General features: G+C 66.0%; 109 protein-coding genes, 3 tRNA genes, 1 pseudogene and 1 riboswitch (1 of these 114 cut by a window edge). Of the genes and pseudogenes, 63 read left to right on the top strand and 50 right to left on the bottom strand.

The features are described 5' to 3' along the window. The first annotated feature begins 4 nt into the window (after positions 1-4). The 9 genes from cysQ to ABCN56_RS08320 all read left to right on the top strand — a co-directional run bounded on the left by cysQ (position 5) and on the right by ABCN56_RS08320 (position 10,268). Complete coding sequence (gene cysQ / locus ABCN56_RS08360; protein ID WP_425466103.1) at positions 5-787, top strand: 3'(2'),5'-bisphosphate nucleotidase CysQ; 783 nt, start codon at positions 5-7, stop codon at positions 785-787. Next, entirely contained in the window at positions 784-1,584 is an 801-nt protein-coding gene (locus tag ABCN56_RS08355; protein ID WP_343080351.1) for a 3-deoxy-manno-octulosonate cytidylyltransferase, read from the top strand. The genes cysQ and ABCN56_RS08355 overlap by 4 nt, the downstream gene beginning before the upstream one ends. After that, positions 1,581-2,810 (top strand): glycosyltransferase family 2 protein, encoded by a 1,230-nt coding sequence (locus ABCN56_RS08350; RefSeq protein WP_343080350.1) that lies wholly within the window; start codon positions 1,581-1,583, stop codon positions 2,808-2,810. The genes ABCN56_RS08355 and ABCN56_RS08350 overlap by 4 nt, the downstream gene beginning before the upstream one ends. A gap of 166 nt (positions 2,811-2,976) precedes the next feature. Continuing rightward, positions 2,977-3,870 carry a UTP--glucose-1-phosphate uridylyltransferase GalU gene (gene galU, locus ABCN56_RS08345; RefSeq protein ID WP_343080349.1) on the top strand — a complete coding sequence of 298 codons (894 nt, stop codon included), beginning with the start codon at positions 2,977-2,979 and terminating at the stop codon, positions 3,868-3,870. Positions 3,871-3,876: 6 nt separating this feature from the next. Next, positions 3,877-4,866 (top strand): UDP-glucose 4-epimerase GalE, encoded by a 990-nt coding sequence (gene galE / locus ABCN56_RS08340; RefSeq protein ID WP_343080348.1) that lies wholly within the window; start codon positions 3,877-3,879, stop codon positions 4,864-4,866. Beyond that, positions 4,856-6,073: a glycosyltransferase family 4 protein gene (locus ABCN56_RS08335; protein ID WP_343080347.1), complete on the top strand. Its 1,218-nt coding sequence runs from the start codon at positions 4,856-4,858 to the stop codon at positions 6,071-6,073. The genes galE and ABCN56_RS08335 overlap by 11 nt, the downstream gene beginning before the upstream one ends. A gap of 73 nt (positions 6,074-6,146) precedes the next feature. Continuing rightward, on the top strand, positions 6,147-7,133 hold the full coding sequence (locus ABCN56_RS08330) for a glycosyltransferase family 2 protein (RefSeq protein ID WP_343080346.1): 987 nt from the start codon (positions 6,147-6,149) through the stop codon (positions 7,131-7,133). Between the two features lie 10 nt (positions 7,134-7,143). Continuing rightward, positions 7,144-8,856, top strand: coding sequence for a DUF5927 domain-containing protein (locus tag ABCN56_RS08325; RefSeq protein ID WP_343080345.1), 1,713 nt, complete (start codon positions 7,144-7,146; stop codon positions 8,854-8,856). Further along, positions 8,853-10,268, top strand: a complete 1,416-nt coding sequence (locus ABCN56_RS08320; protein WP_343080344.1) for a nodulation protein NodH — start codon at positions 8,853-8,855, stop codon at positions 10,266-10,268. The genes ABCN56_RS08325 and ABCN56_RS08320 overlap by 4 nt, the downstream gene beginning before the upstream one ends. Positions 10,269-10,271: 3 nt before the next feature. Here ABCN56_RS08320 and ABCN56_RS08315 read toward each other — a convergent pair whose 3' ends face one another. The 7 genes from ABCN56_RS08315 to ABCN56_RS08285 form a co-directional block, all read right to left on the bottom strand. After that, positions 10,272-10,736, bottom strand: coding sequence for a PTS sugar transporter subunit IIA (locus ABCN56_RS08315; RefSeq protein WP_343080343.1), 465 nt, complete (start codon positions 10,734-10,736; stop codon positions 10,272-10,274). 37 nt (positions 10,737-10,773) lie between these two features. After that, on the bottom strand, positions 10,774-11,346 hold the full coding sequence (gene hpf / locus ABCN56_RS08310) for a ribosome hibernation-promoting factor, HPF/YfiA family (RefSeq protein WP_343080342.1): 573 nt from the start codon (positions 11,344-11,346) through the stop codon (positions 10,774-10,776). A gap of 232 nt (positions 11,347-11,578) precedes the next feature. Then, complete coding sequence (gene lptB / locus ABCN56_RS08305) at positions 11,579-12,340, bottom strand: LPS export ABC transporter ATP-binding protein (protein WP_343080341.1); 762 nt, start codon at positions 12,338-12,340, stop codon at positions 11,579-11,581. Continuing rightward, entirely contained in the window at positions 12,340-12,831 is a 492-nt protein-coding gene (gene lptA, locus ABCN56_RS08300; RefSeq protein WP_343080340.1) for a lipopolysaccharide transport periplasmic protein LptA, read from the bottom strand. The genes lptB and lptA overlap by 1 nt, the downstream gene beginning before the upstream one ends. After that, on the bottom strand, positions 12,828-13,448 hold the full coding sequence (locus ABCN56_RS08295; protein WP_343080339.1) for a hypothetical protein: 621 nt from the start codon (positions 13,446-13,448) through the stop codon (positions 12,828-12,830). The genes lptA and ABCN56_RS08295 overlap by 4 nt, the downstream gene beginning before the upstream one ends. 4 nt (positions 13,449-13,452) lie before the next feature. After that, on the bottom strand, positions 13,453-14,421 hold the full coding sequence (locus ABCN56_RS08290; protein ID WP_343080338.1) for a KpsF/GutQ family sugar-phosphate isomerase: 969 nt from the start codon (positions 14,419-14,421) through the stop codon (positions 13,453-13,455). Further along, positions 14,421-15,035: a ribonuclease D gene (locus tag ABCN56_RS08285; RefSeq protein WP_343080337.1), complete on the bottom strand. Its 615-nt coding sequence runs from the start codon at positions 15,033-15,035 to the stop codon at positions 14,421-14,423. Before ABCN56_RS08285 ends, ABCN56_RS08290 begins: the two co-directional genes overlap by 1 nt. Before the next feature lie 116 nt (positions 15,036-15,151). Here ABCN56_RS08285 and ABCN56_RS08280 point away from each other — a divergent pair, with 116 nt between their 5' ends. Beyond that, entirely contained in the window at positions 15,152-15,571 is a 420-nt protein-coding gene (locus tag ABCN56_RS08280) for a hypothetical protein (RefSeq protein ID WP_343080336.1), read from the top strand. 596 nt (positions 15,572-16,167) lie between these two features. On the opposite strand, the gene ABCN56_RS08275 is transcribed toward ABCN56_RS08280, so the two are convergent. Then, positions 16,168-16,252, bottom strand: a tRNA-Leu gene (locus ABCN56_RS08275). Positions 16,253-16,434: 182 nt separating this feature from the next. Between ABCN56_RS08275 and ABCN56_RS08270 the strand changes: the two genes are divergently transcribed. From ABCN56_RS08270 to gltB, 5 genes are all read left to right on the top strand, one after another. Continuing rightward, a complete protein-coding gene (locus tag ABCN56_RS08270) occupies positions 16,435-17,418 on the top strand; it encodes a complex I NDUFA9 subunit family protein (protein ID WP_343080335.1) in 984 nt (327 codons plus the stop codon). A gap of 72 nt (positions 17,419-17,490) precedes the next feature. Continuing rightward, positions 17,491-18,297: an undecaprenyl-diphosphate phosphatase gene (locus ABCN56_RS08265; protein ID WP_343080334.1), complete on the top strand. Its 807-nt coding sequence runs from the start codon at positions 17,491-17,493 to the stop codon at positions 18,295-18,297. Between the two features lie 161 nt (positions 18,298-18,458). Continuing rightward, complete coding sequence (locus ABCN56_RS08260) at positions 18,459-19,892, top strand: NAD(P)-dependent oxidoreductase (RefSeq protein ID WP_343080333.1); 1,434 nt, start codon at positions 18,459-18,461, stop codon at positions 19,890-19,892. 39 nt (positions 19,893-19,931) lie between these two features. Further along, positions 19,932-20,657, top strand: coding sequence for a hypothetical protein (locus ABCN56_RS08255; RefSeq protein ID WP_343080332.1), 726 nt, complete (start codon positions 19,932-19,934; stop codon positions 20,655-20,657). A gap of 24 nt (positions 20,658-20,681) precedes the next feature. Then, positions 20,682-25,220, top strand: a complete 4,539-nt coding sequence (gene gltB, locus ABCN56_RS08250) for a glutamate synthase large subunit (protein ID WP_343080331.1) — start codon at positions 20,682-20,684, stop codon at positions 25,218-25,220. A 70-nt stretch (positions 25,221-25,290) separates the two neighbouring features. Here gltB and ABCN56_RS08245 read toward each other — a convergent pair whose 3' ends face one another. After that, positions 25,291-25,797 carry a hydrolase gene (locus tag ABCN56_RS08245; RefSeq protein WP_343080330.1) on the bottom strand — a complete coding sequence of 169 codons (507 nt, stop codon included), beginning with the start codon at positions 25,795-25,797 and terminating at the stop codon, positions 25,291-25,293. Positions 25,798-25,912: 115 nt separating this feature from the next. Here ABCN56_RS08245 and mtgA point away from each other — a divergent pair, with 115 nt between their 5' ends. The 5 genes from mtgA (at position 25,913) to ABCN56_RS08220 (ending at position 29,424) form a co-directional block, all read left to right on the top strand. Beyond that, positions 25,913-26,650, top strand: coding sequence for a monofunctional biosynthetic peptidoglycan transglycosylase (mtgA, locus tag ABCN56_RS08240; protein ID WP_343080329.1), 738 nt, complete (start codon positions 25,913-25,915; stop codon positions 26,648-26,650). An 84-nt stretch (positions 26,651-26,734) separates the two neighbouring features. Further along, positions 26,735-27,400: an FtsZ-binding protein FzlA gene (gene fzlA, locus ABCN56_RS08235; protein WP_343080328.1), complete on the top strand. Its 666-nt coding sequence runs from the start codon at positions 26,735-26,737 to the stop codon at positions 27,398-27,400. A 72-nt stretch (positions 27,401-27,472) separates the two neighbouring features. Further along, entirely contained in the window at positions 27,473-28,501 is a 1,029-nt protein-coding gene (gene queG / locus ABCN56_RS08230) for a tRNA epoxyqueuosine(34) reductase QueG (protein ID WP_343080327.1), read from the top strand. 203 nt (positions 28,502-28,704) lie between these two features. After that, complete coding sequence (locus ABCN56_RS08225; protein ID WP_343080326.1) at positions 28,705-28,899, top strand: hypothetical protein; 195 nt, start codon at positions 28,705-28,707, stop codon at positions 28,897-28,899. Positions 28,900-29,019: 120 nt separating this feature from the next. After that, entirely contained in the window at positions 29,020-29,424 is a 405-nt protein-coding gene (locus ABCN56_RS08220; protein WP_343080325.1) for an OsmC family protein, read from the top strand. 11 nt (positions 29,425-29,435) lie between these two features. On the opposite strand, the gene ABCN56_RS08215 is transcribed toward ABCN56_RS08220, so the two are convergent. Next, the gene (locus ABCN56_RS08215) at positions 29,436-29,798 is read right to left on the bottom strand and encodes a hypothetical protein (protein ID WP_343080324.1); all 363 of its coding nucleotides are present in this window, start codon (positions 29,796-29,798) and stop codon (positions 29,436-29,438) included. 75 nt (positions 29,799-29,873) lie between these two features. After that, complete coding sequence (locus ABCN56_RS08210; RefSeq protein WP_343080323.1) at positions 29,874-30,743, bottom strand: branched-chain amino acid aminotransferase; 870 nt, start codon at positions 30,741-30,743, stop codon at positions 29,874-29,876. 157 nt (positions 30,744-30,900) lie between these two features. On the opposite strand from ABCN56_RS08210, the gene ABCN56_RS08205 reads away from it, so the two are divergent. From ABCN56_RS08205 to ABCN56_RS08175, 7 genes are all read left to right on the top strand, one after another. Continuing rightward, positions 30,901-31,410: a MarR family winged helix-turn-helix transcriptional regulator gene (locus ABCN56_RS08205; RefSeq protein ID WP_343080322.1), complete on the top strand. Its 510-nt coding sequence runs from the start codon at positions 30,901-30,903 to the stop codon at positions 31,408-31,410. Further along, positions 31,407-32,150 carry a response regulator gene (locus ABCN56_RS08200; protein ID WP_343080321.1) on the top strand — a complete coding sequence of 248 codons (744 nt, stop codon included), beginning with the start codon at positions 31,407-31,409 and terminating at the stop codon, positions 32,148-32,150. The genes ABCN56_RS08205 and ABCN56_RS08200 overlap by 4 nt, the downstream gene beginning before the upstream one ends. A 57-nt stretch (positions 32,151-32,207) precedes the next feature. Then, on the top strand, positions 32,208-33,140 hold the full coding sequence (locus ABCN56_RS08195) for a histone deacetylase family protein (protein WP_343080320.1): 933 nt from the start codon (positions 32,208-32,210) through the stop codon (positions 33,138-33,140). Continuing rightward, positions 33,137-33,376: an exodeoxyribonuclease VII small subunit gene (locus ABCN56_RS08190; protein WP_343080319.1), complete on the top strand. Its 240-nt coding sequence runs from the start codon at positions 33,137-33,139 to the stop codon at positions 33,374-33,376. The genes ABCN56_RS08195 and ABCN56_RS08190 overlap by 4 nt, the downstream gene beginning before the upstream one ends. Further along, positions 33,376-34,242 carry a polyprenyl synthetase family protein gene (locus ABCN56_RS08185; protein ID WP_343080318.1) on the top strand — a complete coding sequence of 289 codons (867 nt, stop codon included), beginning with the start codon at positions 33,376-33,378 and terminating at the stop codon, positions 34,240-34,242. Before ABCN56_RS08190 ends, ABCN56_RS08185 begins: the two co-directional genes overlap by 1 nt. A gap of 15 nt (positions 34,243-34,257) precedes the next feature. Then, positions 34,258-36,174 carry a 1-deoxy-D-xylulose-5-phosphate synthase gene (gene dxs, locus ABCN56_RS08180; RefSeq protein WP_343080317.1) on the top strand — a complete coding sequence of 639 codons (1,917 nt, stop codon included), beginning with the start codon at positions 34,258-34,260 and terminating at the stop codon, positions 36,172-36,174. A gap of 97 nt (positions 36,175-36,271) precedes the next feature. After that, positions 36,272-37,072 carry an EamA family transporter gene (locus ABCN56_RS08175; RefSeq protein ID WP_343080316.1) on the top strand — a complete coding sequence of 267 codons (801 nt, stop codon included), beginning with the start codon at positions 36,272-36,274 and terminating at the stop codon, positions 37,070-37,072. 9 nt (positions 37,073-37,081) lie between these two features. On the opposite strand, the gene msrA is transcribed toward ABCN56_RS08175, so the two are convergent. The 3 genes from msrA to ABCN56_RS08160 all read right to left on the bottom strand — a co-directional run bounded on the left by msrA (position 37,082) and on the right by ABCN56_RS08160 (position 39,013). Further along, the gene (msrA, locus tag ABCN56_RS08170; RefSeq protein WP_343080315.1) at positions 37,082-37,594 is read right to left on the bottom strand and encodes a peptide-methionine (S)-S-oxide reductase MsrA; all 513 of its coding nucleotides are present in this window, start codon (positions 37,592-37,594) and stop codon (positions 37,082-37,084) included. Continuing rightward, on the bottom strand, positions 37,591-38,070 hold the full coding sequence (gene msrB, locus ABCN56_RS08165; RefSeq protein ID WP_343080314.1) for a peptide-methionine (R)-S-oxide reductase MsrB: 480 nt from the start codon (positions 38,068-38,070) through the stop codon (positions 37,591-37,593). Before msrB ends, msrA begins: the two co-directional genes overlap by 4 nt. 73 nt (positions 38,071-38,143) lie before the next feature. Then, positions 38,144-39,013: an SDR family oxidoreductase gene (locus ABCN56_RS08160; RefSeq protein WP_343080313.1), complete on the bottom strand. Its 870-nt coding sequence runs from the start codon at positions 39,011-39,013 to the stop codon at positions 38,144-38,146. Between the two features lie 312 nt (positions 39,014-39,325). Here ABCN56_RS08160 and ABCN56_RS08155 point away from each other — a divergent pair, with 312 nt between their 5' ends. Both ABCN56_RS08155 and ABCN56_RS08150 read left to right on the top strand, forming a co-directional pair. Further along, positions 39,326-40,147: a class I SAM-dependent methyltransferase gene (locus tag ABCN56_RS08155; RefSeq protein ID WP_343080312.1), complete on the top strand. Its 822-nt coding sequence runs from the start codon at positions 39,326-39,328 to the stop codon at positions 40,145-40,147. A 41-nt stretch (positions 40,148-40,188) separates the two neighbouring features. Further along, positions 40,189-40,818 carry a class I SAM-dependent DNA methyltransferase gene (locus ABCN56_RS08150; protein ID WP_343080311.1) on the top strand — a complete coding sequence of 210 codons (630 nt, stop codon included), beginning with the start codon at positions 40,189-40,191 and terminating at the stop codon, positions 40,816-40,818. 22 nt (positions 40,819-40,840) lie between these two features. On the opposite strand, the gene ABCN56_RS08145 is transcribed toward ABCN56_RS08150, so the two are convergent. The 4 genes from ABCN56_RS08145 to ABCN56_RS08130 are packed head-to-tail and all read right to left on the bottom strand — an operon-like array spanning position 40,841 to position 45,681. Then, on the bottom strand, positions 40,841-41,668 hold the full coding sequence (locus ABCN56_RS08145) for an SDH family Clp fold serine proteinase (RefSeq protein ID WP_343080310.1): 828 nt from the start codon (positions 41,666-41,668) through the stop codon (positions 40,841-40,843). Beyond that, positions 41,669-42,454: a carnitinyl-CoA dehydratase gene (locus tag ABCN56_RS08140; RefSeq protein WP_343080309.1), complete on the bottom strand. Its 786-nt coding sequence runs from the start codon at positions 42,452-42,454 to the stop codon at positions 41,669-41,671. It lies immediately after the preceding gene. Next, the gene (locus ABCN56_RS08135) at positions 42,451-44,487 is read right to left on the bottom strand and encodes an acetate--CoA ligase family protein (protein ID WP_343080308.1); all 2,037 of its coding nucleotides are present in this window, start codon (positions 44,485-44,487) and stop codon (positions 42,451-42,453) included. Before ABCN56_RS08135 ends, ABCN56_RS08140 begins: the two co-directional genes overlap by 4 nt. Positions 44,488-44,520: 33 nt before the next feature. Continuing rightward, positions 44,521-45,681 carry an acyl-CoA dehydrogenase family protein gene (locus tag ABCN56_RS08130; RefSeq protein WP_343080307.1) on the bottom strand — a complete coding sequence of 387 codons (1,161 nt, stop codon included), beginning with the start codon at positions 45,679-45,681 and terminating at the stop codon, positions 44,521-44,523. A gap of 209 nt (positions 45,682-45,890) precedes the next feature. Between ABCN56_RS08130 and ABCN56_RS08125 the strand changes: the two genes are divergently transcribed. The 7 genes from ABCN56_RS08125 (at position 45,891) to ABCN56_RS08095 (ending at position 52,390) form a co-directional block, all read left to right on the top strand. Beyond that, complete coding sequence (locus ABCN56_RS08125; protein WP_343080306.1) at positions 45,891-47,375, top strand: AMP nucleosidase; 1,485 nt, start codon at positions 45,891-45,893, stop codon at positions 47,373-47,375. 132 nt (positions 47,376-47,507) lie between these two features. Further along, the gene (locus ABCN56_RS08120; protein ID WP_343080305.1) at positions 47,508-47,795 is read left to right on the top strand and encodes an HU family DNA-binding protein; all 288 of its coding nucleotides are present in this window, start codon (positions 47,508-47,510) and stop codon (positions 47,793-47,795) included. 138 nt (positions 47,796-47,933) lie between these two features. Continuing rightward, on the top strand, positions 47,934-48,809 hold the full coding sequence (locus ABCN56_RS08115) for a DMT family transporter (RefSeq protein ID WP_343080304.1): 876 nt from the start codon (positions 47,934-47,936) through the stop codon (positions 48,807-48,809). 58 nt (positions 48,810-48,867) lie between these two features. Next, positions 48,868-49,581: a cytochrome c biogenesis CcdA family protein gene (locus ABCN56_RS08110; RefSeq protein WP_343080303.1), complete on the top strand. Its 714-nt coding sequence runs from the start codon at positions 48,868-48,870 to the stop codon at positions 49,579-49,581. A 16-nt stretch (positions 49,582-49,597) separates the two neighbouring features. After that, the gene (locus tag ABCN56_RS08105) at positions 49,598-50,014 is read left to right on the top strand and encodes a thioredoxin family protein (RefSeq protein WP_343080302.1); all 417 of its coding nucleotides are present in this window, start codon (positions 49,598-49,600) and stop codon (positions 50,012-50,014) included. A gap of 269 nt (positions 50,015-50,283) precedes the next feature. Beyond that, complete coding sequence (locus ABCN56_RS08100; protein ID WP_343080301.1) at positions 50,284-51,012, top strand: hypothetical protein; 729 nt, start codon at positions 50,284-50,286, stop codon at positions 51,010-51,012. 100 nt (positions 51,013-51,112) lie between these two features. Beyond that, positions 51,113-52,390: a polysaccharide biosynthesis/export family protein gene (locus ABCN56_RS08095; RefSeq protein ID WP_343080300.1), complete on the top strand. Its 1,278-nt coding sequence runs from the start codon at positions 51,113-51,115 to the stop codon at positions 52,388-52,390. On the opposite strand, the gene ABCN56_RS08090 is transcribed toward ABCN56_RS08095, so the two are convergent. The 6 genes from ABCN56_RS08090 to ABCN56_RS08065 all read right to left on the bottom strand — a co-directional run bounded on the left by ABCN56_RS08090 (position 52,383) and on the right by ABCN56_RS08065 (position 60,464). Then, the gene (locus tag ABCN56_RS08090) at positions 52,383-54,728 is read right to left on the bottom strand and encodes a glycoside hydrolase family 9 protein (protein WP_343080299.1); all 2,346 of its coding nucleotides are present in this window, start codon (positions 54,726-54,728) and stop codon (positions 52,383-52,385) included. The two genes, ABCN56_RS08095 and ABCN56_RS08090, sit on opposite strands and share 8 nt — an antisense overlap. A gap of 341 nt (positions 54,729-55,069) precedes the next feature. Then, complete coding sequence (locus tag ABCN56_RS08085) at positions 55,070-56,485, bottom strand: lipopolysaccharide biosynthesis protein (protein ID WP_343080298.1); 1,416 nt, start codon at positions 56,483-56,485, stop codon at positions 55,070-55,072. After that, entirely contained in the window at positions 56,485-57,813 is a 1,329-nt protein-coding gene (locus ABCN56_RS08080) for an O-antigen ligase family protein (RefSeq protein WP_343080297.1), read from the bottom strand. The genes ABCN56_RS08085 and ABCN56_RS08080 overlap by 1 nt, the downstream gene beginning before the upstream one ends. After that, on the bottom strand, positions 57,813-58,742 hold the full coding sequence (locus ABCN56_RS08075) for a glycosyltransferase family 2 protein (RefSeq protein ID WP_343080296.1): 930 nt from the start codon (positions 58,740-58,742) through the stop codon (positions 57,813-57,815). The genes ABCN56_RS08080 and ABCN56_RS08075 overlap by 1 nt, the downstream gene beginning before the upstream one ends. Position 58,743: 1 nt before the next feature. Further along, entirely contained in the window at positions 58,744-59,706 is a 963-nt protein-coding gene (locus ABCN56_RS08070) for a glycosyltransferase family 2 protein (RefSeq protein WP_343080295.1), read from the bottom strand. 20 nt (positions 59,707-59,726) lie between these two features. Then, the gene (locus tag ABCN56_RS08065) at positions 59,727-60,464 is read right to left on the bottom strand and encodes a WecB/TagA/CpsF family glycosyltransferase (RefSeq protein WP_343080294.1); all 738 of its coding nucleotides are present in this window, start codon (positions 60,462-60,464) and stop codon (positions 59,727-59,729) included. Between the two features lie 310 nt (positions 60,465-60,774). Here ABCN56_RS08065 and ABCN56_RS08060 point away from each other — a divergent pair, with 310 nt between their 5' ends. The 3 genes from ABCN56_RS08060 (at position 60,775) to ABCN56_RS08050 (ending at position 65,242) form a co-directional block, all read left to right on the top strand. Continuing rightward, a complete protein-coding gene (locus ABCN56_RS08060) occupies positions 60,775-62,919 on the top strand; it encodes a GumC family protein (protein WP_343080293.1) in 2,145 nt (714 codons plus the stop codon). Positions 62,920-63,953: 1,034 nt separating this feature from the next. Beyond that, on the top strand, positions 63,954-64,637 hold the full coding sequence (locus ABCN56_RS08055; protein ID WP_343080292.1) for a sugar transferase: 684 nt from the start codon (positions 63,954-63,956) through the stop codon (positions 64,635-64,637). A gap of 134 nt (positions 64,638-64,771) precedes the next feature. Then, complete coding sequence (locus ABCN56_RS08050) at positions 64,772-65,242, top strand: hypothetical protein (RefSeq protein ID WP_343080291.1); 471 nt, start codon at positions 64,772-64,774, stop codon at positions 65,240-65,242. A gap of 88 nt (positions 65,243-65,330) precedes the next feature. Here the strand turns inward: ABCN56_RS08050 and ABCN56_RS08045 are convergent, their stop codons facing one another. The 5 genes from ABCN56_RS08045 to aroC all read right to left on the bottom strand — a co-directional run bounded on the left by ABCN56_RS08045 (position 65,331) and on the right by aroC (position 70,223). After that, positions 65,331-66,083 (bottom strand): hypothetical protein, encoded by a 753-nt coding sequence (locus ABCN56_RS08045; protein ID WP_343080290.1) that lies wholly within the window; start codon positions 66,081-66,083, stop codon positions 65,331-65,333. Positions 66,084-66,211: 128 nt separating this feature from the next. Continuing rightward, the gene (locus ABCN56_RS08040) at positions 66,212-66,706 is read right to left on the bottom strand and encodes a hypothetical protein (RefSeq protein ID WP_343080289.1); all 495 of its coding nucleotides are present in this window, start codon (positions 66,704-66,706) and stop codon (positions 66,212-66,214) included. Further along, complete coding sequence (locus tag ABCN56_RS08035) at positions 66,706-68,130, bottom strand: GMC oxidoreductase (protein WP_343080288.1); 1,425 nt, start codon at positions 68,128-68,130, stop codon at positions 66,706-66,708. Before ABCN56_RS08035 ends, ABCN56_RS08040 begins: the two co-directional genes overlap by 1 nt. Positions 68,131-68,255: 125 nt before the next feature. Beyond that, complete coding sequence (locus ABCN56_RS08030) at positions 68,256-68,924, bottom strand: haloacid dehalogenase-like hydrolase (RefSeq protein ID WP_343080287.1); 669 nt, start codon at positions 68,922-68,924, stop codon at positions 68,256-68,258. 198 nt (positions 68,925-69,122) lie between these two features. Further along, entirely contained in the window at positions 69,123-70,223 is a 1,101-nt protein-coding gene (gene aroC / locus ABCN56_RS08025; protein WP_343080286.1) for a chorismate synthase, read from the bottom strand. A gap of 90 nt (positions 70,224-70,313) precedes the next feature. Continuing rightward, positions 70,314-70,427, top strand: a riboswitch (TPP riboswitch). Positions 70,428-70,466: 39 nt separating this feature from the next. Between aroC and thiB the strand changes: the two genes are divergently transcribed. The 3 genes from thiB to ABCN56_RS08010 are packed head-to-tail and all read left to right on the top strand — an operon-like array spanning position 70,467 to position 73,661. Beyond that, entirely contained in the window at positions 70,467-71,456 is a 990-nt protein-coding gene (gene thiB / locus ABCN56_RS08020) for a thiamine ABC transporter substrate binding subunit (protein ID WP_343080285.1), read from the top strand. Next, positions 71,432-72,979, top strand: a complete 1,548-nt coding sequence (locus ABCN56_RS08015; RefSeq protein ID WP_343080284.1) for a thiamine/thiamine pyrophosphate ABC transporter permease ThiP — start codon at positions 71,432-71,434, stop codon at positions 72,977-72,979. Before thiB ends, ABCN56_RS08015 begins: the two co-directional genes overlap by 25 nt. Then, the gene (locus ABCN56_RS08010; protein ID WP_343080283.1) at positions 72,966-73,661 is read left to right on the top strand and encodes a thiamine ABC transporter ATP-binding protein; all 696 of its coding nucleotides are present in this window, start codon (positions 72,966-72,968) and stop codon (positions 73,659-73,661) included. Before ABCN56_RS08015 ends, ABCN56_RS08010 begins: the two co-directional genes overlap by 14 nt. Before the next feature lie 60 nt (positions 73,662-73,721). Here the strand turns inward: ABCN56_RS08010 and ABCN56_RS08005 are convergent, their stop codons facing one another. Genes ABCN56_RS08005 through petA form a run of 3 tightly spaced genes read right to left on the bottom strand, consistent with a single transcriptional unit; the run spans position 73,722 to position 76,421 of the window. Continuing rightward, positions 73,722-74,510: a cytochrome c1 gene (locus ABCN56_RS08005; protein WP_343080282.1), complete on the bottom strand. Its 789-nt coding sequence runs from the start codon at positions 74,508-74,510 to the stop codon at positions 73,722-73,724. Positions 74,511-74,526: 16 nt separating this feature from the next. Next, positions 74,527-75,849 (bottom strand): cytochrome b, encoded by a 1,323-nt coding sequence (gene petB / locus ABCN56_RS08000; protein ID WP_343080281.1) that lies wholly within the window; start codon positions 75,847-75,849, stop codon positions 74,527-74,529. Between the two features lie 11 nt (positions 75,850-75,860). Continuing rightward, on the bottom strand, positions 75,861-76,421 hold the full coding sequence (gene petA, locus ABCN56_RS07995) for a ubiquinol-cytochrome c reductase iron-sulfur subunit (protein ID WP_343080280.1): 561 nt from the start codon (positions 76,419-76,421) through the stop codon (positions 75,861-75,863). Positions 76,422-76,638: 217 nt separating this feature from the next. Here petA and ABCN56_RS07990 point away from each other — a divergent pair, with 217 nt between their 5' ends. After that, entirely contained in the window at positions 76,639-77,283 is a 645-nt protein-coding gene (locus ABCN56_RS07990) for an outer membrane protein (protein WP_343080279.1), read from the top strand. A 34-nt stretch (positions 77,284-77,317) separates the two neighbouring features. On the opposite strand, the gene ABCN56_RS07985 is transcribed toward ABCN56_RS07990, so the two are convergent. From ABCN56_RS07985 to dapF, 6 genes are all read right to left on the bottom strand, one after another. Beyond that, complete coding sequence (locus ABCN56_RS07985) at positions 77,318-77,926, bottom strand: glutathione S-transferase (RefSeq protein WP_343080278.1); 609 nt, start codon at positions 77,924-77,926, stop codon at positions 77,318-77,320. After that, complete coding sequence (locus ABCN56_RS07980; protein ID WP_343080277.1) at positions 77,926-78,204, bottom strand: hypothetical protein; 279 nt, start codon at positions 78,202-78,204, stop codon at positions 77,926-77,928. Before ABCN56_RS07980 ends, ABCN56_RS07985 begins: the two co-directional genes overlap by 1 nt. Before the next feature lie 60 nt (positions 78,205-78,264). Next, a complete protein-coding gene (locus tag ABCN56_RS07975; RefSeq protein ID WP_343080276.1) occupies positions 78,265-78,885 on the bottom strand; it encodes an FMN-binding negative transcriptional regulator in 621 nt (206 codons plus the stop codon). Positions 78,886-78,975: 90 nt separating this feature from the next. Next, positions 78,976-79,383 carry a c-type cytochrome gene (locus ABCN56_RS07970; RefSeq protein ID WP_343080275.1) on the bottom strand — a complete coding sequence of 136 codons (408 nt, stop codon included), beginning with the start codon at positions 79,381-79,383 and terminating at the stop codon, positions 78,976-78,978. A 114-nt stretch (positions 79,384-79,497) separates the two neighbouring features. Further along, on the bottom strand, positions 79,498-80,751 hold the full coding sequence (gene mtaB, locus ABCN56_RS07965; protein ID WP_343080274.1) for a tRNA (N(6)-L-threonylcarbamoyladenosine(37)-C(2))-methylthiotransferase MtaB: 1,254 nt from the start codon (positions 80,749-80,751) through the stop codon (positions 79,498-79,500). Next, positions 80,748-81,587 (bottom strand): diaminopimelate epimerase, encoded by an 840-nt coding sequence (gene dapF / locus ABCN56_RS07960; RefSeq protein ID WP_343080273.1) that lies wholly within the window; start codon positions 81,585-81,587, stop codon positions 80,748-80,750. The genes mtaB and dapF overlap by 4 nt, the downstream gene beginning before the upstream one ends. A 149-nt stretch (positions 81,588-81,736) precedes the next feature. Here dapF and ABCN56_RS07955 point away from each other — a divergent pair, with 149 nt between their 5' ends. The 5 genes from ABCN56_RS07955 to ABCN56_RS07935 all read left to right on the top strand — a co-directional run bounded on the left by ABCN56_RS07955 (position 81,737) and on the right by ABCN56_RS07935 (position 85,557). Further along, the gene (locus ABCN56_RS07955; protein ID WP_343080272.1) at positions 81,737-82,462 is read left to right on the top strand and encodes a glycosyltransferase family 2 protein; all 726 of its coding nucleotides are present in this window, start codon (positions 81,737-81,739) and stop codon (positions 82,460-82,462) included. After that, on the top strand, positions 82,455-82,760 hold the full coding sequence (locus tag ABCN56_RS07950) for a lipid-A-disaccharide synthase N-terminal domain-containing protein (protein WP_343080271.1): 306 nt from the start codon (positions 82,455-82,457) through the stop codon (positions 82,758-82,760). The genes ABCN56_RS07955 and ABCN56_RS07950 overlap by 8 nt, the downstream gene beginning before the upstream one ends. Next, complete coding sequence (locus tag ABCN56_RS07945; RefSeq protein WP_343080270.1) at positions 82,753-84,207, top strand: ArnT family glycosyltransferase; 1,455 nt, start codon at positions 82,753-82,755, stop codon at positions 84,205-84,207. The genes ABCN56_RS07950 and ABCN56_RS07945 overlap by 8 nt, the downstream gene beginning before the upstream one ends. Before the next feature lie 73 nt (positions 84,208-84,280). After that, positions 84,281-84,356 (top strand) — tRNA-Lys (locus ABCN56_RS07940). Between the two features lie 331 nt (positions 84,357-84,687). Continuing rightward, entirely contained in the window at positions 84,688-85,557 is an 870-nt protein-coding gene (locus tag ABCN56_RS07935; protein WP_343080269.1) for a substrate-binding domain-containing protein, read from the top strand. Between the two features lie 48 nt (positions 85,558-85,605). Here the strand turns inward: ABCN56_RS07935 and ABCN56_RS07930 are convergent, their stop codons facing one another. From ABCN56_RS07930 to ABCN56_RS07920, 3 genes are read right to left on the bottom strand one after another with little or no spacing between them, the layout of a single operon-like run. Continuing rightward, the gene (locus ABCN56_RS07930) at positions 85,606-86,433 is read right to left on the bottom strand and encodes an ABC transporter substrate-binding protein (protein WP_343080268.1); all 828 of its coding nucleotides are present in this window, start codon (positions 86,431-86,433) and stop codon (positions 85,606-85,608) included. Positions 86,434-86,458: 25 nt separating this feature from the next. After that, entirely contained in the window at positions 86,459-87,244 is a 786-nt protein-coding gene (locus tag ABCN56_RS07925) for an ABC transporter ATP-binding protein (protein ID WP_343080267.1), read from the bottom strand. Further along, a complete protein-coding gene (locus tag ABCN56_RS07920; RefSeq protein ID WP_425466088.1) occupies positions 87,237-87,947 on the bottom strand; it encodes an ABC transporter permease in 711 nt (236 codons plus the stop codon). The genes ABCN56_RS07925 and ABCN56_RS07920 overlap by 8 nt, the downstream gene beginning before the upstream one ends. A gap of 202 nt (positions 87,948-88,149) precedes the next feature. Between ABCN56_RS07920 and ABCN56_RS07915 the strand changes: the two genes are divergently transcribed. Both ABCN56_RS07915 and tsaA read left to right on the top strand, forming a co-directional pair. After that, a complete protein-coding gene (locus ABCN56_RS07915; protein ID WP_343080266.1) occupies positions 88,150-89,289 on the top strand; it encodes a putative sulfate/molybdate transporter in 1,140 nt (379 codons plus the stop codon). A 97-nt stretch (positions 89,290-89,386) separates the two neighbouring features. Continuing rightward, entirely contained in the window at positions 89,387-89,863 is a 477-nt protein-coding gene (gene tsaA / locus ABCN56_RS07910) for a tRNA (N6-threonylcarbamoyladenosine(37)-N6)-methyltransferase TrmO (protein ID WP_343080265.1), read from the top strand. Positions 89,864-89,896: 33 nt separating this feature from the next. On the opposite strand, the gene ABCN56_RS07905 is transcribed toward tsaA, so the two are convergent. Beyond that, the gene (locus ABCN56_RS07905; protein WP_343080264.1) at positions 89,897-91,759 is read right to left on the bottom strand and encodes a heavy metal translocating P-type ATPase; all 1,863 of its coding nucleotides are present in this window, start codon (positions 91,757-91,759) and stop codon (positions 89,897-89,899) included. 245 nt (positions 91,760-92,004) lie between these two features. Between ABCN56_RS07905 and ABCN56_RS07900 the strand changes: the two genes are divergently transcribed. The 6 genes from ABCN56_RS07900 to ABCN56_RS07875 all read left to right on the top strand — a co-directional run bounded on the left by ABCN56_RS07900 (position 92,005) and on the right by ABCN56_RS07875 (position 98,340). Continuing rightward, a complete protein-coding gene (locus ABCN56_RS07900; protein ID WP_343080263.1) occupies positions 92,005-92,865 on the top strand; it encodes a polysaccharide deacetylase family protein in 861 nt (286 codons plus the stop codon). A 10-nt stretch (positions 92,866-92,875) separates the two neighbouring features. Then, entirely contained in the window at positions 92,876-93,832 is a 957-nt protein-coding gene (speB, locus tag ABCN56_RS07895; protein ID WP_343080262.1) for an agmatinase, read from the top strand. Positions 93,833-93,953: 121 nt separating this feature from the next. Beyond that, positions 93,954-95,321, top strand: a complete 1,368-nt coding sequence (locus tag ABCN56_RS07890) for a phosphohexomutase domain-containing protein (RefSeq protein ID WP_343080261.1) — start codon at positions 93,954-93,956, stop codon at positions 95,319-95,321. A gap of 55 nt (positions 95,322-95,376) precedes the next feature. Next, the gene (locus ABCN56_RS07885; RefSeq protein WP_343080260.1) at positions 95,377-96,123 is read left to right on the top strand and encodes an SDR family NAD(P)-dependent oxidoreductase; all 747 of its coding nucleotides are present in this window, start codon (positions 95,377-95,379) and stop codon (positions 96,121-96,123) included. Between the two features lie 7 nt (positions 96,124-96,130). Further along, positions 96,131-97,336 carry an acyl-CoA dehydrogenase family protein gene (locus tag ABCN56_RS07880; protein WP_343080259.1) on the top strand — a complete coding sequence of 402 codons (1,206 nt, stop codon included), beginning with the start codon at positions 96,131-96,133 and terminating at the stop codon, positions 97,334-97,336. Beyond that, positions 97,333-98,340: a phosphotransferase family protein gene (locus ABCN56_RS07875; protein ID WP_343080258.1), complete on the top strand. Its 1,008-nt coding sequence runs from the start codon at positions 97,333-97,335 to the stop codon at positions 98,338-98,340. The genes ABCN56_RS07880 and ABCN56_RS07875 overlap by 4 nt, the downstream gene beginning before the upstream one ends. 100 nt (positions 98,341-98,440) lie before the next feature. Here ABCN56_RS07875 and betC read toward each other — a convergent pair whose 3' ends face one another. Beyond that, positions 98,441-99,952 (bottom strand): choline-sulfatase, encoded by a 1,512-nt coding sequence (gene betC, locus ABCN56_RS07870; RefSeq protein WP_343080257.1) that lies wholly within the window; start codon positions 99,950-99,952, stop codon positions 98,441-98,443. A gap of 138 nt (positions 99,953-100,090) precedes the next feature. Here betC and ABCN56_RS07865 point away from each other — a divergent pair, with 138 nt between their 5' ends. The 3 genes and pseudogenes from ABCN56_RS07865 (at position 100,091) to ABCN56_RS07855 (ending at position 103,211) form a co-directional block, all read left to right on the top strand. Then, the gene (locus ABCN56_RS07865; protein ID WP_343080256.1) at positions 100,091-102,079 is read left to right on the top strand and encodes a CocE/NonD family hydrolase; all 1,989 of its coding nucleotides are present in this window, start codon (positions 100,091-100,093) and stop codon (positions 102,077-102,079) included. A 7-nt stretch (positions 102,080-102,086) separates the two neighbouring features. Beyond that, positions 102,087-102,284, top strand: a pseudogene (locus ABCN56_RS07860) (ABC transporter); the annotation flags it as partial. A gap of 84 nt (positions 102,285-102,368) precedes the next feature. Then, positions 102,369-103,211, top strand: a complete 843-nt coding sequence (locus ABCN56_RS07855) for an alkaline phosphatase family protein (RefSeq protein WP_343080255.1) — start codon at positions 102,369-102,371, stop codon at positions 103,209-103,211. Between the two features lies 1 nt (position 103,212). Here the strand turns inward: ABCN56_RS07855 and ABCN56_RS07850 are convergent, their stop codons facing one another. Genes ABCN56_RS07850 through ABCN56_RS07840 form a run of 3 tightly spaced genes read right to left on the bottom strand, consistent with a single transcriptional unit; the run spans position 103,213 to position 105,928 of the window. Next, the gene (locus tag ABCN56_RS07850) at positions 103,213-103,962 is read right to left on the bottom strand and encodes a class II aldolase and adducin N-terminal domain-containing protein (RefSeq protein WP_343080254.1); all 750 of its coding nucleotides are present in this window, start codon (positions 103,960-103,962) and stop codon (positions 103,213-103,215) included. An 11-nt stretch (positions 103,963-103,973) separates the two neighbouring features. Beyond that, the gene (locus ABCN56_RS07845) at positions 103,974-104,894 is read right to left on the bottom strand and encodes an alpha/beta hydrolase (protein WP_343080253.1); all 921 of its coding nucleotides are present in this window, start codon (positions 104,892-104,894) and stop codon (positions 103,974-103,976) included. Beyond that, positions 104,894-105,928 carry a LacI family DNA-binding transcriptional regulator gene (locus ABCN56_RS07840; RefSeq protein ID WP_343080252.1) on the bottom strand — a complete coding sequence of 345 codons (1,035 nt, stop codon included), beginning with the start codon at positions 105,926-105,928 and terminating at the stop codon, positions 104,894-104,896. Before ABCN56_RS07840 ends, ABCN56_RS07845 begins: the two co-directional genes overlap by 1 nt. A 260-nt stretch (positions 105,929-106,188) precedes the next feature. Between ABCN56_RS07840 and ABCN56_RS07835 the strand changes: the two genes are divergently transcribed. After that, positions 106,189-106,264, top strand: a tRNA-Arg gene (locus ABCN56_RS07835). 40 nt (positions 106,265-106,304) lie between these two features. Here the strand turns inward: ABCN56_RS07835 and ABCN56_RS07830 are convergent. Both ABCN56_RS07830 and ABCN56_RS07825 read right to left on the bottom strand, forming a co-directional pair. Next, a complete protein-coding gene (locus tag ABCN56_RS07830) occupies positions 106,305-107,009 on the bottom strand; it encodes a winged helix-turn-helix domain-containing protein (RefSeq protein WP_343080251.1) in 705 nt (234 codons plus the stop codon). Beyond that, positions 106,981-107,277, bottom strand: coding sequence for a hypothetical protein (locus tag ABCN56_RS07825; RefSeq protein ID WP_343080250.1), 297 nt, complete (start codon positions 107,275-107,277; stop codon positions 106,981-106,983). The genes ABCN56_RS07830 and ABCN56_RS07825 overlap by 29 nt, the downstream gene beginning before the upstream one ends. 179 nt (positions 107,278-107,456) lie before the next feature. Here ABCN56_RS07825 and ABCN56_RS07820 point away from each other — a divergent pair, with 179 nt between their 5' ends. The 3 genes from ABCN56_RS07820 to ABCN56_RS07810 all read left to right on the top strand — a co-directional run bounded on the left by ABCN56_RS07820 (position 107,457) and on the right by ABCN56_RS07810 (position 110,018). Beyond that, positions 107,457-107,996: a hypothetical protein gene (locus ABCN56_RS07820; RefSeq protein ID WP_343080249.1), complete on the top strand. Its 540-nt coding sequence runs from the start codon at positions 107,457-107,459 to the stop codon at positions 107,994-107,996. 183 nt (positions 107,997-108,179) lie between these two features. Next, positions 108,180-108,815 carry a ribonuclease HII gene (locus tag ABCN56_RS07815; RefSeq protein WP_343080248.1) on the top strand — a complete coding sequence of 212 codons (636 nt, stop codon included), beginning with the start codon at positions 108,180-108,182 and terminating at the stop codon, positions 108,813-108,815. 87 nt (positions 108,816-108,902) lie between these two features. Then, a complete protein-coding gene (locus ABCN56_RS07810) occupies positions 108,903-110,018 on the top strand; it encodes a site-specific DNA-methyltransferase (RefSeq protein WP_343080247.1) in 1,116 nt (371 codons plus the stop codon). Between the two features lie 86 nt (positions 110,019-110,104). Here ABCN56_RS07810 and ABCN56_RS07805 read toward each other — a convergent pair whose 3' ends face one another. Beyond that, positions 110,105-111,244 carry an alkane 1-monooxygenase gene (locus ABCN56_RS07805; RefSeq protein ID WP_343080246.1) on the bottom strand — a complete coding sequence of 380 codons (1,140 nt, stop codon included), beginning with the start codon at positions 111,242-111,244 and terminating at the stop codon, positions 110,105-110,107. A 53-nt stretch (positions 111,245-111,297) separates the two neighbouring features. Then, positions 111,298-111,478, bottom strand: partial view of an A/G-specific adenine glycosylase gene (mutY, locus tag ABCN56_RS07800; protein WP_343080245.1) — the end only. The gene runs 890 nt beyond the window's last position; 181 of the gene's 1,071 nt are visible here — the last part of the coding sequence; its start codon lies beyond the right edge, outside the window — the gene reads right to left on this strand; it ends in the stop codon at positions 111,298-111,300.

Raw genomic sequence — 111,478 nt, 5'->3', positions numbered from 1 at the left:
ACACATGATGACCGTCTTTCGCCGCCTTGCCCTGGAGGCGGGCGACAAGATCATGGAAGTCTACAACGACCCCGATTTCGCCGTCCGGTCCAAGTCCGACGCGAGCCCCGTGACCGAGGCCGATGAGGCGGCCGACGCCCTGATCTCCGAAGGTCTGGCGGAGGCTTTCCCCGGCGTGGCGATCGTGACCGAGGAACAGGCCGCGAGCCACAAGCAGGACGTGTCCACCTTCCTGATCGTCGATCCCCTCGACGGGACGAAGGAATTCGTGCAGCGGCGCGGCGACTTCACGGTGAACATCGCCTATGTCGAGGATGGCGCGCCGATCCGCGGCGTCGTCTACGCGCCGGCGAAGCAGCGGCTCTTCTACACGCTGGCAGATGGCCGGGCAGTCGAGGAGGAAGGGCCCTTCGACAAGGAAACGCCGGGAACGCAGAAGCCGATTTCGGTCTCGGTTCCGGACAACCGGGGCCTCATGGTCGTCGCGTCAAAGTCGCACCGCGACCAGGCCACGGACGACTACATCTCGAAATTCGCGGTGCGGGACATGACGAGCGCCGGGTCGTCCCTTAAATTCTGCCTCGTGGCGACGGGCGAGGCGGATCTCTACCCGCGTCTCGGGCCTACATGCGAATGGGACACGGCCGCAGGCGATGCGGTCCTGCGCGGCGCGGGCGGAGAGGTCGTGCGCTTCGATGACCACGCCCCGCTGGTCTACGGCAAGAAGGGCTTCCTGAACCCGTTCTTCATCGCCTATGCACCGGGCGTTCTCCTGGTGAAAGCATGATGGTCCTCATCGTCATCCCGGCGCGCTATGCCTCCACCCGGTATCCAGGGAAGCCCCTGGTCGAACTGAAGGGCGCAAGCGGCGCATCGCGGAGCCTCGTCGAACGGACCTGGCGGGCGGCGATGGAAGTGAAGGGTGCCGCGCGCGTCGTGGTGGCGACCGATGATGACCGGATCCGCCTGGCGGCAGAAGGCTTCGGCGCGGAGGTCGTGATGACCTCCGAAACCTGCCAGAACGGCACGGAACGTTGCGCCGAGGCCTTCGACAAGCTGGGCGGCGGCTTCGACATCGTGGTCAACCTCCAGGGCGACGCGCCGCTGACGCCCCCCTGGTTCGTGGAAGAGCTCGTCGCGGGTCTGCGCGCCGATCCGGTGGCCGAGGTGGCGACCCCGGTCCTGCGCTGCGACGGGCGGGCGCTGAACGGATTCCTCGACGACCGGCGCGCGGGGCGCGTGGGCGGCACGACGGCCGTATTCGGGCGGGACCACAAGGCGCTCTACTTCTCCAAGGAAGTCATCCCCTACACCGGCCGCCGCTACACGGATGACGAAGAAACGCCGGTCTTCCACCATGTCGGCGTCTACGCTTACCGCCCGTCGGCGCTCGCCGCCTATCCGCGTTGGGAAGCCGGGCCGCTCGAGCGGCTGGAAGGGCTCGAGCAGCTGCGCTTCCTAGAGAACGAGCGCCCGGTTCTCTGTGTCCAGGTGGACGCGAAGGGACGGCAGTTCTGGGAACTGAACAACCCCGAAGACGTGCCGAGGCTCGAGGCGATGATGAAGGAAATGGGCGTGGAATGACCGCACCGCTGCCGGTCAGCGTCATCGTCGCGTCGCGCGGGCGACCCGACGCGCTGGCGCTGTGCCTCAGGGCGCTCCGGCAGCAGGATCATCCCCGGTTCGAGGTCATCGTCGTCGCCGATCCCGCCGGCATCGCGGTGACGGAGGCGACGCCGGTGAAGCGGGTTCGCTTCGACGAGGCCAACATCTCGGTCGCGCGCAACCTGGGCATCGCCGCGGCCGCTGGCGAGGTCGTGGCCTTCATCGACGACGACGCGGTGGCGGAGCCCACCTGGCTCACGCGCCTGACGGCGCCCTTCGCTGATCCTGAAGTCGCCGCCTCCGGCGGCTTCGTGCGGGGGCGGAACGGGATTTCCTACCAATGGAAGGCCCGTTTGGCCGATCGCTGGGGCGAACACGAGCCGCTCGCCGTCGATGAGGCGAAGCCAAGTCTGCATGCGGGCGAGCCGGGCCGCGCGGTCCGGACGGAAGGGACGAACTGCGCATTCCGCCGCGACGTTCTCGCGGAGATCGGCGGTTTCGACCCGGCTTATCGGTTCTACCTCGACGACACCGACCTCGACATGAGGCTGGCGGCGGCGGGCCATCTGACAGCCATCGTGCCGGGTGCACAGGTCGTGCACGGCTTCGCCGCGAGCGAACGGCGTCGGTCCGACAGGGTGCCGTTGACCCTGCACGAGATCGGAGCCTCCAGCGCCGTCTTCTGGCGCCGTCATGCGGCCGGACTGGACACCACGACAACGATGCGACGGCTTCGTGACGAGCAGCGCGGGAGGGCCCTGAGGCACATGGTTTCGGGCGGGATCGAGCCCGACGAGGTCGGCAAGCTGATGGCGACGCTGGAGGCTGGCCTCGCCGAAGGCGGGCGGCGAGTTCTCACCCGGCTGGAGCCGATTCCCGCCGGAACAGAGCCTTTTCTACCGTTTCGCGCCAGGGCTGGACAGGCACGGGTTCTGGCGGGGCGCATCTGGCAGGCGCGGAGGCTGCGGGCGGCGGCGGCCGCGGCGGCGGCGCGGGGCGAGATCGTCACGCTGATCCTTCTGTCGCCGGACGCACGGCCGCACCGGGTGCGGTTTCGGCCCGAAGGCTTCTGGGAACAGGCAGGCGGGATCTTTGGCCCGGCGGACCGCCGGGAGCCGCGTTTCCGGCTCTGGACATTCTCGGCGAGGGTCCGTCACGAGGCGATCAGGACCGCTGTCTGTCGTCCGTTCCACCAGATCGGCTGATGCGGATCGAGCCTCGGATCGGGCAGTATCGCACGCGCTCGCTGCAATTTTGTGCGGAATTCACGCTCCGGATGTCATATGCTCGCCATATTGAGGATGTGATTGTGCGGCGAAAAGAGTCATCATGCTATTGGGTGACCGATGCCGATTGGAAGAGGGTTCTGAGATGAAGCGTAAGATTACCAAGGCCATTTTTCCTGTTGCCGGCCTTGGGACGAGGTTCCTTCCTGCGACCAAATCGATTCCAAAGGAGATTCTGACGCTCGTCGATCGGCCGCTGATTCAGTACGCGATCGACGAAGCGCGAGCTGCCGGCATCAAGGAATTCATCTTTGTCACGGCCCGTGGGAAGAGCGCGCTGGAGGATTATTTCGACCATGCACCCGAGCTCGAAGCAACCCTGAGAAAACAGGGCAAGAAGGAGCTGCTCGACACGCTGAAGGCCACCAACATGGATTCGGGCGCGATCGCCTATATCCGCCAGCACAAGGCCATGGGTCTTGGCCATGCGGTCTGGTGTGCGAAGCGCCTTGTCGGCAATGAGCCCTTCGCGGTGATCCTGACCGACGACGTGATCGCCGCCGAGAAGCCGTGCCTGCAGCAGATGGTCGAAGCCTATGCCGAGACCGGCGGCAACATCGTCGCGGCGATGGAGGTTCCGCCCGAGAGGACAAGCGCCTACGGCATTCTCGACATCGGCGAGGACATGGGCAGCATGGTCACGGTCAAGAACATGGTCGAGAAACCGAAGGCCGAGGAGGCGCCATCGAACCTGGCGGTGATCGGGCGCTACATCCTGACGCCGAACATCATGCAGAACCTGAGCCGCCTCAAGAAGGGTGCCGGCGGCGAGATCCAGCTGACCGACGCCATTGCCGAGGAGATCAGGCGCGGCGAGAAGGTCTATGGCTTCCGGTTCCGGGGGCAGCGGTTCGACTGCGGCTCCAAGGCGGGATTCCTTCAGGCGACCGTGGCCTTCGGGCTTGCGCGCGAGGATCTGAACGGCGAATTCTCGCAGTTTCTCGCGGAAATGACGGCGCTGCGGCGGGCGGCGGAATAGTACCACATGACGCAACGGACGGTTCTGGTTACCGGAGGCGCGGGCTATATCGGTTCGCACGCCTGCAAGGTATTGCGGTCGGCGGGGTATCTTCCCGTCACCTACGACAACCTCGTGACCGGCTGGCGCGACGCGGTGAAGTTCGGCCCCTTCGAGGAAGGCGACCTCGCGGACCGTGGGCGGCTCGACCAGGTCTTCGAGAAATACGCCCCCGTGGCGGTCATGCATTTCGCGGCGCGCTCGCTCGTGGGAGAGGCGATGGCGAATCCCGGGCTCTACTGGCGTTCGAACGTCCTGTCGTCGCTGACGCTGATCGAGGCGGCGGTCGCGTCGGGTTGCCTGAACTTCGTCTTTTCCTCGACCTGCGCGACCTACGGCGATCAGGACGGCGTGGTGCTGGACGAGGAGACGCCGCAGCACCCGATCAACGCCTACGGCGGGTCGAAGCGCGCGATCGAGGACATGCTGACGGATTTTGGCGCGTCAGCGGGGCTGAATTCGGTGATCTTCCGCTACTTCAACGTCGCCGGCGCGGATCCGGAGAGCGAGGTGGGAGAGTTTCACCGGCCGGAGACCCACCTCATCCCGCTCATGCTCGACGCGATCGATGGCAAGCGGCCGGCCTTGACGCTGCACGGAACGGATTATCCCACGCCCGACGGGACGCCGATCCGCGACTACGTCCATGTCATGGACCTCGTGGAGGCGCATGTCCTCGGCCTGGAATGGCTGGAGGCCGGGAAGGGATCGCGTGTCTTCTGCCTGGGAACGGGGTCCGGGTTCTCCGTGCGCGAAGTGGTGGACCAGGCGCGTGCGGTCACGAATCGGGCGGTGCCCGTGGTGGAGGGGCCGCGGCGGCCTGGTGACGCGGTGAAGCTCGTCTCCGGCTCTGCGCGGGCAGAGAAGGAGCTGGGCTGGAAGCCCACGCGATCGACCCTGCCGGAGATGATCGCGGATGCCTGGCGCTGGCACCAGTCCGGGCATTATGAGCGCTGACCGCCCGGCGCGCATCCTCGACGTCACGCGGTTGCTCAGCCGGGTCGGGCGCGGCCCGCTGACTGGAGTCGACAGGGTGGAGCTGGCCTATCTGCATGCGCTGTCGGCGCGGGAGGAACCGCTCGTTCTCCTGGCACGAACGGCCTACGGCTATCTCCTTCTGCCGAAGTCGGCTGGAAGGGAACTCGAGGCGTGGCTCGCCGATCCGGCGAAACTGCCGTCGCCGGGCCTGCTTGACCGTCTCCGGCGGCGTCTGGGACCGGTCGCGCGGGCGGAGGCGGGGTTAAGGGCGATGGCGGTGGGTCGCGCACCGCATTGGCGGCTCACGGCGCTCGTGACGCGGGGGCTTCCGAAAGGCGGAACCTATCTGAACGTCGGGCTTTCGGGGCTGACGGAGCGGGCGCTGTCCCAACTCAGGTCGGTCCCTGGACTGAATCTGACGGTGATGATCCACGACACGATCCCGCTCGATCACCCGGAGTTCTCGCGCGAAGGGGAGCCGGCAGCCTTCCGGGCGAAGCTTCTGGCGGTGGCGCGGCACGCGGATCTCGTCGTCACCCCATCGCGGGCCACGGCCGAGGATGTGCGCCGCTGGTGCGAGGCGGTCGCCGGGAGTTCGCCGCGGGTGTTGGCCGCTCCGATCGGCGTGGAGGTGACGCGGTCCGACCTGGACGCCGTGCCGGAAGGTCTGGACCCGAAGCAGCCTTATTTCGTTGCGATGGGCACGATCGAGCCACGGAAGAACCACGCGCTTCTTCTCGATGTCTGGGAGGAACTTGGGCCAGATGCCCCGCTTCTCCTGCTGCTCGGCAGCCGGGGCTGGAACAACGCCGACGTCTTCGCCCGGCTTGACCGGATCGCGGCCGCGGCCGGTCCGGTCCGGGAGCTGCCGGGCCTCGGGGACGGTGCTGTCGCGGCGCTCCTGTCGGGCGCGCGGGCGCTCCTCATGCCGAGCAGGGCGGAAGGGTTCGGTTTGCCGGTTGCTGAGGCGATGGCGCTTGGCGTGCCTGTTGTCGCCGCCGATCTTCCGGTGTATCGAGAATTCGCGAGGGACTACCCAGTTTACCTTGATCCCTCAGACGTTTATTCTTGGAAAACAACAATTCGGGAAAAGGCCGCAAAGGCTGGGGTGACGGCAGCGGGAGACAGGCAGGGCGACGTCCCGTCGTGGGCGGATCACTTCAATCTTGTCTTAGGAAAGACTTGATACCTGGTGAACCGGACCAGATCGGGCGTGACCTTCCGAAGGGGCCGGATTGAGCATCTGGAAGACATATCGCATGCGGTTGAGGCGTCAGCGGTGGCGCCTCCGCGCCTTCCGGAAACGCCGGGAGCTGCGCCCTGTTGCCGACCGCGCGGACGCGATCCGCGCCGGTCACGTTCTCGCATTCACGACGCTCCGTAATGAACGGATCCGGCTGCCCTATTTCCTGGACTACTATCGCAAGCTCGGCATCCACCATTTCCTGATCGTGGACAATGGATCGGACGACGGAAGCCGCGAATACCTCGCCGCGCAGCCGGACGTGTCGCTCTGGACCACGGAAGAAAGCTACCGTTCCGCCCGGTTCGGCGTCGACTGGATGAACTGGCTCCTGCGCCGCTACGGTCACGGACACTGGACGCTGACGGTCGATCCGGATGAATTCTTCATCTACCCGTACTGCGACACGCGCCCGATCACGGCGTTGACGGACTGGCTGGATACCTACGGAATCCGGTCATTCCCCGCGATGGTCCTCGACATGTACCCGAAGGGTCGGATCGAGGAGACCCCCTACCGCGAGGGGCAGGACCCGTTCGAGATCGCGAACTGGTTCGATCCGGGAAACTACATGATCTCGAAGAACCCCACCTACGGGAACCTCTGGATCCAGGGTGGCCCGCGCGCGCGGACGATGTTCGCCGACCGTCCGGAGGAGGCGCCCTCACTCAACAAGACCCCGCTGGTGAAGTGGCGCCGGGGCTATGTCTTCGTCAGCTCGACACATATGCTGCTGCCGCGCGGCCTGAACCAGACTTACGACGAATGGGGTGGCGAGAAGGTCTCCGGTTGCCTCCTGCATGCGAAGTTCCTCTCCACGCTGCCCGGGAAGGTCGAGGAAGAGCTGGCGCGCGGGGAACATTTCGCGGGCAGCCGCGAATACAGGGCCTACGCCGCAACGCTTCGCGACAAGGCGGAGCTCTGGTGCGAAAGGTCGGAGAAATACGTCAACTGGCACCAGCTTGAACAGATCGGGCTGATGTCCAAGGGGAACTGGGCATGAGGGTGTGGGCTTGAGCCTTGGTTTCATCATGCTTTGCCACTCGGCCCTGGACCGGGCAGCCGAGGTGGCGCGCTTCTGGGCCAGTGCGGGATGCCCCGTTGTGATACATGTCGACCGCAAGACGCCGCTCGCGGACTACGAGGCGCTGCGCGGCGCGGTCGCGGAATTCGGACATGTAAGCTTCTCCCGCCGCTTCACCTGCGAATGGGGCAGCTGGCCGCTCGTGGCCGCCACCCAGGCGGCGGCGGAGCAATTGCTGGACCGGCACCCGGAAGTGCGCCACGTCTACCTCTCTTCGGGCTCCTGCCTGCCGCTGAGGCCGGTCGAGGAGCTGAGGTCCTACCTCGACGCGCGGCCGCAGACGGATTTCATCGAAAGCGTGACCACGACGGATGTCGACTGGACCTTCGGTGGGCTCAATGACGAGCGTTTCACGCTGCGTTTCCCGTTCTCCTGGAAGCGGCAGCGGCGCCTCTTCGAGGCCTATACCGCGCTTCAGCGGCAGGTCGGCTTCAATCGCCGGATCCCTGAAGGGATCGTGCCGCATCTCGGCAGCCAATGGTGGTGCCTGACCCGGCAGACCCTGTCGGCGATCCTCGAGGATCCGAAGCGGAAGGCCTACGACCGCTATTTCCGTTATGTCTGGATCCCGGACGAAAGCTACTTCCAGACGCTCGCGCGGCACTATTCCGTGCGGATCGAAAGCCGGTCGCTGACCCTGTCGAAGTTCGATTTCCAGGGCAAGCCGCACATCTTCTACGATGACCACCTGGAACTTCTGCGCGGGTCCGACTGCTTTGTCGCGCGCAAGATCTGGCCGAAGGCCGACAAGCTTTATTCTGCCTTCCTGGCGAATGCCCAAGCAGGCCCCGCGCAGGGCGAGCCGAACCCCGGCATGATCGACCGCCTCTTCTCCAAGGCCGTGGAACGGCGGACCCGCGGGCGGCCGGGGCTCTACATGCAGAGCCGGTTTCCGATTCAGGACAGGGAGAACGGCAAGACGGCTGGCCCCTATTCGATCTTCCAGGGCTTTTCCGAACTGTTCGAGGATTTCGACAGCTGGCTGGCAAAGACCACCGGAACGCAGGTCCACGGCCATCTCTTCGCCCCGGAACGGGCAGAGTTCGCCGGGAACGAGGCGATCGGGCTGGGCTGCCTGCCGGACAGCGCGGCCCTGCGCGACCACAACCCGCGCGCGTTCCTCTCGAACCTGATCTGGAGTGCGCGGGGCGAACGTCAGTGCTTCATGCTTTCGCCGCGCGACACGCAGGAGCTGAACTGGTTCACCGCGACGGATCAGAACGCGCAGATTTCGGTCATCACGGGTGCCTGGGCCCTGCCCCTGTTCCGGTCGAACCGCAACTTCTCGGCCATACGCAACGAGGCGGCGCGGCTTCAGCGGATCGAGCTGGCGCAGCTGGATATCCTGCGCTCCATGTATGTGAAGGCGAAAGTGCGGATCTGGGATCTCGCCGAGTTCGTCGAGAACCCGATGGAGCGCCTGCAGGCGGTGCTGGACGAGATCAACCCGCGAAGCGGACGACACCTGGCGGAAGCGCCTCGGATGAGCGACCTCGCCGGCTTCGGCCAGTTCCTGCAGAACCTGAGGAACCAGGGAATGCAGCCCCTCGTGATGGGCGATTACCCGGCCGACGATCAGATCGGGCCGGCAACGCACAGGGGCGGGCCGCTGAGGCTCGTCCAGGAGGCCGGCCCTGAATGAGCCTCCCCTTCGACAGCTTCGTCATCTTCGCGGAGATGCGGACGGGTTCGAACCTGCTCGAAGCCACGATCAACCGGATCGAGGGCGTCACCTGCCATGGCGAAGTGTTCAACCCGGTGCATCTTGGCCATCCGAAGACGAAACAGGTTCTGGGCGTGACGTTGAAGGAACGGCTGGAGAATCCCAGCAGCCTCCTCGCCCGCATCCGCGAGGCGCCGGGCCTCAATGGCTTCCGCTTCTTCCACGACCACGAGCCGCGCATCTTCGACGAGGTGTTGGCCGACCGCCGCTGCGCCAAGATCATCCTCACGCGCAACCCGGTCGAGAGCTACATCAGCCTGAAGATCGCCTACAACACGAACCGATGGCGGCTGACGGACATCCGGGACCGGCGCGATTTCAAGCCGCCGTTCAAGCCGGCGGAATTCGAGATGTTCCTGGCGGAGTTGCAGGCATTCCAGTTGCGGCTGATGCGTGAGCTTCAGAAGTCGGGCCAGACGGCATTCTACATCGACTACGACGACCTTCTGGATCTCGACGTCCTGAACGGCCTCGCGGCCTATCTGGGACACGCGGGCGAAATCGACGCCGTGTCGGGCGACCTCGTGAAGCAGAACCCGGAGGAGATGGAGGCGAAGGTCCGCAACTTCCCGGAGATGGAGGCGGCGCTTGCCCGGATCGACTGGGCGAACCTGTCGCGGACACCGGGTTTCGAACCGAGACGCGGACCCGCGGTTCCGGGCTATGTCGCGGCCGCGGGGGCGGACCTTCTCTACATGCCCATCCGCTCGGGCATTGAGGACCGGGTGCGGGCCTGGCTTTCCGGGATCGGAAGCGGCGGCCTTACGGAGGAGTTCAACCGCAACCTCCTCAGGAAATGGAAGCGTTCGCGGCCAGGGCACCGCAGCTTCACCGTGCTTCGTCACCCGCTGGCGAGGGCGCAAGCCGCCTTCGCGGGAACGATCCTCAACGGCAAGTACGGGGAGATCCGGGAGCTTCTGCGCTGGGGATACGACGTCGTGATGCCCCCGGTGGAGGAGGTGGGCGCGATGGACTCCGCCGCCTACCGCGAGGCGCTCCTGGCCTTCCTGAAGTTCCTCAAGGTCAACGTGAACGGCCAGACGCCGATCCGCGTCGATCCCGTCTGGGCCAGCCAGCGCGCGGTGATCGACGGTTTCGGGCAGTTTTCGCCGCCCGACATGATCTGCCGCGAAGACAGGCTGGAAGAAGAGTTGGGTTTCCTTGCCGAAGCGGTTGGGGTGGCGCCGGCTCCCGTCCCTCCCAGCGACGAACCGTGGGCGCCGGTGACGCTTGCCGAAATCTACGATGGTGAACTCGAAGCGGCGGCGCGGGACGCCTATGCGCAGGATTTCGTCCTGTTCGGCTTCGGGAAGTGGTCGCCGCCAGACTAGGCGTCAGGCAGCTTGGTGCGTCCGCGATTCGGTCAGGACGGCATGAAGCGCCGCCGGATCGGAATTCGCCCTGAGCTTCGCGCAGACGTCGGCATTGCGCATTGTGCGCGACACGGCCGCGAGCGCCTTCAGGTGTTCGACCCCCGAATCCTTCGGCGCGAAGAGCGCGAAGACGAGGTCCACCGGCTGGCGGTCGGCCGCGTCGAAATCGAGGGGCTTGTCGAGACGGAAGAAGATTCCGACGATCTGGTCGAGGCCGTGGATCCGCGCATGCGGAAGCGCGACGCCATGTCCGACCGCAGTGGGTCCCAGGCTTTCGCGTTCCTGAAGCGCATCGATGGTGTCGGCCGCGTTCATCCCGTAGACGTCACGCGCAACCTCGCCCAGATCCTGGAACAGGCGCTTCTTGCTGGTGGCACTGCCGACCACCTTGACGGCGGCCGGCTTAAGCAAGCTCGAAAGATCCATCAGCCCTTACTGCCCTGCGCCCCTGCCGGGCGCTTTGTTAGCCGATCGACGGGTCGATCCAGCCGACGTTACCATCGTCACGGCGGTGAACAACGTTCACCCTGCCATGTTTCTCGTTACGAAAAACCAGAAGCGGCGACCCGGACAGCTCCATCTGCATCACCGCTTCGCCAACCGAAAGGGAGGGAATCTTGGTTCCCATCTCGGCGATGATGAGCGGCTGAAGGCTGTCGGTCTCCGAATCCTCGGTCTCTTCGCTTGCGGCGAGGACATACATGGGGGCTTCGGCAAATTCAACCGGCCCGGTGCGCTCCTTGTGGTGATCGCGCAGCCTGCGCTTGTGGCGGCGCATCTGTTTGTCCATCTTTTCGCGGCAGCCTTCGAAGGCGGCGTAGACTTCGGTCGCGTGACCCTTCGCGGATACGGTGAGCCCGGTCGACAGGTGAATCGTCGCCTCGCAGATGTATTCGTGGCCGTTGCGGGAAAAGACGACCACGGCCTCGGTCGGGCGCTGGGCGTACTTCTCGACGGTTTCGCCCAGTTCCGATTTCACATGCGTCTGGAGCGCCTCACCAACGTCGATGTGCTTGCCGCTGATCTGATACCGCATGTCTCCTCCTTCGGTTCAGTCGATCCCGAATGGACGCCGAGACGGCGTGCCGGTCGAGATCTGGGTATTGTTTTTGGGGCGGTTTTCCTTGCAGGCGCGTGAAAAGGATCCGTTTTGGAAACCTTCCTTCTTGGGCACTCTGGCGATGACTGTTTGCGCGTGCATTTTCCGTATTTGGTGACAGATACCAATGCGATGTCAATGGCATCCTTTGCGCCTCGGGCGCGTGGGGTCAGGAGATGCGGAAGCTCTGGCCCAGATAAACCCTGCGGACGTTTTCGTCCCGCACGACCTCTTCCGCGGTGCCGCTCATCAGCACCTTGCCATCGTGCAAAATATTGGCGCGGTCGACGATTTCCAAGGTTTCCCGCACGTTGTGGTCGGTGATGAGCACCCCGATACCGCGAGATTTCAGGTCTTGGACAAGGTGGCGAATCTCGCCAACGGCGATCGGATCGACGCCAGCGAATGGTTCGTCCAGGAGGAGGTATTTCGGGTCGGCCGCCAGGCAGCGGGCGATTTCGGCCCGGCGCCGTTCCCCGCCTGAAAGCGATAGCGCGGGAGCCCGGCGGAGGTGCGTGATCGAGAACTCCGAGAGGAGTTCTTCCAGGCGTTCGCGCCGCTTGTGGGGGTCCGAAATCCGGATCTCGAGCACGGCGAGGATGTTGTCCTCGACCGACAGGCCACGGAAGATCGAGACTTCCTGCGGAAGGTAGCCGATGCCGAGCCGTGCGCGGCGATACATCGGAAGGGTCGTGACATCGCGCCCGTCGATCAGGACCTCGCCGCCCTCCGGCGTGATGAGGCCCGCGATGCAGTAGAAGCAGGTGGTCTTGCCCGAGCCGTTGGGGCCGAGGAGCGCGACGACCTCGCCGCGGTGCAGTTCCATCGACACGTCACGGATCACCGGCCGGCGGCGGTAGGACTTGCGCAGGCCCTTGACCTGGAGGCCGCCGTCACCCTCTGCGACGGTAAGTTCGGGTTTCGCGGCCATCAGTCGCCCCCGCCTGTTTGCAGGATCGTCCGCACCCGGCCTTCCATGACGCCGGTGCCCGACTTGAGGTCCACGGTGAGCTTTTCGCCCGAAATCGCGCTTTGCCCCTGCGTGAGAAGCACCGAGCCCGTCATGACGACGACACCGGTGTCGATCGTGTAGACGGCCTCCGCCGCCTCCGCCGCATCGGCGCCGGAAACGAGCGTCACCCCGCCGGTGGCGTGCAGCCGCTCGATCTTGCGCTGATCGCCCGTGGCGTATTCCACCCGGACCTCGGCCGCCGAAAGCCGCATCTCGCCCTGGCCGACGATGACGTTGCCGGTGAACGTGGCCGTGCCGTCGTTCTGGTTCACGGCGAGCTGGTCGGCAGAGACCTCGACCGGCTGGGTCGTGTCCGCCCGGATGCCGCCGAAGGAGACGCCGGTGCCCTGCGCGAGCGCGGGAAGCGCCGTGAGGACGAAAACACAGAGGGCGGCGATGGCACGGATCATGGAGCTTCCTCGGTTTCGGGCTCGTATACCAGCTTGACGCCATCCTTGAAAATAAGAACGTTCCCGCCTTCGGCTTCGGGATCGGCGCGCAGTTCCATCGAACCTGCCTCCAGCTTTCCATAAGGCGCCTCGGCCGCGAGGGGACCATCGGCGATGACCTCGGTCCGGTCGAGCGCGGAGGTCACATGCGGGGCGGCGACGTGATAGCCGGTGGAGGTGGAGATATCGACGCTGCCGGACAGCGTCAGCATCGACGCACCGGTGTCGATCACGCCTTCGGCGGCGGAAAGCACGGCCTTGAGGCTGTTCGCCGTGTCCATCACGGCGTGGATGCCCGTGGCGCTGACGCGGCGGGAATCCTGCGCATCGGGGCGCGCGGCCGCGGCGGTGACCGTCACCGCGGCGCCGTCGGTCGTGACGCCGGCGTATTCCGGTGCCGACAGGCGCTGTTCCCTGGCCAGTTCCTCGACGTCGACTTCGGCGTAGGGGATCGCGTCTTCCGGGTCGATCGACCGCGACAGCAGAAAGAGCGTCGAAAGGATCGCCAATGCGCCGAGGGGCAGCAGGATCTTCAGCCAGAAAACCAGCTTGGTGTGGATGTCGGTGAAGCCCGCCACGGGTTCAGACCACGCCGGCGCGCAGGCAATCGTGGATGTGAATGATGCCCAAGGCCCGCCCGTCGCCCTCGGGCTCGACCGCGAAGAGGCAGGTGATCTTCTTCTCGTTCATGAGAGCCACCGCCGTTTCGGCGAGCGCCCCAGGCGCGATGGTGCGGGGATTGCGGGTCATCACTTCCTCGACGGTCAGCGACAGAAGCCCCTCCATATGGCGGCGGAGGTCGCCGTCGGTGACGATGCCCACAAGTCTACCATCCGCATCGGTGACGCCAACCACGCCGAAGCCCTTCTGGCTGATCGTGAGCAGGGCTTCGCTCATGGGCGTCGTCACGGTGACGAGCGGGATGGCGGGACCGCCGTGCATCAGGTCGCGCACCGTGGACAGGCGCGCGCCGAGGCGGCCGCCGGGATGGAACGTGCGGAAGTGTTCCGGCGTGAACTGGCGATGTTCCATGAGCGCGACGGCGAGCGCGTCGCCAAGCGCGAGCGTCATCGTCGTCGAGGTCGTGGGCACGACGCCGGTTCCGCAGGCTTCCTCGGCCTGGGGAAGGACGATCGCGACGTCCGACTGCCGCAGAAGCGTCGATGCCGGGCGGCTCGCCACGCCGATCAGCGGGATCGAGAAGCGGCGCGTATAGGCGATGATGTCCGCAAGTTCCGCCGTCTCGCCCGAGTTCGACAGGACGAGCGCCACGTCCTCGGCCGTCACCATCCCGAGGTCGCCGTGGCTGGCCTCCGCCGGGTGGACGTATTGCGCGGGCGTGCCGGTCGAGGCGAGCGTCGCCGCGATCTTGCGGGCGATGTGGCCCGATTTGCCCATGCCGGAGACGATCACGCGCCCGCGCGCGTCGAGGATCAGCGCGACGGCCTCGGCGAAACTGTCGCCAAGGCTTTCGGACAGCGCCGCGAGCCCGCGCGCCTCGATGCCGATCACGCGGCGGGCTGTCGAAAGGAATTTGTCGGTATCGCTCATCAGTGCTGGTAGATATCGGAAGCGTCGTCCCAGCCGAGAAGGTCGAGCTCGGCGCGGGTTGGGAGGAATTCGAAGATCCGCTGGGCGAGGTCCGTCCGCTCCTCTCGGGCGAGGCGAGCGTCGAGTTCGGACTTGAGGCGATGCAGGTACAGAACGTCGGAGGCGGCGTAGTCCTTCTGCGCCTCGGTCAGCTTCTCTGCGCCCCAGTCGGAGGTTTGCTGCTGCTTCGAGATGTCGACGTTCAGGAGGTCCATGAGCAGGTACTTGAGGCCGTGCTTGTCCGTGAAGGTGCGGATCAGCTTGGACGCGATCTTGGTGCAGTAGACGGGGGCGGTGGTCACGCCGAACGTCGCCTTCAGCACCGCGATGTCGAAGCGGCCGAAGTGGAAGAGCTTCAGGACCTCGGGATTCGAGAGAAGCCGGGCGAGGTTCGGCGCCGCGGTCTGGCTCCGCGAGATCTGGACGAGATGAGCGTCACCGTCGCCCGCGGAGAGCTGGACGAGGCACAGCCTGTCCCGAGCCGGGTTCAGCCCCATGGTCTCGGTGTCGATGGCCACGACGGAGCCGAGGTCGAGCCCGTCGGGAAGGTCGTTCTGGTGAAGATGTACCGTCATGAGGAAGCCTTCCGCACGATGCCGTGTTGCCGAGGCAATAGTGGCTGGACGCATTAACCGCAACTCAATCCATTGTGGGTCATGCTAGTCTGCCGGGAAACAGGGAGGAATCGCGCATGTTCGCGGCTTTGAAAATCGTTCATCTTTTCTGTCTTCTGGCCGGTGGTGCCGCGTCTATCGGCAATGCCGTGCTTATGCGGCGCGTCGCGCGCCTCGGCGCGCCGCCTCCGCCCATTGTGCCGGAGGTGATGGGCGTCCTCGCTCGGATGGGGCTCGGCGCAATCGTGCTCCTTTGGATCACGGGAGTCCTGATGATCGCTGTCGGGCCGGGAACGCTGGCGCTCGGCTGGGAGTTCTACGTGAAGCTCCTCGGCGCCGCTGTAGTTCTCGGGATCGTGTCGCTCATGTCGATGATCCGCGCACGCGCAGCGGCGGAAAGGCGCCCCCCGGACCCGAAGCGGATGCGGACTCTGAGCCGGATCGCCTTCGCGGGAACCTCGACCGCAATCATCTTCGCTGTGCTGGCTTTCGCTTGAGGAGCCGCCCGGACCGGCCTCCGACAGCCTTTCGCGCTCACCGGCCGGCAGCGTTGAGAGGCCGTGAAACCCGAATGTGAAGAAAACAGAGGTGGTGCGGTTTATCGGAACACGTTCCGGGCGTCTTGCAGGTGTTTTTCCGCCTTGGCTACGCCGCCACCGCTTGGGGCATCGGCAGGTTGAAGTCGGCCTGATGGGGTGTTTTTCCGTCAAGCGATGAATCCGGCCCGCGGCATTGCGCCTTTCGGTGAGCCGGCGCCCCGGGCAAAGGGGATCTCGTTCGAGCCGTCAGGTGACGCGCCAACGGGCGAAGGCCGGCACGGCCCTCGTGTTTCTTTTGCGGCGCGTCTTTCTGAAGCTCGGTCCGCCACACCAAACGATCGCGCGAAAGGAGCGCGAGACCGAGTGAATTCAATCGCACCCAGACCGAACCTTGCAGTGAACGGAAGCCGGACGGCCTTTTCCGCCGCGCAGATTGTGGGAGGCGAATCGGTTTCAGCCTGCGCGGTTGAAAGCTACCTGGCGCGAAGTCGCCGTCGAGCTGGCCGACATTTGGCCAACTCGATCTCGACGGACAATCCTGTTAAAGGGGATTTTGGTGCCCAGAAGAGGACTCGAACCTCCACGCCTTGCGGCACTGGTACCTGAAACCAGCGCGTCTACCAATTCCGCCATCTGGGCCGATGTCGTGCGGCGTCAGATACGGGCTTGTCCGGGTGCTGTCAACGGGGGCTGAAAAATTTCGCAGCCATGACCTCGCCTGATACCAGTTCGGCCTTCGGGGCCTTCCGGCCCTGATTGCCGCTTGTTCGCGCAAGGCCGCTTCGCTATTGAGGCCAGGGTCACCGAAGGAGGCACAGCGAATGTCCAAGCTGGTCACGATCTATGGCGGGTCGGGGTTCGTCGGGCGCTACGTCGCGCGGCGGATGGCGAAGGAGGGCTGGCGCGTCCGTGTCGCCGTGCGGCGCCCGAACGAGGCGCTGTTCGTGAAGACCTACGGCGTCGTGGGGCAGGTGGAACCCATCCTGTGCAACATCCGAGACGATGCCTGGGTGCGCGCGGCGATGAAAGGTGCGGACGCGGTGGTGAATTGCGTCGGGGTCCTGGTGTGCGAAGGCAAGAACACGTTCGATTCCGTGCAGGCCGAAGGCGCGACACGCGTCGCCCGGTTGGCGGCCGAAGAGGGCGTTGGCCATCTCGTGCATATTTCCGCGATCGGCGCCGATGCGACAAGCCCGAGCGCGTATGCGCGCACGAAGGCCGCTGGCGAGAAGGGCGTTCTCGAAGCCTATCCGAACGCAGTCATTCTGCGCCCCTCCGTGGTCTTCGGGCCGGAGGACCAGTTCTTCAACCGCTTCGCGTCCATGTCGCGCCTCGGGCCGGTTCTTCCGGTCGTCGGGGCGGAGACCCGGTTCCAGCCGGTCTATGTCGACGACGTGGCAAGGGCCGCGCTCGCGGGCGTGCTCGGTCAGGCGGAACCCGGCATCTACGAGCTCGGCGGCCCAGAGGTGAAGACCTTCCGCGCGCTCATGGCGGACATGCTGCGCGTCATCAACCGGCGCCGCATGGTTCTGAACCTGCCGTTCGGGATCGCGCGGATCATGGCGGGCGTGTTCGACCTCTTCCAGGCTCTCACCGGGGGGATTTTCACCAACCGGATGCTGACCCGCGACCAGGTGAAGAACCTTGCGCGCGACAACGTCGTGGCCGAGGGCGCCAAGGGCTTCGAGGCGCTGGGAATCGCGCCGGTGCCGATGGCGATGGTGCTTCCCGACTACCTCTGGCGCTTCCGCAAGGGCGGCCAGTACGAGGCGATCAAGGCTTCGGCCAAGAACCTGCGGACGTGAGATTTGAGGATTCGCCGTGTTTGAGCCCGGCCTCGTCGGGACATCGGTGTTGAGGCACGACAAGGGGCCGAGATGGAAGACGGTGCGGTATTCACGGCTTTCATCCTCGGGATCCTCGAGGGGCTGACGGAGTTCATCCCCGTTTCTTCCACCGGGCACATCCTGCTTGCGGGGCATTTCCTGGGTTTCCACAGCGCGGGCAAGACCTTCGAGGTCGTGATCCAGCTGGGTGCGGTCCTTGCGATCCTCGGCATCTATGCCGACCGCCTGATGCGGACGCTGCGCAACATCCCGACCGACCCGCAGGCGCGGCGCTTCGCCGCCTCGGTCCTGATCGCCTTCCTCCCGGCGATGGTCGTTGGCGTGCTGGCACATGACATCATCAAGACCGTGCTCTTCGAGACGCCGATGCTGATCGCCGTGATGCTGATCCTCGGCGGCGTCGTTCTTCTGATCGTGGACGAACTGCCGATCGAACAGCGCTACCACGAGGCCGACCACTTCCCCCTGCGCATGGCATTCGTGATCGGGGTGGTTCAATGCCTCGCCATGATCCCGGGCGTATCGCGGTCAGGCGCGACGATCGTCGGCGCGCTTGCGATGGGCGCGGACAAGCGGGCGGCGGCCGAGTTCTCCTTCTTCCTCTCGATGCCGACGATGGCGGGTGCCTTCGCCTTCGACATCTACAAGAGCCGCGACGTGCTCGACTGGGCGGCGGCGGGAGAGATCATCGTCGGCTTCATCGCGGCTTTCGTGGTCGCCGTGCTCGTCGTGAACTGGCTTCTCGGCTACGTCAGCCGCCACGGCTACGCCCTGTTCGGCTGGTGGCGAATCATCGTGGGAAGCATGGCCCTGACGGCGCTTCTGCTTGGATACTGAGATAAAGGTAAGTCTATCTGACCTAAAAATCCGCTGCAAAGCCACTCCGAGGCACCCGCCGGGAAAATAAATGTGATAATAGGTCAATCATTCTGACTTTTATTTCCACCGGCCGGGGAGTAGTGATGCGCCACCCGAATTCACCGCTGGGAGGCGCCGCCGTGGCCAAGCAACGCATGCTCAAATTCGTGACCGTCTCGAAAGAGATGCCCGAGAAGCGCGCCGCCGATCAGCGGGCGCAGGATTTCGGCGAGATCTACCGGGAATTCGCGACGAAGAAAGCGGAAGAGCAGGCCGGTCGCTGCAGTCAGTGCGGCGTGCCCTACTGCCAGGCGCACTGCCCCTTGCACAACAACATCCCGGACTGGCTGCGCCTGACGGCGGAGGGCCGGCTTCAGGAAGCCTACGAGATCAGCCAGGCCACAAACACCTTCCCCGAGATCTGCGGCCGCATCTGCCCGCAGGACCGGCTTTGCGAAGGCAACTGCGTGATCGAGCAGTCCGGCCACGGCACTGTCACGATCGGTGCGGTCGAGAAATTCCTGACCGACACCGCCTGGGAAAACGGCTGGGTCAAGCCGATCAGACCGGCGGCCGACCGGAGCGAGAGCGTGGGCATCATCGGCGCGGGACCAGGTGGCCTCGCCGCTGCCGACGCTCTGCGCCGCCAGGGCGTGCAGGTCACCGTCTATGACCGTTACGACCGAGCCGGCGGTCTGATGACCTACGGCATACCCGGCTTCAAACTGGAAAAGCACGTCGTGCAGCAGCGGATCCAGCAGCTCGAGGAAGCGGGCGTGCAGTTCGTGCTGAACTGCAACGTGGGCGAGGACCTGGCCTTCGACGCGATCCGCGGCAAGCATGACGCCGTGCTCATCGCGACGGGCGTCTACAAGACCCGCGGCCTCAAGGCGCCGGGCGTCGGCGTCGAGGGCGTTGTGCGCGCGATCGATTACCTCACCGCGTCCAACCGCAAGGGCTTCGGCGACGACGTGCCGGAATACGATTCAGGCGAACTGAACGCCGCGGGCAAGCGCGTGGTCGTGGTCGGTGGTGGCGATACCGCCATGGACTGCGTCCGCACCGCGATCCGCCAGGGCGCCCAGTCGGTCAAATGCCTCTACCGCCGCGACCGTGCGAACATGCCGGGCTCGCAGCGCGAAGTCGCGAACGCCGAGGAAGAGGGCGTCGACTTCGTCTGGCTCTCGGCACCGAAGGGATTCACGGGTGAGCCCGTCGATGGCGTGATCGTCGAACGCATGCGCCTCGGCGCACCGGATGCTTCCGGGCGGCAGATGCCCGAGGTGATCGAAGGCGCCGACTACAGCGAGCCCGCCGACCTCGTCGTGCTGGCCCTCGGCTTCGAACCCGAAGAACTGCCGACGCTCTGGGGCGTGCCGGAACTCGAAGTGACTCGCTGGGGCACGATCAAGGCCGATTTCCGCGAACACACGACGAGCCTGCCGGGCGTCTTTGCCGTCGGAGATATCGTGCGTGGCGCGAGCCTCGTGGTCTGGGCGATCCGTGACGGGCGGGACGCCGCCGACAGCATCCTGCGCTATCTCGCACAGCCCGCCGCAGTCGCGGCCGAGTGAACGGCTCGGGCAGGGCCCGGAAAGAGTGAGGGGAACGACATGAGCATTCCGCTGAAGAGCCTGAGCGTCGCGGCGCTCGTCCTGGCGCCGGCTCTGCCGGCCTCGGCGGCGGAACAGTTCGCGCCGCCGACCGGATGCGAAGGCTACCTTACGGTCCAGCTGAAGTCATGCCAGGTCGCCAACTACTACCGCTGCCAGCAGGACAACCCCGGCGACCAGTGGACGACATACTTCGACAGCGAAGGGCCGTTCTACACGAGCATGATCGACGCCGAAACGCGCTGGGTGCGGAGCTTCGACCATTTCGACGGCAGCTGGGAATTCCTCGACGAGGAATCCCCGGACCACGCCTCGTTCAGCGCGCTTCTCGACACAGGCCGCGATGACTACGACTTCTCGACCACGACGGATTACGGCGAGACACGGCATTTCAAGGGCTTCGACGAGCTGACCGGCGGGACTGTGAAGATCGACGGCGTGACGCTGGAACGGACCACGTTCCAGATGACCGCGTCAAATGCAGAGGGCGAATTCCTGCACTCGCGTGAGGGCAACCAGCTCATCAGCCGGGAGTGGCGGGTGTTCTTCGCCGACACCGAGCATTTCGAGAACGCCTTTGGCGACAAGGTGGATTCGGTGGACACCCCGGTGGAATTCGTCTTCCCCGGCGACAAGGGGTTCTTCTCGACCAAGCCGCAATACGGCTGCGACATGATGATGACCGGAGGGGCCACGGCAGTGGTCCCCGCCGGATACCGCGACTGACGGCGGACCCAGGAGGGCAATGCGATGACGAAGTACGATGAAAACTGGGCTGCCGCCGAACAAGCGAAGCGCGCTTGGATGGCGGAGAATTCGCTCTACCGCGACGACGACGAACATGCCTCCTGCGGCGTGGGCCTCGTCGTGTCGATCGACGGCAAGCCGAGCCGCAAGGTCGTCGAAAACGGCATCGATGCGCTGAAGGCGGTCTGGCACCGTGGCGCGGTCGATGCCGACGGCAAGACCGGTGACGGCGCGGGCATCCATGTCCAGATCCCGGTTCCCTTCTTCTACGACCAGATCCGCCGCACCGGGCACGAACCGGACATCCACCGCCTGATCGCCGTGGGTCAGATCTTCCTGCCGCGGACGGACTTCGGCGCGCAGGAACGCTGTCGGACCATCGTCGAGACGGAAGTCCTGCGGATGGGCCACTACATCTACGGCTGGCGCCACGTTCCGGTGAACATCGACGTGCTGGGGGAAAAGGCCAACGCCACGCGCCCGGAAATCGAACAGATCCTGATCCGTAACGAGAAGGACATCGACGAGGAAGCCTTCGAGCGCGAGCTCTACATCATCCGCCGCCGAATCGAGAAGGCGGCGGTCGAGGCGCAGATCTCCGGTCTCTACGTTTGCTCGCTGTCCTGCCGCAGCGTGATCTACAAGGGCATGATGCTGGCCGAGCAGGTGGCGGAATTCTATCCGGACCTCAAGGATCAGCGCTTCGAAAGCGCCTTCGCGATCTACCACCAGCGCTATTCGACCAACACCTTCCCGCAATGGTGGCTCGCCCAGCCGTTCCGCATGCTCGCCCACAACGGCGAGATCAACACGCTGAAGGGCAACCTGAACTGGCTGAAGAGCCACGAGATCCGCATGGCCTCGGCAACCTTCGGCGAGGCCGCGGGCGACATCAAGCCGATCGTCGCGGCGGGCTCGTCGGACTCGGCCGCCCTTGACGCGGTGTTCGAGGTGATGGTGCGCGCAGGCCGTTCGGCGCCGATGGCGAAGACGATGCTGGTGCCCGAAGCCTGGTCCAAGTCGGCGGCGGAAATGCCGCAGGCCTGGCAGGACATGTACGCCTACTGCAACGCCGTGATGGAACCGTGGGACGGCCCGGCCGCGCTCGCCATGACCGACGGCCGCTGGGTTTGCGGCGGCCTCGACCGGAACGGCCTGCGCCCGCTCCGCTACGTCGTCACCGGCGACGGGCTCCTGATCGCGGGCTCCGAGGCGGGGATGGTTCCCGTGGACGAGACGCGTGTCCGGGAAAAGGGCGCTCTCGGGCCAGGTCAGATGATCGCGGTCGACATGAAGGAGGGCAAGCTCTACCACGACCGGGACATGAAGGACCGGCTCGCGGCCTCGCAGCCCTTCGGCGACTGGATCGAGAAGGTCGTCGACCTGAACGCGATCATGCGTGACGTGCCGGAAAAGGCGCTGTTCGAGGGCGAAGAGCTGCGCAAGCGCCAGATCGCGGCGGGCTACACGCTTGAGGAACTCGAGACGGTTCTGGCGACGATGGCCGAAGACGGCAAGGAGCTCGTCGCCTCGATGGGTGACGACACCCCGGCGGCGGTCCTTTCGTCGGTTTACCGGCCGCTCAGCCACTTCTTCCGCCAGAACTTCAGCCAGGTCACGAATCCGCCCATCGACTCGCTTCGCGAAAGCCGGGTGATGAGCCTCAAGACCCGGTTCGGGAACCTCAAGAACGTGCTGGACGAAGATTCCTCGCAGACCGAGATCCTCGTTCTCGACAGCCCGTTCATCGCGAACGCCGAGTTCAGCGAGATGGTGCGCCAGTTCGGCGACAGCGTTTCGTTCATCGACTGCACTTTCCCTGCCGGGGCAGGACCGGACGCGCTGGGCAAGGGGCTGGAGCGGATCCGCGCCGAGGCCGAGGACGCGGTGCGTTCGGGCGCAGGGCATATCGTGCTGACGGACGAGCATCAGGGGCCCGAGAAGATCGCGATGCCGATGATCCTCGCCACGAGCGCGGTGCACAGCTGGCTGACCCGAAAGGGGCTCAGGACCTTCTGCTCGGTCAACGTGCGCGCGGCGGAATGCATCGACCCGCACTACTTCGCGGTCCTGATCGGCTGCGGTGCGACGACGGTGAACGCCTACCTCGCGCAGGATTCGATCGCCGACCGCGTACGCCGGGGGCTCCTGGAGGGCTCGCTGGAAGAGAATACGCGCCGCTATCGCGATGCGATCGACGCCGGCCTTCTGAAGATCATGTCGAAGATGGGGATCTCGGTGATCTCCTCCTACCGCGGCGGCCTCAACTTCGAGGCGGTCGGCCTGTCGCGCGCGATGGTGGCGGAATACTTCCCCGGCATGCACAGCCGGATCTCGGGCATCGGTGTCACCGGCATCCAGCAGAAGATGGAAGAAATCCACGCCAAGGGATGGAAACCGGGCATGGACGTGCTTCCCATCGGCGGCTTCTACAAGGCGCGCCGCTCGGGCGAGAAGCACGCCTGGGAAGCGCAGACGATGCACATGCTGCAATCGGCCTGCGACAGGGCGTCCTATGACATGTGGAAGCAGTATTCGGCCGCGATGCGGTCGAACCCGCCGATCCACCTGCGCGACCTCCTGGACATCAAGCCCCTGGGCAAGCCGGTGCCGATCGAGGAGGTGGAATCGATCACCTCGATCCGCAAGCGCTTCGTGACGCCGGGGATGTCGCTGGGCGCGCTGTCGCCCGAGGCGCACAAGACGCTGAACGTCGCAATGAACCGGATCGGCGCGAAGTCCGATAGCGGCGAGGGCGGCGAGGACCCGGCGCATTTCGTGCCGGAGCCCAATGGCGACAACCCTTCGGCGAAGATCAAGCAGGTGGCCTCGGGCCGGTTCGGCGTCACTGCCGAATACCTGAACCACTGCGAGGAGCTTGAAATCAAGGTCGCGCAGGGCGCGAAGCCCGGCGAGGGCGGCCAGCTTCCGGGCCTGAAGGTCACGAAGCTGATCGCGCGGCTGCGGCATTCGACGCCGGGCGTGACGCTGATCTCGCCTCCACCGCACCACGACATCTACTCGATCGAGGACCTCGCGCAGCTGATCTATGACCTGAAGCAGATCAACCCGCGCGCCAAGGTGACGGTGAAGCTCGTCGCCGCTTCGGGCGTGGGCACGATTGCGGCGGGCGTGGCGAAGGCCAAGGCTGACGTGATCCTGATCTCGGGCCACAACGGCGGCACGGGCGCGTCGCCCGCGACCTCGATCAAGTATGCGGGCCTGCCCTGGGAGATGGGCCTGACCGAGGCGCACCAGGTCCTGGCGATGAACAAGCTCCGCGACCGGGTGACGCTGCGCACGGATGGCGGCCTGCGCACCGGCCGCGACATCGTCATCGCGGCGATGATGGGCGCCGAGGAATACGGGATCGGCACCGCGGCGCTGATCGCGATGGGCTGCATCATGGTGCGCCAGTGCCAGTCGAACACCTGCCCGGTGGGCGTCTGCACGCAGGACGAACGCCTGCGCGCGAAGTTCACGGGGTCGGCCGACAAGGTCGTGAACCTCATCACCTTCTACGCGCAGGAAGTGCGGGACATCCTCGCCTCCATCGGCGCGCGGTCGCTGGACGAGGTGATCGGGCGTGCCGACCTGCTGACGCAGGTTTCGCGCGGCGCTGCGCATCTGGACGATCTCGACCTCAACCCGCTGCTCATCACCGTCGATGGCGCGGACAAGATCGTCTACGACCGGTCGAAGCCCCGGAACGCCGTGCCCGACACGCTCGACGCCGAGATCGTCAAGGATGGCGCGCGGTTCTTCGAGGATGGCGAGAAGATGCAGCTGTCCTACGCGGTCAGGAACACGCACCGCACCATCGGGACGCGTGCGTCGTCGCACATCGTGAAGAACTTCGGGATGCGGAACCCGCTTCAGCCCGACCACCTGACGGTGAAGCTGACCGGCTCCTGCGGCCAGTCGCTGGGCGCCTTCGCGGCGCCGGGCCTGAAGATCGAGGTTGCGGGCGACGCCAACGACTACGTGGGCAAGGGCCTGTCGGGTGGCATCATCGTCGTCCGACCGCCGATGTCTTCGCCGCTGGTGCCCGAGGACAACACGATCATCGGCAACACCGTGCTTTACGGTGCGACCGACGGCCACCTCTTCGCCGCCGGCCGCGCGGGCGAGCGTTTCGCGGTGCGGAACTCGGGCGCCAAGGTGGTGATCGAGGGCTGCGGCTCCAACGGCTGTGAATACATGACCGGCGGCGTCGCGGTGATCCTGGGTTCCATCGGCGCGAACTTCGGCGCGGGGATGACGGGCGGCATGGCCTATCTCTACGACCCGGAAGGCAAGGCCGAGGACCTGATGAACCTCGAGACGCTCGTGACCTGCGCGGTCAGCCACCCGCACTGGGAGGCTCAGCTGCGCGGCCTGATCGAGCACCACTTCGCCGAAACACGCAGCCGCCGGGCCGAGGCGATCCTTCAGAACTGGGAATCGGAGCGCGCGAACTTCCTTCAGGTCTGCCCGAAGGAAATGCTGGTTCACCTGCCCTATCCGCTCAGCGAGGATGCGGCGGCGATGCCGGCGGAGTAAGGCCGGTTCCGCAAAGAAAAAAGAAAGAGGGGCGCGCCTCGCGAGGGCGCGCCCCTTCGCGTTTCCGCGATCAGACCTCCGCCACGCCGACGACGTAGTTCTTGCCGTAGGCCTTCGCACATTTCGGGCAGGTCGTGTAGAAGAACCACACCTCCCCGTCCTCCTTGCCCCGCTTCGCGGCTTCGGCCTTCATCTCGTTGTACCAGTGGCGCGCCTCACGGTATGGACCTTCGAAGACCCGCGTGACGAAATCGCCCGAAAGCCTCGTCATCTCCTCGCCGGGAACGTCCTTCGTGACGGCGAAAAGGTGTTCCCCGCGGAAGGCAGAGGGATCGCGCGACAGGACGATGAACTGCTCGGGGTCCATTGCGCCCGCCTCGTCGATATGCGCCTGCACGCGGGAGAAGACCTTGCCCATGTCCACGGGCACATGCATCACCGCCTTCGTCGTGGCCCGGACAAACTTCTTGCCGCGGAAATGAAGCTCCGCCCCGTCCCAGCCTTCGGGATTGAACTTCGGGCAGCAGCCGGTGGTGTTGACGGACATGTCGTACCTGGGAAGTGCGTTCGTCTGCATCATTCCTCCTCCTTCTGTCCTTCGAAAAAGCTCGCAGGTCTTGCCGAGTTGCGCCTTGACGGGGATCAATGGGCCCGGTCTTGACCGCGGGGTTGCGGCGTGACTTATGGGCCGGATGGCGAAGAGCACGAAGAAAACCACGAAGAAAAGAACGAGCAGGAAGCCCGCCCCGGCGCCGCAACGCATCTGGCGCCGCGCGCTGCGATGGGGCTTGCGCGGCGCGGCGGGCTTCGCCGGCGTCCTCGTCTTCTGGATCATGCTCTACGTCGTCATCAACCCGCCCACGACCCCCTACATGCTGGCAGAGAGTTGGCGGCTCGGGGGGATCGAGCACGAGTGGGTGGACCTCGAGAATATCGACCCGGTTATGGCGCGGGCCGCGGTCGCGGCCGAGGATGCGAATTTCTGCCTGCACTGGGGTTTCGACATGGCCGCTATCCGGCAGGCGCTTGAGGGCGGCGCGAACCGGGGTGCCTCCACCATCACGCAGCAGGTGGTGAAGAACGTCTTCCTCTGGCAGGGGCGAAGCTGGCCGCGAAAGGCGCTCGAGGCGCTGATGACCCCGGTCGTAGAGCTCTTCTGGACCAAGCGGCGGATCCTCGAGGTCTATCTGAACGTGGTCGAGATGGGCGAGGGGCGGTTTGGCGTCGAAGCCGCCGCGCGCGGTTATTTCCGCGTCGGCGCCGGTGAGCTTTCGCCCACGCAGGCCGCGCGGATCGCGGCGATCCTGCCGGACCCCAAGGACCGCAACGCCGCGAATCCCACCGCCTTCCTGCGCCGCCGCGCTGCCGCGATCCTCGACGGGGCGGCAACGATCCGGGCGGACGGCCGCGCATCCTGCTTCGAGGATTGACCTCGGGAGGATTGAACGCGGAGCCCCGCCCCGGTATCACGCTATAGGCAGCGAGATAGGCAGCGAGCCCCGAGTATTCCCAAGATGACCCGACTTTATCACGTTCCCCTCTCGCCCTTTTGCCGCAAGGTCCGCCTGACCCTTGCCGAGAAGAAGGTCGAGGTCGAACTGGTCGAGGAACGCTATTGGGAGCAGTCGCCCGAATTCCTGCGCAGAAACCCCGCGGGCAAGGTGCCGGTGCTGAAGATCGACGGCCGGGTCCTGACGGAAAGCCAGGCGATCTGCGAATACCTGGACGAAACCGTGCCGAACCCGCCGCTCATGCCGCGTTCGCCCGAGGCGCGGCACGAAGTGCGCCGCCTCTGCGCGTGGTTCGACGACAAGTTCCAGTGGGAAGTGACCTCGAAACTTCTCTACGAGCGGGTCAACAAGAAGCTCATGGGGCAGGGATACCCGGAATCCAAGGCGGTCAAGTATGGCGCGTCCCGGATAAAGTATCACCTAGACTACATGAGCTGGCTTCTGGAGCAGCGGCGCTGGCTTGCGGGGAACGAGATGACGCTCGCGGACTTCGCCGCCGCTGCACATCTTTCCGCGCTCGACTACATTTCCGACGTGGACTGGAACCGCTCCCAGGCGGTCAAGGACTGGTACGCGAAGATCAAGTCGCGGCCCGCGTTCCGGTCCCTCCTTGCCGATCAGGTCCCGGGTTTCCCGCCGCCGCCGCATTATGCCGACCTTGATTTCTGACCGAGGCGCCGGGGGATTTTCCATCCCCCGGACCCCCTGGAGGATATTTCCGTCCAGAAGAGGGGGTGCCGTGTGGAAGGACTGAAGGACAGGCTGACGGCGCGGGCGATCGAAGAGGGATTTTCCAGCATAGGCATCTGTCGGCCCTCGTCGATCCCCGAGGCCGCCGGGCGTCTCGCGGATTTCGTCGGCGAAGGGCTGCATGGGCAAATGGCCTGGATGGCGGATCGGATGGCCTGGCGCGGCAATCCCGAGGCGCTCTGGCCCGAGGCGCGGTCGATCATCATGCTTGCCGAAGTCTACACGCCGGAGGAGGACCCGCTGGACGTCCTGAAGCGACGCGACCGGGCGGCCGTGTCAGTCTATGCGCAGGGAAAGGACTATCACGACCTCGTCAAGAAGCGGCTTAAGCGCCTGGGGCGCTGGCTGATCGCTGAGGCCGGGGGCGAGATCAAGGTTTTCGTGGACACGGCGCCGGTGATGGAAAAGCCGCTTGGGCAGGCGGCGGGGATCGGCTGGCAGGGGAAGCATACGAACCTTCTGTCGCGCGACCTCGGGAGCTGGTTCTTCCTCGGCGCGATCTTTACCACGCTCGAACTGCCCGCGGACGCGCCGGAGCGCGAGCGCTGCGGGAGTTGCACGGCCTGCCTGGACATATGCCCGACGCGCGCCTTCCCGGCGCCCTTCCAGATCGATGCGCGGCGCTGCATTTCCTACCTCACGATCGAGCACAAGGGACCCGTGGCGGAGAAGCTGCGGCCGCTCATGGGCAACCGGATCTACGGCTGCGACGACTGCCTCGCCATCTGTCCCTGGAACAAGTTCGCCGTGACCGCGCGCGAGACGGGTTACGCGGCGCGGGAGGCGGAACCGCCGCGCCTGGCCGAGCTCGCCGCGCTGGACGATGCGGGTTTCCGGGCGCGCTACTCGGGCAGTCCGGTCAAGCGGATCGGGCGGGGCCGATTCGTGCGGAACGTTCTCTACGCGATCGGGAATTCGGGGGATGAGACGCTTGCGCCCGTTGCGCGAAGCCTCGCCGGGGACCCGGATCCGACCGTCGCGGATGCTGCTCGGTGGGCCCTGGAAAGGCTGAAGGGCTGAGGCGGACCGTCCCTTGCGCCGACGGTTTGGGCATTCTCGGCAGTGTGCACAAAAGTCAGGCAATACGGGAAACCGAGGTCCCCGTCTTCCGCTTCATGTCGGTGTGATTTCAAGAAAAGCCTAGGAAAACGGGGCTCGTGACCCCATGTTTAGGAAACGGCCCCCTGTTTGGGGACGCAAGAAAAGAACCGGAGGATCAAAGAATGAGCCGACATCCCGTCGATCATCGCGACCCGCCCGAAGGTGGACGCGTCGAGCATTACGTCGACATCGAGCGCAAGTCCGGCGAGGAAGGGAGTCATCCGGCCTCGAAGGAAGTTTCAAAGCGCCCGGTCGACCGGTCGAAGTCTCGCCGCACCGAGGAATTCGTCCGGATCGAGAAGGGTCGCGAGACCTGAGGCCACACCGGTACGATCCGGCCTACTGGGACACTACCAGTCCAATCGCGTTTTCCCTGCGGACCCCGAGGCGCTTCCAGCGCATCGGGGCTTCGCGCCATGAAGGTTCCGGAGATAGGAATGGCCAAGCTGGCGACAGTCTATGACGGCCCTCAGCATTGCGTGGCACTGGATGCCGCCAAGGGGAAAGCCGTGGCGATGGATTGTCCCTATACCGGCAGGGGCGAAGAGCTTTCGCCGGGCGAACTTCTGGAGGCGGCACTCGGGGGGTGCATGCTGATCGCCATGGGTGCGCTGGCGCAGCGGGAAGGGATCGATCTGACCGGGACGCGCGTCGAAGTCGAGACGGAGACGTCGCCGCCGCCCAAGATCGTCCTTAGTTCGGTCAGGGTGGATGTGACGATGCCCAAGGGGCTCGATGCCAGTCAGCGCACAAAACTGGAGCGCGCCTCGGACAGCTGCCCGATAAAGCACGCATTTTCAGAGAAGATCGCCGTCACGGTGTCCTTCCACTATCCGGACTGATCAGGTTCGGATCAGCTGCGGGACCTCGCGCGACGCAGGATCACCGCAAGGATCGCTAGGCCGAAGAGGATCATCGCGGTTTCGATGATCGGGAAGGACGTCCCGGAAGCGATCTTCCAGATGCCGGCAACAAGGAACACCGCGCCCAGAGCGAGCCAGAAGATTTCCGGCCCGAGGCCCGACGTCACGCGCAGCCCTTGCATCACAAGTGTCAGGAACCCGAGTCCGATCACCATGATCGCCGGGCCGAAGCCAAGGAGCATCGACAGCCCGACCCAGAGGAGAGCCAACCCCCACCCGGCCATTTCAAGCGTTCTGTCCGGTCCGTGGAATGGTGCGGCAGGCATCTGCGGCGGGTCCGGGTCCTGTGACATGAGAAATCCTCCCAGGCGAGAAGACTATCGCCCGAGAGGATACTGTTCATTGATCCGGGTCAACGGGTCCGGTGCTTATTCCCGGACCAGCTTTTCGTAGGCCGTGGCGATTTCGCGCGTCAGGGCGCCCACTTCGAAGTTGTAGTCGCCGATCTGGCCGACCGGGGTGACCTCGGCCGCCGTGCCGGTGAGCCAGCATTGCTGGAAGGTCTCGAGCTCCTCCGGCATGATGTGGCGCTCGTGGACCTTGACCTGGCGATCCTTCAGCATGCCGATCACGGTCTGACGGGTCAGGCCGTTAAGGAAGCAGTCCGGCAGCGGCGTGTGCACTTCGCCGTCCTTCACGAAGAAGATGTTGGCGCCGGTCGCCTCGGCCACGTAGCCGCGATAGTCGAACATCATCGCGTCCGAGCAGCCCTTCGCTTCGGCGGCGTGCTTCGACATGGTGCAGATCATGTAGAGCCCGGCGGCCTTCGCCTGGCTCGGCGCGGTTTCCGGCGAGGGACGCTTCCACTTCGCGATGTCGAGCTTGGCGCCCTTCATCTTGGCGTCGCCGTAGTAGTTGCCCCATTCCCAGGCGGCGACCGCCAGCCGGACAGGGTTGCGTTTGGAGGCGACGCCCATGTCCTCGCCGGCGCCACGCCAGGCCAGGGCCCGGACATAGGCGTTGGTCCAGCCGTTCGCCTTCAGGACCGCGTCCTTGGCCGCGTCGATTTCCTCGGCGGTGTAGGGGATCTGCATGTCGAGGAGTTCGCCGGACTTCAGGAGCCGCTTCGAATGCTCGTGGCCCAGGAAGATCTTGCCGTCGTAGCAGCGCTCGCCTTCGAATACCGAGGAGGCGTAGTGCAGGGCATGGGTCAGGATGTGGACATTGGCCGAACGCCAGTCCACGAGTTGCCCGTCCATCCAGATCTTGCCATCGCGGTCATTGTAGGCACCGGCCATCTTTTCCTCCTCGGGGCGCGCCCTTTTTTCGGATGTTGCGCATATTAGGTCCGTAGTGGACATAATCTTGCGCGAAATCTGCGGATCGCTAACAGTTGATCCTTGGAAAGTCAACAAGGCTGACATAAAATCCAGTCGACGCGCGGGAGGAGGCAACATGGCCGAAGGATCGGGCGCGTCAGGGGCAAGCGGCGAAAGCCTTCTGTTCCTGACGGACGAGCAGCTGCGGAAGGGGATCGAGGCGATGTTCTTCGCCTATCGCGGCTTCACTGCCGATCCCGACCGCATCCTGGACAACTACGCATACGGCCGCGCCCACCACCGGGCCATCCATTTCATCAACCGCCAGCCGGGGCTCACGGTGAACGCTCTCCTGTCGGTTCTCGGCGTTACGAAGCAGTCTCTGAATCGTGTGTTGCGGACGCTGATCGAGGATGGCCTTGTCGAAAGCCGGGTGGGGCGGAAGGACAAACGGGAACGCCACCTCCACCTGACGGAGAAGGGAGCGGCATTGGAGCGAGAGCTATCGGACGCGCAGCGTGCCCGGATGCGGGCGGCCTACCGCGCGGCGGGGCCGGCTGCGGTCGCCGGTTTCCGCCAGGTGCTCGAGGCGATGATGGATCCCGAGATGCGGCGGCAATACCTCGCGCTGAGGGACGGTGCATGACCGGCAATGGCAATGGCAACGGGAACGGAAACGGGACAGACCTGCATCTTCTCATCGTCGACGACGACGAACGGATTCGCGGGCTTCTTCAGAAATTCCTGATTCGCAACGGTTTCTGGGTGACCGCGGCGCGTGACGCGGCGCATGCGCGGCGGCTTCTGGGCGGACTCGATTTCGACCTGATCGTCATGGACGTGATGATGCCCGGCGAGGATGGGATCAGCCTGACTCGCAGCCTCAGAAAGACGCTGTCGACCCCGATCCTCCTTCTGACCGCGAAGGGCGAAACCCAGGACCGGATCGAGGGGCTGGAAGCCGGGGCGGACGACTACCTCGCGAAGCCGTTCGAGCCGAAGGAACTCCTGCTGCGGATCAACGCGATCCTGCGCCGGGTTCCGGCGCAGCGCGCGGCGGAGGCCGGACCGAAGGTGCTGCAGCTTGGGCCCCTGCGCTATGACGTGGACCGGGGGGAACTCTGGCGTGGCGACGAACTTGTGCGGCTGACCGCGACCGAGGCGCAGCTGATGCGGATATTCGCGGCGCGCGCGGGCGAACCCGTGAGCCGCGCGGAACTGGTCGAGGAACTGGGCCGGGGCGCCGGCAGGGAAGGCGGCGCGGCGCAGGATCGGGCGGTCGACGTCCAGATCACGCGGCTGCGGCGCAAGATCGAGACGGACCCGCGCCAGCCGCGCTATCTTCAGACCGTGCGGGGCGCGGGCTACATGCTCGCGCCGGAGTAGGACCGCGGCCGGGGACAATGCGCCCCGAGGCATCTTGGCACAGAGGAAAGGACCGGAGTGACCACGATTCTCTTTTCCCATGAGGCGGCGCTCAACCACGTGAACCCGCCCGGGCATCCGGAACGGGTGGCGCGGCTCGAGGCGATCCTGGGTGCGCTCGATGCCCCGGAATTCTCGACGCTCCTCCGCAGGGAGGCACCGCGCGCGGAGGCGTCCGAGGTGCTGCGCTGTCATCCGCAGGTCCATCTGGACCGGATCGAGGCGCTGGCGCCCGAACGTGGTTTCGTCAGTCTGGACCCGGACACTTACCTGTCGCCCGGTTCGCTGGAGGCGGCGTTCCGCGCGGTGGGAGCCGCGGGCGCGGCGGTGGATGCGGTCCTGAAGGGTCACGCAGCAAACGCTTTCGTCGCGATGCGGCCGCCGGGCCACCATGCCGAACGCGAGAAGGCGATGGGATTCTGCCTGTTCGGCAACGTCGCCATCGCGGCGAAACGGGCGCTGGACTACCACGGGCTTCAGCGGGTCGCGGTTCTGGATTTCGACGTGCATCACGGGAACGGCACGCAGGATCTGCTCTGGGACGAGGCGCGGGCCTTCTTCGCGTCTTCACACCAGATGCCGCTCTATCCCGGAAGCGGGCATCCTTCCGAACGCGGTGTGCATGGGCAGGTGATGAACGTGCCCCTGTCGCCCGGCACGGGCGGGGCGGAAATGCGCGCGGCCTGGGAAGGCATCCTGGATCGGGCGCGGGAGTTCCAGCCCGAACTCGTGCTGGTTTCGGCCGGGTTCGACGCGCATCGGGACGATCCGCTGGCCGGCCTCATGTGGACGGAATCTGACTTCGCGTGGGTCACGGGTGCGATCTGCGATCTGGCCGAAGAGACCTGCGCCGGGCGGGTGGTCTCCTGCCTCGAAGGTGGCTATGATCTCGACGCACTGGCCGCATCGGTTGCGGCCCATGTCAGGGTTCTCATGGAGCGCGGCGGATGAGCGAGAGCGATATCGGGAAGATGACCTTCGAAGAGGCGATGAAGGAACTCGAATCCGTCGTCGGCAAGCTCGAGCGCGGCGAGGTGCCGCTGGAGGAATCGATCGCTCTTTACGAACGCGGCGCGGCGCTGAAGGCGCATTGCGAGGCGAAGCTGAAGGCCGCCGAGGAGCGGGTGGAGAAGATCACCCGCGCCGAGGGCGGCAAAGTCTCGGCGGAACCGGTCGAAGGGCTCTGATGTTTCCCGAACGTCTGGTCGAAGCGCAGCGCCTGGTTCAGGAGGCGCTGAACGGGGCATTGGCGGCGCGCGCCGACGTACCGGTCGTGGACGCGATGCGATACGCGCTTCAGGGCGGCAAGCGCCTGCGGGCCTTCCTTGTGCTCGAAGGGGCGGCGTTGCATGGCGTCGCCGCGGAAGCGGCGATGCCAGCTGCGGCGGCGGTCGAGGCGCTGCATGCCTATTCGCTGGTTCACGACGACCTGCCTTGCATGGATGACGACGACATGCGGCGGGGGCTTCCGACGGTTCATGTGCAATGGGACGAGGCGACCGCGGTCCTGGCTGGCGATGCGCTTCAGACGCTGGCCTTCGAGCTTTGCTGCGATCCGGCGCTGGGCGCGCCCGACCGGCGGGTGGAACTCGTCGCGTCCCTTGCGCGGGCCGCCGGGGCGGAAGGGATGGTTCTGGGCCAGGCTCTCGACATTGCGGCGGAGACCGCGGCCCGGCCCCTGACGCTGGAGGAAATCACCGCGCTTCAGGCCGGCAAGACCGGGGCGCTTTTCGCCTTCGCGGCGGAGGCGGGCGCGATCCTCGCTGGCGCGGACCGGGAGCCGATGCGGCGTTACGCGCAGGCCCTGGGCCTTGCCTTCCAGATTGCGGACGACATCTTGGACGTGGAAGGCGATGCGACGAAGACCGGCAAGCGCGTCGGCAAGGATGCCGCTGCCGGCAAGGCGACTTTCGTTTCGCTTATGGGGCTGGCGAGCGCGAAAGCCCGCGCGGCCGAGCTGATCGAGGAGGCCTGCGGGGCGCTTCAGCCCTACGGCGACGCGGCGGAAAACTTGCGGCAGGCGGCGCGCTTCGTTATTTCGCGCGAGACCTAGGCCCAGAGGGATGTGATGAGCGACCGTCCAGTGACACCGACGCTCGACCGTGTGACGGTTCCCGCCGACATGAAGACGCTGAGCGACCGGGAGCTTCGGCTCCTCGCGGACGAACTGCGCGCCGAGACGATCTCGGCGGTGTCGGTGACGGGCGGACACCTTGGCGCGGGTCTTGGCGTGGTGGAGCTTACGGTGGCGCTGCACGCGGTCTTCGACGCGCCGCGCGACAAGATCATCTGGGACGTCGGCCACCAGTGCTATCCGCACAAGATCCTCACCGGCCGGCGCGACCGGATCCGGACGCTGAGGATGAAGGGCGGGCTGTCGGGCTTCACCAAGCGGTCGGAAAGCCCCTACGACCCCTTCGGGGCGGCCCATTCCTCGACGTCCATCTCGGCGGCGCTTGGCTTTGCCGTGGCGCGCGACCTTGGCGGGTCGCCGGGTGATGCGATCGCGGTGATCGGCGACGGGTCGATGAGCGCGGGCATGGCCTTCGAGGCGATGAACAACGCGGGTCATCTCGGCAAGCGGCTCATCGTGATCCTCAACGACAACGAGATGTCGATCGCGCCGCCGGTGGGCGCGCTGTCGTCCTACCTGTCGCGGCTTTACGCGGGGGAGCCTTTCCAGGAATTCAGGGCGGCGGCGCGCGGTGCCGTGCGACTGTTGCCCGAGCCCTTCCAAGAGGGCGCGCGGCGCGCCAAGGAAATGCTGAAGGGCATGACCATCGGCGGCACGCTCTTCGAGGAGCTCGGGTTCAACTATGTCGGCCCCATCGACGGGCATGACATGGAACAGCTTCTCGCGGTGCTGAGAACGGTGAAGGCCCGGTCCCACGGGCCGACGCTCCTTCACGTGCTGACCAAGAAGGGCAAGGGCTACGCCCCGGCCGAGCAGGCCGCCGACAAGGGCCATGCCACGGCCAAGTTCGACGTGGTGACCGGCGCGCAGAAGAAACCGCCTTCGAACGCGCCGAGTTATACGCGCGTCTTCGCCGACAGCCTGATCCGCGAGGCGGAGACGGACGACAAGATCGTGGCCGTCACGGCGGCGATGCCGGACGGAACGGGGCTCGACCTCTTCGCGAAGCGGTTCCGGGACCGGTGCTTCGACGTCGGGATCGCCGAACAGCACGCGGTGACATTCTCCGCGGGCATGGCGGCGGCGGGGCTGAAACCCTTCTGCGCCATCTATTCGACCTTCCTGCAGCGCGGCTACGACCAGGTCGTCCACGATGTGGCGATCCAGCGTCTGCCCGTGCGGTTCGCGATCGACCGGGCCGGGCTCGTGGGCGCCGACGGAGCGACCCATGCGGGCGCCTTCGACATCGCCTTCATGTCGAACCTGCCCGACGTCGTGGTCATGGCCGCGGCCGACGAGGCGGAGCTGCGCCACATGGTGGCGACGGCGGTTGCGATCGATGACCGGCCTTCGGCCTTCCGCTACCCGCGCGGCGAAGGGACGGGAGTAGACCTGCCGGAGCGCGGCGAGGTTCTCGAGATCGGCAAGGCCCGGTTGATCGCCGAGGGTGGGCGCGTCGCGATCCTGTCCTTCGGCACGCGCCTGGCCGAGGTCCTGAAGGCGCGCGAATCGCTCGCGGCCCGCGGGCTGGCGCCCACGGTCGCCGATGCGCGCTTCGCCAAGCCTCTCGACCGCGACCTGATCCTGCGGCTCGTGCGCGAGCACGAGGCGCTGATCACGATCGAGGAAGGTGCCGTGGGTGGCTTCGGCAGCCAGGTCGCGCAGCTTCTGGCCGAGGAAGGCGTATTCGACCGCGGGCTCAAGTTCCGCTCGATGGTGCTGCCCGACACCTTCATCGACCAGGCGAGCCCCGAGGACATGTACGCGATCGCCGGCATGAACGCGCCGCAGATCGAGGCGAAGGTGCTCGAGGTTCTCGGCGTCGCGATGGTGGGTGAACGGCGGGCCTGAGCGCCGCTTGACTTCGCGAAACCGCCGCACTTACCTGCGCGGAAACCCTACCCTTGAGGCCCGCACATTGCCGGTTTCGGTCTTTGCCCTGGTGTTGATGGCCGCCGCACTGCACGCGGGCTGGAACGCGATCGTGAAGGGATCGCGGGACAAGCTCGTCTCCGCGCTGGCGATCTGCATCGCGGCAGCGGGGATCGCGGCGGTGGCCCTTCCCTTCGTGGAACAGCCGGCGCGCGAAAGCTGGGGCCATATCGGCCTCTCGGTCACGTTGCAGACGATCTACTACGCCCTCGTTGCCGCTGCCTACGGGCGAGCGGACATGAGCGTCGCTTACCCGGTCATGCGAGGCGGCGCGCCGCTGATCGTGGCCGCGGCGATGGCGGCGGTCTTCGCCGAGACGCTGAGCCCTGGCGGATGGGCAGGGGTGGCCCTGATCTCAGCAGGCATCCTGAGCATGGCGCTTCTGGGGCGCGGAGGGGCAGAGGGCATTGGCTTTGCCGTTGCGAACGCGGCGGTGATCGCGGGCTACACCATCAACGACGGGATCGGGGTGAGGGCCTCGGGCGCGGCGGTCGGCTACACGCTCTGGATCTTCCTTCTGACCGCACCGCCTTTCATCGCTCTTGCGGTCGCGTTGCGGGGAGGCGGAATCATCCCCTTGGCCGTCCGCCGATGGCGCGATGGGATCATCGGCGGGCTCGGAACGATGCTGGCCTATGGCGTCGCGCTATGGGCGATGGTGCTCGCGCCGGTCGCGATGGTCGCTGCGCTGCGCGAAACCTCGATCCTTTTCGCCACGATCATCTCGGCCGTGATCCTGCGCGAGAGCATCGGGCGAGAAAGGATCGCCGCCGTCGGCCTTATCGCGCTTGGCGCGGGGGCTCTGCGGCTCGGCTGAGCCCGTGCACTATTCCGCCGCCTTCTTCGGCAGCCGCCAGTTCGGGCGCGGGAAGTGGCACGTGTAGCCGTTCGGAAAGCGTTCCAGGTAGTCCTGGTGCTCCGGCTCGGCCTCCCAGAAGTCTCCGGCGGGCTTCACCTCGGTGACGACCTTGCCGGGCCAGATTCCCGATGCGTCCACGTCGGCGATGGTGCGTTCCGCCTCGGTCTTCTGCGCCTCGGACAGGTAGTAGATGCCCGAGCGGTAGGAGAGACCGACGTCGTTCCCCTGCCGGTTCAGCGTGGTCGGGTCGTGGATCTGGAAGAAGAACTCCAGCAGCTCGCGGTAGGAAAGCGTCCCGGGGTCGAAGACCACCTCTATGCCCTCGGCGTGGGTGCCGTGGTTGCGGTAGGTCGCGTTCTTCACATCTCCGCCCGTGTAGCCGACGCGGGTGGTAACGACGCCGGGCATTTTCCGGATGAGATCCTGCATCCCCCAGAAACAGCCGCCGGCGAGGATTGCGGTTTCGGTCTTGCCGGTCATTTGCCTTCCTCCGTCTCGAAAAGTGCGCGGAACTCCCCGTAGCCTTCGGCCTCCAGCCGGTCCATGGGGATGAAACGCAAGGATGCCGAGTTGATGCAGTAGCGCAGGCCCCCCCGGTCGCGGGGGCCGTCCGTGAAGACGTGGCCCAGGTGGCTGTCGCCGTGCTTCGAACGGACCTCGACCCGGACCATGCCGTGGCTCGTATCGCGCCACTCCGTCACGTTCGCGTCGACGACGGGCTTCGTGAAGCTCGGCCAGCCGCAATGGCTGTCGAACTTGTCGAACGAGGTGAACAGCGGCTCGCCCGAAACGACGTCGACGTAGAGGCCGGTTTCGTGATGGTCCCAGAACTCTCCGGTGTAGGGACGTTCGGTTCCGTCCCTCTGCGTGACGCGGTACTGTTCCGGAGTGAGGCGGGCAAGGGCCTCTTCCGTCTTGGCGTAGGTCTTTCGCTCGGGCTTCGTCTCTGCGGTCATCCGGGCCTCCCTCGGTGGCTCAACAGGAATATGGACCCGCGGCGCGGCAAAGCCAATTCGTGCCGTTCGCAATTCAGTGAGCGGCCTCGGCGGCGAGGGTCGCGGCGAGGCCCTCGCGGTAGGTGGGGTGGATGAGCCGGAGACCGAGGTCACGCTTGATCCGGTCGTTCCGAACGCGCTTCGATTCGCCGTAGAAGCTCCGCGCCATGGGCGAGAGGTCGGCCTCATCGAACGATACCTCGGGCGGCCTTGGTATCCCGAGCAGGTAGGCCGCATAGCCGATCACGTCCTGGGGCGGAGCCGGTTCATCGTCGCAGAGGTTGTAGATCGCGCCGGTGACCGGGCGGTTCATCGACGCGGTCAGCGCCTGAGCGATGTCGTCCACATGGATGCGGGAAAAGACCTGGCCGGGCTTCACGATGCGCCGGGCACTACCGTCGCGGAGCTTCGCGAAGGGGCCGCGGCCCGGACCGTAGATCCCCGCGAGGCGGAAGATGTGAAGCGGGAGGCCCGAACGCGCGGCGAGCGCCTGCCATTCGCCCTCGGCCTGGACACGCAGCGCGCCACGGCGGCTTGCGGGCGCAAGGGGTGTGTTCTCGTCGACCCAGTCGCCCTCGTGGTCGCCATAGACGGCTGTCGTCGAAAGATAGCCGACCCATTCGAGATGCGGCGCGGCGGCGGCGAGGTCGTCGGAAAGCGCCGCGACAACAGGGTCGCCGTCCTCGCCCGGTCCGATCGAGGACAGGACATGGCTGGCGCGGTCAAGTGCCGGGGCGAGCGGCATTCCGGGCCAGATCAGCGGTTCGACACCCTCCGCAGCGATGGCCGCGGCCTTTTCGGGCGAACGTGTGGTGCCGATCACCGTCCAGCCGTCGGCAATCAGGCGGCGGGAGAGAGCGCGGGCGGAATAGCCGTGGCCGAGGGAAAGGAGGGTCTTCGACATGCCGGGACTATCGGGCGGCGTGATCCGGGGTGCAAGTGCGAGCTGTGTCCGCAGGCTCCAATACGGTCGCGCCGGCCGGCGCCGCATGGTCTACTTGACCGGCCGCGCCGCGTGACCCGATGATGGGCGAGCCCGGTGATGCACAAGACCGCATCGGGAACACTCCATGGCCAACAGATCGGGCCGGTGACGACCACTACGCTGAACGGCGGCGAGGCGGTTCGGCGGCGGGAATGGATCGGCCCGGACGGATGGTTGCGCCTGGTGATGGGACAGGTCCCTGCGCGAGGGCGCGGATATCGGTGAGGTGGGATGAAACTCAAGGACGCCAGGCTGGATTTCGAAGCGCTCATGTCGGAGGTCATCTTCGGTCACGGGTTTCTGCACTATGGCTATTGGCCCGACGGCGCACCCGAGGTTCCCTCGGCGGAGGCGCTGGGGCGGGCGCAGCGAGCCTATTTCGACAGGCTTCTGGCAGCCATTCCGGCGGAAACAGAGACGATCCTTGACGTCGGATCCGGCACGGGGTCGAACGCCCGGGCGCTGACGGAAGCGGGATTCAAGCTGGAATGCCTCTGCCCGTCGGAGCAACTCAACGAAATGGCGCGGCGAAAGCTGCCCGAGACCGTGAAGGTCCACACGGTCAGGTTCGAGGATTTCGAGAGCGACAAGCGCTTCGACATGTGCCTTTTCGCGGAGAGCTTCCACTACATCGAGCTTGAACCGGCGCTGCGGCAAACGGCGCGCTACGCGAGGAACGGCGTGGTGATCTTTGATTATTTCCGACTTCCGGGGAAGGGCACGTTGGCCGAGGGCGAGGAAGGCACGCGGGGCACGCATGCCGAATTCCTTGCCGAGGTCGCGCGGCAGGGCGTCTTCCGCGTGGTCGAGGACGCGGACATGACGGATGCGATCATTCCGACTTTCCAGGTGCTGGATCATCTCAAGAACGTCCACGTCGCCCCCTTCGTGGCCAGGATCCGCAAGGATTATCGCAAAGCGAACCCGGTCCGGGGCTTCCTTGCGGAGCTTCTGCTAGGCAAGGCGCTCAACCGGTTCCAGAAGCCGGGGCGGCGGGCGCAGAGTTTCGCCGGGAAGTTCGAATACCGACTGATCCGTCTCGAGCGGATGTGAGGCGGGTTGATTGCGCGTCGAATTCGTGACCCGATGCGGACATGACCAGGAAGACACCCGGACTTGATGACGCCTATGCGCTGAAGTCGCCCGAGGACAGCCGCAAGCTCTATGCGGACTGGGCGGCAAGCTATGACACCGAATTCGCGGGGGCGATGGATTACCTGCTGCCCGCCGCGGTCGCGGAGGCTTTCGCCGCTGAGGGCGGCGAAGGGCCGGTTCTCGACGTGGGCGCGGGCACGGGACTGGCGGGGCTGAGGCTCGCCTCGCTCGGTGTCGGGGTGATCGATGGCGTGGACATTTCGGCCGAGATGCTCCTGAAGGCGTCGGAGAAGCGGGTCTACCGGCGGCTCTTCGCGGGTGATGTCACGGGGCGGCTCGACGCCGAGGACGGGACCTATCGGGGAATCCTCAGTTCGGGAACCTTCACCCTCGGCCATGTCGGACCCGAGGCGATCGACGAACTCCTGCGGGTGGCGGCGCAGGGGGCGATCTTCGTGCTGTCGATAAACGCCGCGCATTACGAGGCCGCCGGTTTCGCCGCGAAGTTCCGCGCGCTAGAGGGGCGCATCGCCGGGCTTTCGCTGCCCCAAGTGCCGATCTACGGGCCGCGTGCCGACCCCGCGCACCGCGCAGACCGGGCGTTCCTCGCGACGTTCCGGAAGGCGTGACGCGCCAGCACGAGCCGGGCGCTCAGCGGTCCTTCGGCGGCAGGCGGCGCGGGAACGGAAGATACTCGACGCCACCGGTCCGGCGCACGGGCTGAGGATAGAGCGTCATCAGCGTCAGCACGTCCTCGGGCATCTCCGTCTTGACCGGCAGACCCAGTTCCTGCGCTTCCGCGGCGGGGATCGGGTAGTCGTGCGTCCAGATGCCCGAAGCGAGCTTTTCGGCCATTTCCGTGGCCTTCGGGCCATCCATGTGGCGTGCCAGAAGGGCGGTCGCGGCCTTCTGGACCTGCGCCAGCGCCTTTTCCCCGACATCCGCGAGGATAAGGGTCTGGTCGTCGATCTCGGCGATCGGCTTCTCCGCCACGGCCTTCAGGATCGAGGCGGCGGGGAACTGCCCCACCTGCGGGTCGATCGGGCCGAGCACCGAGTGATCGCACATCGCGATCTCGTCCGCCGCGAGAGCGATCAGCGTGCCGCCGGACATGGCATGATGCGGGACGAAGACCGTGACCTTGCCCCTGTGCGCCTCGACCGCCCGCGCGATCTGCAGCGCGGCGAGGACGAGGCCGCCCGGCGTGTGCAGGACAATGTCGAGAGGCATGTCCTTGTCGGTCATCCGGATCGCGCGCAGGACCTCCTCGCTGTCGTGGATGTCGATGTAGCGCATCAGCGGGATGCCGAGGATCGACATCGTCTCCTGCCGGTGGACGAGGAGGATGACCCGGCTGCCGCGTGTCTTCTGGATTCGGTCGATCATCGAAAGCCGCCGCATGTCCAGGATCTTGCGCGCGAACAGCGGCTGCAGGGCGGAGAGGATGATGAACAGCCAGAAGTACTGGGTGATGTCCATTCAGCGCCCCTTCCAGACCGGGTCCCGCTTCTCGGCGAAGGCGCGGGCACCCTCGATCTGGTCCTCGGAGCCATAGAGGATGTCGACCGTACGGAGCTTGCGCTGGGTGACGCGGTTGAGGGCGTCCTGGAACTTGGAATCCTCCGCGTCGCGGACGATTTCCTTGATCGCGGCGTAGACGAGGGGCGGGCCGCTTTCGATGAGCCGCGCCAGTTCCCAGGCGCGGTCCATGAGCCGCGCGGCCGGAACGACCTCGTTCACGAGGCCCCAGCGGTGCGCCTCCTCGGCGTCGAACCAGCGGCCGGTCAGCAAAAGCTCCATCGCGATGTGGTAGGGAATGCGCTTCGGCAGCTTGATAGAGGCGGCGTCGGCCACCGTGCCGGAGCGGATCTCCGGAAGCGCGAAGGTCGCGTGGTCCGCGGCGAGGATGATGTCGCCGGAGATGGCAAGCTCCAGTCCGCCGCCGCAGGCGATGCCGTTCACCGCCATGATCACCGGCTTGTTCATGTCGCGCAATTCCTGAAGGCCACCGAACCCGCCCTGCCCGTAGTCACCGTCGACGGCGTCGCCGGCGGCCGCTGCCTTCAGGTCCCAGCCGGGGCAGAAGAACTTTTCGCCCGCTGCGGTGACGATCGCGACGCGCGCCTTCGGGTCATCGCGGAACTTGGCGAAGATGTCCCCCATGAACCGCGACGTCGCGAGGTCGATGGCATTGGCCTTGGGCCGGTTGAGGGTGATGCACCAGATGCCGCCTTCGTGCTGCGTGTGGACCGGAGCTTCGATCATTCCGCCTCCCGTATGAGTGCGTCCGCCGCGACCGCCCTGTCGGGCAGGCAGAGGAGCGGGTTTACCTCAACTTCCTCCACGCGGTCGGCGTTGTCCACCACGTAGGATTGGATAGCCAGAACGGCGTCGCGGATCGCCGCGCGGTCAGCGATCTGGCCGCCGCGCCAGCCGTCGAGAAGGCGCGCGACGCGCAGACGCGAAAGCGCGGCGTCTATTTCCGAGGGGCCGACGGGCAGAAGGAGCGATGTGCTGTCCGCCAGCAGTTCGGTCAGGGTGCCGCCCGCGGCAAGCGTCAGGACGAAGCCGTGGGCCGGGTCCTTGACGACGCCGATCAGGAGTTCGGCAACGGTCCCGGTGACCATCTCCTCGACAAGAAAGCCCGTCGCGGCCATGGCGCGCGCGGCTTCGGCAACGGCCTCGGGCGTCGAGAGGTTGAGCCGCACCGCCCCGGCCTCGGACTTGTGCGCGAAGCCCTCGCCTTTCAGAACGACCGGAAAACCGATCCGTATGGCGGCTTCCGCGGCGGCTTCGGGCGAACCGGCCCGCTCGGACCGGGGAACGGGAAGCCGCTGCGCGGCGAGCCGCGTCTTGGCCTCGGCCTCGGGCACCAGGCGGGCGGACGCCGTTGGCGAGGGAACCAGAAGGGGCAGGGATGCGGCGAAGGCCTGGCCGAGGCGGGAAGCAACCTCGGCGGCGGCGATCGCGTCGGAAAGCCCGTTCAACGGAACGACGCCCCCCGCGGCCAGCCGCGCGGCGACCTCCTCGGGCATCAGTTCCGGCAGCGTCGCGACCATCGCGACATTGCCACCCGTCCGCGCCTTCGCGGCGAGCGCGGCCTCGATCGTGCAGTTCCAGTCGGCCGGATCGCAGCGGTCGGCGCGCGGGAAGTCCACGATCAGCATGGTGAGTGCCAGGGACGGGTCCATCATCGCGGCCCAGGCATCTGTCATCCGTTCCGTGTCGCGCCAGATGTAGGTGTGGTAGTCCAGCGGGTTCGCCAGCGCCACCATGGGGCCGAGCGCGGCGCGGAGGCCGTTTCGCTGCGCCTCGTTCAGCGGAGGGAAGGTGACGCCGCGACCGTGCGCCGTGTCAGCGGCGAGAGACGCCTCCCCGCCCGAACAGGAAATCGAAGCGATGCGGTTGGAGGCGAGCGGACCGGTGAAATTCAGCAGCTTCAGCGTTTCCAGGAATTCCGGAAGGCTGCCGACGCGGGCGAATCCCAGCCTGTCGATCAGCGCCTGTGCGCCCGCGTCACCCCCGGCAAGCGACGCCGTGTGGGAAACGGTCGCGGCGCGCGCCTGCTCGCTGCGGCCGACTTTCAGGATGACGACGGGCTTGCCCAGATCGCGCGCCCGTGCCGAAAGCGCTTCCCACGCGTGCAGGTCCGAGAAACCTTCGACGTGAAGCCCGAGCGCGGTGACGCGGGGATCCTCGATCAGCCCCGCCCCGATCTGGGCCAGGCCGGTCTGCGCCTGGTTGCCGGCGGTGACGGCGTAGGCGATCGGCAGCCCCCGGCGCTGCATCGTGAGGTTGATCGCGATGTTGGAGGATTGGGTGGCGATGGCCACGCCTCGTTCCGTGCGCGCAAGCCCGTGCTGGTCCGGCCACAGAAGCGCGCCGTCGAGCGCGTTGATGAAGCCGTAGCAGTTGGGCCCGAGGATCGGCATGTGGCCAGCCGCGTCGAGGAGTTGGCGTTGCAGGTCGCGGCCAGCCGCGTCCTCCGCTTCGGCTTCCGCGAAGCCGGACGCGAAACAGGTCGCGCCGCCTGCCCCCCTGTCCCTGAGCTGGGACAGCACGTCGAGCGTCGCGTGCCGGTTGACGCCGATGAAACTCGCGTCCGGCCCCTCCGGCAGGTCGGCGACCGAGCGGAATGCCGGAACTCCCCCGACCTCCGCCGCAGTCGGGTGGACAGGCCAGACCTCGCCCGAGAACCCCATCTTCCGGCACTGGTCTACGATCGCCTTTCCCCATGCTCCGCCGCCGACCACGGCAATGGAGCGGGGGCGGAACAGGCGGGAAAGGTCGCGCGTCACGGCATGGCCTCGATACGGGGGAGCATGAAGTTCCTAGGCTCCGAGCGGCCGCAGGAGGTCGCGGCTGATGATGTGGCGCTGGATCTCCGACGTACCGTCCCAGATCCGTTCGACGCGCGCGTCGCGCCAGAAGCGTTCCAGCGGCAGGTCGTCCATCAGACCCATCCCTCCGTGGATCTGGATCGCCGCGTCCGTCACGCGGGCGAGCATTTCCGAGGCGTAGAGCTTGGCCGAGGCGATCTCGCGGTTGGAGGGTAGGCCCTTGTCCAGCCGGTCGGCGGCGGCGAGCGTCAGAAGGTCCGCCGCGTCGATCTCGGTGATCATGTCGGCCAGCTGGAAGCCTATTCCCTGGAACTTGCCGATCTTCTGGCCGAACTGCTCGCGTTCAGCGGCATAAGCGATCGCGTGGTCGAAGACGCGCCGCGCGCGGCCGACACAGAAAGCCGCCACGGTGAGGCGGGTGGCATAGAGCCAGGTGTTCATCACCTCGAAACCGCCATCGACCTCGCCCAGCACCTGCGCGTCCGAAAGGCGGCAGTCGTCGAAGTCGAGGATCATGTTCTTGTAGCCTCGGTGCGAAACCGAGCGATACCCCTCGCGGATCGTGAAGCCCGGCGTGCCCCGGTCGACAAGGAAGGTCGTGATACGTTTCTTCGGGCCCTTCGGCGTGTGGTCCTCGCCCGTCGCCACGAAGACGATGACGAAGTCGGCGTGCTCGGCGCCGGAGATGAAATGCTTCTGCCCGTTCACGACCCAGTCGCCACCCTGGCGGCGCGCCGTCGTCTTCATGCCCCGGATGTCTGACCCGGCGCCGGGCTCGGTCATTGCGAGGGCATCCATCCTTTCGCCGCGGACGGCCGGAAGGAGGTAGCGATCGCGCTGCTCTCCCTTGCAGGCCATCAGGATGTTCTGCGGCCGCCCGAAGAAATGGGTCAGAGCCATCGAGCCGCGACCAAGTTCCCGTTCGACCAGCGCGAATTCGAGATGCGTCAGCCCGGCGCCTCCTACTTCCTCCGGGAAGTTGCAGGCGTAGAAGCCGAGTTCGATCGTCTTGCGCTTGATCCTTTCGGCAAGTTCCGGAGACACGGTCCCGGAGCGTTCCACCTCGTCCTCGTGGGGATAGATCTCGCGCTCGACGAAGCTTCGCACGGTCGCGGCGATCATCTCCTGTTCATCGGTCAGGCCGTATTGCATCTGGGCACCTCCGCAGGCGAGCCTAGGCGGCCTGAAACGATCCTGCCTAGCCTGTTTGCGACATGCCGCACCGGCCGTATCGCGCCTTGCGCGTCACAAGGGGCGGTGCCAGACTCCGGCATGGAAAACGCGCCTTTCCGTCCTGGTCAGATACCGACCGGCCGCGCCCAGCGCGGGAACCGGCGCGCGAGAAGGACCGGAAGACCCGAATGAACGCGACCGACCAGACGCTGCCCCTGCTCACTCCGCCGACGGCCGAGCCGCAGCAGTTCTACGACTTCAACGCCGCAGTCGCGCGGCTGGAGGAGCTTTACGCGGAGGCGACGCGCTTCCTGCACGAGAAGTTCGTGGAAACGCTGACGAAAGGGCGCCCGCCGGCGAGGGTCAGGGCCTACTACCCCGAAATCCGTCTGACGACAACGAGCCACGCCAAGGCCGACAGCCGCCTGAGCTTCGGCCATGTCGCGAGCCCGGGAACCTACGCGACGACGGTGACGCGGCCGGACCTGTTCCGGAACTACCTGCGCCAGCAGATTCGTCTCCTGGTGCTCAATCACGGAGTGCCGGTGACGATCGGGCCTTCGTCCACGCCGATCCCCATTCACTTCGCGGTCGCGTCCAATCCGGCCGTCACCGTCCCGCAGGAGGGCGTTCTGGACTTTCCGCTCCGCGACGTCTTCGACGTGCCGGACCTGTCCACCACGAACGACGACATCGTGAACGGATTCGGTTTCACCAACGCCGACGGGTCGGGCCCTCTCGCCCCCTTTACCGCTCAGAGGGTCGACTATTCACTCGCTCGGCTGTCGCACTACACGGCGACGGCGGCCGAGCATTTCCAGAACTACGTCCTGTTCACGAACTACCAGTTCTATGTAGACGAGTTCGACGCCTTCGCGCGCCGCGCGCTTGCGGACCCGTCGAGCGGTTACGAATCCTACGTGGGACCGGGGAACGTTGAGATCACGGACCCCGGTGGCGAGATGCCCGTGCTGCCGAAGCTTCCGCAGATGCCGGCCTACCACCTGAAGCGCCACAAGGGCGCGGGCGTGACGCTGGTCAATATCGGCGTCGGCCCGTCCAACGCGAAGACGGCGACGGACCATATCGCCGTGCTGCGTCCTCACGCCTGGATGATGGTGGGCCACTGCGCGGGCCTCAGGCACAGCCAGTCGCTGGGCGATTTCGTCCTGGCGCATGCCTACCTGCGCGAGGACCACGTGCTGGACGACGACCTGCCTGTCTGGGTGCCGATCCCGGCGCTCGCTGAGATCCAGATCGCGCTTCAGGAGGCGGTCGCGGAAGTTACGAAACTCCAGGGCTACGAGTTGAAGCGGATCATGCGGACCGGGACGGTCGCCACGATCGACAACCGGAACTGGGAGTTGCGCGACCAGTCGGGACCCGTCCAGCGGCTGAGCCAGTCGCGGGCCATCGCTCTCGACATGGAAAGCGCGACGATCGCGGCGAACGGCTTTCGTTTCCGCGTACCCTACGGGACGCTTCTCTGCGTTTCCGACAAGCCGCTGCATGGCGAACTGAAGCTCCCGGGCATGGCGACGGAGTTCTACAAGACCCAGGTGGGCCGTCACCTGGAGATCGGCATCCGCGCGATGGAGCGCCTGCGGGAAATGCCATTGGAGCGAATCCACAGCCGGAAGCTCCGGAGTTTCGAGGAAACGGCGTTCCTCTGAGCCATGAAAAAAAGGCCGACTTGGACGAAAAGGCTTGCCAGAGCCCACGAAACGTAGTGTAGGACCACCACATGCCGTTAAATTTCGAGCATAACCCCTAAAAATTGGGGACACAGTGAGGAGAAGCGCAATATGTCGAAACCGATGACCAAGACCCAGCTCGTCGCCGCTCTGGCTGAAGAGATGGGCTCGGACAAGAAGACCGCCTCGGCGGCCCTCGACGCGATTGCTTCGGTGGTGACCAAGGAAGTGGCGGCCGGCGGTGCTGTCACGCTGCCGGGCATCGGCAAGGTCCTCTGCCGCGCGCGTCCCGAGCGTCAGGTCCGCAACCCGGCCACCGGCGAAACCATGACCAAGCCCGCCGACAAGGTGGTCAAGGTCACGATCGCGAAGGCGCTGAAGGACAGCGTGAACGCCTGATCGCACGATCGGACGGATAGTCTGGAACGGGCCGCCTTCGCGCGGCCCGTTTTCGTTTCGGGAGCGCGCCCGCCTGCTCTGGTCAAGTTCGCGGGCGGCTGTTACGAGCGGAGCGAGAGGCGTCGGGCGGGAAATCTCATGGACATTCGTGCGATCTTGATGGGCCTCGCCTTCGCGTTGATGTGGTCCTCTGCCTTCACCTCGGCACGGATGATCGTGGCGGATGCGCCCCCGCTGTCGGCGCTGGCCCTGAGGTTCGTCATCTCTGGCGCGCTGGGCGTCGGGATCGCGCTTGCGCTTGGGCAGACCTGGCGGCTGACGCGGGCTCAGTGGCGCTCGGTGGTCATCTTCGGGGTCAGCCAGAACGCGCTCTACCTCGGTCTCAACTTCGTGGCCATGCGCGTGGTCGAAGCCTCGCTGGCCGCGATCATCGCCTCGACCATGCCGCTCATGGTCGCCGGAATCGGCTGGGCGGTCTTCGGCGACAGGGTGCGACCCCTCGGGCTCGCGGGGCTCGTCGCCGGGGTCGCGGGCGTAGTCCTGATCATGGGGACACGGCTTTCCGGTGGCGTTGACCTTCCGGGTCTCGCCTATTGCTTCATCGCGGCGCTGGCGCTGGCGGTCGCGACCCTCACCGTGCGGGGGGCATCTTCCGGCGGGAACGTCATGATGATCGTGGGGCTCCAGATGTTCGTGGGCGCGGCCGTCCTCGCCGTCGTGGCGCTTTTGTTCGAGACCGGGACCGTCAACTTCACGCCCCGGCTTGCGCTTGCCTTCACCTATACCACGCTGGTGCCGGGGCTCCTTGCGACGGTCGTCTGGTTCCTGCTCGTCAACCGGATCGGTGCGGTGAAGGCCGCGACCTTCCACTTCCTCAACCCTTTCTTCGGCGTCGCGGTCGCTGCGACCTTGCTGAACGAAAAGCTCGGGCCGTGGGACCTGATCGGGGTTGCGGTGATCGCGGCGGGCATCCTCGCCGTGCAGCTGTCGAAACAAGCCGTCGCGGCGAAGTGAAGCCGCGTCAGGCTCTTGTCATGTGACAACAGCCTGAAGCTGCGGCAGCTTGACGCGTATGGAATTCATCCTCGGATATGGCGCGGGCATCCTGACGCTCATCAACCCCTGCATCCTGCCGGTCCTGCCGATCGTGCTGGCCGCGTCGTTGCAGGCGGGCCGATGGGGGCCGGTAACGATGGCGGCGGGGATGAGCCTCGCCTTCGTCGGCCTCGGGCTGACGGTCGCCTCGGCCGGCCGAAGCCTCGGCCTGTCGGAAGACGGCGTGATCCGGGCGGCGGCCGTGATGATGCTGGGCTTCGGCCTTGTGCTCCTCGTTCCGCGTTTCGGCGCACGCTTCGCGCTCGCCGCCGAAGGCTTCGCGATGCGTGCGGATGCCGGAGCGGGGCGGCTGGACATGACGGGACTTCCCGGCCAGTTCCTGGGAGGCGCGCTTCTGGGCGGTGTGTGGAGCCCATGCATCGGCCCCACGCTCGGCGGCGCGATCGGTCTTGCGGCGCAGGGCGGGAGCCTTGTCGAGGCCGGCGCGATCATGTTGGCCTTCGCGCTGGGCGTTTCGACGGTCATTGTTGCCGTGGCCTACGGCGCTCGCGGCCTTCTCCAGAAGCGGCGAGCGCTGATGACGGCCATCGCGCAAAAGGCCCGCCCGATCCTGGGCCTGGCCTTCGTCGGGGTGGCTGTGATGATCCTGACCGGCCTCAACCACGTGATCGAAGCCTGGGCGATCGAACATCTGCCGATCTGGCTTCAGAACTTTTCCGTATCCATCTGACCATCCGGAGACAGACATGAACCGCCGTGATTTTCTCGCTCTCACCGCAGCCGTCACGCTCGCCGCGCCGCTTGCCGCGAGGGCCGAACCCATCGCCTACGAACCGGGACTGCTGGAAGAGCGGCTGGCGGCGGGCGAGACGGTCTTCCTCGATTTCAAGGCGACCTGGTGCTCGACCTGCAAGGCGCAGGAACGGGTGATGGACGCACTGAAGGCGGAAAACCCGGACTACGAGCGTCTGATCACGTTCATCGTGGTGGATTGGGATACCTGGAAGGACGACATCATCACTGCGGAGATGAACATCCCGCGCCGTTCCACGCTCGTCGTCCTGAAGGGCGACGAGGAACTCGGCCGCATCGTCGCAGGAACCGGCCGTGACGAGATCAAGGCCCTCATGGACACGGCGCTCGCGGCCGCGGCGCCAAGCTGAGCGCCGAATCCCGGGAAGCATGGCCGGAATCGGGGGGATAAGGGTTTGCCGCTCAGCCTACTTGGGGTCATACTGAGCAGGTTGTGAGAAGGTTCGCGCCCGCGACTTGGGGCCGCGCGCCAGATTGTGTTTGGGTGATCATGAGCCGGTTTTCGTTTCGTAACCTCCCCCTCGAGTATGCGTCGCGCGGCAAACGTGATCCCCGTACGGGGTTCCCGTTCTTTCAGGACAATCTCGGTGACGACTTTCCGATAGAGCTCCTGGCATTCGTGCCGTTCACCGCTGCGCCCCTGGAGGTCGCGCTGTCGATCCTGTTCCTGCATTTCTCGTTCTGGTCGGTCTACGAGATTGGCTACTACGAGAATGACCTGGTGGCGTCGAAGTTCGAGGTGGACGCAAATGTCCCGGTCGGGTTCAAGGATTTCGAGAACGGGTATTCGGCTTCGATCGCCTGGGCCTGGGCGATCGCGCTTGGCGCGGCCGGCGTGGCTTTCGCCTGGCTCAGCGGCATATCGCACCTTCAGGTCTTCGGCGGCGGGTCGGGTGGCGCCGGCGTCTTCGCCGGGCTTCTGGCGATCTGGGTCGCGCTGCTCGTGGCGATGCGCCTGGTGTTCCGTCTCTACAACCACATCGACAAGATGACGCGGGTCTTCGTCTACCTGCCGCTGCAGATCGCCAAATACGCCGGCCCGGCCCTGATCTTTCCGCTGTCGCCCGCCGGCGCGGCGCTGGTCTTCGCGCAGATCATGCGCCGCTGGCTGCCCTACATCGTCTATCGCTACACCCGGAAGGAATCCCAGACCTTTCCGGCGCGGATCGTGCGGCTGCTGGTTTTCGCGTCACTGTGGTTGGTATTGCTGCCGTCGGAGGCGGACCGCGCCTTCGTCATTCACGGTGCCGTGATATTCGCCTGGCTTGCCCTGCGTGGCCTCCGGCAGATGCGGGATGTGCTTGACAATGTAGCCCACGTTGCCTCGGATGGCTGGAAAAGTCAGTGAGGCAAGGATATAGAGACACCCTTCGGGCATCGGCCCTGCAAGTTGATTGGATGTTGAAATGGTATTCTCCGGTGATCCAGAGAGAGTGAGTACAAACGGAATGAACCCGCTCCGGGCCAGGTTCCGGGCACTGGTGGCGGGTCTGGTCGTGGCGGCCGTATCCACGGTGGGAACGATCCGCGAAGCGGCGGCCGAGTTCCTGATCGGCCCCGGAGACGAGATCAAGCTCTCGATCATGGGACTGGCGGCTTCCGACGTGGAAACGGTGGTGGGCCTCGACGGCACGCTCGACCTCGTCTGGCTTGGCCGCGTGCATGCCGCGGACCGGACGCTCGACGAGGTCCTCCAGGACGTGCGCGAAATGGCGCGCGGCCGGATCATCAAGAGATACAACCAGGACGGCGAACTGGGCCTGATCCAGCTTACCGACGACGACGTCTTTCTCGAAATTCTCGAATACCGGCCCGTCGTCGTCTCGGGCGATGTCGCCGATCCGGGCGAGGTCGTTTTCCGGCCGGGCCTGACGGCGCGCCGGGCTATGGCGCTTGCCGGCGGTGCCCGCAGCAGCCTTCTGTCGGACGTCCAGATGACGGACCCGGTGCAGATCGTCCGCTGGCAGAACGAATATGCGCGCGTGGCCCTGGATCATGCGGTATCGCTCGTCCGCCTCTGGCGCATTGGCGCGGAGCTTGACGACAATCCAGAAGCACCGCCGCCCTCGCAGGAACAGGTCGCGATTTCCGCCGACGTCCTGGGCGACCTCATTCGCGAACAGACCCGCATCATGGAAGTGAAGCGGCAGAACGAAGAAGGGGACCGGGCCTTCCTGGCGGAGGGGCTGGAGAAAGCCCAGGCTCGGCTTGCGATTCTTCAGCAGCAGCGTGAAAAGCAGCTGGAACTCCTTGCCTCGGACGAGGAGGAGGAAGAGCGGACGCGTGACCTTCTTGAAAAGGGTCTTGCGCCGGCCACGCGCCTTGCCGACATCCGCCGCACCACGGTGCTTTCCGGGACGCGACTCCTGGAGATCGAGCAACTGCTGGCCGACGCGGAGCTTGATGTCACGCGACTGCAGCGCGAGCTGAACGAATACGAGGAGGACCGCCTTGCCGCGCTTCTCACCGACCGCGAGACAACCTATAGCGAAGTCCTCGATACCCGGCTCCAGATGGACCTATACGCGCAGAACCTCTCGGGAACCGCAGGCGGTCTGGGCGAGCTTGGCATGGCGTCCGATCTGCACGTGTCGGTGCTGGCCTTGCGTCGCAGCAAGGGCGAGGACTCCCGGGTGGAGCTTGACCTCGACAGCGAGCTTCAACCCGGCGACACGCTCATCGTCAAGCTGGAACAGCCCAGGGGACATTCGGCCGGGCTCAATTGACCCCGGTCTTGTGAGCCTTGGCCTTCTCGATGACTTCGCAGGCGAAGCCACAGGCGAACAGCCATTCCAGGACGTTGCCCCTCATGTCGAACTCCGCGCAGAGGACGGCGCTGCTGCTTTCGAAGATCTGGGCGTAGCGCGGCCACTGGTCCTGGCTGGCGGGATGGATCGCGCGCGCGAGTTTCTGTTTCTCGAAGTCGCGCATCTCGCCGGCGGCGACCCCGAGAGAGACCTGCCCGGGCACCATGCAGAAGCCTTCGAGGTCCACGACCAGCGGGTCTCCGAAGTCGCGCTTGCCGAGCCCCTGCACGAAGGACGTGTTGGAAGGATTGCAGCCTAGTCCGAACCACATGCCCTCGATGACGATGTCCCTGATCCGCGCCGCGTTTCCGCCGGTCGCGAGATAGTCGAGCCCCACTTCCCCCGCGCGCCAGTTCGAACCGGGACCGAACCGGAACCAGCCCGCCCCCCATCCATACTTGCTCGTGTTGTGCAGGCCGTAGTCCTGGCCGATCCGCTGTTCCCAGGACAGCTTGCCCGCAACCCAGCCGGCAATCTTGTCCGCGATCTCGTCGTCGACGGAGCGACCTTCCTTGCGGGCGAGTACGTAGTCGTAGCAGGCGTAGGAGTAGTGGCCCGGACCGGTGTCGAAATTGCCCTCCGGGGACCTGGGCAGGAACGGGTTATGCATGTCGAATGCCTGCCGCGCATCGGGGTTTCCGGTCGCGCGATAGAGTGCGGCAGCGGCACGAAGGCGGGAGCGGCCCACGTTTTTCGCGGATGTCTCGCTATCGTTGGCGCTGCCTGAGGCGTATTGGGCTTCGGCCCAGGTCCAGGCTTCCTCCGCCTCGGCGAGCAATGCCGCGCCAAGCACTTCGTCACCGCAGACCGTCGCGATGACGTGCCCAAGCTTCGCGGCGCCTTCCACGAACCTGTAGGCCGCCCATTCCTCCGGGGCGTAGGCATAGGTGCGCTGCAGCGGGTTCCAGGACACGGAACCGGCGATCCCGTCGAGGGAGTATTCGACCCCGCCGATGATCCCGCCATCCGGCATCTGCGTCCGCCGCCACAGGGAAACCCCCCAGAGCGCCTCGTGGATCAGGTCCGGAAGAACGGTCTCGCCATCGCCAAGGTCGTCCGCGTTCTTGCGTGCCTGCACGGCGGGATCGGCGAAGGTCTTCCCGCTTTCGGGGATGTTCATGTGGAGGTTCCGGGCGGAATCGAACATCTCCACCATGGTCGCCATCTGGTAGACGGCGTCCATGTGCTGAACGCGGCGGTCCCAGTCGCCGGCGTCATGCCATCCGCCCCAGGCGTCGGGGCTGGCCGCGTCCCTGGGCTGCCGCGCGAGATAGACGGGCGAGTAGGGCTCCCACATGAAGCCTTCGGAAGTGCGCCCCAGCTGGACGCCGGTCTGCCAGATCGCCAGCCCGTCCTCGGGGTGACCATTGCGCGGACGCACCCTGCCTTCGCCATGCTCCGCGTCGATCGCGCAGCCGGACCGCTGATGGAAATACCAGCGGGCGGCGAGCCGGAACACTTCGGCATAGGGATTCTCGTCGACCTGAAATGGCACCGAGCTGCCGAAGCCGTCGACCACGACCCGGAAGGTGCCGGCATGATCGAGAAGGGAGAAATCCGCCTCGTAGATATCGCAGCCGTTGAAATTGAGGTCTTCGAGGTGCGGTTCGTCCACGGGCTTCGAGAGGCGAAGCAGACCCAGCATGACCGTCTCGCCGGTATCATCGTCCACGAGACGCCAGGTGGTGTTGTCCGACAGGAAGCGATCGGTGCTTCCGTGATTTCCATTCCGGTCCACGCCAAGCCAGAGACCCACATAGGCCTTTTTCGGCCCAAGGAGCGAATAGCCGGCATGGCAGACGTGCACCGCTTCGGACGGAAGCGGGCGCGACTCCGTCGCGACCGGAACCTCCAGGCCGGGCGCGCGGATCTCTATCCGGGCACCCGGCGGAACCGGCCTGGCCAGAATGAGGGACAGAAGGTGCCTGCTGTCGTGGACGAGGTTCTCGGGCTCGGTGCGCGCCGTTCGGATGGGTACGGTCTTGCGGAATACGGCTTCCACCGCGACCGCCGAGCCGTCGACGAGGACCTCCCAGGTATCCGGGATGTCCGCCGGCAAGGCCCCCGTCCAGCTGGCCTCCCTTGGGTCAACGACATGGGGAACCTGGCCTGTCAGCATCGGCCACGGGAAGAAAAGCTGCGGCGTCGTCGTGTTGTTCCGGCCGGAGAAGTTGCCGGCAACACCGCCGAAGCGGCCCTTGCCGCCGAAACGGTCGTCGGGATTGGGTGACCAATCGAGCGCGGCATCCTTCGGCACTTCGACAGGGGCTGGAATGTCCAGGAAATGCTCTTCCAGAAGCAGTTGGAGACATCTGTCGCCGGAACGTCCAACCGTAAGGGTGAGGCTCGGCGCGGACGCCCCCTCGCATATGGGGGCCGCAAATGCACGTTCCGGGAAGGCTCCGCTCGCTGCAATGGGCCAGGCGGCGGTCGCCATAAGCCGTGCGATGAAAGCTCTCCGGGTCGGATGTCCGCTACCGGCTGTCACTTGATACTCCAGTTCCCCTTCCAGTCCGTTTCCGGACGTCGGCTGCCGATGGGCTTGTCGGCCACCTCTTGGCGACAGGTTAAGAATCCGTGCTCCAGAGTCAAACGCTGTCACTCCTCCCAACGCCGCTGCGCGCCGGGCAGGCGGCCGACGACGATCCGAAGGCCCTGGTGGCCGGCGATGTAAAGCACGACCAGGGCCGTGATCCCCCCGACCGTCAGCAGCAGAAGGGCGGTGGCGATGGAGTCCATGTTGTCGGCGAGGATCGCGAACGGAGCATACACGAGCGTTGCCAGCCCCATGGTCCGGACCTCGTCGGCGGGCAGCGAAATGGGTCGGATGAGGTTCCCAAGGTAGGCATAGGTCACAAGGCCCAGAACCGCGGTCAAGAGCGCCGCCCAGGACGCCCCGATCGGGCCGAGAATCCAGACGAGGCCGAACGAGGCGGCCGCATGGACCGCGATGAGGCCGCCCATGATATAGAGCTGGAGGTCGGTCTTGCGGGCCAGCGTGAAGGCGTAGTCGTAGTAGCACCCCTGCACGCCGCTGAGAAAGGCGGCCAGGGCGAGAAGTGGCAGGTGTTTCGACACTTCCCACTGGAATACGCCCTCGAAAACCACCTTCGTGACCGTGTCGTTGGCGAAGATCATCGTTGCGGCCACCGGAACGGACACGAGCATTAGAAGCGAAAAGTGGCGCGCGAGTTCGCGGTTGGATTCCTCGAGGCCGTGTTCCTCGAAGGACTGGAATATCGTCGCGGCGGAGGCGACGGACAGCATGCTCATCGGCATGCCGATCGCCCTCATGGAGAGCGTCAGCGCTGCGGCGAAGATGCCGACGGTGTCGAGGCCCGACAGACCAGCCAGCGAGGACTGGGACAGAAGCGCGTAAAGCATCGTGCCCGAGGAGACGACCGCGAGCGGCGCGCCGAAGGTGAAGAAGTTCCTGAGCGCGACGCGGTTCGGGGGAGCGATCCCCGAGAACCGGTAGACGATCCAGAGCGCGTAGATGCCAGTGACGGCCGACCCCGCCGCCATGCCCATGAGCGCGCTTGCGTAACCTCCGCCCATGTGGACGAACGCCATCACGAGGGCGACGCCGAGCGCCGGCCGCAGGAGCGCCATGATGGCGAAGGTCGGGCCCGCACCATAGACGCGAAGCCCGACGAGGCCGATTTCATGGACCGCGTGCGACAGGCAGAAGATCGCTCCCAGCACCACGACGAAGCGGAACGATTCCGGAAGCAGGAGATACCCGAGGATCGCGATTGGCACGAGCGCGAGGCTCAACCGGAGACCGGTTCCGAGCGCGATTGCCACCGCCTTTCCATCGAACTCGGGAGCCGAGTGGAAACGCGTCATCGCGGCGGCGAGCCAGGCGAAGATCCCCGAAAAGCCCACGGTGCCGTAGACCATGATGATGTTGTATCGGCCGTAATCCGTCGGGCCGAGAATGCGCGTCAGGACGATGAGCACGACCAGTGTCATCGCCGCGGCCAGGATGCGCGGAAGGAAGAACCACGCCATCAGGAGCCGGCCTGGGCAATGGCAGGCTCGACCGACTCGGGCCTCCGCATGGTGAGGCTGACCGGCCGTCGCAAGCTGCGCTTGGCCGCGTTGCCTATCACGGCAAGCTTGGTCGACAGCGCCACGAAGACCATCCACGTCAGGCTTTCACGCGAAAGGACGCTGCTTTCGGTGACATTCAGAAGGAGGAAACCGACGATGATCACGTGGGCGACGATGATCAGGTGCCGCGTCTCCCGGATGCGGAAGCCGTTGAATATCGCGGAGAAGGTCCGCAGCAGGTGACCGACGAAGAGGGCAAGGCCGATGACGCCCGTGTTCAGGAGCGTCTCGATCAGTCCGTTGTGGGAATACCAGGGGATGTAGCCGATGGTCGGGCTGCGGGAAAGATCGATGACGCTTTGCGACGTCGGCACCCAGAAGGCGCTGTAACCGTGGCCGAGCCAGAGACGGTCGACGACGTGCGGCCAGGTGATCGCCCACAGCGGCAGGCGCCCGGACAGGGTCGGCTCCCGTCCGATCAGGTCGAAGACCGGATCGACCGCCCTGCTGGCGAACAGGACATAGGCTCCGCCGACCACCATCGAAACGATCACAAGATGGCTCATGGCCCAGACCGTGGCCCAGCGGCGATGCGCCAGCCCGATGAAAAGCGCACCCACGGAGAGGAGGGCGAGGATCTGGGAGGTGCGAGACTGGGAGGCCAGGAGCAGCGTCGCCGAGCCGATCGCGACAAGCAGGAACATCGTCCTGGCTCGCCCCGTGGTCACCATGAATGCTGCGCTCGAGTAGATGAGCATGAACATGCTGGCCCCGCCGAGCCCGTTCTTGTGATTGAAGACGCCGCGCCAGGCGTTGTCCCAGGGCGGAATGCCACGCGCTTCGGGGATCGCGGCAATCGCACCGAAACTCGCCACGACGACGTAAAGCGCCAGAATGCCGAGCGCGATGAACAACGTCCGGAGTGAGACCTTGCCGCCGAGGGTCATCGCTGCGAACGTCGTGATGACAAGGGAATAGAGCTTGTCCAGGGTCACCTCGGGATATGCGCTCCACAACAGGGAAATCATCGCCAGCCCGATGAAAGCCGTGAGTTCGGGCGCGGAAACGAGGCCACGGACAAGGGACGGCAGGTTGCGCACGATCCAGACGACCAGCAGGCCGAGCATCGCCATCCGCCCGCCGGCGGTGACCGGGCCGGGACCGACGACGATGTTGAAGAAGTCGCTGCCGATCAGGAAGATCACCGCCATGACGTAGGCCAGTCCCGCGATCTCGTGGGTGACCGCCCTGCGCATCGTGGAAAGCGATAGGTACCGTTCCGTCATCACTTGCTACCAAGGCTCCTGATAAAGCGGAGGGCCAGGCTCGGCCGGGCGATACTGTCCGGATACAGCAGAATGCCGCCGAATGCGATCACGAGTGCGCGCAGCCTGCTTCCGAACTGGAATTCGCTGCGCACGCCCGACCAGAAGATGTCGATCTGGCGCTTGCGAAGGATCCGGTCCAGCTCGCGCCCGTAGCGGCTCCTGAGCGACCTGTTGGCGGAGATCTTCATCAGGCAGGGCACATTTCGGGCAAGCACCGACCCCCGCGCGCGGTAGTTCGCGCCGCTCGCCCTCTGACGGTAGGACAGGACCGGGGCACCCGGAATCAGCGCGAAGTCGCCCCGTTCCGCCAGCCGGCACCAGAATTCCCAATCCTCGCCATAGGCAAGATCGGTGTCGTAGCCGCCGCTGGCTTCGATCGTTTCCCGACGGATCGCGAGCGCGCCGCCGTTCACGACGAAGTTCTTCTGCAGCAGTTTCGTAAGATGGTCGTCCGTACCCGCAAGCGCGACGTTGTCGTTGCCGGGAAGGGGCGATCCGTCCTCCGCGATCCGTGCGACGACGCCCAGCGCCGCCGGCGCATCGGAGGCATCGAGCGCCGCGCGGAACCGCGCGAGGCTGTCGGGCAGAAGCAGGTCGTCGGCGTCGAGGAACAGAACAACGGGGGCGGTGGAGTGCGACAGCCCGAGGTTGCGCGCGGCGCTGACGCCGCGGCTGGGGCCGGCAATCGTCCCGAAGCGCGGATCGCGGTCCCCGTGCTCGCGTGCGATCGCGGCCGTCGCGTCGGTCGAGCCGTCGTCGACCACGACCACCTCGAAATCGCGGTCGGTTTGCGCATCGAGGCTGTCGAGCGTCTCGCCCAGGTAGGCTTCTGCATTCCTGGCCGGGATGATGACCGCAAAGCGGGGGCTGGAGACCGGGCCGTTCATCTCAGGCCACCGGGTTTCTGTCCTTGGCCACGATGGCCGGGCTGTATTCCTGGAAATGCCGATTGGCGAATGCCGCGAGCATCCCCGCGCCGCGCCAGATCTCCATCATTCCGCGGATGCGCTTTGGCTCTGAGAAGAGGCCGAAGGCCGCGAACAGCAGAACGCCGCGTCCGCCGGCGCCGAAGCCCTTGAGGAAGCGCATGAAACGGCCCCTGCGACGCAGGAGGGCGACGCGGCCCAGCGTGTTGCCCATCCGGAAGGACCGGCGCAGGACCCAGCGCAGGTTCATGCGTGCGGCGGGAACCTCGTCATAGGCGACCGCCTCGGCCGCCGCGCGGATGACGCCGCCCGCATTCCGGATGCGGCCATAGAATTCCTCGTCCTCGCCGCCCGTCTGGTTGAAGCGGGGGTCGAAGCGCAGGTCGTGGTGCCGCAGGAAGGCCGCATCCACGAGCGAATTTCCGGTGGCGGCGAAGTTGAGGCGCTCGCCTTGCTCGAAAGGGCCGATGTCGAAGATACGAAGCGCCCGCATCCAGGGGGGCGGCTCGACCTCGTAGCGAGGAACCATCGGACCCTGAACGGCCGTGGCCCCGGTGTTGAGCTTGGTGCGGATCAGCGCCTCCAGCCATCCCGGCACCACGGTCTCGTCGTCGTCGACGAAGACGATGAAGTCGGTGTCGGGCGGCGCTTCGGCAAGCGCGCGGTTGCGGGCGGCCACGATGCCCCGGGTGGGCTCCATCACGTATGTTGCTGGCCACCGCGAGAGGGCCGCGACGTCGCCAAGTTCGCGCGAGGCGGGGTTTTCGGGATCGTTGTCCACGATCACCAGCGACACCTCGGGCCGCATCGTCCTGAATTCCAGCGCATTGAGACTTTGCAGCAGGGCGCGAAGCCCGGCCGGGCGCCTGAATGTCGCGATGCAAATGGTCGCGCGCGGTATCGCCTGATCGGTTTCCACGGTCATGGCCAGCCGTCCCTCTGCACCTAGCTGTCGGCGCCTTCGCCGTCCGGCTTCTTCCGTTTTCGGAAATGGCCGAGCACATCCTCCCGGAACACGACCGCCAGCGAATGCGGAATCGTCAGGAGGTAACGCTTGAGGAGGTATGTGGGACCGGTCGCCATGCGGTGCAACCATTCGAGGCCCGCCTTCTGCATCCAGCGCGGCGCCCGCTTGTAGTCTCCGGTGATGAAGTTGAAACAGCCCCCGCAGGTGACGATCCAGCCGCAACGCATCCTGTCGCGGGTCCGCATCGTGAAGATCTGCTCCTTGGGCTTCCCGAGGCCGACCCAGACGATGTCGGCGCCGCTTGCGTTGATATCGGCGATGACCGCGTCTTCCTCGGACTCCGAGAAGAAGCCGTTCCTGCGTCCACAGATGTCGAGGCCAGGATAGAGGCGGACGAGTTCCTCGGCGCAGCGGCGGCTCACGTCCTCGGTGGCGCCGAGAAGATAGAATCGCAAGCCGTTCTCCTCGGCGGCTTTCGCGCAGGCATGGATGAGGTCCGTGGTCGCCGTTCGCTCGGGAATTGGGCGTCCGGGCAGGATTCTGGACAGCCACACGATAAATTGACCGTCGGCATGAATCACGTCGGCGGCCGCAAGTGCGCGCGCGTAGTCCGAATCGGTTTCCTTCATCGAGATCGCCTGGCCGTTGATATCGACGACAGTTCGCGCCTTTGGCAGCTCTCCGCTGCGGAAGCGGAAACAGTCGTCGATCATCATCAGGACTAGATCGTTCTCGGAAACGGAAGCGACCGGAATCCCCGCAACTTGCACATTCTCAAAGATTTTCTTGCTATGATCGAGCATAGTCCCACGGTAACGAAAAACTTGGCAACTGAGGGCAACGCTAGCAGAGAAGGGTCCCGAGCGCCAACCGCTTAGACGCGCTTCCGGTCAGGAAGCCGCGCGGAAGCCGGAAGAGGCGCCAAACCGTGAGGGCAGGATCGATCGCCCCTGTGTGCCTTGTTGCGCTGCAGACCCCATGCGATACAGTCGGCACAGGTATTTTTGAAGAGTTAGGTACATAGTGATGAACAAGGAGAACGAGCGGTTTCTCGAAAAGGAATTGCTCTCCCAGAATCTCGGTGCGGACGCGGGCGAAGCGGAGCTGCACCTGGTCAGGGATTTGTCACTGGCGCTCAAGCGCGGGATCTTCTGGATAATTCTGGCGGCCATGTTGGGTGGCATCGGCGGATTGCTCCTGTCGAGCATGATGGAGAGGAAGTACACCTCCATCGCCCAGGTCATGATCGACACCCGCGCGCCTGTCGCGACCGATTTCGCGCCGGTCGTGTCCGGACTTCCGACCTCGACCACGACGCTCGAAAGCGAGCTCGAAGTTCTCCGGTCACTGGACCTGATCGAACACATCGTGGACCGGTTCGACCTGTCGAACGATCCGGAGTTCTTCAGCGCGAATTCGGAGCCGACGGACGAGGACCTCAGCGAAGAGCAGCAGGCTCTCGTTCGCCGGGAAATGACCATCGAGGCTGTCGCCAAGAAGCGGAGCATCGAACAGATCGGCACGATTTCGGCCGTCTACGCGATCAGTTTCACCACGAACGATCCGAAGAAATCAGCGGATCTCGCGAACGCGCTGGCGCAGGAATACCTGAAGACGACGACGGCGGCCAAGCTCCGCTCTCTCGAGCTTTCGCAGGGGTGGCTCACCGAGCGGACCAGCGAGATGCAGGAAAGCCTCAGCGACCTCTCGGTGAAGCTGGAACGTCACATTCTCGCCGCGCCATTTTCGCCCGAGGAAGTCAATACTATCAAGGCGAAAAGCCTGACGGTCGAACGTCGCCTGCGGGACCGGAACGAGGCCCTGCCGGTGATGGAGACGAAACTGGGCCGCGCGCAGGTTCTGCGTTCGATCGACAGGTTCGATCTCGCGGCAAGAGAGATTGCCGTGCCGGGGTCGGCGCTTGCGCTCGCGCTTCAGGCCTACGAAGTGGGCAGCGCCGATGCCGCATCGCGTCTCGAATCCGCCCTGGATGATACGATCAATTCCATGCAGGCGGATCGGATCAAGATCCGTCAGGAGATCATCGCTCTCGAAGACGAACTGGAATCCATGCGGGAAATCCTCACGGAGCAGGCCCGCCACGACGCGGAGACGAGCAGGATCGAGAACGACATCACGGTGGCCGAGGCGATCTACCAGGATTTCGTCTCGCAACTGAGCCGCCGCACACAGCAGGAACGGTATCTCGATGCCGACGCGCGCGTGATCTCCGCTGCCCGCCCCGCTCTGGACCCGTCGGAACCGAAACGGAAAGTCATGGCGATCCAGAGTGCGGTCCTTGTGATGATCGCAGCGGTGCTCGTACTGGTCCTGCGCGAGTTGCGTCAGAACCACCTGCGGACGGTCAGGGAATACGAGGAGGCGACCGGGCTTCCGCTGATCGGCGTGATACCTCAGGCCGAGGAGGTCGAGATTCCGACATCCGCCCTGACCACCGGGCCGAATGCCTTCTCTCCGCGCATGATGAGGTTCGCGAGGAAACTGGCGGCGAGCGTCGATGCGCATCCCCAGATGCCTTCCACGCAGCATCGTGCGGATACGAAGCGCAAGTCGGCCAAGCGCGCCACGGTCATCGCCGGCGTCGCGGCCAATCCGGGAGAGGGCCTTACGCTGTCCATGCAGATGCTCGCGGCCGCCTATGCCGAAGCGGGCGAAAACGTCCTCCTCGTCGACCTCGACTTCTGGAACTCGCCCTACAGCACGGGTTCGTCCAGAGCGAAGTCGGATGCCACCGGGCTTCTCGACCCGACAGCAAGGGCGGGTTCGATCGTGAAGACGGGCTGGGATACGCTCAGTGTCCTGCCGGCCACGAATTGTGCCGACAACGAAGGCGCTCCGATCACCGCGGAGGCCTTCGAGGGAGCGCTGAGCGAGCTGTCCAAGACCTTCGACCTGATCCTGGTGGATACCGCGCCGCTGATGCATCGCATCGACGCCGCATCGCTCTGCCGGGTCGCGGACTTGTCCCTCCTGTTCGTCCGGTGGGACACCACGACCCGCGAGGCGGTGACGAGCACTCTGAAGCTTCTTTCGGACGTCGGCGTAACGCCATCGGCGGTCATCGCCACGAGGGTCGATACGGCGCGGATCAGCGGGTTCGGGGAACGCGCGCTCTACTTCCCGGCCGCGGCGAAGAGCGCGGCGGATTGATCCGGACGCTCAGTCGCCGGAAAAGCGGCGCCCGAATGCCTCTGTGCCTTCGGCGCGCCGTTCTCCGATGATCTTTCCGGCGTGATCACCATGGATTTCTCTCCTAAGGCGGATTCCCCGGACCAGTTCGGGGGAAACTCACACGGTCGTCGATTCGGACCTCTTGGCGCAGTCCCAGAGCGAAACGCCGGGCTCGGTGGATACGTGTCGAAACAGGGAAAGCGCACGAAAGTACGCCAGTGTTCGAATCGCGAGAGGATCGTCAACCTGGGCGGAGCGGCGGCGTCAGCGACCTTGTCCTTCCTGCAGGGTTGAAACCGCGACGACGGGCGGCGAACGAGCGGGACGACGGAGGTTCGCCGAGCCACGCGCGGGACTTCGTTCGGAGAGCACGTGACTTCGAAGCCAGAAACCTCCGCTCGCGCGACAGAACAGGTGCCTGGTTGTCCGGCCCGCAGCCCGGAGGATGGGGCCGTCAATACCTTGGTCCGACGAACGACTAACCTTTCCACCACGGAGACATGATGCGGTCCGGTGCTGCTGCGCAGCATCCGCCGTCCTTTCCGCGATGACGGGGGAAATGGTCCGTATTCCAGCCTGATCATCGACCGGGCCCTCGACGGGTCCAGGTGGGCCGGGTCAGGACCGGAACGCTGGCGCTGGGCTTCCGACAAGGCTGGAGGCCGCGCCTTGACCCATTGAGAGCCCGCGCCCATGCAACAAGGCGCAACGCCTGTCGGCAACGATTCGCCGATCCGTTTTGAAGATTGTTGCGTGCGCGGAGTCTTGCTTACACCTGAACGGGTATTTTCATTCTGAACTCAACCCAAGGAGGAGCAATAGTGCCTTTTTTCGCACAATCGAAATGATTCGCTCGACCCATTGAGGTGGATCAATGTAGAAATAAGGCGAGAAGATGGTAGAACTAAGAAAAATTGGGAGATTTTTAATCTTTGGCGGCCGATTGGCCCGACCTGCGCCACGGGCCTCTGGACGTCAAAATTCGCGTTTTGTTCCTCAGTGGGGGGGTTATCATGACTGTAAGTTACCGGAACTACGAACTGAATTCTGAGCCTGTGTCCAGTGCGGCCGTAGTTCCGGCCCGCCATCAAGGCCCCTATGCACGTTATGGCAAGCGAGCTGTTGACATCGTCCTCGTGCTTCTCGCCCTGCCGGCCGTGGTTCCGATGGTTCTCCTGTTTGCGGTCATCATCGCCCTGGATGGGCACAACCCCTTCTATACCCAAAGCCGCGTGGGGCTGAACAACAGGGTTTTCCGGATGTGGAAGCTCCGGAGCATGGTACCGAACGCCAAGGAGAAGCTCGGCCAGTATCTGAGTTCGAACCCCGCTGCACGTGCAGAATGGAACGAGACGCAGAAACTGAGGAACGATCCGCGGATCACGGCCATTGGTGGCATAATCCGCAAGTTCTCGATCGATGAACTGCCCCAGCTCTGGAACGTGCTCAAGGGCGACATGAGCATCGTTGGCCCGCGTCCGATGATGACCGAGCAGCGCTGTCTCTATCCCGGGAAGGCCTACTACCGGCTTCGTCCGGGGATCACCGGCCCGTGGCAGGTGTCCGAGCGCAACCAGACCTCGTTCGCGGCGCGCGCCATTTTTGACGAAGACTACGAGAAGTCCCTCACGGCCAGGACCGACCTGCAGCTGATGCTCAAGACCGTATCGGTGATCATCCGCGGCACCGGCTGCTGAGCCCGACCGAGGCTACTCCAAAGAGACTGCGCAGGTTTGCAGTGCCGGGCCTGCGCGGATTCCAGCCCTAGAAGGCCCCGTTTGTTGGCGGAAATCCACCATTTCCCGGTGAATCCGGGCGATGGGGCGGATTCTTGTTTACTGATCCGCCGTTTTGCGCGAATAAACTTGTCAAAATGGCGCATGATGTGATCAAAAATCAGTCGTCCACTTGCCCGAACCCCACCGGGGCCAAGCTGGGTAGAGGTGTCGCAACCATGGGAGCAACCGGTCGTAGTTTCATAGCCGAAAAGGCCGACCTGGCGATCAAAGCCAGAGCGCGACGGCAACACGATGTCTGGGCCGCCAAGAAGAACGCCAAAGTGAACCCGAATACATCGCCCACAGCAGACGCGGAAAAATCCACCGAAACGGTTCAGGAAAAGGCCTCTTCGGTTGGTAGTTTCGTTCTTGTGGGCGCCGCCGCATTTCCAGGGATCATCGTCGTGAGCCTGCTTCTCGGCTACGGGCTCCTGACATCCCTGCTTCTCGGGCTCGTATTGGCGTCACCGGTGACCCTGGTCACCCTGTTGCTGGCCAGCCTGCTACGCCCGAACTGCCGATAACCGGAAACTTCTGACACGCCCGCCAATCGCCCCGAACAGGATCGGGGCGAATCAGAGCCGAGCGGAGCTTCGCGAAATTCCCGCCAGTTCAGCGTGCAGTGCGCGTATCCATGGAATGAGCCACAGACGGGCCCGCCGACTTGCCCTGGAAGGGTGATCCTTCGAACCGATAGAGCAGCAAGGCGATGGTGAAGGCCGCCGACTGCACCAAGAGTTCCCCGCCATCCTCGACCCAGTTCAGGACTCTCTTCACCTTTCCGCCGAAGAACTCGTGCAGCATGTCGACGCCGATGCCAAACACGATGAAACCGGCCAGAACGACGGAATACGTGAAGAACACGGCCCAGGTCCCCGGATGCCGTTCCAGCAGGCTCCAGGCAAACGGAACGATGAGAGCTACAGCAACGATGGCCCAGGCCAGCAGTTCGCCGGTGTCCTGCGCGCGCAGCCCGTGCAAGGCCGGGAGGTTCAGCCTCTCGACGAGGATAGCGCCGACGTATTCATGGTAGAAGAACGCGTCATCGAGAACGGCGAACAAGAAGAAGACTGCCCAGAAGACGAACATTCTCACCGAGAACCTGCCGTAGCAGCCCAGCAGCAGGATCGCCGTCGCCAATGTGAGCCCGTAGCCGAAGATCTCCGGAATGCTTTGGTCCATGTAGACCGCAATCCACTCATAGCCCGGCATCGGCATCTGCCGGACGTAACCCACGAAGTCGACGATCACGGTCGCGATGATGAACACAACAGACAGGATGAAGGCCCAGTTGCAGAGCTGCCGAGCGCGCGCATCTGACCGATAGGCTCCGATCAAACTGCCGAAGAGGGAGAAAGCATTCATGATACCCGCCGTAATCTGAACTACACACAATCGCGTGGCAAAATCGCCACAGAGTAATTCAGCGACATTGTCACAAAAATGACAAGTAGTTTCTGATAAGTTTCGCGGCCTGCGATCGGTGGCAGGCTTCAGTCGAGCCGCGCGAGCGGGTTCACGCAGCCATATTCATAGGGATCGGGCATATAGAGATACCGGGCGACCGCTCCCGGATCCTTGCGGGCTTCAAGGTAATCCGTGCCCATAAGCACTGCGGCGATAAGTTCGGTTTCGAACCGATCGTAGGAACCTTCCCAGATGCTGTTGATCAACCCGCGGCCGCCACCTGGCAGGTAGACCCATAACGCGCGCGCATTCCAAAGGAAGAACCGCCGGGAGAAGGGATTGATCTCCTGGTAGAAAGCCGCGAAGTCCCGCGAGAACCGCGCCAGTTCCTCGGGATCCATCTTCAGATCGGGAAACCGATCCCGAAGGAACCTCTCGATGAAACCCGCATCGGAATAGCGAAGCAGAGGGAAACCCGGAATGGCGGCGAGGAGGGCCAGGGCCCCGGCTCCAATCAGAAAACGGCGTCGACGGGTTGCCTTCTCGGGGGGATCACTCAAGACCTCGGAACGGTTTGCCATCACATCCTCTCCGCAGAACGGGTTACGAGCGCACAGGTGGTAAGGGTCGGATTTGCGGGCGAGCCCGTAGGGAACACGGAATTGCCGACCACGTAAAGATTGCGGACGTCGTGGTGGATCATCTCCCGGTCCAGGACGCTGGTTGCGGGATCGGTCCCGAAGGCCGTTGTCCCCTGCGTATGGCCTTCGGTCGGGTTCAAGGGCAGATACTCGATCCGCTCAACCGGGAGGGACGACAGCACTTTCGGCAACTCGGCCTTCACACGCTCGATGCCGCGGTAGAAATACTCGCTCTGGCTCTTGTAGCGGATCAGCGGCCGCGTCTCGTCCTCCGGATCGACGACGACCCGATTGATTTCCTGGGGCAGGTCCTCGACGACGATGTAGAGCTCGCTGATCTGAGTCCAGCGATCGAAGTCCGGTCGAAACCGCGGGACGTTCCAGCCCTCGAGCAAGGCGGCCCCGGCCGTTCTTCGATGTTCGCCATCATATAGCATGTAGCCATGGCCCGTGACCGACGTGCTCCCGTTGTTTCCCTCCATCCCGTCGTAATAGATCAACGCACGGACGGACCCCTGCTCGTGCAGCCCCTGGCCGACCGGTCCGGAATCGAGCCCGGAACGGAGAAGCAGGTACGGGTTGAAGATCGCGTTCGCGCCCACGACCACCGTGTCCCCGGTGACCCGGTGCTCTTTCCCGCCTTCGGAGTAAACCACGCCCTTGGCGACGCCCCCCTCGACATCGACCGACAGAACTTGCGCTTCAGTCTTCAGAGTGACCCGCGGGTCCGCATAGACCTCCCGCATGCCGTTCATGATGGTGAACTTCGCATCGACCGGGCAGATGTGGCAGACGCCGTTCGCGCAGCACTGGTTCCGGGTATCGAGCGGACGGCTCGCCCGGGCCGTGGGCTGATTGAAGTACTGGTCCGAAAACGCGGCCTTCAACGCATAGTCCGGATCGGTCATGCGATGCGGCGGAAGCGGATAGGGCGTCATTTTCGGGAATGGGCTGTCCGTCGGCCCCGAGATCTGCATGTATTGCTCGATCTCGGCGTAGTAGGGGACCAGGTCATCGTAGGACAGCGGCCAATCCTGGCCGACGCCGTAACGGGTCCGCATCTCGAAGTCGGAGGGCAGCATGCGCGGCGTGCCGGCCCACCAGCAGTTGGACCCTCCGCCGAAACCGATGGTGAAGAGCCATGACTTCGTGAAGCCATCCCTCGGCTCCGTCTCAAGCCGGTATGTGTCTGCAGCGACGATCGGGCTGTTCCGACGATCGGCGACCTGCTTTTCGTGGGGGTATACCGGACCACGTTCCAGAACCAGGTACCGGGCGCGACTTGGGCCGACCTGCAGACGCTTGCGCAGGAAAAAGCTGCACGCAAATCCGCTCCCAACGAAGACTATGTCATAGTCAGCCATCTCAACCCTTTCCTTCTTCCGCCTTGCCGCCACACAGCGGAACGAGAACAAGCAACTTCTTCAATCGCGCTCCCGCGGCCTATTGCCGAAACCGGGCAGAGGCCCGGCTGGCCGACCGATCGCGTTCAAACGCCTTCTCCCGAATCGCGGGCAAACGCCCGCTCGTATCTGGCCTCGGGCCATACGCACAGCACCCCGGTCCCGACGCGGCCCAGAAGTTCCGCGTCGTCCTCGTGGTCAGTCACGAACACGGCCGAATCGAGCGCCGGCCCCGAAAGCCGTTCCTCCGCCGCGCGCTTCTTGCCCTTCGCCCTCCAGAAACCACCATGCGTGATCGGCGCCGCGATGAGTTCGGCCTCTCGGACGCGGAGGCCGCTTGCCAGCGGCGCGATCAGGATGCGGAACCCGTTCGAAACAATCACGACCCGCTCCGCCCGATGCGCGAGGATCAGATCCTCGAGCGGCGCATTCGCGAATTGGGCGCCTATGCGGCGCGCGATACGCCGCCAGCCGAGGTAGCTCCACGGCATCAGGACAAGGATCGCGGAAACACGCATCCAGTCCTTGAAGTGCTGGCCCCGGCGGCGCCCGAAGAGAACGCGCCATGGTCGAGCCAGATCCAGCATCCTGAGCAACGTCGCCGCGACGAAGGCCGGTCGCGCCTGGCTGAGGAATTCCTCGGTGGAATTGCGCAGCCAAAGCGTCTCGTCGAAGTCGACGAGAAACAGCGACCTGCCGGCCCCTTCAAGAACACCACTCAACTCCTCAGGCCTGAGCCTGAAATACTCCGACATACAGAGGCCCTGTCCCGTTAACAGGCAAAGGCTACAGTGATGACGGCGACCATCTCAAGACCGGATCATGTCAATGCTGGGGCCGCTCACGCGGTTATGACACCCCGGAAAAAGCGCTGGAAAACCGGATTGAACGAACTGGACCCGAGAAAAGCACCGGACCTGGCGCAACGATGGGCCGCGCCGCGGCAAGGAGCATCAGCCGATCTGGCCCCGGATGCCCCCGGTCTGACCGCGGTCCAGAAGGATGTGGTCGAGGATGACCGCGGCCATCATCGCCTCGCCGACCGGCACCGCGCGGATCCCGACGCAGGGGTCGTGGCGGCCCTTGGTGATCACCTCGGTGTCCTCTCCGGCGATGTTGACCGTCTTGCGCGAGGTGAGGATAGACGACGTGGGTTTCACCGCAAATCGGACCACGACATCCTGCCCGGTGGAGATGCCGCCGAGGATGCCGCCAGCGTGGTTGGTCGAGAAGACGGGGCCATCGGGACCCATGCGGATTTCGTCGGCATTCTCGACACCGGTCAGCGCGGCGGAAGCCATGCCCTCACCGATCTCCACACCCTTGACGGCGTTGATCGACATCATCGCCGCGGCGAGGTCCGTGTCGAGCTTGCCGTAGATCGGCGCGCCAAGACCGGACGGAACGCCGCGGGCGACGACTTCGATCACCGCACCGACGGAGTTCCCGTCCTTGCGGAGCGCGTCGAGATACTCCGCCCAATCGGCCGCCGCGTCGGGGTCCGGCGTCCAGAAGGGGTTGCGCTCGATCTCGTCCCAGTCAAAGCGGCTCCGGTCGATCTTCCTTGGCCCCATCTGGACCATGTAGCCGGTGATCGACAGGCCCGGGACCAGCGCCTTCAGCGCCTCGCGGGCCACGCCACCCGCCGCCACACGCGCCGCGGTTTCCCGTGCCGAGGACCGTCCGCCACCGCGATAATCGCGGATACCGTATTTCTGCCAATAGGTGATGTCGGCGTGGCCGGGCCGGAATTTCTGCGCGATGTCGCCGTAGTCCTTCGAACGCTGGTCGGTGTTCTCGATCATCAGCTGGATCGGCGTCCCGGTCGTGCGGCCGTCGAAGACGCCTGACAGGATGCGGACTTCGTCAGGCTCCCTCCGCTGGGTCGTGAACTTGCTCTGCCCGGGCTTGCGGCGATCCAGCCAGTGCTGGAGCATCGGCTCCTCCAGCGGGATGCCGGGCGGGCAGCCGTCGACAACGGCGCCAAGCGCCGGACCATGGCTCTCGCCCCAGGTCGTCACGCGGAAGAGGTGGCCGTAGGTGTTCAGGCTCATGAGCAGGCTCCTTTGCCCTGCGGCATAGCGGCGGCGCGGGCGCGGCTCAAGGGATTTCGCCTTGCGGGGAGCGCGCGGAACGCTATGTTGCACGCTACCTCGGGGTGCCCCGGACGGCCTTTGCGCCGGGGCTGAGACGCGTCAAGCGAACCCGTTGAACCTGAACCGGTTAAAACCGGCGGAGGGAAGGTCGGGCGCATTGCCACTCCCATCTCCGCCCGCCGGACCATTGGAGGATGAGAGATGAGACTTCCCCTGGTGATCGCGGGTGTCCTGGCGGCCGTTCCGGCCATGGCGCAGGACAAGCCCGTGCTGACCGTCTACACCTACGACAGCTTCGTTTCCGACTGGGGCCCTGGCCCGGCGGTCGAAAAGGCTTTCGAGGAATTCTGCGGCTGCGACCTGAAACTGGTCGCCGCAGGCGACGGAGCCGCTCTCCTGTCGCGGATGCAACTCGAAGGCGCGTCGACGGAGGCCGATATCGTCCTTGGCCTCGACACGAACCTCACGGCCGCCGCGGCCGCGACCGGGATCTTTTCCGATCACGGGCTGGCCGGCGTCGACTACGATCTGCCGGTCGAGTGGGACGACCCGATGTTCGCGCCCTATGACTGGGGCTATTTCGCCTTCGTCTACGACAAGACGAAACTGGCGGAACCGCCCGCGGACTTCGAGGCGCTCGCCGCGTCCGACGTCAAGATCCTGATCGAGGATCCGCGTTCCTCGACCCCGGGCCTCGGGCTCCTCCTGTGGGTGAAGGCGGCCTATGGCGATCGCGCGGCCGAGATCTGGTCGGCCCTTGCCGACAACATCGTGACCGTGACGCCGGGCTGGTCGGAGGCCTACGGCCTCTTCCTCGAGGGCGAGGCGGACATGGTCCTGTCCTACACGACCTCGCCAGCCTATCACCTGATCGCTGAAAGCGACGACACGAAGGCGGCGGCGCCGTTCAGCGAGGGTCACTACATGCAGATCGAGGTCGCGGCGAAGGTCGCCTCGACCGATGAAAGCGAACTTGCTGACCGGTTCCTCGCCTTCATGGTTTCCGACGACTTCCAGAAGGTGATCCCCGAAACGAACTGGATGTATCCGGCCGTGACGCCCGAAGGCGGGCTGCCGGGCGGGTTCGAGACGCTGATCGCGCCCGAGCGCGCGCTCCTCTACCCCGCTTCCGAAGCGGAGCGGGCGCGGGAGGGGGCTCTCGAGGAATGGCTCGCCGCGCTCAGCCGATAGCCGCGCTGTCGGCGGCGGTCGTCCTCGCGCTGACGCTCGGGACGCTCGCCGCCGTCTTCGCGCGCGCCAGTGGCCTGCCCGAGCTCGGCCCGGCCGACCTGGCGGCGCTGCGCTTCACGATCCTGCAGGCCACGTTGTCGGCCATCCTCAGCGCCGCACTCGCCGTGCCTGTGGCGCGCGCGCTGGCGCGCCGCAGGTTTCCCGGACGGGGCATCCTCATCACGCTGCTCGGCGCCCCGTTCATCCTTCCGGTCATCGTCGCGGTCCTCGGCCTTCTCGCGGTCTTCGGCCGCGCGGGGCTCTTCAACCGTGGGCTCGAGTTCCTGGGCCTGCCGCCGGTGACGATCTACGGACTCCAGGGCGTCGTCCTCGCCCATGTGTTCTTCAACCTTCCGCTTGCGACGCGGCTCATCCTTCAGGGATGGCTGTCGATCCCGGCCGAGAGGTTCCGGCTTGCCGCCTCGCTTTCCATGGGGCCGTCCGAGATCGCCCGATTCCTCGAAAGACCCATGCTGCGGTCGGTCCTGCCGGGCACCGTCACGGCGATCTTCCTCATCTGCCTCACCAGCTTCGCCGTCGCCCTGACGCTTGGCGGCGGGCCGCGCGCGACGACGATCGAGCTCGCGATCTACCAGGCCTTCCGGTTCGATTTCGATCTGGGCCGTGCGGCGGCGCTCGCCTCGGTGCAGTTCGTTCTCTGCCTTCTCGCCGTTCTGCTCGCCGGCCGCGCGGCGCGCGAGACCGGGTTCGGCGCGGGCCTCGACCGCCAGGTGGAGCGCTGGGACGCCGGATCGGTCTGGCTCAAGGTGCAGGATGCGGCCGCCCTGATCCTGGTTTCGATCTTCCTTCTTCTGCCTCTCGGCGCGCTCCTCGAGGCGGGGCTTCCCCGGCTTGCCACCCTGCCCGCACCGGTCTGGGAATCGGCGCTGCGTTCGCTGGCCGTTGCCGTTAGCTCGGCGGTCCTGATATTGGTTCTGGCCCTCCCGTTGGCCCTCGCCGCCGCCGGGCGACGGCAGGCCGGGCTCTGGGAAATTTCCGCGATGCTTCCGCTCACGGCTTCGTCGCTGGTCACGGGCACCGGGCTCTTCATACTTCTGAGGCCCTTCTTCGCGCCGGGTGACGTGGCGCTTCCCGTCACGGTGCTCGTCAATGCCGCGATGGCGCTTCCTTTCGCATACAGATCGCTTCTGCCGCCCGCCCGGGATGCCGAGACGGATTTCGGAAGGCTCGCCGAAAGCCTCGGCATGACGGGTCTCGCCCGGCTCCGCCTTGTCACGCTGCCGCGCCTGCGCCGTCCTCTTGGTTTCGCGCTTGGGCTGACGGCGGCCCTTTCGATGGGCGATCTGGGCGTCATCGCCCTTTTCGCGGGCGAGGAGACGGCGACCCTGCCACTCCAGCTCTACCGCCTGATGGGGGCGTACCGGATGGCGGACGCGGCCGGCGCCGCGGTCCTGCTTCTGGGCCTCAGCCTTGCCCTGTTCTGGGTCTTCGACCGCGGAGGACGTGTGAATGCTCGCGCTTGAGAACATTTCCGTCACCTGGGACGATTTCACGTTGACCGCCGACCTCGCGGTGGAGGCGGGTGAAACCGTGGCGGTGATCGGCCCGTCAGGCGCGGGGAAATCGACGCTCCTTGCCGCGATCGCGGGGTTCCTTCCGCTCGTGTCGGGACGCATCACCTGGGAAGGGCGGGATCTGTCGCCGCTTTCGCCAGGGGATCGCCCGATTTCGATCCTGTTCCAAGACCAGAACCTCTTTCCGCATCTGACGATCGCCGAAAACATCGGGCTTGGGCTGAACCCGGCCCTTCGTCTCACCGCCGGTGACCGCGCGCGGGTCGAGCAGGCCCTCGAGAGGACCGGCCTTGCAGGGCTCGGCCATCGCCGTCCGGGTCAGCTTTCCGGCGGCCAGCAGAGCCGCGCCGCGCTCGCGCGCGTCCTCCTGCGGGCGCGGCCCCTGTTCCTGCTGGACGAGCCCTTCTCCGCCCTCGGTCCGGCGCTCAAGGCCGAAATGCTGGACCTCGTTGCAGAGATCGCGGCGGAAACCGGGGCTACTGTTCTCATGGTCTCACATGATCCGGGGGACGCGCGGCGGATCGCTGCCCGGACGATCCTCGTCGAAGGAGGCCGTGCCCATCCGCCGGAGCCTACGGGCAGGCTGCTCGATCACCCGCCCGAAAGCCTGCGCGCCTATCTCGGAAACTGAAAAGGGCGCCCCGGAAAGGGGCGCCCTCTGTCTGATCAGGCGTTACCTGTGCCCGAGGGCTCAGACCAGCTTCTTGCCCTTGTGCGGCGCCCAGAGGCGCTTGTTGGTCAGGTACAGCAGCACCGCGAGCAGTGTGAGCATGAAGACACCCACGAAGCCGGCATGCTGGCGTGCCATCATCTTGGGTTCAGCCGCCCACATGAGGAACGCCGCGACATCCACGGACATGTGGTGCACGTCGGCCTCATGCCCGTCCTGGTAGGTCACCAGGTCGTCCGACAGCGGAGGGGGCATCGCGATCCAGCCGCCGGGGAAGGCGGTGTTTTCCCAGTAGGTCGTGCCCGCCTCTTCCTTTTCCTCGCCGGTGTAGCCGGTCAGGATCGAGACGATGTATTCCGGCCCGCCCATGCCGCGGAAGAACTGGTTCAGACCGGTGCCGTAGGGCCCGTGGAAGCCCGCCCGCGACTTCGCCACGAGACTGAGGTCAGGGGCATTTTCCAGTGCCGAGACCGGGAAGTGGTCGGTCGGCTTGCCGGGACGGTCCTCGCCGGTTTCCTCGTCGGTCACCGTGAACTGTTCGGCATAGGCGCGGACCTGGTCTTCCGGAAGCGCCGGGCCGCCCTCGTCGGCGAGGGTGCGGATCGGCACGTACTTGAGCCCGTGGCATGCGGCGCAGACCTCGGTGTAGACCTGAAGGCCGCGCTGCAGCTGGAACTCGTCGAAGGTCCCGAAGGGGCCTTCGAAGGAGAAGGCCACGTCCTCGATGTGCTGTTCGCCCTCGGCGGCCAGAGCCACCGTTCCCGACAGTGCGAGGACGGAGAGGGCGGTGATTGCGATCTTTTTCATCATCGTCCGGTCCTTTCCGTCACTCGGCCGCATGCGCCTTGGCGCCGTAATGGGCATTGAAGTCTTCCTCGATGGTCGCGGGCTGTGGCGCCGGCTTCTCGATCACGCCGAGGATCGGCAGGAGGATCAGGAAGTAGGCGAACCAGTATGCCGACGCGATGAGCGAAATCCAGGTATAGATCCCCTCAGCCGGCTGGGCGCCAACCCACATGAGGACGACGAAGTCGATCGCGAGAAGCGCGAACCACCACTTGAACATCGGACGGAAGCGGCCCGAGCGGACCGAGGACGTGTCGAGCCACGGCGCCAGCGCCATCACGAGGATCGCACCAAACATCGCGAGCACGCCGAAGAACTTCGCGTCCACGATCCCGAAGGTGATGAACTGCACCAGTTGCACCAGCCAGACGTCGCCGGTGAAGGCACGCAGGATCGCGTAGAACGGCAGGAAGTACCATTCCGGAACGATGTGCGCGGGCGTCGCGAGCGGGTTCGCCTCGATGTAGTTGTCGGGGTGGCCAAGGTAGTTCGGCATGAAGCCGACGATCGCGAAGAACACCGCGAGGACGATGGCCAGCGCGAAGAGGTCCTTGATCACGAAGTAGGGCCAGAAGGGCAGCGTGTCCTTCTCGGCCTCGGCCTTCGAGCCGCGCCGCACTTCCACGCCGGTCGGGTTGTTGTTGCCGGTGGTGTGGAACGCCCAGATGTGGACGGCGACGAGCGCGGCGATCACGAAGGGCAAGAGGTAATGCAGCGAGAAGAAGCGGTTCAGCGTGGCGTTGTCCACGGCCGGGCCGCCGAGCAGCCAGGTCTGGATCGACTCGCCGATGCCCGGGATCGCGCCGAAGAGCCCGGTGATAACCGTGGCGCCCCAGAAGGACATCTGGCCCCAGGGCAGAACGTAGCCCATGAACGCGGTGCCCATCATCGCGAGGTAGATCAGCATGCCGACGATCCAGGTGATCTCGCGCGGTGCCTTGTAGCTGCCGTAGAAGAGGCCGCGGAAGATGTGGATGTAGACGGCGAGGAAGAACAGCGAGGCGCCGTTCGCGTGAAGATAGCGGATCATGTGACCGCCATTCACGTCGCGCATGATGTGCTCGACAGAGGCGAAGGCCAGGTCGACATGCGGCGTGTAGTGCATCGCCAGGACGATGCCCGTGACGATCATGTGCACGAGGCAGTAGGCAAGAACGATACCCCAGATCCACCACCAGTTGAGGTTCTTCGGGGTGGGGATCATCAGCGTGTCATAGGCAAGCGCCACGATCGGCAGGCGCTTGTGTAGCCACTTTTCGAAGCCCGACTTGGGCTCGTAATGGTCGTGCGGAATACCAGCCATTGGAAGCCCCCTCAGCCAAGAAGAATCGTGGTTTCGTCAGTGAATTGCGCGATCGGAACGTCGAGGTTCCGCGGCGCCGGGCCTTTGCGGATCCGGCCGGCCGTGTCGTAGTGCGAGCCGTGGCAGGGGCAGAACCAGCCGCCGAATTCGCCGGCGCCGTTGCCGAGCGGAACGCAGCCGAGGTGGGTGCAGACACCCATCATCACCAGCCATTCGCCCGCTTCGTCGAGCGTGCGGTTCTCGTCCGAGGCGTCGGCGCCCGGCTTGTTGGCGTTTTCAGCCGACGGGTCGATGAGTTCATCGAGCGCAACGCCGCGCGCAGCGTCGATTTCCTCTTGCGTGCGGCGCCGGATGAACACCGGCTTGCCGCGCCATTTGACGGTCAGCTGGGTGCCCTGTTCGACACCGCTGATATCGACATAGATCGACGACAGCGCCTGCACGTCGGCAGACGGATTCATCTGGTTGACGAGCGTCCATCCGGCGGCACCGGCCGCGACCGCCCCGGCACCGGCCGTGGCGTAGTAGAGGAAATCCCTCCGGGTGCCTGCATGATCATCTGCGTGGGACACGAGTAGTTCTCCTTCCTTGGCCCGTCTACAAGTGGCCAACATCCTCACCGGGCCACGGTTTCCCGCAGCCTTCCCGCGCGGCTTTTAGCGGCCAATGCCGCTTCCGTCCAGCAGACATTCAGGCTACGGGAAAACCCTGACTGAAGTGTCGCATTGTGGCATTACTCAGCGACTTCTAAGGAGCCGGCTGGCTATGGCCCGCTGCAGGAGTTTTTCGATGAAAGTCATCAACAGTTTTTCAGTTGCGGCGACCTTCGCGTTGACCGCGCTTTCCGCCGCGCCTGCCATGGCGGAGTTCGAGATCGGCCTCTATGGCGGCGTCCAGACAGCGCCGCACAGCACTGTCGAGAATTCCGTCCTTGGCGACGAATTCGTGAAGTGGAAAGGCAAGTCCTTCGCGATGCCGCCCTACTACGGCATCCGGGCGACCTGGTGGCGCAACGAGGCGTGGGGCTGGGGTCTCGAGGTGAACCACGCCAAGGTCTATGCCGATGATCCGGCGAGCCACGGTTACGACCGGCTCGAATTCACCGATGGCCACAACATCGTAACGGCGAACGTCTGGCGGCGCTGGCAGAATGACACCCGCTGGACGCCCTATGTCGGCGCGGGCCTCGGCGTCGCGATCCCGCATGTAGACGTTCAGCCCGCGGGAGAGGCGCACACCTATGGCTACCAGGTGACGGGCCCCGCCGTGCAGCTGGTCGCGGGTGCGAGCTACCAACTGAACGAGCGCTGGGCGGTCTTCGGCGAGTACAAGGGCACCTACAGTTCGAACAAGGCCGACCTCGATTCCGGCGGGACGCTCAAGACGGACATAGTCACGAGCGCCCTGAACATCGGCGTGAGCATGAAATTCTGATCGCCGGTTCGGCGGCTGAGCCGGCAGAGGCGGCTCAGCCGACCGGAACGGTGGCCTTCATGCTGTCCCGCTGGGCGAAATCCTCGTACCAGCCGGCAAGTGCGTCTCGTCCCTTGCGCCAGTCCCGCGCTCCGTGGCGGAAGTCGAGATAGCCCAGGGCGCAGCCCATCGCGATCTGACCCATGTCGATATGCCCGGCGAGATGGCTCATCCAGCGTTCGCCGATCGCGTCGAGCGACCGCGCGATCTTCGCCCACTGGCCTTCCGTCCAGCCCGCGAAACGCTTTTCCTCCGGGCGCACCCGGGTTTCGTAGAGCATCAGAACCGCCGCATCGAGGATTCCGTCGGCGGTGGCTTCAAGCGTCAGCGTCTCCCACAGCCGCGGCGCGGCGGGATAGAGACGCCCTCCGATCCGGTCGTCGAGATAGCGGCAGATCACCCGGCTGTCGTAGATCGCCGGACCGTCGGCGCGTTCGAGGACGGGGATCTTGCCCAGCGGATTCTGTGCCAGCGGCATGCTGCCCGCGTCGACGGGGGTGCCGGTGGCCGGGACCAGGGTCACGTCGCCCTCCTGCCGGGTCTCCTTCAGGAGAACCATGACCTTGCGGACGAAAGGCGACGTCGGGGAATGGTAAAGCCGCATCAAACCCTCCGAAGCCGAATGCGCCCGATCGCGGCGGCGTCTATCTCGAGGCCGCGGTCGCCCCAGCGGAACACGCGGCGGAACCGGGCGGCAGCGTTCTTCTGATCGCGGTCCCTCGCGCTGTGGACGGCAATGCCCTCGTCCGTGTCGTCGAGGGCGTCCTCGGCCCGCTGGTCGGTGCGGCCCTTGCGGATGCTTCGCCGAACGGCATAGGCGGCGAGCGCGACAGTGCCTGCGCGCAGGGCGAAAGCAGCGGCGGGAGCCAGTGGCAGGGGCATGACGAAACCTCCCTTATCCTTGGGCTTCCGATGCTAGGGGCGGTCGACGAAGCTGTCCATTCAAGTTTCGCCGGCCCTCATCAGCAGCGCGAGCGCCGCCGTCTCGACGCCGAGGGACGACGCCGCCATCTCGGTTGCCGCGCCGAGCCGCGCGGCTTCGGGCTTGTTCTGGTTCAGCTTCCATGTGCCCTGCACATCCTCGATGGCCAGACTGCACGCAACGATCTGCCGCATCATCCGCTCGAGGATGTCGCCGGGCATCTTCGATGTCCGCCAGGGCGCCTTCGGCAGCAGGCGTTCCTCGAACTCGGCCGACAGCGCGTCGAGATGCCTGCGCAGATCCTCGGCCGGCAGGACCTCGAGGCGACCGCGCAGATGCACGGCCACGTAGTTCCACGTCGGCACCTGGTCCTCGACTCCGTACCAGTCGGGCGAGACGTAGCCGTCCGGTCCGGTCACTGCCAGAAGGGCCGGTTGCGGCTGGGTCAACGCCCGGGCGAGGGGATTTGAGCGGACGAGATGCGTCTCCGCCCGTTTCCCGTCTTGGGACAGGACGAACGGAACATGCGCCGCAAGCGGCCCGTGTTCTCCATTAATGGAAAGAACGCCGAAGCCACGCCCTGCAGCGAAATCAAGGCTGGTTTCTGCGGGCGTCTTCCTGAAAGCCGGATTGGGATGCATCGGGCAAGTCCTCCTGCCCGATGCGTAGTCCTGATCACACGGCCGGGCAACCGGCCTGGCTGCGGCGGAACGGCCGCCGCAGGTCCAAGGTCACTCCTGGAGCGATTCCAGGTACAGCGCCACCGAGAGCACGCGACCGCGCACTTCCAGGACGCTGCCATAGGGGTTTTCCGGCCCCATGCCGTCGGACGTGAACAGGCGGCCGAAGACCGGCATCGGTCCGCCGTGTGCCCGGAGCCCCGTGCGCCCGTCGATGATGTGGATCACCTTGAGCATCGGGAATTCGCCGTCATTGTTCTTGGATAGCAGTGTCAGGTTCGGCGAGGGGATCGTCATGACGTTCGCCATGTCGCCATCGCCCTTGCCGCTTACCCCGTGGCATGCCGCGCAATAGTCGGTGTAAAGCTCGGCTCCGACGTCGGCATCCTGCGCAAGCGCCGGCGACAGCGCAAGGCAGCTAGTAACGGTCAGCGCGGCAAGCAGACTTCCATTCCTCATGTGATCCTCCGAACAGCGTCACGTTTCCGGTAGGTTACCGTAGGACGCGGATTGTCGCGGAACAATGATTCAGATCAGTGGTGACCCGACGTCGGGCCCCCGGAGGCCCCGGGTTCACGCGGTCAGACGCTGCCCGTCATGGCCGGTGATCCGGGCCGTGATGATCTGCCCCTCGGGCTGATCCGTGGCGAAGGCCACTTCGGTGAACTGCTCCGTCCGGCCGATTCGCGGGCCTTCGGTCAGGATCCGGTGGCTTTGCCCCACCTGCTCGGCCAGGTGCCGGACAAGCCGTGCCTCCCCTGCCGCCCGAAGCCGGGACGCCCGGTCGCGGATCGCCGCGCCGTTGACCTGCGGCATCCGCGCCGCCGGCGTGCCCTTGCGGGCCGAATAGGGGAACACGTGAAGAAACGTCAGGCCGCAGTCCTCCACGAGCTTCAGCGAGTTTTCGAACATCGCCTCGGTCTCGGTCGGGAAACCCGCGATGATGTCGGCGCCGAAGATGATGTCGGGGCGCAGGCGGCGAGCTTCCTCGCAGAAGCGGATGGCGTCGTCGCGCAGGTGGCGGCGCTTCATCCGCTTCAGGATCATGTCGTCGCCCGCCTGCAGCGACAGGTGCAGATGCGGCATGAGACGCGGTTCGGTCGCGATCGCGCCCATCAGCGCCTCGTCCGCCTCGATCGAATCGATCGAGGATATCCGCAGCCGCGCGAGATCCGGCACGAGGCGAAGGATCCGCATCACGAGATCGCCAAGGCGCGGTTCGCCGGGAAGGTCCGCCCCCCAGCTGGTCAGGTCGACCCCGGTCAGCACGACCTCCAGAAATCCCTTGTCCACGAGCCTCTTGATCTGGTCCACCACCATGCCCGCCGGGACCGAGCGGGAATTGCCGCGGCCATAGGGAATGATGCAGAAGGTGCAGCGGTGGTCGCAGCCGTTCTGGACCTGGACATAGGCCCGGTGGCGTCCGAAGCCGTCGATCAGGTGGCCCGCCGTCTCTTTCACCGACAGGATATCGTCGACCTGCACCCTCTCCGTCTCGCCGATCAGGTCGGGGGCGCGTAGCGTGGCCCAGGTCTCGGCCTGCATCTTTTCGGTATTGCCGATCACCTTGGTGACCTCGGGCATGGCCGCGAAGGTTTCGGGTTCGGTCTGCGCGGCGCATCCCGTCACGATGAGCGTCGCATCGGGATTTGCGCGGCGAAGCCTGCGAATCTCCTGCTTGGCCTTCCTGACCGCCTCGGCCGTGACCGCGCAGGTGTTCACCACCACCGCCCGCTCGACGCCGGCCGCGGCGGCGAGTTCCTTCATCGCTTCCGTCTCGTAGGCGTTGAGCCGGCAGCCCAGCGTGGTGAATACCGGGGCCGTCATTCCAGGCCGGCGAGGAATGCGGGCGTCAGGACGCCGTCGAATACATGCGCCGTGGGGCCGGTCATCCAGACCCCGTCGTCGCGCCAATCGATTTCCAGCTGGCCGCCGTCCACATGGACCGCCACGCGCCGGCCGGTCAGGCCACGGCGCGCGGAAGCGACCGCGGCGGCGCAGGAGCACGAGCCTGAGGCGAGCGTGATGCCGGTGCCGCGTTCCCAGATCCTGAGGCGGATCGCATCGGGCGAGAGGACCTGGACGAATTCCACGTTCGTCCGTTCCGGGAACAGCGGGTGATGTTCGAATTCCGGTCCGCGCGCGGCCAGGTCCACCGCCTCGGCATCCTCGACGAAGAAGGTGCAGTGCGGGTTGCCCATGCCGGTCGCGACCGGCGCGCCCTCGATCGGAAGGTGAAGCGTATCGACGTATTGCGCCAACGGCACTTCGCGCCAGTCGAGGAGCGGCGCACCCATGTTGACCCGCGTAAGCCCGTTTCCGGCGTCCTCGGCCTTCAGGAAGCCCCTTTCGGTCCTGAGCGTCAGCCGGTCCTTGCCCGTCTGGTCCATCAGGTGCCGCGCGATGCAGCGCGTCGCGTTCCCGCAGGTCGCGGAGAGGGAGCCATCGGCGTTCCAGAACGTCAGCCGCGCATCCGCTTCCGCATCCGTCTCGATCGTTGCGAGCTGGTCGAAGCCGACCCCCCGGTGACGGTCACCAAGGGCTCGCGCCAGCGCGGGCGTCACACGCGTCGAAGCGCTCCGCTGGTCGATGACCACGAAGTCGTTGCCAAGCCCATGCATCTTCATGAAGGCGAGGCCATTGGAGGAAGGCGCGTTGCTCATGGCGCGCCATATATACGGCGGAAAGGCGCGAATCCAGCGGGCCTGAACGCGCAGGGCGGGCCGGGGGTTTCCATCTGGCGGGGGTTGGCACTATGGTCCGCGCGACTCAAGCCCCGCGCAGCCACGCCGCGCGTCTCACGGATACCCGAATGCCGGACCTTTCGATCGTGATCCCGATGCGGAACGAAGCGGGCAATGCCCCGAGCCTTCTGTCCGAGATCGCGGCCCTGTCCGGCGCGCTCCCGGACTTCGAGGTCATCGTCGTCGATGACGGCTCGACCGACGGCACGGGCGAAGCCGCCCGCAGCGGCTGGACCGCGGCCGAGCCCCTGCGCGTGCTGCGCCATCCGGTCTCGGGCGGGCAGAGCGCTGCGGTTCACAACGGCGTTCTTGCCGCAAGGGGCCGGATCTGCGCGACGCTCGACGGGGACGGGCAGAACCCGCCGTCCGAGATTCCGAAACTCGTCCGCCCCCTCCTCGGGGACAAGACGGGCCGGGTCGCCCTCGTCGCCGGCCAGCGTGTCGGGCGGAAGGATACGCTGTCGCGCCGTCTCGCCTCGCGCTTCGCCAACGGGCTGCGCTCGCGGCTTCTGAAGGACGGCACGCGTGACACGGGCTGCGGGCTGAAGGCCTTCCGGCGCGAGGCATTCCTCGCGCTTCCCTACTTCGACCACATGCACCGCTACCTCCCCGCCCTCTTCAAGCGCGACGGCTGGGAGGTCGCGCTCGTTGACGTGAGCCACCGCGAAAGGGTCGCGGGCCGGTCGAACTATTCCAACCTGAAGCGCGCACTCGTCGGCATCTACGACCTCATCGGGGTCGCCTGGCTGATCCGTCGCCGCAAGAAGACGCGCCCGGAGGCGGAACATGATTGAGACGGCCTTTTCCTGGCTCGGCGTCTCGGGCTGGGCAGAGTTCTGGTGGGTCGCCTTCGGGCTTTTCGGCCAACTCCTCTTCACCGCGCGGTTCCTCGTCCAGTGGCTCGCCTCGGAGCGCGCGCGCAGATCGGTCGTGCCGATCGCCTTCTGGTATTTCTCGATCGGCGGCGGGCTCATCCTGCTGAGCTACGCGATCTACCGGAAGGATCCGGTCTTCATCCTTGGCCAGTCGATGGGGGTCTTCATCTACATGCGGAACCTCTGGCTGATCTTCGCAGAGCGTCGCGGTGGCTGAGCCGCGCGGCTGGATCCTTCCCGCCTTCGGGATCGTCGCCGGGGTCACGGCGCTGCGCGTCCTGCTCCTTGCCTTCAACCGGACCGACCTCTTCGTGGACGAGGCGCAATACTGGTTCTGGGGGCAGGAGCTTGCCTTCGGCTACTATTCGAAGCCACCGCTGATCGCCTGGGTGATCCGGGCCGCGACAGAGATCGCGGGCAGCGACACGCCGTTCTGGGTCCGGCTTCCCGCGCCCCTATTCCATGCGGCGACGGCGATGTTCCTTGGCGCCATCGCGGCGCGGATCTACGGACGGGCGGAGGCTATCGCCGTCGCCGCGGCCTTCGTGACGCTGCCGATGGTGGCGGTCGGTAGCCTCCTGATCTCGACCGACACGATCATGTTCCCGTTCCTCGCGCTGGCGCTTCTTCTCTACTGGCGTCTCGTCGAGGAAGATGCCGGTACGCGTTCATCTGCCCTGCCGCTCGGCGCCGGGATCGCACTCGGGCTCGCATTCCTCGCGAAATACGCGGCGGTCTATTACCTCGGGCTCACGGCGGTCGCGGCGGTCATCTGGCCATCGGTGCGGCCGCGCCCTGGCGATGCCGCGCTGATTCTTCTCGCCTTCGGCCTGACCATCGCCCCCAACGTTGCCTGGAACGTGTGGAACGGTTTCTCGACCGTCACGCATACCGCGGACAACATCGGCTGGGTCCGCGAGGGCGCAGGGCTGAACTTCGCGGGTCTCGCGGAGTTCCTCGGTGCCCAGTTCGCGGTCTTCGGCCCGATCCTGTTCGGCGCGTTTGCCCTGCTGGCGGTCGTCCGGGCGCGCGGCGGCGCGCGGCGGGTTCCCGCCATCCTCCTCGTTCTCTCCCTGCCGATAATCGGCCTCGTGTCAGCGCAGGCCGTTCTTTCGAAAGCCTACGCCAACTGGGCCGCCGCCGCCTACCTTGCAGGCACGCTGGCGGTCGTGCCCTGGCTCATGCGGCGCCCGCGCTGGCTCGCGGCCTCGTACGTGGTCAACGGCGTCATATGCCTCGTCCTGCCGGTCGCGGCCGTCTTCGCGGACCGGCTGCGCGCGGGGGACGATCTCCTCCTCAAGCGGTATCTGGGCCGGGCCGAGCTGAGCGATGCTCTCTTCGCCGTGGCGCGCGAGTCGGGGGCCGCAGCAATCGTCTCGGACGACCGGGACATCCTCGCCGACCTCTTCTACACGGGCCGGGACGCGGCGCTTCCCGTATTCGCCTGGCCGGAGGATGGGCCGCCCCCGCATCACTATGCGCAGAAACATCCCTATTCCGGCGAAAATGCGGGTCCGGTCCTTGTTGCGGGGCTGAGGGACAGGGCGCTTCCCTGCGCCGGCGAGGCGCGCCCTCTCCCCGCGATGACCGGCGGCCCCGGGGCGTATCAGCGGCGAACCATCCAACTGTTCCTCGTGCCGCCGGACTGCTGGAAGGCCGACTGAGCGATCTCTTCAGAAGACATGCGTTTTAGCCCTTGACCCGCCAAGGGAGTTTCCCTAGACGGAGCCCGCGTGTGGGCCCGTAGCTCAGTTGGTAGAGCAACTGACTTTTAATCAGTGGGTCACAGGTTCGAATCCTGTCGGGCTCACCACCACCCAAAAAGGCCCAGGCGGAAACGCCTGGGCCTTTTGCGTTTCGCAGATGGGATATCGTGCAACGCTGGCCGGTTCCGAGTGCCGATCCGGAAATGCCGGGTGATATGGCGCGGCCAACAGGGGCATCGGCGCGCAGGAATTTGTCCATGACCTCAGGTCCTTGACCGCCCTTTCGAGAAGCGTCCGTTCGCTGCCGCAAGGCGCGAGAGGATGTATCAGCCTCATTCCGCGTGACGCTTTTGAACCGGCCTTCGCCGGATGCATTTCCGACCGCCTGCCGAATGCCTATATACTCTGTGCACCATGCCGCATGAGCACCCTGAAGACATGACATCGACGGAGCCGACCTACCTGACGACGAAGGAGGTCGCGGATCTTCTGCGAGTGAAGGAGCGCAAGGTCTATGACCTCATTGCCGCGGGCGAGATTCCGCACCGCCGGATCATCGGCAAGCTGCTGTTCCCGCGGGCCGAGATCGTCCAGTGGATCGAGGGCACCGCGGGCAATGACACGGGCGAACGCCCGGCCGTTCTGACGGGGTCGCACGATCCACTGCTCGACTGGGCGGTGCGGGAATCGGGCTGCGGGCTGGCGACGCTGCTGGACGGCAGCGGGAATGGCCTGGAAACCTACGCCGGTGGCGACGCCGCGCTCTGCGGGCTGCATATCCCGGACGGCTACGACTGGAACGTGGGAATCGTCGCCGGACGTGGTCTTCGCGGCAGCGTGCTGTTGACCTGGGCACAACGGGCGCGCGGTCTTGTGCTCGCGCCCGCAATTCAGGCCGAGGTGGCGTGCTTGTCCGACCTCAAGGGCAAGCGCGTGGTGATGCGGCAGCCCGGGGCGGGGGCGGCGGTGCTGTTCGAACGTCTGCTCGCTCGCGAAGGTCTCTCGCCGGAGGATTTCGTGGCCGCCGCCGGATATGCCCGCACGGAAAGCGATGCCGCTGCCGCGGTTGCCTCGGGGGAGGCGGATGCGGCGCTGGGGCTCGAAACCATGGCGCGCCAGTTCCACCTGGGCTTCCTGCCCCTCGTGACCGAACGTTTTGACCTGCTCGTCGACCGGCGCGCCTATTTCACCGAGCCGGTTCAGAAGCTTCTTGCCTTCACGCGCACTCAGGCTTTTGTCGAAAAAGCCCGTGCGATGGGAGGGTACGACCTGTCGGGGATGGGCGAAGTCCGGTGGCTGTCGCCCTGAGAAGTGACGAGGGCGCCGATCACGATCGGGCCGGCGCCCCGTTTGGCATCAGTTCCCCGCGTTCGGGAAGAAGAGTTGCTGGCCGTCGATCTGGAAGCTGGCGATCGCTTCCTGGCCTTCCGGGGAGATGACCCAGTCAACGAATTCCTGGCCAAGATCGGCCTTCACGTTCGGATGCTTTTCCGGGTTCACGAGGGTGATGCCGTACTGGTTGAACATCCTCGGGTCGCCTTCCACGACGATCTGGTAGTCACCCTTGTCGCCGAACGAGATCCAGGTCGCGCGGTCGGTCATGATGTAGGCGCCCATGCCGGTGCCGGTCGTCAGCGTCGCACCCATGCCGGCGCCGGTTTCGCGGTACCAGTCGCCCGAAGCGGCCGCCACGTCGATGGCCGCTTCCTTCCAGAGGGCGAGTTCGGCGATGTGCGTGCCGCTGTCATCGCCGCGCGAGGCGAAGGGGGCCTGTGCCTCGGCGATCCTGGTCAGCGCGGCCACGGCGTCGGACGACCCCGCGACACCTGCGGGATCGGAGGGCGGGCCCACGATGACGAAGTCGTTGTACATGACGTCGAAACGCTCGACGCCGTCGCCGTCCGCAACGAACTTTTCCTCGGCCGCCCTGGCGTGAACGAAGAGAACGTCACCGTCGCCATTGGCGGCGTTCTGGATGGCCTGACCGGTGCCGACCGCGACCACGCGCACCTCGATCCCGGTCTTGTCCTGGAAGATCGGCAGGATGTAGTCGAACAGGCCCGAGTTCTGGGTCGAGGTCGTGGACTGGACCACGATGAACCTGTCCTGCGCGTAACCCGGGCCGGACAGGCCAAGCGCGACGAGCGCCGTCGCGGCAAGGCTCAGAAAACCACGTCTGATCACATCTATCTCCTTGTTTTTCAGACTTTCAGGATTTGGATCCGCCAAGATAGAGACGGCCTTCGAGCCATGCCCGCGCCGCCTCGGATTTCGGATTGTCGAGCACTGGCAGAACACCGCCGGTTTCCGCGATCCGCCCGTCATGCAGAAAGATCAGGTCGTCGCCGAGCCGCCGAGCCTGCCGGGGATCGTGCGTGATCATGACGACGGTCACCCCGTCCCGATGGGCCTCGTTGGTGAGGGCTTCGATCGCATGCGTCGATGCCGGGTCGAGGCTTGCGGTCGGCTCGTCGAGGAACAGGATGTCCGGCTTGCAGGCGAGCGCGCGGGCCATCGCCAGCCGCTGCTGTTCGCCGCCCGACAGGACGCGGGCGGGCCGGCGCGCCAGGTCCTCGAGCCGTGCGCGCGACATTGCTTCGGCTTCGCGCCGGGCGCGCTCCGCGCCCTGAAGGCCACGCACGGCCAGCGCGAAACGGAGATTTGCGAGAGCGGAGCGTCTCAGCATCACCGGGCGCTGGAACACCATCGCCTGGGCCCGCCGCGCCGCCCCGTCCAGGGGGGCGCCGCGCCACAGCACCTCGCCCCCGCTTGGCGGGATGAGACCGTGGAGAAGGCGCAGCAGCAGGCTTTTCCCCGTCCCGTTCGCGCCCATGACCACGGTTCGACGGCCTTTGCGAATGACGACGTCGACGTTGTCTATCAGGCGCTTGCCTCCAGCGTCGAAGCAGAGCCGCCGGGCCTCCATCAGCGGCTCCCCCCCGGCCGCACTCGGCGCGGCGATCTCGGCATGCGTATCGTAAGCCACGTCACGCATAGGCGGACCGGACGGAAGAAGCGCGGATCGCCATCACGCAGGCATTCACCAGAACGGCTATCGTCAGGAGCACGACCCCGAGCGCGAGCGCGAGCTGGAGATTGCCCTTCGATGTCTCGAGCGCGATCGTCGTCGTCATCACGCGGGTCACGTGGTTGATGTTGCCGCCGACGATGATGACTGCGCCGACCTCCGCGACGGCCCGTCCGAAACCGGCAAGAGCGACGGTCAGTAGGCTGTAGCGCGCATCCCAGAGAAGCGCCCCGACCCGGTCGAGGGGCCGGACGCCGAGGGACGCGAACTGTTCCGCGTATTCGCGGTGCAGGTCCTCGATCACCTGCCTCGTCAGCGCCGCCACGATCGGGGTGACGAGGATCGTCTGTGCGATGATCATGGCAGTCGGCGTGTAAAGAAGACGTAGCATCCCGAGCGGACCGGACGCCGAGAGCATCAGATAGACGAGCAGGCCGACGACGACGGGCGGCAGGCCCATCAGCGCGTTCAGGATGACGGTGACGACGATGCGGCCGGGAAAGCGGAACGTCCCGACGAGAGCGCCCAGGGGAAGGCCGATCAGGCAGGCGAGGAATACCGCCGTCAGGGTGACGCGCAGCGACAGCAGGATGATCTCCATGAGGTCCCGGTCCCCGGCCAGAATCAGGCCTACCGCTTCTCCAAGGACACCCAAAAAGCTGTCGGACACCGAATTTCCTCCCAACTGTTCGGAAAAAATACATGAAAATGCATCAAAATCCATCCCATGTCCGACCAGGTTTGATGCATTTCCGCTGCGAGCTCCGAAACCCCATGAGCGTGGACCCAGCCAAGGGCCCGGCTTTTCCTGACTTCCCTTCGGTTGTAGGCTGTTCGCGGAAGTCCTTTTGAGTTCGGGGAGGCGACAGATAATGAGCCACGGAACCACCCGGGCCGCTTCCGTCGCCGATCGCGCCCGGTCGCTGACCGGCGAGATATCCGGAGCCTTCGGGGATCTCGGAACGTTCCTGCCCTACGTGATCGCCGTCCTCGTCGCGGGCGTCTTCGCGCCGACGCCGCTCTTCCTGGGGTTCGCCGCGGGGTATCTCCTCGTCGCGCTGGTCTACCGGCTTCCGATCGCCGTTCAGCCGATGAAGGCGCTTGGCGCGATGATCGTCGCCGGAGCGCTGAGCGCGGAGGGCGCGGCCTGGGCCGGAGCCATCATCGGCGCGACCCTTCTGATACTCGCGGCAACGCCCCGGCTCGACCGGGCAGCGCGCTCGATTCCGCAATCCGTGGTGACGGGGCTTCAGGCGGGGCTCGGTCTTGTCCTCGGGGTGGTGGCGCTGAACATGATGCGGTCGGACTGGACCCTGGCGCTGCCCGCTGCCGCGATCCTCGGACTGTCGCTCGTCTGGCGGCGCGGCCCCTGGGCGCTTCTGGTTGTCTTCGGCGCGCTCCTCCTGGTTCCGGCATCGCAGCCGCCGGACCTTGCGGTCGCGGGGTCTGCTGACGCCGCGCTCGTGCCGGCGGTCCTGTCTGGCATCATGTCGCAGCTGCCCCTCACGCTTCTGAACGCGGTGGTCGTCGCTGCCGCCTTGGCGAGGTCGCTCTTCCCGCAGGACGCGCGGCGCGTCAGCGAAAGAAGGCTCGCCGCAACGAGCGGTTTCATCAATCTCGCGCTCGTGCCGCTTGGCGCCATGCCGATGTGCCACGGTGCGGGCGGCATCGCCGCGCATCACAGGTTCGGCGCGCGCGGTTCGGTGGCACCTCTGGTCATGGCGCTTTTCTGCGTGGCGGCCGCCGCGGCGGGTCCCGGCATCGTCAAGGTGCTCGCGGCCATCCCGCTGCCCGTGGTCGGTGCGCTTCTTGCCCACGCTGCCGCCGACCTGCTGCTGACCCGGAGAATGTTCGATGCCCGCCCGGATTGCCGGCCGGTCATCGGGGCCACTATGATCGCGACCTACTTCCTTGGCGCCCTTTTCGGCCTCGTCGCCGGGCTGGCGGCGGAATCCCTGCGCGCACATATCGTCAGGAAACGCCATTCGGCATCATCGGGCGCGGGCCGGTGAACCCGCGATCAGGGAAAGGATGAAAAGGTGACGAGCGGAGCGAAATCAGTGATCATCGAGGCGTCCGACCTGACGCTCGCGACCGATTGACGTCGACATGGGTGGCGGGTCTTCGGAACTCCGTGAAAATGAGGTCGCGGTGGAACTGCCGGAGCCCGACGACGCGCGCCTGCGATTCATCGGGAGGATCCGGACGCCCTGGCAGACGCGCGAAGAATGCCCGCGCCAGGGTTCGCCGGACGGGCCGGAGTGCCGCGTCGAGCTGTCCGAACCCTGGGGTGCGGCGCTGGCCGGCCTGGAAGACTACGAGAGCATCGAGCTTCTCTACTGGCTGGACCGGGGCCGCAGGGACCTCGTTCTGCAAAACCCGGGGCGCGACGGCCGCATATTCGGCACCTTCGCGCTGCGCTCACCGGTCCGGCCGAACCCGATCGGCACATCGCTGGTCCGGCTGGTGAGGGTCGAAGGTTCCACGCTGATCGTGCGAGGGCTCGACTGTCTCGACGGGACGCCGCTGATCGACATCAAGCCAGACCGCTGCGCCTTCGTGCCGAAGGCCCCGAAGAAGCCGTGACTGACCGGGTGCCCTCCCGCGTCGTCCGGGCAATCAGTCGGCGGCGGTCTGGCGTTCTGATCTGGGCACGATCCGCAGTGCCCGCAGGGCGTTCAGGATTACCGCCACGTCGATTACCTCCTGCAGAAGCGCGCCTTGGACCGGCGTGATATGGCCCATCGCGGCGGCGATCATGCCAGCGACGGAAAGGCCGATCCCGACGAAGACGCTCTGGAGCGCGATGTTCCGAGCGCCTTGCGCGATCTCCATTCCCGGCAGCGCGCGGTCCAGACGGTCGACTAGGAGCACCACATCCGCGGCTTCCGCCGAGGCGGCCGCGCCGCGCGCGCCCATCGCCACGCCGATGTCCGCCGCGGCCAGGGCCGGCGCATCGTTCACGCCGTCGCCGACCATCATCACCGGGCCGTTCTTGTGTTCGGTCAGCACGAGGAGAACCTTCTGATCCGGCGTGAGTTCCGCCCGGACCAGGTCCAGGTCGAGGCCCTCCGTGACCGCGTTCGCGACCGCGTGCCGATCGCCCGTCGCAAGGACGATCCTGTCCACCCCGATGCCGCGCAGGCGCGAAAGGAGGTTGTGCGTTCCTTCCCGCAGCACGTCCGAAAAGACCAGCCGCCCGGCGTGCCTGCTGTCGATCCCTATCGAAACGAGGACCGATCCCGCCTCGCGGTTCGTTCCGTTGCCGCCGTCCGGTCCGATCCGCTGGGCCACGAAGTCCGCGCCGCCGACCAGAACGGAGTGGCCGCCGACCCTGCCGGAGACGCCTTCACCCGGCATTTCCTCGGCCGCCTCGGGCGGCACGAGCGCCAGCCCGCGCGCACGCGCCTCCATCACGAGGGCCTGGGCGATCGGATGCTTGGAGGCCTGGTCGAGCGACGCCGCAAGATGGAGGATTTCGGCTTCGGAGAACCCCGCCTCCACCTCCACGGAGACGAGCTTCGGCCGTCCTTCGGTGAGCGTCCCGGTCTTGTCGAGGATGAGCGTTCGCACCCGCGCCAGGATCTCGAGCGCCTTCGCGCCCTTGATCAGCACGCCGAAACGGGCCGCCCGCGACAGCCCGGCGACGAGGGCCACCGGAACCGCGAGGATCAGCGGACAGGGCGTCGCCACCACCAGGACCGCGACCGCCCTGATCGGATCGTCGGTCGCCCACCACGCCGCCCAGGCGAGCGTCACGGTGACGGCGAGGAACCCCATCGAATACTGGTCGGCAAGCCGCGCCATCGGCGCCTTGGATTTCTGCGCCGCCTCGACCAGCCGGACAATCCCGGCATAGGTGCTTTCCTCGGCCCGCCGCGTGGCGGCGAGGTCGAAGGCCTCGCCCGTGTTTGTCGCCCCGCTGAGGACCGCGTCCTCTGGTTCGAAACGCTGGGGCATCGCTTCGCCCGTCAGGGCGGAAAGGTCGAGGACCGCGCGCCCGGAGGCGACGGTGCCGTCAACGGGCACCACGTCACCCCGGCGGATCAGCAACCGGTCGCCGGGCTCCACCGCGTCAAGGGGCACCTCCTCCAGCCCGCCGTCCTGATGCCGCATCGCGGTTCGCGGCACGCGTGACAGGAGGTCGTGCATCTCCCGCCTCGCCCGTCCTTCGGCGAAGGCCTCGAGATAGTTTCCGCCGGAATACATCAGCGCCACCACCGCCGCGGCGAGTTCCTCGCCGAAGACGAGCGCGGCCGTCATCGACAGCGCCGCGACGATGTCGAGGCCGAATTCACCCGCGCGCAAGCTCGTGACGATCTCGACGACGAGCGCGGCGAGGACAGGCAGCGTGGTGAGGATCCAGCCGAACCGTGCAAGGTCCGGCCGGCCTGCGAACCAGAGGGCCGCGCCAGAGGCGAGCCCGATCACGGCGATTCCCAGAAGCGCCTTCTGGAGCCGGTCTTGGTGTTGTTCAGCCATGGGGTCCCTTCTCCGGGTCCAGTCGCGAGAAGACACGGGTCGGGTCCGGTTGGCAAGGCGCCGCGCAACGCAGATCGCGCAGGCCGGCCGTCTGCCTCGCAGCCCCATTGACAGGCGGTGCCCGGGTCGGGAGAGAATTGGGCCGTCGAGCAGGCTCTTCAGGCCCGGATCCCACTCGGCCGCAAGCGTCACCACCGGCCAGCGAGCGCCGCCGATGGCGGGGTGGCCGTGCAGCGAGGTTGTCCATGCTACTCAACCCCTTGCCCTGGCCGAATGGAGCCCGCCTTGCAGCGGCGATCACTTTCGACGTCGATGCCGACAGCTTGGCCCGCAGCGCGCGGATGCCCGACGGTCACCCGCGACTTCAGGCGGTGAGCATGGGCCGCTACGGTCCGACCGTCGCCGTGCCAAGGATCCTCGCGACGCTCCGCCGCTTCGGCCTGAAACAGACGTTCTTCATGCCCGGCTGGGTGATGAGGACCTATCCCGCGACGGTCGAGGCGATCCTGAAGGACGGCCACGAGATCGGTCACCATTCCTGGTGCAACGAGGATCCGGCGCAGCACTCGGCAGAGCGCGAGGCGGAGCTTTTCGGTCGGGCGATGGATATCCATGTCCGCCTTACCGGCCGACGTCCCCGCGGATACCGGGCGCCCATGCACGGCGCCACGCAGGCGGTGCTGGATCACCTCGTCAGGGAGGGATTCGTCTACGACAGCTCCCTGATGGCGGACGAGATGCCTTACATGATGCGCACGCCGAAGGGGCAGATACTCGAGATCCCACCCTGCTGGGCTTGCGACCGGCTGCCTTTGGCGACTTTCGGGGAAGCCGTCCAAGGGCTGCCCGTTGCCGCGCCTTCGGACGGGCTGCGGGTTCTGGCCGAGGAATACGAAGCCGCACGGGCCGTGGGCGGATTCTGGATGCCGGTGCTGCGCCCGTGCCTGACCGGGCGCCTCGCCCCGTGGTCGGCGCTGGAGGCATGGCTCGAAACCGTCCTGAAACGGGGCGAGGCCTGGTTCGCCCCCCTTGAAGACATCGCGGCCTTCGCGCTTTCTCACAGGGCAAGACTGCGCGTCGAAACCCTGCCCTACCCGGAAATCTAGGATTCAATACATGACCCACGGCTACGAAAAAGGTCGCCTGAACCTGCCCTTCGTTGGCATCTCCACCTTCGGCAAGAGCCCCTACCAGCAGGACTGGGATGCGATCGACGCGGACGTCGCGATCCTGGGCGCGCCCTTCGACTTCGGCACCCAGTGGCGCGCGGGCGCCCGGTTCGGGCCGCGGGCGATCCGCGAAGCCTCGACGCTCTTCTCCTTCGGTCACGCCGGCGCATACGACCATGAGGACGACGTGACCTATCTCGAAGGCGTCCGGATCGTCGATATCGGGGATGCCGACATCGTGCATACCGACACCGCGACCAGCCACGCCAACATCGAGGCGGGCGTCAGGTCGATCCTGAAGGCGGGGGCGCTGCCCGTGGTGCTGGGGGGCGACCATTCGGTCAACATCCCCTGCATCAACGCGTTCGCGGATCACGGTCCGATCCACGTCGTCCAGATCGACGCGCATCTCGACTTCGTGGACGAGCGTCACGGGGTCCGGTACGGGCACGGCAACCCGATGCGGCGCGCGGCGGAAAAGGACTACGTGACCGGGCTCAGCCAGCTCGGGATCCGCAACGTCTCCTCCACCGCGAAGGAGGGCTACGAGGCGGCTCGTGCGATGGGGTCGGACATCCTTTCCGTCCGGCAGATCCGGAAGCTTGGGATCGAGGCGGTGCTGGAACGGGTGCCGGCGGGGAAGGACTACTACGTCACGATCGATATCGACGGGTTCGATCCCTCGATCGCGCCGGGGACGGGAACTCCGAGCCACGGCGGGTTCGTCTACTACGAGGTGCTGGAGCTTCTGGACGGGCTGACGAAGCGGGGGCGGGTCGTCGGGATCGACCTTGTCGAGGTCGCGCCCGATTACGATCATACGGGGACGACGGCGATCCTGGCGGCGCAGGTCCTTCTGAATTTGATCGGCCGGATCTTCCACAACCGGGGGAAAGAAGGATAAGCGGGCGGCTCCCCACGCTGGCAAGGACGCATGGAATGGCGAGAATACGAGTGAAGATGATTTCCGTTGGCGCTGAGTTCACTGTTTCCAGGCCGTTCCATGCCGGGGCCCGGAGTCCGGGATGACCCGGCTGAACTGCTTCAAGGCCTACGACATCCGTGGCCGCGCGGGTATCGAGCTTGACGAGGGCGTCGCCTTCCGGATCGGCCGCGCCTTCGCCCGGGCGCTCGGCGCCTCGCCCGTGGTGATCGGCCACGACCCGCGGCTCTCGTCGCCGGCGCTTGCCGCCGCGCTGGCGGAAGGGCTGGTGGCGGAGGGGTCGGACGTCCTGGACCTCGGGCTTTGCGGGACCGAGGAGGTCTATTTCGCGACCGGGCATCTGAACGCGGGTGGCGGGATCATGATCACGGCTTCGCATAATCCCGCGGAGTGGAACGGGATGAAGATGGTGCGGGAGGGGGCGGCGCCCCTCGATCCGGTTGCCGACCTGTGCCAGATCCGCGCGCTGGCGGAAGCGGACGCCTTCGGCCTTCGGAAACCGGGCGGCGCGGTAAGGGACGCAAGCGCCACGCGGGCTGCCTATGTGGACCATGTGCTCGGCATGACCGACGTCGCGGCGATGCAGCCGCTGACGATCCTCGCCAATGCCGGGAACGGCGCGGCGGGGCCGACGCTCGATGCGCTGGCCGAGGGCCTCGCGTCGCGTGGCGCGCCGCTGCGCTTTGTCCGGGTTCACCACGAACCGGACGGGAAATTCCCCTTGGGCGCGCCGAACCCGATCCTGCCGGAAAACCACGCGCAGACGGCGGAGCCGCTGCGCGAAGCGGGCGCCGACATGGGCGTGGCCTGGGACGGGGATTTCGACCGCTGCTTCCTGTTCGACGCGACCGGCCGCTTCATCCCCGGCGAACATGTCGTGAGCCTGCTGGCCGCGGCCTTCCTGTCGCGCGCGCCGGGGGAGACCATCGTTCACGACCCGCGCGTGGTCCTCGGCATCCGCGACACGATCGCGCGAGCCGGAGGGCGCGCGGTCATGGCCAAGACCGGGCACGTCTATCTGAAACGCGCGATGCGCGAGACCGGCGCCATCTACGGCGGCGAGATGTCGGCCCATCACTATTTCCGTGATTTCTTTGCCTGCGACAGCGGGATGATCCCCTGGCTTCTGGTGGCCGAGTTGATGGGGCGGAAGCGGGCTGCTCTCGCCTCTCTTGTGGACGACCTGATCGCGCGCTTCCCGTCTTCAGGAGAACGGAATTTCCGGCCCGAAGACCCTGAGGCTGCGATCGCGCGGGTGATGGCCGCGTTCGGACCGGAGGCCGCCGAAATCGACGAGACCGACGGGCTGAGCCTGTCCTTCCCCGGCTGGCGCTTCTCGTTGCGCCAGTCGAACACCGAGGCGCTGGTGCGGCTCAACGTCGAGGCGGAGGGAGACGCGGCGCTGGTTTCGGAAATGACCCAAAGGATTTCAGCCCTTCTCGAGGCTTAGCGCGGCTTGCCTTCTTCCGGCCCGCCGTGAAAACTCCTGTCCGGGAGGACGCGGGATGGATTTCACCGATCTTGAAGGCAAGCGCGCGCTGGTGACCGGGGCTTCGGGCGGTTTGGGTCTGCATTTCGCGGAACTTCTGGCCGCGCGTGGCGTGCAGGTCACGCTTGCCGCGCGGCGGGAGGGCAGGCTGGAGGCGGCCTGCGCCGAGATCCGCCTGACGGGCGGCAGGGCGGAGGCCGTGGTTATGGACGTGGCCGATCCCGCTTCCGTCGCGCGGGCCATCCCGAAGGGCATCGATATCCTCGTCAACAACGCCGGGATAAGCCGGGCGGGGCCGGCGATGGATGTGGCGGAAGACGACTGGCAGGCGGTGATCGATACGAACCTGTCCGGCGTCTTTCACGCGGCGCAGGCGGCCGCGCGGGCGATGAAGGCCCACGGGCGGGGCGGCGCGATCGTCAACATCGCCTCGATCCTCGGGCTTCGTGTCGCGGGGGGTGTCGCGGCCTACGCGGCCTCGAAGGCCGGCGTGGTCCAACTGACGCAGGCGCTCGCGCTCGAGTGGGCGCGGTTCGGGATCCGCGTGAACGCGCTCTGCCCCGGCTACATCGAAACCGACATCAACCGCGAGTTCCTGGCCTCCGAAGCAGGGGAGGCTCTGATCCGGCGCATTCCGCAACGCCGGATCGGGCGGCCGAAGGACCTTGACGGGGCGCTTCTTCTCCTGGCCTCCGAGGCCGGTTCCTACATCACCGGGGCGAGCCTCGCCGTCGACGGCGGTCACCTCGTCTCCTCGCTCTGAGGTCAACATGGATTTCACGCTTTCCCCCCGCGCCGAAGACTTCCGCAACCGCATTGCCGCCTTCGTGGCTGATCACGTGCTGCCGCTGGAGGCGGACCCCGGCAGCTACGACGCGCACCAGAACGTGCGGCTGGAACTCGCGCGCGAGGTGCAGGCGAAGGCGAAGAGCGAAGGGCTATGGAACCTGCAACTTGGCGAGGAGAGCGGGGGAGCCGGCCTTGGAATGGCGGGGATGGCCCCATCCTACGAGGCGATGAACCGATCGATCTTCGGGCCGATCATGTTCAACTCCGCCGCGCCCGACGACGGCAACATGATGGTGCTGGAAAAGGCCGCGACGCCCGCGCAGCGGGAAAGGTGGCTCGCGCCGATCGCGGAGGGGCGTGTGCGGTCGGCCTTCGTCATGACGGAGCCCGCGCCGGGGGGCGGGTCGGACCCGTCGATGATCCTGACCAGGGCCGAGAAGCGCGGCGACCGCTACGTGGTGACGGGGCGGAAGTGGTTCATCACCGGGGCGGGGGTGGCCGAACACTTCATCCTGATCGCGCGGACCTCGGACGATGCGAGGCGGGGGCTTACGGCCTTCCTGTTCCACCGCGACGACCCCGGCTGGCGCATCCTGCGGCGCATCCCGATCATGGGGCCGGAAGAACACGGTGGCCACTGCGAGGTCGAGTTCGAGGGGCTGGAGATCCCGGCGGAGAACGTCCTTCTGGAAGAGGGTGCGGGGCTGAAACTGACGCAGATGCGGCTCGGGCCGGCAAGGCTGACGCATTGCATGCGCTGGCTCGGGCTTTCCAGGCGCTGCGTCGAGGTGGCGCGGGAATACGCGGATCGGCGCGAGGGTTTCGGAGTGCGGCTCGCCGACCGCGAATCCGTGCAGCTGATGCTCGGAAACCTCGCCATGCAGATCGAGATCGGGCGCATCCTGACGATGAAGGCAGCTTGGGAACTGGACCGCGGCGGCTATGCGCGCAAGGAGATCTCGATGGCCAAGGTGCAGGTGGCGAACACGCTGCACGCCGCCGCAGACACGGCGATCCAGATCAACGGCGCGCGGGGCTATTCGGGCGACACGGTTCTGGAATGGATCTACCGCTACGCGCGGCAGGCGCGGCTGGTGGACGGGGCGGACGAGGTGCACAAGATGGTGCTGAACCGCCATCTCGCAAAGGAAGGGGACGGGTTCTGGTCCTGGCCCGTGGCGACGTGAGCGGGGAGATCGACACGGGCGCGCTCGAATCCTGGCTCCGACGGGAAATGCCGGGGCGGGGTGAGGGCTTCGCGGTGGAAAGGGTCGCCGGCGGGCAGTCGAACCCCACCTTCTTCCTGATGCTCGGCGCGGAGCGGCTGGTGCTCAGGAAACAGCCGCCGGGGGAACTTCTGCCTTCCGCCCACGCGATCGACCGGGAATTCCGGGTGATGCGGGCGCTGGGCGGCACCGGCGTGCCGGTGCCCGAGGTGGTCCTCTACTGCGACGACCGCGAGGTGATCGGCACGCCGTTCTACCTCATGCGCCGGGTCGAGGGACGCGTGTTCCACGAGGCGCGCCTGCCCGGCGTCGAACCGGAGGAGCGGCGGGTCATGTATGCCTCGCTCGCACGGACGCTTGCCGCGCTCCACAACGTGGACCCGGACGCGGTGGGTCTTGGCGACTATGGCCGCCAGGGCGGTTACTTCGCCCGTCAGATCGCGCGCTGGACGAAACAGTGGAACCTGTCGCGGCAGGGCGACAACGCCGACATCGAATACCTCATCGACTGGTTGCCGGGCGCCATCCCCGAGGACAATGCCACCGCGATCTCGCATGGCGATTACAGGGTCGGGAACGTGATGTTCCACCCCGCCCGCCCGGAGGTCGCCGCCGTGCTTGACTGGGAGCTTTCGACGCTCGGCCATCCCCTCGCCGATCTCGCGCATTTCTGCATCGCCTGGCACTCGGGTCCGGACGAGTACGGCGGACTCCGGGGGCTCGACCTCGCCGCGATGGGGCTGCCGGAACAGGCGGCGTTCGAGGATGCCTATGGCGCCGAGGCACGGCATGGCCTCGGCCTCGGACCCTTCCACATTGCCTTCGCGCTGTTCCGCTTCGCGGTCGTGTTCGAAGGCATCGCCGCGCGGGCCAAGGCGGGCACCGCTGCCGATCCCCAGGCTGGCCAGCATGCGCACCTTGCGAAGGTCTTCGCCCGGGCCGCTCGTGCCGCGCTTGACGGTTAGCGGGTTCTTCCGACCTGGAACATGACCGCCGGAGGCTCCCGGCCTTGTCGTCGAAAGCCTCCGGCGCGGGTGATTGTGCCAGGGGAAGAAGCGGCGCCCGTCATTCCCCGCGGGGGAAGCGCTTGGCCTCTTCCAGGATGTTCAGGTCCATGTGGTTGCGCATGTAGCGTTCCGACGCTTTCTGCAGCGGCTGGTAATCCCAGGGGAAATAGGCCCCGTTGCGAAGCGCCTCGTAGACGACCCAGCGCCGCGCCTGGCTTTCTCGGACCGCCGCGTCGAAGCGGTCGAGATTCCAGCGCGCCTCGGAGGCGGCGCGGAGGCGAGCGAGCGTGTCGGCATGCGCCGGGTCGGCGGCGAGGTTCGTCCGTTCCGCCGGATCGCTGTCGAGGTTGAACAGCATCTCGGGGTCGAGCGCGCAGCGGATGTATTTCCACGGACCGTCGCGCAGGCAGACGAGCGGCGCCCAGGAGCCTTCGGCGGCGTATTCCATCGTCACGGGCGAGGTCCGGGCCTCGCCATTGGCGAGCGGAAGGAGGCTTTCGCCGTCCGTCCAGGGCAGGACCTCGGCCATGGATATCCCGGCGAGGTCGGCGAGCGTTGGCGTTACGTCGATCGTCGAGACAGGCGTCGGGTCGAGCCGCGGCTTGAAGCCCGGCGCGGCGATCATCAGGGGAACGCGGGCGGAGCCTTCGAAGAAGTTCATCTTGAACCAGAGTCCGCGCTCGCCAAGCATGTCACCGTGGTCCGAGAGGAAGATGATCACCGCCTCCTGCCGCGACGCTTCAAGCGCCGCCAGGATCTCGCCGATCTTGTCGTCCACGTAGGAGATGTTGGCGAAGTAACCACGGCGCGCGCGGGCGACCTGTTCGTCGGTGATGTCGAAGGCGCGCCAGTCGCAACTATCCATCAGGCGCTTCGAATGGGGGTCCTGCTCGTCGTAGGGGATCGCCTCGCCCTCTGGCATGAGGTGTTCGCAATCCTCGTAGAGGTCCCAGTATTTCCGCCGGGCCACGTAGGGGTCGTGCGGGTGGGTGAAGCTGACGGTGAGGCACCACGGGCGGTCGTCCTGGCCGCGCGACAGGTCATAGATCTTGGCGACCGCGTTATGCGCGACCTCGTCGTCGTATTCGAGCTGGTTGGTGATCTCGGCCACGCCCGCCCCCGTGACGGAGCCGAGGTTGTGATACCACCAGTCGATGCGCTCGCCCGGCTTGCGGTAGTCCGGGGTCCAGCCGAAGTCGGCAGGGTAGATGTCGGTCGTCAGCCGCTCCTCGAAGCCGTGCATCTGGTCGGGGCCGACGAAATGCATCTTGCCCGAAAGGCAGGTCTGCCAGCCCGCGCGGCGCAGATGGTGGGCGAAGGTCGGGATGTCGGAGGCGAACTCGGCCGCGTTGTCGTAAACCCGCGTGCGCGAGGGAAGCTGCCCCGACATGAAGGAGGCGCGGCCGGGCGCACAGAGCGGGGAGCCCGTGTAGGCATTCGCGAAACGGAGGGAGCGTTCAGCCAGTGCCTTCAGGTTCGGGGCGTGAAGCCAATCTGCGGGGCCGTCGGGGAACAGCGTCCCGTTCAGCTGGTCCACCATCAGGATCAGAAAATTCGGTCGTTTCGTCATGCCTCGCCTCCGTTCTGGCCGCGTCCTGCTTCGCGCGTGCGACAATCGCATTCTGTTCCGGGAACGACCAGCCTGCACCGTCTTCGCCATTGACTTCGAGGGCAGCCCTCCCTCCGATGGAGCGGAGGGAGGCGAGCCATGAAGACAGTCACCAGGTTTCCGCACGCGGTGCGCGAGATCCCGGACATGGGGATCGTGCTGAAGGATGGCTGCCGGCTGTCCGCGCGGGTCTGGCTGCCGGAGGGAGCCGAAGCGCATCCCGTGCCGGCGGTGCTGGAGTTCCTGCCCTACCGCAAGCGCGACGGGACGACTGTCCGGGATGCGCTGACCCATCCCTATCTGGCTGGGCACGGCTATGCCTGCCTGCGGGTCGACATGCGCGGCAACGGCGACAGCGACGGGCTGATGGAGGACGAATACACCGCCCAGGAACTGGCCGACGCCTGCGAGGTGATCGCCTGGATCGCGGCGCAGCCCTGGTGTTCGGGCTCGGTGGGCATGATGGGGATCAGCTGGGGCGGCTTCAACTCGCTCCAGGTCGCCGCGCTCCAGCCCCCGGCGCTGAAGGCGATCGTCACGCTCTGTTCCACGGTGGACCGGTTCGCGGACGACATCCATTACAAGGGCGGGTGCCTTCTGAACGAGAATCTCGGCTGGGGTGCGACGATGTGGGCCTATTCCTCGCGGCCGCCCGACCCGGCGCTTCGCCCCGACTGGCGCGAGGTCTGGCTCGAACGGCTGGAGGCGGAGCCGTTCCTGCCCGCGCTGTGGCTCAGGCACCAGCGGCGCGACGCCTACTGGCGGCACGGATCGGTCTGCGAGGATTTCTCCGCGATCAAGGCGGCGGTCCTGGCCGTCGGGGGGTGGGGCGACAGCTACAAGAACGCGGTGCCGCAGCTCGTGCAGCATCTCGCCGCGCCGACGAAGGGCATCGTCGGACCCTGGGTGCACAAGTATCCGCATTTCGCGGTGCCGAAGCCGAGGATCGGGTTCCTGCAGGAGACCCTGCGCTGGTGGGGCCGCTGGCTGAAGGGAGAGGAGAACGGTGCGGAAGGAGACCCGGGCTATCGTGTCTACCTGATGGACGGGGTGCGGCCGGCGTCGTGGTACGACCATCGGCCGGGACGGTGGGTCGCGCTGGACGGCTGGCCCGCGAAGGAGGTTTCGACGCAGCACCTCCCGCTGGGCCCGGGCGGCGCCTTGGGCAAGGGCGGGCATTTCGACGTGACGCTCGCCTCGCCGCAGCATTGCGGATCGGCGGGGGGCGAGTTCTGCGCGATGTGGCTGGGACCGGAGATGCCGGGGGACCAGCGGGCGGATGACGCGTTGTCGGCCTGCTTCGATTCCGGACCCATGCCGGCGACGGATCTACTTGGCGCGCCGGTCCTGCGGCTGAAGCTGAAATCCGACAATCCGCTGGCTCAGGTGGCCGTGCGGCTCAATCACCTCCACCCGGACGGAGCCTCGACCCGGATCACCTGGGGGGTGCTGAACCTCGCCCATCGCCACTCTCACGCCGATCCGGTGCCGCTGAAGCCCGGCGAGGAGGTCGAGGTGACGGTTCCCCTCGATCACATCGCCTACCGCCTGCCGGAGGGGCACCGGCTGCGCGTGGCGGTGTCGTCGGCCTATTGGCCGATGCTCTGGCCCTCGCCCGAGACCGCGACGCTGACGCTTACCGGGGGTGCGCTGGACCTTCCCGTTCTGGAAGGGGGCGAAGTCACGGCCTTCCCCGAGGCGGAGGGCGCGACGCCGCTGAAGGCACGCGCGATCCGCGAGGCGGCGCATGTGCGGCGCACCGAGATCGACCAGAGGACCGGCACGGTGAGCCTCGTGATCGAGGACGATTTCGGCGCGTCCGAGAACCTCGAACACGGCCTCGTCACCGGATCGGTGGCGAGGGAAAGATGGGACATTCACCCCGACGATCCGCTTTCCGCCAAGGGCTGGGCGCACTGGACGGAAGAACTTGGACGCGGCGACTGGGTCGTGCGCACGGAAGCGCGCTGCGCGATGTGGTCGGACAAGGAGAATTTCCATCTCCGGGCGGAACTCGAGGCGTGGGAGGGAGACCGAATGATACTGTCGAGGAGTGTCGAAGAATCGATTCCGCGCGACCACCTTTAGGGCGAACGCCACCGGGGAGGCCATCACCGATTCCATCGCGGTCATGTATCCCGGCAAGGCCGTGCGCTGCGGGCCCGAGGCCAGGCAGCTTTCGCCGCCCTTCGACGACTGCAACGACCTCCTCCTGTCCTCGGTGCCCGAGATGAAGCGCGGCTGGCCCGAGAACGTGATCGCGCATCGCAAGACCAAGAGCGCGGGACATTGATCCGGGCTTCAACCTTTCCCAAACCACCCCGCCCAGGGGTCCCGCAGGCGACGCGGGGTCCGTGGCCGGGCCGGAGAAACTGACATGGACCGCAAGCTTCTGCTCATCATTCTCGACGGCGTGCCCTACGCCAACTGGCGCCGGCTGTTCGGCAATCTCGAAGGCTGGGTCGCCTCTGGTGAGGCGCGGGTCTGGCGGATGCGGTCCGTCCTACCGTCGACCTCGGCCTGTTGCTACGCCTCGATCCACACGGGCGTCACGCCGCAGGTCCACGGCGTCTATTCCAACGGATCGATCTTCCGCGTGAAGCAGCCCGACGTCTTCTCGGAGGTTCGCAAGGCTGGCGGCCTCACGGGCGCGGTCGCGCATTCCTTCTGGTCGGAATTCTTCTGCCGCGCGCCGTTCGATTTCGTGCGGGACATCGAATACGACGAGCCCGACAACCCCGGCATCAACCACGGCCGGTTCCACACGATGACGGGCTATGACAACCTGATCAACCAGATGACGCCCTCCGACGTCGATCTTTTCGCGACGCTGACGAGCCTCTGCCGCCGGTTCGGGCTGGACTACGGGATGCTTCATACCTGCACGCTCGATTCGATGGGCCACCGGTACCACCATGAATGCGTCGAGATGGATGACGCCTGCGCGCTCATGGACGCGATGCTCGCGCCCTTCATCCCGATGTGGCGCGAGGCGGGCTACGAGGTGATCGTGACCGCGGACCACGGCCAGTCCTCGCGTGGCCACCACGGCGGCGCGGGCGAGGACCAGCAGGACTTCGCGCTATACTACTTCGGCGAGGGGACGGGACCGTCGCGCGACACGCTCCTGGACCAGCTTTCGCTCGCGCCGACGGTCCTTTCCCGCCTCGGAGTTCCCGTGCCGGAGACGATGAAGGCCACGCCCTTCCTGTCGGACTGACCTAGTTGGCGTAGTCCGCCCCGTCCGCGTCGAGCATGGTACGGATCTCCGCGAGGAAATGCTCCGCGGTGGAGGGGTAGTCCTCCCATTCGCGCGCGGTCTTCTCCGCCACCTCGTCGGAGAGGACGCGGAGCGGCCGGCCGGTCTGGAGCGCGCGTATGTAGGTCTCCGCCGCGCGTTCGAAGTAATAGAGCCGGTTGAAGGTATCCGCGACCGTGTCGCCGACGACGAGGACGCCGTGATTGCCCATGATCATGGTCTTGACCTTGGGGTCAGACATGAGCCGCGAACAGCGCTCCCCCTCGCTGTCGAACGCCATGCCGCCAAAGCTTTCGTCCACGACGCAGCGGTTGAAGAACATCGCCGTGTTCTGGTCGATCGGCGGCAGGCGGCTGTCGGCGAGGCTGGCCAGGACCGTGGCGTGGATCGAATGCACATGCATGACGCAGCGCGCGTGCGGGCAGTTCCGGTGGATCGCGCCGTGAAGGCCCCAGGCGGTCGGGTCAGGCGCGCCGGGGCGGTCGAGTGTCTTCGGGTCGTTGGCGTCGAGAAGGAGAAGCTCCGAGGCCTTCATACGCGCGAAATGCCGCGCAAAGGGGTTCATCAGGAACTTCGTGCCGTCCTCGTTGACCGCGAGGCTGAAATGGTTCGCCACCGCCTCGTGCATGTCCAGGCGCGCGGTCCAGCGGAACGCGGCCGCAAGGTCGACGCGTTCCTCCCAGTGGGCGATGTTGCGGTGGGCTGCGTTCATTCTGCTCTCCCTCAATAAGGCCACTCGCCGCGCCCCAGGGCGGCTATGGCGTCGCAGATCCGGCCGAAGCTTTCGCGGGCGCGGCCGACGGTCCGGCGCGCGCGCAGGTAGCCGTGGACGAGGCCCCTTTCATCCACGCAATGCGCGCGGCCCCCTTCGGCGACGATCCGGTCGCGGTAGTCGCGCCCGTCGTCGCAGAGGGGGTCGCACTCCGCCGTCACGATGAAGGTTGGCGGAAGGGCCGAGAAATCCGTGTCGGACAGAGGCGCGGCCGTCGGGTCGCTCCGGGGCGCCTTTCCGTCCTCGTGGCGGATCGCCATGTAATACAGCATGTCGTCGCGCGTCAGGAGCGGCGCGTCCGCGTGAGTCAGGTAGCTTCCCTTGTCCATGTCGCCGCCGAGCGCGGGATAGATCAGCACCTGCCCCGCGATGCCCAGGTCCTCGCTCCGGGCCGCGTGCGACACTGTTGCGGCGAGGGTGCCGCCGGCGCTGTCGCCAGCAAGCACGACGGGCCCGCCGAACTCCGCGGCCACGCTCCGCGTTGCCGCCAGGGCATCGTCGAAGGCGGCGGGGTGGCGGTGTTCGGGCGCGAGCCGGTAGTCGACCGAGACGACCCGGTATCCGGTCCGGTCCGCGATATCGGCGCAGACGTCGTCGTGGCTTTCGAGCCCGCCCACGACGAATCCGCCGCCGTGGAGATAGACGACCGTCGCGGGGCCTTCGCCATAGACCCGGCAGGGAACGCCGGCAAAGGCCTGGTCCTCCACCCGCAGTCCTGGCGGGTATCCCCTGTGGAAAGCCCGGCACAAGCGGTCATAGATCTCGCGCTGGCGGGATACCGGGTAGGTCGCGGTCTCGGGCGGATAATAGCTTTCGGTGAGGCGGATGAAGGCCCAGGTTTCTTCGTCGATCAGGGCCTCGTAGTCCGCCATCAGCCTCTCCGGATCGTGTCCCCGGGCTGGATTGTCGGCGTCAGTTCGACCCGTTCACCGCCAATGAGGCCGGTCTCGCTTCGCCCGGCGATGATCGCCGCCGCGCGGGCGCCGATCTCGTGGCGGCAGGCATCCATCGTGGCAAGCCGCACCGGCAGGCCGTCGAGCAGGTCGACATTGTTGAAGCCGGCGAGGCCGAGCCGGCCGGGCACGTCGATGCCCTTCTCGAGGCAGTAGAGAAGCCCGCCAGCCCCGATCATGTCGTTCGAGTAGTAGAGGAAATCGAGGTCCGGGCTCCGCGCCAGGATCGCTTCTGTCATCTCGCGGCCCTTCAGCAGCGCCGAGCCGCCGGAGTAGAATTCCCGGTCCTCGAGCGCGAGCCCGGCCTCGGCGAGCCCCGCCTCGAACCCCTCCATGCGTTTCCGGGCCCGGTGGTCGTCCGGCATCTTCGTGCCGAGGAAGGCGATGCGCCGGTACCCGGCCTTCAAGATCGCCCGCGCCATCTCGAGGCCGGCGCGGCGGTGGGAAATGCCCACGACGCTGTCCACCGCATCGCCGTCTACGTCCATGATCTCGACGATCGGGATGCCCGCGTTCTCGAGCATCGCGCGCGCGGCGGCGGTATGTTCGAGCCCGGCGATGATGACGCCGGAGGGCCGCCAGGACAGCATCTCGTAGAGCACCGTCTCCTCACGCTCGGGCGAGTAATTGGTGACGCCCACGACGGGCTGAAGGCCAGTTTCCTCCAGTTCCTGCGAAATGCCCGTGAGGACCTCGGGGAAAACGAGGTTCGACAGCGAGGGAATGATGACTGCGACGAGGTTTACCCTTTGGCTCGCAAGCGCGCCGGCGATCTTGTTCGGCACGTATCCAAGCTTCTTCGCGGCAGCCAGAACGCGCTCGCGCGTCGATTCCGACACGTCACCCCGGTTCCGGAGCACTCGGCTCACGGTCATTTCGGAAACGCCGGATGCCTCGGACACGTCGCGAAGTGTGAGCGTCCGGCGGGGTTCTGGGGGGCTCGACTTGTTCACGGAGGTCCTTTCGGCGGAGGCTCTAGAATCCAATTTCTAACGACAAAGGTTTCGCTTGTCCAAGCTGTAGGAGTCCGATATGTTATCGCTAACGGTATTTTCTTGAACGGCAGTATCCAGCGCGTCCTGCAAGCTCTCTTTCCAAAGGCGTAACTGGACCATGAGGGGGGGCGGTGGGCCAAATAACGCCTCCCCTTTTTTCTTGCCCACGCCGCTCCCTGCTTGCAACGCCGCGCCCCTTGGGCGAGAAGACGAACAGCGGCCTCGTAGCTCAGGGGATAGAGCGACCGCCTCCTAAGCGGTAGGTCACAGGTTCGAATCCTGTCGGGGCCGCCACCTTCCGTTCAAAACGCCGATGTCCCCCAGAGTGGACGGATCAGATCATCCGGATCGCATCCTTGTCCACGGCCAGGACATAGCCCTTCCGCGCGATGTTCTTCACGAGAAGCTCGGCGACCATCTGGTTGCCGAGTGCGTCGCGCAGCCGTTTGATCCGCGTGGCCCCGGCGGCTTCCTCGCAATCCTGGGACGGCCGGCCGGAGATCACCGATTCGATCTCGGCCCCGGTCAGGACATCGTCGTCCATGCGCGCCTCGGCGAGGACCGCCAGCGTCTCGATCGCGGCGGGGGTCAGCGCGAAGGTCATGTCGTTCAGCACCACCGCATTCTCCGCCCGGCTTATGAGGAGCGATGTGACCTCGATCCCCTGGCGGCGGATGTCGTGCATGCGGCGATTGAGCGCCACGATCATCAGAAGGAACACCAACGCCGCGACAAGCAGGGCGGTGGAGAAGAGCAGAAGGACGAAGATCACCATCCGGTAGCTTGTCAGGACCTCCGCGAAGGCGGTGCCCGACTGCGCGAGGATTTCGAGAAGGCGGATCTCGGCGGCGCCGGTCAGGGCGTCGTTCTCGACGAAGATGCGCTCCACCCTCTCGTTGAAGGCGTTGGCGTCGGGCAGGTTGACGAAAAGCAGGACCGCCGCCGCGAGGAGGATCACGACGACGGCGACGACGCCCCAGACGACGACGCGGCTGCCGGAACGCAGCGCCTCAATAGCGGAGGAAGTATTGCCCGGCACTGTCTTTCCTTTGGTCGAGACCTTCAGGACCAAAGATGGACAGAATGTTGAGCAGCGTCCAGCCATCCCTTGCCAGTCGCGGTGCGAGATCGGCGGCGGCCGCCTTCTTCGACCCGCAGGCCGAATCCGGAAGCTCGGCCACCCCGTAGTGGAGCCGCAGCGGATCGTCCCGCTTGGCCTTGTAATCGGCGAAGCAGGCTGCCTGCGCCGGGGCGGCGAAGGCGAGGGCGGCGACAAGCGCGGCCGGTATGAGAGCGAGCGGTTTCATGCCGCCGAAGCTGCGCGCGGTCGGGCCGCTATTCAATAACATTCTCGTACCGGACAGGCGTTATCGGCTTTCGATGCGCCGATATTGCCTGTCGGCGCCGCCTGCGCCGATCGTTCCCCCATCGCGACCGGCGGAGCTATCTCCGGTCACCCCGCGACAAAGTGGAAAGGATGACAGACATGACCCGCAAGCTGACCGCAGCCATCGCCGCCGCCGCCGTCGCGCTATCGAGCATGATCGCCACCCCCGCCGCCGCAATGACGGAAGACCAGGCGCTGAAGCTGCTGCTGGGCGCGCTCGCCGTCGGCGTGATCGTCGACAAGCTCGACGACAACGACCACAAGAAGAAAAGGACGGCCAGGACCTACACGGACACGGATTACCGCCGCGCCTATCCCGACAGGGATTACCGCCGCGATTATCCGGACCGGGACCATCGCCACCATCATCCGGACTGGGACCACGGCCGGGACCCGGGCCACGCACGTTACGACGGAAAGGGCCGCGTGATCCCGCGCGACTGCATCTTCGAGATCCGCACCCGCCGTGGCGTCAAGCACGTCGTGGGCGAGCGTTGTGTCGAACGGAGCCAAATCCGCGCGAAACTTCCCAGATCCTGTGAGATCGAAATCCGAGGGCCTCGCCACGAGCGCTCTGTCTACGGACTGAGCTGCCTGCGCGACCACGGGTTCAAAGTCGGGGCAGCCCGCCGGCGCTAAGGCGGGACCGAGCAGTAGCCGCGCCGCTTCCCCTTGTGTGTCGTGGCTGTTCTGAGGGCGGGAGTTTCTCCCGCCCTTTTTTCTTGCGCGGGGGAAAAGATCCTTGCCTCGGGCGGAGATATTTTCGAACAGGAAAGAAGCGGCCAAAGCGCCGCCCGATCCCTGGAAGAGGTTCCCGCGCCCATGACGGACCGCCCCGACTACTCGCTCGAGGAAGCCGCCCTGGCGCGGGGGATACCAGGTGTCGCCGGCGTGGACGAGGCAGGACGGGGGCCTCTGTGCGGGCCGGTCGTGGCCGCGGCCGTCCTACTGATGCCCGGCCGCATCCCGGAAGGGCTCAACGATTCCAAGAAGCTTTCCGCTGCGCGGCGCGAGAAGCTTTTCGCGGAGCTGATGGAATTGGCCGAGGTGTCGGTGGCCTCCGCGAGCGTCGAGGAGATCGACAGCCTGAACATCCTGCGCGCCAGTCACCTGGCGATGTGCCGGGCGGTCGCGGGACTACCCTCGGCGCCGGGCCTCGCGCTGATCGACGGCAACATGATCCCCCGTGATCTCGCCTGCCCGGCGGAGGCGATCGTGAAGGGCGACGCGCGGTCGCTGTCGATCGCGGCGGCCTCGATCGTGGCCAAGGTGACGCGCGATCGGGTCATGGTGGATTTGGCGCAACAGCATCCGGGCTACGGCTGGGAGCGGAACGCCGGCTACCCGACAAAGGACCATCTGGAGGCGCTCCGAGATCTTGGTGTTACCCCACACCATAGGCGTTCGTTCAAGCCGGTGCACAATATCTTGTATCAAGAGAATTCTATAACCCGTTGATTCAAAAAAGAAATTGACGCCGAATCGGGTCTGACTCATCTTTGTTGATAACGAAACGGCGGAAAAACGCCGGGGACAGAGGCAGACATGACGGTAACAAAGACCAAGGGCGCGCAGGCGGCGCTGCCCATCAATACTATCCTTGCTGGCGACTGCATCGAGACGATGCGCTCGCTTCCCGAGGCGAGCGTGGACCTGATCTTCGCGGATCCGCCCTACAATCTTCAGCTGCGCGGCGATCTGCACCGCCCGGACAATTCCAAGGTCGATGCCGTCGACGACGCCTGGGACCAGTTCGCGAACTTCGAGGCCTATGACCGTTTCACGAAGGACTGGCTCGCGGCGGCGCGCCGGCTTCTGAAGGCAGATGGCGCGATCTGGGTGATCGGCTCCTACCACAACATCTTCCGCGTCGGCGCGGCGATGCAGAACGCGGGGTTCTGGATCCTGAACGACGTCGTCTGGCGCAAGTCGAACCCGATGCCGAACTTCCGTGGCAAGCGGCTCACCAACGCGCATGAGACGCTGATCTGGGCCTCCAAATCCGAGGCGGGGAAATACACCTTCAACTACGAGGCGCTGAAGGCGCTGAACGAAGGCGTGCAGATGCGTTCCGACTGGGTCCTGCCGATCTGCACGGGGCATGAGCGGCTCAAGGACGCCCAGGGCGACAAGGCGCATCCGACGCAGAAGCCCGAGAGCCTGCTTCACCGTGTGCTGGTCGCGACGACCAACCCCGGCGACGTGGTGCTGGATCCGTTCTTCGGGACCGGGACGACCGGCGCGGTGGCGAAGATGCTCGGCCGCGACTGGATCGGGATCGAGCGCGAGGCCGCCTATCGCGAGGTCGCCGAGGCGCGGATCGCCCGCGTGCGGCGCTTCGACCGCGAGGCGCTGGAGACAAGCCAGGGCAAGCGCGCCGAACCGCGCGTTCCCTTCGGCCAGATCGTCGAGCGCGGCATGCTGCGGCCGGGCGAGGTCCTGGTGTCGCCGCGTGGCGCCACGGCCAAGGTTCGTGCCGACGGCACGCTCATCGGGTCGGACGTGAAGGGCTCGATCCACCAGGTCGGCGCGGCGCTGGAAGGCGCGCCCTCCTGCAACGGCTGGACCTACTGGCACTTCAAGCGCGACGGCAAGCTCGTGCCGATCGACCTCCTGCGCCAGCAGGTGCGCGCGGAGATGGACGAAACGCGCCCCCACTGAACTCAAAGGTTACCGCCGGTGCCTGTGGCCTGACCACGGCACGTACCTGGCCCCGCCGGTTCATCGCTGGCGGGGCATTTTTCGTTTCACGATCCGCGGGGCATCGGCGTTTCGCCCCGGTTATACGGTCCCCAGTCGGCAATCTCGGGGTAGAACTGCCGCCGCCAGGCGCGGACGCGGGGATTCATCCGCCGCCGCCAAAGCGGAGGAATCATCGCAAGCGTCGTCATCGCCGGATAGCCGAGCGGCAGTTGCGGCGCGTCCTCCTTGCCGTAGGTCTGCAAGAGCGGGAAGCGGCGGTCCGGCTTGTAGTGGTGGTCCGAATGGCGCTGCAGGTTGATGAGGAGCCAGTTCGAAGCGGTGTGCGCGGCGTTCCAGGAATGGCGCGGCTGGACGTGGTCGTATTTCCCCTCGCCCAGATGCTTCCGCGTCAGGCCATAATGCTCGATGTAGTTCGTAAGCTCCAGTTGCCAGACCGCGATGAAGGCCTGGAAGACGAAGAAGCCGGTCCCCGCCCAGCCGCCGATCCAGAACGCGAGGCCGATCGCCGCCGCCTGAAGCGCCGCGTAGCGCCAGAAGGGATTGGTGCGGTGCCATGCCGGACGCCCGGCGCGCGCCAGCATCTGACGTTCGGCTTTCCAGGCGGAGCGCGGGCAGTCGGTCAGCACCCGGAAGAAATACCGGTGGAACCCCTCGTTGTAGCGCGCGGTCACGGCATCGCGGGGCGTGCCGACATAGCGGTGGTGAACCAGAAGGTGTTCGGTTCGGAAGTGCGAGTAGAGCACGAGCGCCATGAGTAGATCGCCGAGCCAGCGTTCGAGGCGATTCTTCTGGTGCACCAGTTCGTGGGCATAGACGATCCCCACCGCGCCCGAAATCACGCCGACACCGAAGAACAGGACGATCTTTTCCCAGGTCTCGAGGTGGCCGGTGTGCGTCACCCACCAGATCAGGCCGAAGATCAGGGCGGCCTCGATCGGGAACCAGAGAATGGTGATGAGGCGATACCAGAAAAGCTCCGACTCGTGCGTCAGCGGGTCCGGGTTTCTCTCGTTGAGGCCGAGGAAGGCGTCGAGGAGAGACGTGAGGATCCAGCCGTAGGCGGGCAGGAGAAACACCGTCCAGCCGCCATACCCCGCGCCGATGGCGACAAGCGGCAGGAAGCCGAGCGACAGCCAGAACGGCAGCGCGGCGGACAGGCTGGAAATCTTGGGCGCGTCTGTCATCTGGGTCCGGGGCATGTCTCGTCTGCGGACCTTAGCGGCGCGGGTGCCGGGGCTCAATCACCGCCGAAGGAGCCTTTCGCGATATCGAAGACCTTCCGCATGACTGTCGGAAGCGCGGAGGGGCGGAAATCCCCGCGCGGCAGGAAGGTGCCGCGCAAGGGGCGGGCGTCGGCCGGCACCTCGGCAACTCGGACCGCGAGGCGAAGATGGAAATGGGTGAAGGTGTGCCGAACC

It is taken from the genome of Ostreiculturibacter nitratireducens (genome assembly GCF_032670585.1).
In the GTDB taxonomy this organism is placed as follows: Bacteria; Pseudomonadota; Alphaproteobacteria; order Rhodobacterales; family Rhodobacteraceae; genus Ostreiculturibacter; species Ostreiculturibacter nitratireducens.
The sequence above is the reverse complement of the archived record's forward strand: the minus strand, read 5'-3'. Positions and strand labels throughout refer to the sequence as shown.

Coding starts and splice junctions, on each gene's coding strand:
- ABCN56_RS08065 (WP_343080294.1), bottom strand. CDS start 60,464: ATGATGATCGACGACTGTTTCCGCTTCCGCAGCGGAGAGCTGCCAAAG.
- ABCN56_RS08005 (WP_343080282.1), bottom strand. CDS start 74,510: ATGATGAAAAAGATCGCAATCACCGCCCTCTCCGTCCTCGCACTGTCG.
- ABCN56_RS07935 (WP_343080269.1), top strand. CDS start 84,688: ATGACATCGACGGAGCCGACCTACCTGACGACGAAGGAGGTCGCGGAT.
- ABCN56_RS08315 (WP_343080343.1), bottom strand. CDS start 10,736: ATGGATCTTTCGAGCTTGCTTAAGCCGGCCGCCGTCAAGGTGGTCGGC.
- ABCN56_RS07885 (WP_343080260.1), top strand. CDS start 95,377: ATGGATTTCACCGATCTTGAAGGCAAGCGCGCGCTGGTGACCGGGGCT.
- gltB (WP_343080331.1), top strand. CDS start 20,682: ATGACGAAGTACGATGAAAACTGGGCTGCCGCCGAACAAGCGAAGCGC.
- ABCN56_RS07880 (WP_343080259.1), top strand. CDS start 96,131: ATGGATTTCACGCTTTCCCCCCGCGCCGAAGACTTCCGCAACCGCATT.
- speB (WP_343080262.1), top strand. CDS start 92,876: ATGACCCACGGCTACGAAAAAGGTCGCCTGAACCTGCCCTTCGTTGGC.
- thiB (WP_343080285.1), top strand. CDS start 70,467: ATGAGACTTCCCCTGGTGATCGCGGGTGTCCTGGCGGCCGTTCCGGCC.
- ABCN56_RS08320 (WP_343080344.1), top strand. CDS start 8,853: ATGAGCCTCCCCTTCGACAGCTTCGTCATCTTCGCGGAGATGCGGACG.
- tsaA (WP_343080265.1), top strand. CDS start 89,387: ATGGGTGGCGGGTCTTCGGAACTCCGTGAAAATGAGGTCGCGGTGGAA.
- ABCN56_RS08225 (WP_343080326.1), top strand. CDS start 28,705: ATGAGCCGACATCCCGTCGATCATCGCGACCCGCCCGAAGGTGGACGC.
- ABCN56_RS08040 (WP_343080289.1), bottom strand. CDS start 66,706: ATGGCAAACCGTTCCGAGGTCTTGAGTGATCCCCCCGAGAAGGCAACC.
- ABCN56_RS08150 (WP_343080311.1), top strand. CDS start 40,189: ATGACCAGGAAGACACCCGGACTTGATGACGCCTATGCGCTGAAGTCG.
- ABCN56_RS08125 (WP_343080306.1), top strand. CDS start 45,891: ATGAACGCGACCGACCAGACGCTGCCCCTGCTCACTCCGCCGACGGCC.
- ABCN56_RS07865 (WP_343080256.1), top strand. CDS start 100,091: ATGAAGACAGTCACCAGGTTTCCGCACGCGGTGCGCGAGATCCCGGAC.
- ABCN56_RS08010 (WP_343080283.1), top strand. CDS start 72,966: ATGCTCGCGCTTGAGAACATTTCCGTCACCTGGGACGATTTCACGTTG.
- ABCN56_RS08185 (WP_343080318.1), top strand. CDS start 33,376: ATGTTTCCCGAACGTCTGGTCGAAGCGCAGCGCCTGGTTCAGGAGGCG.
- ABCN56_RS08270 (WP_343080335.1), top strand. CDS start 16,435: ATGTCCAAGCTGGTCACGATCTATGGCGGGTCGGGGTTCGTCGGGCGC.
- ABCN56_RS07850 (WP_343080254.1), bottom strand. CDS start 103,962: ATGAACGCAGCCCACCGCAACATCGCCCACTGGGAGGAACGCGTCGAC.
- ABCN56_RS08105 (WP_343080302.1), top strand. CDS start 49,598: ATGAACCGCCGTGATTTTCTCGCTCTCACCGCAGCCGTCACGCTCGCC.
- ABCN56_RS07975 (WP_343080276.1), bottom strand. CDS start 78,885: ATGCATCCCAATCCGGCTTTCAGGAAGACGCCCGCAGAAACCAGCCTT.
- betC (WP_343080257.1), bottom strand. CDS start 99,952: ATGACGAAACGACCGAATTTTCTGATCCTGATGGTGGACCAGCTGAAC.
- ABCN56_RS08335 (WP_343080347.1), top strand. CDS start 4,856: ATGAGCGCTGACCGCCCGGCGCGCATCCTCGACGTCACGCGGTTGCTC.
- ABCN56_RS08190 (WP_343080319.1), top strand. CDS start 33,137: ATGAGCGAGAGCGATATCGGGAAGATGACCTTCGAAGAGGCGATGAAG.
- ABCN56_RS07905 (WP_343080264.1), bottom strand. CDS start 91,759: ATGGCTGAACAACACCAAGACCGGCTCCAGAAGGCGCTTCTGGGAATC.
- ABCN56_RS08290 (WP_343080338.1), bottom strand. CDS start 14,421: ATGAGCGATACCGACAAATTCCTTTCGACAGCCCGCCGCGTGATCGGC.
- ABCN56_RS08140 (WP_343080309.1), bottom strand. CDS start 42,454: ATGATCGAAGCTCCGGTCCACACGCAGCACGAAGGCGGCATCTGGTGC.
- ABCN56_RS08055 (WP_343080292.1), top strand. CDS start 63,954: ATGACTGTAAGTTACCGGAACTACGAACTGAATTCTGAGCCTGTGTCC.
- ABCN56_RS08160 (WP_343080313.1), bottom strand. CDS start 39,013: ATGTCGAAGACCCTCCTTTCCCTCGGCCACGGCTATTCCGCCCGCGCT.
- ABCN56_RS07985 (WP_343080278.1), bottom strand. CDS start 77,926: ATGCGGCTTTACCATTCCCCGACGTCGCCTTTCGTCCGCAAGGTCATG.
- ABCN56_RS07855 (WP_343080255.1), top strand. CDS start 102,369: ATGGACCGCAAGCTTCTGCTCATCATTCTCGACGGCGTGCCCTACGCC.
- ABCN56_RS07980 (WP_343080277.1), bottom strand. CDS start 78,204: ATGCCCCTGCCACTGGCTCCCGCCGCTGCTTTCGCCCTGCGCGCAGGC.
- hpf (WP_343080342.1), bottom strand. CDS start 11,346: ATGCGGTATCAGATCAGCGGCAAGCACATCGACGTTGGTGAGGCGCTC.
- galU (WP_343080349.1), top strand. CDS start 2,977: ATGAAGCGTAAGATTACCAAGGCCATTTTTCCTGTTGCCGGCCTTGGG.
- ABCN56_RS07950 (WP_343080271.1), top strand. CDS start 82,455: ATGATTGAGACGGCCTTTTCCTGGCTCGGCGTCTCGGGCTGGGCAGAG.
- mtaB (WP_343080274.1), bottom strand. CDS start 80,751: ATGACGGCCCCGGTATTCACCACGCTGGGCTGCCGGCTCAACGCCTAC.
- cysQ (WP_425466103.1), top strand. CDS start 5: ATGATGACCGTCTTTCGCCGCCTTGCCCTGGAGGCGGGCGACAAGATC.
- ABCN56_RS07820 (WP_343080249.1), top strand. CDS start 107,457: ATGACCCGCAAGCTGACCGCAGCCATCGCCGCCGCCGCCGTCGCGCTA.
- ABCN56_RS08045 (WP_343080290.1), bottom strand. CDS start 66,083: ATGAATGCTTTCTCCCTCTTCGGCAGTTTGATCGGAGCCTATCGGTCA.
- ABCN56_RS08175 (WP_343080316.1), top strand. CDS start 36,272: ATGGCCGCCGCACTGCACGCGGGCTGGAACGCGATCGTGAAGGGATCG.
- ABCN56_RS08210 (WP_343080323.1), bottom strand. CDS start 30,743: ATGGCCGGTGCCTACAATGACCGCGATGGCAAGATCTGGATGGACGGG.
- ABCN56_RS08255 (WP_343080332.1), top strand. CDS start 19,932: ATGAGCATTCCGCTGAAGAGCCTGAGCGTCGCGGCGCTCGTCCTGGCG.
- ABCN56_RS07815 (WP_343080248.1), top strand. CDS start 108,180: ATGACGGACCGCCCCGACTACTCGCTCGAGGAAGCCGCCCTGGCGCGG.
- ABCN56_RS07805 (WP_343080246.1), bottom strand. CDS start 111,244: ATGACAGACGCGCCCAAGATTTCCAGCCTGTCCGCCGCGCTGCCGTTC.
- ABCN56_RS07915 (WP_343080266.1), top strand. CDS start 88,150: ATGAGCCACGGAACCACCCGGGCCGCTTCCGTCGCCGATCGCGCCCGG.
- ABCN56_RS08115 (WP_343080304.1), top strand. CDS start 47,934: ATGGACATTCGTGCGATCTTGATGGGCCTCGCCTTCGCGTTGATGTGG.
- mtgA (WP_343080329.1), top strand. CDS start 25,913: ATGGCGAAGAGCACGAAGAAAACCACGAAGAAAAGAACGAGCAGGAAG.
- ABCN56_RS07810 (WP_343080247.1), top strand. CDS start 108,903: ATGACGGTAACAAAGACCAAGGGCGCGCAGGCGGCGCTGCCCATCAAT.
- ABCN56_RS08200 (WP_343080321.1), top strand. CDS start 31,407: ATGACCGGCAATGGCAATGGCAACGGGAACGGAAACGGGACAGACCTG.
- ABCN56_RS08130 (WP_343080307.1), bottom strand. CDS start 45,681: ATGCAATACGGCCTGACCGATGAACAGGAGATGATCGCCGCGACCGTG.
- lptB (WP_343080341.1), bottom strand. CDS start 12,340: ATGGCCGCGAAACCCGAACTTACCGTCGCAGAGGGTGACGGCGGCCTC.
- ABCN56_RS07955 (WP_343080272.1), top strand. CDS start 81,737: ATGCCGGACCTTTCGATCGTGATCCCGATGCGGAACGAAGCGGGCAAT.
- ABCN56_RS08220 (WP_343080325.1), top strand. CDS start 29,020: ATGGCCAAGCTGGCGACAGTCTATGACGGCCCTCAGCATTGCGTGGCA.
- ABCN56_RS07990 (WP_343080279.1), top strand. CDS start 76,639: ATGAAAGTCATCAACAGTTTTTCAGTTGCGGCGACCTTCGCGTTGACC.
- ABCN56_RS08330 (WP_343080346.1), top strand. CDS start 6,147: ATGCGGTTGAGGCGTCAGCGGTGGCGCCTCCGCGCCTTCCGGAAACGC.
- ABCN56_RS08215 (WP_343080324.1), bottom strand. CDS start 29,798: ATGTCACAGGACCCGGACCCGCCGCAGATGCCTGCCGCACCATTCCAC.
- ABCN56_RS08265 (WP_343080334.1), top strand. CDS start 17,491: ATGGAAGACGGTGCGGTATTCACGGCTTTCATCCTCGGGATCCTCGAG.
- ABCN56_RS07845 (WP_343080253.1), bottom strand. CDS start 104,894: ATGGCGGACTACGAGGCCCTGATCGACGAAGAAACCTGGGCCTTCATC.
- dapF (WP_343080273.1), bottom strand. CDS start 81,587: ATGAGCAACGCGCCTTCCTCCAATGGCCTCGCCTTCATGAAGATGCAT.
- ABCN56_RS08205 (WP_343080322.1), top strand. CDS start 30,901: ATGGCCGAAGGATCGGGCGCGTCAGGGGCAAGCGGCGAAAGCCTTCTG.
- msrB (WP_343080314.1), bottom strand. CDS start 38,070: ATGACCGCAGAGACGAAGCCCGAGCGAAAGACCTACGCCAAGACGGAA.
- ABCN56_RS08095 (WP_343080300.1), top strand. CDS start 51,113: ATGAACCCGCTCCGGGCCAGGTTCCGGGCACTGGTGGCGGGTCTGGTC.
- ABCN56_RS08155 (WP_343080312.1), top strand. CDS start 39,326: ATGAAACTCAAGGACGCCAGGCTGGATTTCGAAGCGCTCATGTCGGAG.
- ABCN56_RS08060 (WP_343080293.1), top strand. CDS start 60,775: ATGAACAAGGAGAACGAGCGGTTTCTCGAAAAGGAATTGCTCTCCCAG.
- ABCN56_RS07970 (WP_343080275.1), bottom strand. CDS start 79,383: ATGAGGAATGGAAGTCTGCTTGCCGCGCTGACCGTTACTAGCTGCCTT.
- ABCN56_RS07890 (WP_343080261.1), top strand. CDS start 93,954: ATGACCCGGCTGAACTGCTTCAAGGCCTACGACATCCGTGGCCGCGCG.
- ABCN56_RS08355 (WP_343080351.1), top strand. CDS start 784: ATGATGGTCCTCATCGTCATCCCGGCGCGCTATGCCTCCACCCGGTAT.
- ABCN56_RS08070 (WP_343080295.1), bottom strand. CDS start 59,706: ATGACCGTGGAAACCGATCAGGCGATACCGCGCGCGACCATTTGCATC.
- ABCN56_RS08350 (WP_343080350.1), top strand. CDS start 1,581: ATGACCGCACCGCTGCCGGTCAGCGTCATCGTCGCGTCGCGCGGGCGA.
- ABCN56_RS08035 (WP_343080288.1), bottom strand. CDS start 68,130: ATGGCTGACTATGACATAGTCTTCGTTGGGAGCGGATTTGCGTGCAGC.
- petB (WP_343080281.1), bottom strand. CDS start 75,849: ATGGCTGGTATTCCGCACGACCATTACGAGCCCAAGTCGGGCTTCGAA.
- ABCN56_RS08080 (WP_343080297.1), bottom strand. CDS start 57,813: ATGACGGAACGGTACCTATCGCTTTCCACGATGCGCAGGGCGGTCACC.
- ABCN56_RS08030 (WP_343080287.1), bottom strand. CDS start 68,924: ATGTCGGAGTATTTCAGGCTCAGGCCTGAGGAGTTGAGTGGTGTTCTT.
- galE (WP_343080348.1), top strand. CDS start 3,877: ATGACGCAACGGACGGTTCTGGTTACCGGAGGCGCGGGCTATATCGGT.
- ABCN56_RS08085 (WP_343080298.1), bottom strand. CDS start 56,485: ATGGCGTGGTTCTTCCTTCCGCGCATCCTGGCCGCGGCGATGACACTG.
- ABCN56_RS07825 (WP_343080250.1), bottom strand. CDS start 107,277: ATGAAACCGCTCGCTCTCATACCGGCCGCGCTTGTCGCCGCCCTCGCC.
- ABCN56_RS08075 (WP_343080296.1), bottom strand. CDS start 58,742: ATGAACGGCCCGGTCTCCAGCCCCCGCTTTGCGGTCATCATCCCGGCC.
- ABCN56_RS08110 (WP_343080303.1), top strand. CDS start 48,868: ATGGAATTCATCCTCGGATATGGCGCGGGCATCCTGACGCTCATCAAC.
- lptA (WP_343080340.1), bottom strand. CDS start 12,831: ATGATCCGTGCCATCGCCGCCCTCTGTGTTTTCGTCCTCACGGCGCTT.
- ABCN56_RS07900 (WP_343080263.1), top strand. CDS start 92,005: ATGCTACTCAACCCCTTGCCCTGGCCGAATGGAGCCCGCCTTGCAGCG.
- ABCN56_RS08145 (WP_343080310.1), bottom strand. CDS start 41,668: ATGGACATCACCCAGTACTTCTGGCTGTTCATCATCCTCTCCGCCCTG.
- aroC (WP_343080286.1), bottom strand. CDS start 70,223: ATGAGCCTGAACACCTACGGCCACCTCTTCCGCGTGACGACCTGGGGC.
- ABCN56_RS08280 (WP_343080336.1), top strand. CDS start 15,152: ATGTTCGCGGCTTTGAAAATCGTTCATCTTTTCTGTCTTCTGGCCGGT.
- fzlA (WP_343080328.1), top strand. CDS start 26,735: ATGACCCGACTTTATCACGTTCCCCTCTCGCCCTTTTGCCGCAAGGTC.
- ABCN56_RS08015 (WP_343080284.1), top strand. CDS start 71,432: ATGGCTCGCCGCGCTCAGCCGATAGCCGCGCTGTCGGCGGCGGTCGTC.
- ABCN56_RS08245 (WP_343080330.1), bottom strand. CDS start 25,797: ATGCAGACGAACGCACTTCCCAGGTACGACATGTCCGTCAACACCACC.
- dxs (WP_343080317.1), top strand. CDS start 34,258: ATGAGCGACCGTCCAGTGACACCGACGCTCGACCGTGTGACGGTTCCC.
- ABCN56_RS08120 (WP_343080305.1), top strand. CDS start 47,508: ATGTCGAAACCGATGACCAAGACCCAGCTCGTCGCCGCTCTGGCTGAA.
- ABCN56_RS08285 (WP_343080337.1), bottom strand. CDS start 15,035: ATGACGGTACATCTTCACCAGAACGACCTTCCCGACGGGCTCGACCTC.
- msrA (WP_343080315.1), bottom strand. CDS start 37,594: ATGACCGGCAAGACCGAAACCGCAATCCTCGCCGGCGGCTGTTTCTGG.
- ABCN56_RS07925 (WP_343080267.1), bottom strand. CDS start 87,244: ATGCGTGACGTGGCTTACGATACGCATGCCGAGATCGCCGCGCCGAGT.